General features: G+C 73.8%; 96 protein-coding genes, 1 tRNA gene and 3 pseudogenes (1 of these 100 running past the window's edge). 53 read left to right on the top strand and 47 right to left on the bottom strand.

Features of this window, described 5'->3' with window-relative positions; genetic code table 11:
* Positions 1-796, top strand: partial view of a dipeptide ABC transporter ATP-binding protein gene (locus ACIGXE_RS15220; RefSeq protein WP_399747326.1) — the end only. The gene continues 959 nt to the left of window position 1, outside the view; only the last 796 of its 1,755 coding nucleotides appear in the window; its start codon lies beyond the left edge, outside the window; it ends in the stop codon at positions 794-796.
* Between the two features lie 7 nt (positions 797-803).
* Here ACIGXE_RS15220 and ACIGXE_RS15215 read toward each other — a convergent pair whose 3' ends face one another.
* Positions 804-1,751 (bottom strand): RimK family alpha-L-glutamate ligase, encoded by a 948-nt coding sequence (locus ACIGXE_RS15215; RefSeq protein ID WP_399747323.1) that lies wholly within the window; start codon positions 1,749-1,751, stop codon positions 804-806.
* A gap of 496 nt (positions 1,752-2,247) precedes the next feature.
* Between ACIGXE_RS15215 and ACIGXE_RS15210 the strand changes: the two genes are divergently transcribed.
* The 5 genes from ACIGXE_RS15210 (at position 2,248) to ACIGXE_RS15190 (ending at position 8,486) form a co-directional block, all read left to right on the top strand.
* Positions 2,248-2,781: a 2Fe-2S iron-sulfur cluster-binding protein gene (locus tag ACIGXE_RS15210; protein WP_399747321.1), complete on the top strand. Its 534-nt coding sequence runs from the start codon at positions 2,248-2,250 to the stop codon at positions 2,779-2,781.
* Entirely contained in the window at positions 2,778-3,779 is a 1,002-nt protein-coding gene (locus tag ACIGXE_RS15205) for an FAD binding domain-containing protein (protein WP_399747319.1), read from the top strand. The genes ACIGXE_RS15210 and ACIGXE_RS15205 overlap by 4 nt, the downstream gene beginning before the upstream one ends.
* Before the next feature lie 146 nt (positions 3,780-3,925).
* Positions 3,926-6,049, top strand: a complete 2,124-nt coding sequence (locus ACIGXE_RS15200; RefSeq protein WP_399747317.1) for a xanthine dehydrogenase family protein molybdopterin-binding subunit — start codon at positions 3,926-3,928, stop codon at positions 6,047-6,049.
* Positions 6,050-6,376: 327 nt separating this feature from the next.
* Positions 6,377-7,219 (top strand): PP2C family protein-serine/threonine phosphatase, encoded by an 843-nt coding sequence (locus tag ACIGXE_RS15195; RefSeq protein WP_399747315.1) that lies wholly within the window; start codon positions 6,377-6,379, stop codon positions 7,217-7,219.
* A 232-nt stretch (positions 7,220-7,451) separates the two neighbouring features.
* Entirely contained in the window at positions 7,452-8,486 is a 1,035-nt protein-coding gene (locus tag ACIGXE_RS15190) for an MASE1 domain-containing protein (protein WP_399747313.1), read from the top strand.
* A 31-nt stretch (positions 8,487-8,517) separates the two neighbouring features.
* Here ACIGXE_RS15190 and ACIGXE_RS15185 read toward each other — a convergent pair whose 3' ends face one another.
* Positions 8,518-9,444 carry a DMT family transporter gene (locus tag ACIGXE_RS15185; RefSeq protein WP_399747311.1) on the bottom strand — a complete coding sequence of 309 codons (927 nt, stop codon included), beginning with the start codon at positions 9,442-9,444 and terminating at the stop codon, positions 8,518-8,520.
* A gap of 111 nt (positions 9,445-9,555) precedes the next feature.
* Between ACIGXE_RS15185 and ACIGXE_RS15180 the strand changes: the two genes are divergently transcribed.
* Positions 9,556-10,506, top strand: coding sequence for a LysR family transcriptional regulator (locus ACIGXE_RS15180; protein ID WP_399747309.1), 951 nt, complete (start codon positions 9,556-9,558; stop codon positions 10,504-10,506).
* A 173-nt stretch (positions 10,507-10,679) separates the two neighbouring features.
* Here the strand turns inward: ACIGXE_RS15180 and ACIGXE_RS15175 are convergent.
* Positions 10,680-10,756: transfer RNA gene (locus ACIGXE_RS15175), tRNA-Pro, on the bottom strand.
* 116 nt (positions 10,757-10,872) lie between these two features.
* On the opposite strand from ACIGXE_RS15175, the gene ACIGXE_RS15170 reads away from it, so the two are divergent.
* Positions 10,873-11,463: a DUF309 domain-containing protein gene (locus ACIGXE_RS15170; RefSeq protein WP_399747308.1), complete on the top strand. Its 591-nt coding sequence runs from the start codon at positions 10,873-10,875 to the stop codon at positions 11,461-11,463.
* Here the strand turns inward: ACIGXE_RS15170 and ACIGXE_RS15165 are convergent.
* The 3 genes from ACIGXE_RS15165 to ACIGXE_RS15155 all read right to left on the bottom strand — a co-directional run bounded on the left by ACIGXE_RS15165 (position 11,453) and on the right by ACIGXE_RS15155 (position 13,929).
* Positions 11,453-12,715 carry a cytochrome P450 gene (locus tag ACIGXE_RS15165; protein ID WP_399747307.1) on the bottom strand — a complete coding sequence of 421 codons (1,263 nt, stop codon included), beginning with the start codon at positions 12,713-12,715 and terminating at the stop codon, positions 11,453-11,455. The genes ACIGXE_RS15170 and ACIGXE_RS15165 overlap by 11 nt on opposite strands.
* 156 nt (positions 12,716-12,871) lie before the next feature.
* Positions 12,872-13,249 (bottom strand): DUF488 domain-containing protein, encoded by a 378-nt coding sequence (locus ACIGXE_RS15160; protein WP_399747305.1) that lies wholly within the window; start codon positions 13,247-13,249, stop codon positions 12,872-12,874.
* Positions 13,250-13,278: 29 nt separating this feature from the next.
* Positions 13,279-13,929 carry a TetR/AcrR family transcriptional regulator C-terminal ligand-binding domain-containing protein gene (locus tag ACIGXE_RS15155; protein ID WP_399747303.1) on the bottom strand — a complete coding sequence of 217 codons (651 nt, stop codon included), beginning with the start codon at positions 13,927-13,929 and terminating at the stop codon, positions 13,279-13,281.
* A gap of 166 nt (positions 13,930-14,095) precedes the next feature.
* Here ACIGXE_RS15155 and ACIGXE_RS15150 point away from each other — a divergent pair, with 166 nt between their 5' ends.
* Together ACIGXE_RS15150 and ACIGXE_RS15145 are read left to right on the top strand one after the other, a co-directional pair.
* Complete coding sequence (locus ACIGXE_RS15150) at positions 14,096-14,926, top strand: phosphatase PAP2 family protein (RefSeq protein WP_399747301.1); 831 nt, start codon at positions 14,096-14,098, stop codon at positions 14,924-14,926.
* Complete coding sequence (locus ACIGXE_RS15145) at positions 14,923-15,969, top strand: DMT family transporter (RefSeq protein WP_399747299.1); 1,047 nt, start codon at positions 14,923-14,925, stop codon at positions 15,967-15,969. Before ACIGXE_RS15150 ends, ACIGXE_RS15145 begins: the two co-directional genes overlap by 4 nt.
* A 216-nt stretch (positions 15,970-16,185) precedes the next feature.
* Here the strand turns inward: ACIGXE_RS15145 and ACIGXE_RS15140 are convergent, their stop codons facing one another.
* Positions 16,186-16,689: a nucleoside deaminase gene (locus ACIGXE_RS15140; protein ID WP_399747297.1), complete on the bottom strand. Its 504-nt coding sequence runs from the start codon at positions 16,687-16,689 to the stop codon at positions 16,186-16,188.
* A gap of 984 nt (positions 16,690-17,673) precedes the next feature.
* Here ACIGXE_RS15140 and ACIGXE_RS15135 point away from each other — a divergent pair.
* From ACIGXE_RS15135 to ACIGXE_RS15125, 3 genes are all read left to right on the top strand, one after another.
* Positions 17,674-18,522 carry a GNAT family N-acetyltransferase gene (locus ACIGXE_RS15135; RefSeq protein WP_399747295.1) on the top strand — a complete coding sequence of 283 codons (849 nt, stop codon included), beginning with the start codon at positions 17,674-17,676 and terminating at the stop codon, positions 18,520-18,522.
* Between the two features lie 491 nt (positions 18,523-19,013).
* Entirely contained in the window at positions 19,014-20,711 is a 1,698-nt protein-coding gene (locus tag ACIGXE_RS15130) for a S8 family serine peptidase (RefSeq protein WP_399747839.1), read from the top strand.
* A gap of 250 nt (positions 20,712-20,961) precedes the next feature.
* Positions 20,962-24,039: an AAA family ATPase gene (locus ACIGXE_RS15125; protein WP_399747293.1), complete on the top strand. Its 3,078-nt coding sequence runs from the start codon at positions 20,962-20,964 to the stop codon at positions 24,037-24,039.
* Positions 24,040-24,312: 273 nt separating this feature from the next.
* Here the strand turns inward: ACIGXE_RS15125 and ACIGXE_RS15120 are convergent, their stop codons facing one another.
* Positions 24,313-25,122, bottom strand: a complete 810-nt coding sequence (locus ACIGXE_RS15120; protein ID WP_399747291.1) for a caspase family protein — start codon at positions 25,120-25,122, stop codon at positions 24,313-24,315.
* 105 nt (positions 25,123-25,227) lie between these two features.
* On the opposite strand from ACIGXE_RS15120, the gene ACIGXE_RS15115 reads away from it, so the two are divergent.
* From ACIGXE_RS15115 to ACIGXE_RS15105, 3 genes are all read left to right on the top strand, one after another.
* The gene (locus ACIGXE_RS15115) at positions 25,228-26,088 is read left to right on the top strand and encodes a DNA/RNA non-specific endonuclease (RefSeq protein WP_399747289.1); all 861 of its coding nucleotides are present in this window, start codon (positions 25,228-25,230) and stop codon (positions 26,086-26,088) included.
* 151 nt (positions 26,089-26,239) lie between these two features.
* Complete coding sequence (locus ACIGXE_RS15110; RefSeq protein WP_399747287.1) at positions 26,240-31,573, top strand: trypsin-like peptidase domain-containing protein; 5,334 nt, start codon at positions 26,240-26,242, stop codon at positions 31,571-31,573.
* 58 nt (positions 31,574-31,631) lie between these two features.
* On the top strand, positions 31,632-32,735 hold the full coding sequence (locus ACIGXE_RS15105) for a trypsin-like serine peptidase (RefSeq protein ID WP_399747285.1): 1,104 nt from the start codon (positions 31,632-31,634) through the stop codon (positions 32,733-32,735).
* A gap of 46 nt (positions 32,736-32,781) precedes the next feature.
* Here the strand turns inward: ACIGXE_RS15105 and ACIGXE_RS15100 are convergent, their stop codons facing one another.
* Complete coding sequence (locus ACIGXE_RS15100; RefSeq protein ID WP_399747838.1) at positions 32,782-33,471, bottom strand: HAD family hydrolase; 690 nt, start codon at positions 33,469-33,471, stop codon at positions 32,782-32,784.
* A gap of 101 nt (positions 33,472-33,572) precedes the next feature.
* On the opposite strand from ACIGXE_RS15100, the gene ACIGXE_RS15095 reads away from it, so the two are divergent.
* From ACIGXE_RS15095 to ACIGXE_RS15075, 5 genes and pseudogenes are all read left to right on the top strand, one after another.
* Positions 33,573-34,106 carry a carboxymuconolactone decarboxylase family protein gene (locus ACIGXE_RS15095; protein WP_399747283.1) on the top strand — a complete coding sequence of 178 codons (534 nt, stop codon included), beginning with the start codon at positions 33,573-33,575 and terminating at the stop codon, positions 34,104-34,106.
* A 23-nt stretch (positions 34,107-34,129) separates the two neighbouring features.
* A pseudogene (locus ACIGXE_RS15090) lies at positions 34,130-35,017 on the top strand (NAD(P)-dependent oxidoreductase); the annotation flags it as partial.
* 9 nt (positions 35,018-35,026) lie between these two features.
* A complete protein-coding gene (locus ACIGXE_RS15085) occupies positions 35,027-35,635 on the top strand; it encodes an SRPBCC family protein (protein WP_399747836.1) in 609 nt (202 codons plus the stop codon).
* 127 nt (positions 35,636-35,762) lie between these two features.
* On the top strand, positions 35,763-36,224 hold the full coding sequence (locus ACIGXE_RS15080) for a GreA/GreB family elongation factor (protein WP_399747281.1): 462 nt from the start codon (positions 35,763-35,765) through the stop codon (positions 36,222-36,224).
* Positions 36,225-36,420: 196 nt separating this feature from the next.
* A complete protein-coding gene (locus ACIGXE_RS15075) occupies positions 36,421-38,919 on the top strand; it encodes an ATP-dependent Clp protease ATP-binding subunit (protein ID WP_399747279.1) in 2,499 nt (832 codons plus the stop codon).
* Here the strand turns inward: ACIGXE_RS15075 and ACIGXE_RS15070 are convergent.
* Entirely contained in the window at positions 38,891-40,126 is a 1,236-nt protein-coding gene (locus ACIGXE_RS15070) for a YhgE/Pip domain-containing protein (RefSeq protein WP_399747278.1), read from the bottom strand. The two genes, ACIGXE_RS15075 and ACIGXE_RS15070, sit on opposite strands and share 29 nt — an antisense overlap.
* Before the next feature lie 201 nt (positions 40,127-40,327).
* On the opposite strand from ACIGXE_RS15070, the gene ACIGXE_RS15065 reads away from it, so the two are divergent.
* From ACIGXE_RS15065 to ACIGXE_RS15055, 3 genes are read left to right on the top strand one after another with little or no spacing between them, the layout of a single operon-like run.
* Positions 40,328-40,936 (top strand): DNA polymerase ligase N-terminal domain-containing protein, encoded by a 609-nt coding sequence (locus tag ACIGXE_RS15065; RefSeq protein WP_399747276.1) that lies wholly within the window; start codon positions 40,328-40,330, stop codon positions 40,934-40,936.
* Positions 40,933-41,847, top strand: coding sequence for a non-homologous end-joining DNA ligase (gene ligD, locus ACIGXE_RS15060; protein ID WP_399747274.1), 915 nt, complete (start codon positions 40,933-40,935; stop codon positions 41,845-41,847). Before ACIGXE_RS15065 ends, ligD begins: the two co-directional genes overlap by 4 nt.
* Positions 41,848-41,852: 5 nt before the next feature.
* On the top strand, positions 41,853-42,389 hold the full coding sequence (locus tag ACIGXE_RS15055; RefSeq protein ID WP_399747272.1) for a hypothetical protein: 537 nt from the start codon (positions 41,853-41,855) through the stop codon (positions 42,387-42,389).
* Here the strand turns inward: ACIGXE_RS15055 and ACIGXE_RS15050 are convergent.
* The 8 genes from ACIGXE_RS15050 to ACIGXE_RS15015 all read right to left on the bottom strand — a co-directional run bounded on the left by ACIGXE_RS15050 (position 42,386) and on the right by ACIGXE_RS15015 (position 49,753).
* Entirely contained in the window at positions 42,386-43,516 is a 1,131-nt protein-coding gene (locus ACIGXE_RS15050) for a Ku protein (RefSeq protein WP_399747834.1), read from the bottom strand. The genes ACIGXE_RS15055 and ACIGXE_RS15050 overlap by 4 nt on opposite strands.
* 91 nt (positions 43,517-43,607) lie before the next feature.
* Complete coding sequence (locus tag ACIGXE_RS15045; RefSeq protein WP_399747270.1) at positions 43,608-43,841, bottom strand: hypothetical protein; 234 nt, start codon at positions 43,839-43,841, stop codon at positions 43,608-43,610.
* 139 nt (positions 43,842-43,980) lie between these two features.
* Entirely contained in the window at positions 43,981-44,205 is a 225-nt protein-coding gene (locus ACIGXE_RS15040; RefSeq protein ID WP_399747268.1) for a WXG100 family type VII secretion target, read from the bottom strand.
* A 46-nt stretch (positions 44,206-44,251) separates the two neighbouring features.
* A complete protein-coding gene (locus tag ACIGXE_RS15035) occupies positions 44,252-44,908 on the bottom strand; it encodes a hypothetical protein (RefSeq protein WP_399747267.1) in 657 nt (218 codons plus the stop codon).
* A 181-nt stretch (positions 44,909-45,089) separates the two neighbouring features.
* Positions 45,090-45,788 carry an RNase A-like domain-containing protein gene (locus ACIGXE_RS15030; protein ID WP_399747266.1) on the bottom strand — a complete coding sequence of 233 codons (699 nt, stop codon included), beginning with the start codon at positions 45,786-45,788 and terminating at the stop codon, positions 45,090-45,092.
* Positions 45,789-45,987: 199 nt separating this feature from the next.
* Positions 45,988-46,875, bottom strand: a complete 888-nt coding sequence (locus ACIGXE_RS15025) for a geranyl diphosphate 2-C-methyltransferase (RefSeq protein WP_399747263.1) — start codon at positions 46,873-46,875, stop codon at positions 45,988-45,990.
* A gap of 17 nt (positions 46,876-46,892) precedes the next feature.
* On the bottom strand, positions 46,893-48,245 hold the full coding sequence (locus ACIGXE_RS15020; protein ID WP_399747262.1) for a family 2 encapsulin nanocompartment cargo protein terpene cyclase: 1,353 nt from the start codon (positions 48,243-48,245) through the stop codon (positions 46,893-46,895).
* 92 nt (positions 48,246-48,337) lie between these two features.
* Positions 48,338-49,753, bottom strand: coding sequence for a family 2B encapsulin nanocompartment shell protein (locus tag ACIGXE_RS15015; RefSeq protein ID WP_399747260.1), 1,416 nt, complete (start codon positions 49,751-49,753; stop codon positions 48,338-48,340).
* 559 nt (positions 49,754-50,312) lie between these two features.
* Between ACIGXE_RS15015 and ACIGXE_RS15010 the strand changes: the two genes are divergently transcribed.
* From ACIGXE_RS15010 to ACIGXE_RS14975, 8 genes are all read left to right on the top strand, one after another.
* Positions 50,313-50,963: a class I SAM-dependent methyltransferase gene (locus tag ACIGXE_RS15010; protein WP_399747258.1), complete on the top strand. Its 651-nt coding sequence runs from the start codon at positions 50,313-50,315 to the stop codon at positions 50,961-50,963.
* Between the two features lie 204 nt (positions 50,964-51,167).
* Positions 51,168-51,728, top strand: a complete 561-nt coding sequence (locus tag ACIGXE_RS15005; protein WP_399747256.1) for a hypothetical protein — start codon at positions 51,168-51,170, stop codon at positions 51,726-51,728.
* 52 nt (positions 51,729-51,780) lie between these two features.
* The gene (locus ACIGXE_RS15000) at positions 51,781-52,617 is read left to right on the top strand and encodes a DUF4097 family beta strand repeat-containing protein (RefSeq protein ID WP_399747254.1); all 837 of its coding nucleotides are present in this window, start codon (positions 51,781-51,783) and stop codon (positions 52,615-52,617) included.
* Positions 52,618-52,821: 204 nt separating this feature from the next.
* Positions 52,822-54,036, top strand: a complete 1,215-nt coding sequence (locus tag ACIGXE_RS14995) for a cytochrome P450 (protein ID WP_399747252.1) — start codon at positions 52,822-52,824, stop codon at positions 54,034-54,036.
* A 4-nt stretch (positions 54,037-54,040) separates the two neighbouring features.
* Entirely contained in the window at positions 54,041-54,268 is a 228-nt protein-coding gene (locus ACIGXE_RS14990) for a ferredoxin (protein ID WP_399747250.1), read from the top strand.
* A gap of 167 nt (positions 54,269-54,435) precedes the next feature.
* A complete protein-coding gene (locus ACIGXE_RS14985) occupies positions 54,436-56,679 on the top strand; it encodes an MMPL family transporter (protein WP_399747248.1) in 2,244 nt (747 codons plus the stop codon).
* A gap of 192 nt (positions 56,680-56,871) precedes the next feature.
* The gene (locus ACIGXE_RS14980) at positions 56,872-57,120 is read left to right on the top strand and encodes a chaplin (RefSeq protein ID WP_399747246.1); all 249 of its coding nucleotides are present in this window, start codon (positions 56,872-56,874) and stop codon (positions 57,118-57,120) included.
* Positions 57,121-57,253: 133 nt separating this feature from the next.
* Positions 57,254-59,257, top strand: a complete 2,004-nt coding sequence (locus ACIGXE_RS14975; RefSeq protein ID WP_399747245.1) for a calcium-binding protein — start codon at positions 57,254-57,256, stop codon at positions 59,255-59,257.
* On the opposite strand, the gene ACIGXE_RS14970 is transcribed toward ACIGXE_RS14975, so the two are convergent.
* The 4 genes from ACIGXE_RS14970 to ACIGXE_RS14955 form a co-directional block, all read right to left on the bottom strand.
* The gene (locus ACIGXE_RS14970; RefSeq protein ID WP_399747243.1) at positions 59,244-60,689 is read right to left on the bottom strand and encodes a tetratricopeptide repeat protein; all 1,446 of its coding nucleotides are present in this window, start codon (positions 60,687-60,689) and stop codon (positions 59,244-59,246) included. The genes ACIGXE_RS14975 and ACIGXE_RS14970 overlap by 14 nt on opposite strands.
* Positions 60,690-60,803: 114 nt before the next feature.
* Positions 60,804-61,616, bottom strand: coding sequence for a pyridoxamine 5'-phosphate oxidase family protein (locus ACIGXE_RS14965; RefSeq protein WP_399747241.1), 813 nt, complete (start codon positions 61,614-61,616; stop codon positions 60,804-60,806).
* Positions 61,613-63,043, bottom strand: coding sequence for a globin domain-containing protein (locus ACIGXE_RS14960; protein ID WP_399747239.1), 1,431 nt, complete (start codon positions 63,041-63,043; stop codon positions 61,613-61,615). The genes ACIGXE_RS14965 and ACIGXE_RS14960 overlap by 4 nt, the downstream gene beginning before the upstream one ends.
* Positions 63,044-63,359: 316 nt before the next feature.
* Complete coding sequence (locus ACIGXE_RS14955; RefSeq protein ID WP_399747237.1) at positions 63,360-63,743, bottom strand: VOC family protein; 384 nt, start codon at positions 63,741-63,743, stop codon at positions 63,360-63,362.
* Between the two features lie 211 nt (positions 63,744-63,954).
* Between ACIGXE_RS14955 and ACIGXE_RS14950 the strand changes: the two genes are divergently transcribed.
* Positions 63,955-65,472, top strand: coding sequence for a carboxylesterase/lipase family protein (locus tag ACIGXE_RS14950; RefSeq protein WP_399747235.1), 1,518 nt, complete (start codon positions 63,955-63,957; stop codon positions 65,470-65,472).
* Between the two features lie 50 nt (positions 65,473-65,522).
* Here ACIGXE_RS14950 and xdhC read toward each other — a convergent pair whose 3' ends face one another.
* From xdhC to ACIGXE_RS14930, 4 genes are all read right to left on the bottom strand, one after another.
* Positions 65,523-66,332 (bottom strand): xanthine dehydrogenase accessory protein XdhC, encoded by an 810-nt coding sequence (xdhC, locus tag ACIGXE_RS14945; protein ID WP_399747832.1) that lies wholly within the window; start codon positions 66,330-66,332, stop codon positions 65,523-65,525.
* A 1-nt stretch (position 66,333) separates the two neighbouring features.
* Entirely contained in the window at positions 66,334-68,718 is a 2,385-nt protein-coding gene (gene xdhB, locus ACIGXE_RS14940; RefSeq protein WP_399747234.1) for a xanthine dehydrogenase molybdopterin binding subunit, read from the bottom strand.
* Entirely contained in the window at positions 68,715-70,181 is a 1,467-nt protein-coding gene (locus tag ACIGXE_RS14935) for a xanthine dehydrogenase small subunit (RefSeq protein WP_399747232.1), read from the bottom strand. The genes xdhB and ACIGXE_RS14935 overlap by 4 nt, the downstream gene beginning before the upstream one ends.
* Positions 70,182-70,805: 624 nt before the next feature.
* Positions 70,806-71,708: a Rieske 2Fe-2S domain-containing protein gene (locus ACIGXE_RS14930; RefSeq protein WP_399747230.1), complete on the bottom strand. Its 903-nt coding sequence runs from the start codon at positions 71,706-71,708 to the stop codon at positions 70,806-70,808.
* A gap of 185 nt (positions 71,709-71,893) precedes the next feature.
* On the opposite strand from ACIGXE_RS14930, the gene ACIGXE_RS14925 reads away from it, so the two are divergent.
* A complete protein-coding gene (locus ACIGXE_RS14925; protein WP_399747228.1) occupies positions 71,894-72,466 on the top strand; it encodes a hemerythrin domain-containing protein in 573 nt (190 codons plus the stop codon).
* Between the two features lie 176 nt (positions 72,467-72,642).
* On the opposite strand, the gene ACIGXE_RS14920 is transcribed toward ACIGXE_RS14925, so the two are convergent.
* Entirely contained in the window at positions 72,643-72,879 is a 237-nt protein-coding gene (locus tag ACIGXE_RS14920; RefSeq protein ID WP_399747226.1) for a DUF6480 family protein, read from the bottom strand.
* Positions 72,880-73,001: 122 nt separating this feature from the next.
* Complete coding sequence (locus ACIGXE_RS14915) at positions 73,002-73,208, bottom strand: hypothetical protein (protein ID WP_399747224.1); 207 nt, start codon at positions 73,206-73,208, stop codon at positions 73,002-73,004.
* 202 nt (positions 73,209-73,410) lie between these two features.
* Between ACIGXE_RS14915 and ACIGXE_RS14910 the strand changes: the two genes are divergently transcribed.
* The 4 genes from ACIGXE_RS14910 (at position 73,411) to ACIGXE_RS14895 (ending at position 76,054) form a co-directional block, all read left to right on the top strand.
* On the top strand, positions 73,411-73,971 hold the full coding sequence (locus tag ACIGXE_RS14910; protein WP_399747222.1) for a hypothetical protein: 561 nt from the start codon (positions 73,411-73,413) through the stop codon (positions 73,969-73,971).
* 14 nt (positions 73,972-73,985) lie between these two features.
* Positions 73,986-74,795, top strand: coding sequence for a hypothetical protein (locus ACIGXE_RS14905; RefSeq protein WP_399747220.1), 810 nt, complete (start codon positions 73,986-73,988; stop codon positions 74,793-74,795).
* Between the two features lie 62 nt (positions 74,796-74,857).
* Positions 74,858-75,265 (top strand): hypothetical protein, encoded by a 408-nt coding sequence (locus tag ACIGXE_RS14900; RefSeq protein WP_399747218.1) that lies wholly within the window; start codon positions 74,858-74,860, stop codon positions 75,263-75,265.
* 117 nt (positions 75,266-75,382) lie between these two features.
* Entirely contained in the window at positions 75,383-76,054 is a 672-nt protein-coding gene (locus tag ACIGXE_RS14895) for a DUF6766 family protein (RefSeq protein ID WP_399747830.1), read from the top strand.
* Positions 76,055-76,091: 37 nt separating this feature from the next.
* On the opposite strand, the gene ACIGXE_RS14890 is transcribed toward ACIGXE_RS14895, so the two are convergent.
* On the bottom strand, positions 76,092-76,838 hold the full coding sequence (locus ACIGXE_RS14890) for an SDR family oxidoreductase (RefSeq protein ID WP_399747216.1): 747 nt from the start codon (positions 76,836-76,838) through the stop codon (positions 76,092-76,094).
* Positions 76,839-77,259: 421 nt separating this feature from the next.
* On the opposite strand from ACIGXE_RS14890, the gene ACIGXE_RS14885 reads away from it, so the two are divergent.
* Complete coding sequence (locus ACIGXE_RS14885) at positions 77,260-78,588, top strand: MFS transporter (protein WP_399747828.1); 1,329 nt, start codon at positions 77,260-77,262, stop codon at positions 78,586-78,588.
* Between the two features lie 2 nt (positions 78,589-78,590).
* Here the strand turns inward: ACIGXE_RS14885 and ACIGXE_RS14880 are convergent, their stop codons facing one another.
* From ACIGXE_RS14880 to ACIGXE_RS14835, 10 genes and pseudogenes are all read right to left on the bottom strand, one after another.
* Complete coding sequence (locus ACIGXE_RS14880) at positions 78,591-79,889, bottom strand: glycosyltransferase family 9 protein (RefSeq protein ID WP_399747214.1); 1,299 nt, start codon at positions 79,887-79,889, stop codon at positions 78,591-78,593.
* Positions 79,886-81,562: a PfkB family carbohydrate kinase gene (locus tag ACIGXE_RS14875; protein ID WP_399747212.1), complete on the bottom strand. Its 1,677-nt coding sequence runs from the start codon at positions 81,560-81,562 to the stop codon at positions 79,886-79,888. The genes ACIGXE_RS14880 and ACIGXE_RS14875 overlap by 4 nt, the downstream gene beginning before the upstream one ends.
* The gene (locus ACIGXE_RS14870; RefSeq protein WP_399747210.1) at positions 81,559-82,287 is read right to left on the bottom strand and encodes an SIS domain-containing protein; all 729 of its coding nucleotides are present in this window, start codon (positions 82,285-82,287) and stop codon (positions 81,559-81,561) included. The genes ACIGXE_RS14875 and ACIGXE_RS14870 overlap by 4 nt, the downstream gene beginning before the upstream one ends.
* 81 nt (positions 82,288-82,368) lie before the next feature.
* The gene (locus tag ACIGXE_RS14865) at positions 82,369-83,625 is read right to left on the bottom strand and encodes a glycosyltransferase (protein ID WP_399747208.1); all 1,257 of its coding nucleotides are present in this window, start codon (positions 83,623-83,625) and stop codon (positions 82,369-82,371) included.
* 308 nt (positions 83,626-83,933) lie between these two features.
* Positions 83,934-84,899, bottom strand: coding sequence for a glycosyltransferase (locus ACIGXE_RS14860; RefSeq protein ID WP_399747206.1), 966 nt, complete (start codon positions 84,897-84,899; stop codon positions 83,934-83,936).
* A complete protein-coding gene (locus tag ACIGXE_RS14855; RefSeq protein WP_399747204.1) occupies positions 84,896-86,215 on the bottom strand; it encodes a glycosyltransferase family 9 protein in 1,320 nt (439 codons plus the stop codon). The genes ACIGXE_RS14860 and ACIGXE_RS14855 overlap by 4 nt, the downstream gene beginning before the upstream one ends.
* Positions 86,212-87,075 carry a D-glycero-alpha-D-manno-heptose-1,7-bisphosphate 7-phosphatase gene (locus tag ACIGXE_RS14850; RefSeq protein ID WP_399747203.1) on the bottom strand — a complete coding sequence of 288 codons (864 nt, stop codon included), beginning with the start codon at positions 87,073-87,075 and terminating at the stop codon, positions 86,212-86,214. The genes ACIGXE_RS14855 and ACIGXE_RS14850 overlap by 4 nt, the downstream gene beginning before the upstream one ends.
* Positions 87,072-88,172, bottom strand: coding sequence for a glycosyltransferase family 2 protein (locus tag ACIGXE_RS14845; RefSeq protein WP_399747201.1), 1,101 nt, complete (start codon positions 88,170-88,172; stop codon positions 87,072-87,074). Before ACIGXE_RS14845 ends, ACIGXE_RS14850 begins: the two co-directional genes overlap by 4 nt.
* Positions 88,169-90,052, bottom strand: coding sequence for a carbamoyltransferase (locus ACIGXE_RS14840; RefSeq protein ID WP_399747199.1), 1,884 nt, complete (start codon positions 90,050-90,052; stop codon positions 88,169-88,171). The genes ACIGXE_RS14845 and ACIGXE_RS14840 overlap by 4 nt, the downstream gene beginning before the upstream one ends.
* A 254-nt stretch (positions 90,053-90,306) precedes the next feature.
* Positions 90,307-91,254: pseudogene (locus tag ACIGXE_RS14835) on the bottom strand (NAD-dependent epimerase/dehydratase family protein); the annotation flags it as partial.
* A 321-nt stretch (positions 91,255-91,575) separates the two neighbouring features.
* Between ACIGXE_RS14835 and ACIGXE_RS14830 the strand changes: the two are divergent.
* From ACIGXE_RS14830 to ACIGXE_RS14815, 4 genes are all read left to right on the top strand, one after another.
* Positions 91,576-91,740 (top strand): hypothetical protein, encoded by a 165-nt coding sequence (locus tag ACIGXE_RS14830; RefSeq protein ID WP_399747197.1) that lies wholly within the window; start codon positions 91,576-91,578, stop codon positions 91,738-91,740.
* Positions 91,741-92,306: 566 nt separating this feature from the next.
* A complete protein-coding gene (locus tag ACIGXE_RS14825) occupies positions 92,307-93,014 on the top strand; it encodes a 2OG-Fe dioxygenase family protein (protein ID WP_399747195.1) in 708 nt (235 codons plus the stop codon).
* Positions 93,015-93,021: 7 nt separating this feature from the next.
* On the top strand, positions 93,022-93,249 hold the full coding sequence (locus tag ACIGXE_RS14820) for a hypothetical protein (RefSeq protein WP_399747193.1): 228 nt from the start codon (positions 93,022-93,024) through the stop codon (positions 93,247-93,249).
* Between the two features lie 193 nt (positions 93,250-93,442).
* Complete coding sequence (locus tag ACIGXE_RS14815) at positions 93,443-94,183, top strand: class I SAM-dependent DNA methyltransferase (protein ID WP_399747191.1); 741 nt, start codon at positions 93,443-93,445, stop codon at positions 94,181-94,183.
* 132 nt (positions 94,184-94,315) lie between these two features.
* Here ACIGXE_RS14815 and ACIGXE_RS14810 read toward each other — a convergent pair whose 3' ends face one another.
* Entirely contained in the window at positions 94,316-95,707 is a 1,392-nt protein-coding gene (locus ACIGXE_RS14810; protein ID WP_399747189.1) for a glutamate--cysteine ligase, read from the bottom strand.
* Positions 95,708-96,172: 465 nt separating this feature from the next.
* On the opposite strand from ACIGXE_RS14810, the gene ACIGXE_RS14805 reads away from it, so the two are divergent.
* Together ACIGXE_RS14805 and ACIGXE_RS14800 are read left to right on the top strand one after the other, a co-directional pair.
* Entirely contained in the window at positions 96,173-98,788 is a 2,616-nt protein-coding gene (locus ACIGXE_RS14805; protein ID WP_399747188.1) for a molybdopterin oxidoreductase family protein, read from the top strand.
* Positions 98,785-99,270 (top strand): hypothetical protein, encoded by a 486-nt coding sequence (locus tag ACIGXE_RS14800; protein ID WP_399747186.1) that lies wholly within the window; start codon positions 98,785-98,787, stop codon positions 99,268-99,270. Before ACIGXE_RS14805 ends, ACIGXE_RS14800 begins: the two co-directional genes overlap by 4 nt.
* A 100-nt stretch (positions 99,271-99,370) precedes the next feature.
* On the opposite strand, the gene ACIGXE_RS14795 is transcribed toward ACIGXE_RS14800, so the two are convergent.
* Together ACIGXE_RS14795 and ACIGXE_RS14790 are read right to left on the bottom strand one after the other, a co-directional pair.
* Positions 99,371-100,165 carry an SDR family NAD(P)-dependent oxidoreductase gene (locus tag ACIGXE_RS14795; RefSeq protein ID WP_399747185.1) on the bottom strand — a complete coding sequence of 265 codons (795 nt, stop codon included), beginning with the start codon at positions 100,163-100,165 and terminating at the stop codon, positions 99,371-99,373.
* A 261-nt stretch (positions 100,166-100,426) separates the two neighbouring features.
* A complete protein-coding gene (locus ACIGXE_RS14790) occupies positions 100,427-101,095 on the bottom strand; it encodes a TetR/AcrR family transcriptional regulator (RefSeq protein ID WP_399747184.1) in 669 nt (222 codons plus the stop codon).
* Positions 101,096-101,153: 58 nt separating this feature from the next.
* Here ACIGXE_RS14790 and ACIGXE_RS14785 point away from each other — a divergent pair, with 58 nt between their 5' ends.
* The 4 genes and pseudogenes from ACIGXE_RS14785 to ACIGXE_RS14770 form a co-directional block, all read left to right on the top strand.
* Positions 101,154-102,632, top strand: coding sequence for an MFS transporter (locus tag ACIGXE_RS14785; protein WP_399747182.1), 1,479 nt, complete (start codon positions 101,154-101,156; stop codon positions 102,630-102,632).
* Positions 102,629-103,024 (top strand): cupin, encoded by a 396-nt coding sequence (locus tag ACIGXE_RS14780; RefSeq protein ID WP_399747180.1) that lies wholly within the window; start codon positions 102,629-102,631, stop codon positions 103,022-103,024. Before ACIGXE_RS14785 ends, ACIGXE_RS14780 begins: the two co-directional genes overlap by 4 nt.
* A 70-nt stretch (positions 103,025-103,094) precedes the next feature.
* Entirely contained in the window at positions 103,095-103,403 is a 309-nt protein-coding gene (locus ACIGXE_RS14775; protein ID WP_399747178.1) for a hypothetical protein, read from the top strand.
* Between the two features lie 274 nt (positions 103,404-103,677).
* Positions 103,678-104,229, top strand: a pseudogene (locus ACIGXE_RS14770) (helix-turn-helix domain-containing protein); the annotation flags it as partial.
* On the opposite strand, the gene ACIGXE_RS14765 reads toward ACIGXE_RS14770, so the two are convergent.
* Genes ACIGXE_RS14765 through ACIGXE_RS14755 form a run of 3 tightly spaced genes read right to left on the bottom strand, consistent with a single transcriptional unit; the run spans position 104,175 to position 106,799 of the window.
* Positions 104,175-104,798 (bottom strand): histidine phosphatase family protein, encoded by a 624-nt coding sequence (locus ACIGXE_RS14765; protein ID WP_399747176.1) that lies wholly within the window; start codon positions 104,796-104,798, stop codon positions 104,175-104,177. The pseudogene ACIGXE_RS14770 and the gene ACIGXE_RS14765 overlap by 55 nt on opposite strands.
* Before the next feature lie 17 nt (positions 104,799-104,815).
* Positions 104,816-106,495: a transporter gene (locus ACIGXE_RS14760; RefSeq protein ID WP_399747174.1), complete on the bottom strand. Its 1,680-nt coding sequence runs from the start codon at positions 106,493-106,495 to the stop codon at positions 104,816-104,818.
* A gap of 4 nt (positions 106,496-106,499) precedes the next feature.
* Positions 106,500-106,799: a hypothetical protein gene (locus ACIGXE_RS14755; protein WP_399747172.1), complete on the bottom strand. Its 300-nt coding sequence runs from the start codon at positions 106,797-106,799 to the stop codon at positions 106,500-106,502.
* A 551-nt stretch (positions 106,800-107,350) separates the two neighbouring features.
* Here ACIGXE_RS14755 and ACIGXE_RS14750 point away from each other — a divergent pair.
* On the top strand, positions 107,351-108,853 hold the full coding sequence (locus ACIGXE_RS14750) for a flavin monoamine oxidase family protein (protein ID WP_399747170.1): 1,503 nt from the start codon (positions 107,351-107,353) through the stop codon (positions 108,851-108,853).
* Positions 108,854-109,040: 187 nt separating this feature from the next.
* Here ACIGXE_RS14750 and ACIGXE_RS14745 read toward each other — a convergent pair whose 3' ends face one another.
* Positions 109,041-110,336, bottom strand: coding sequence for a serine/threonine-protein kinase (locus tag ACIGXE_RS14745; RefSeq protein ID WP_399747168.1), 1,296 nt, complete (start codon positions 110,334-110,336; stop codon positions 109,041-109,043).
* A gap of 505 nt (positions 110,337-110,841) precedes the next feature.
* The gene (locus ACIGXE_RS14740; protein WP_399747166.1) at positions 110,842-111,030 is read right to left on the bottom strand and encodes a hypothetical protein; all 189 of its coding nucleotides are present in this window, start codon (positions 111,028-111,030) and stop codon (positions 110,842-110,844) included.
* A gap of 418 nt (positions 111,031-111,448) precedes the next feature.
* Here ACIGXE_RS14740 and ACIGXE_RS14735 point away from each other — a divergent pair, with 418 nt between their 5' ends.
* The 3 genes from ACIGXE_RS14735 to ACIGXE_RS14725 form a co-directional block, all read left to right on the top strand.
* A complete protein-coding gene (locus tag ACIGXE_RS14735; RefSeq protein ID WP_399747164.1) occupies positions 111,449-111,913 on the top strand; it encodes a hypothetical protein in 465 nt (154 codons plus the stop codon).
* Between the two features lie 420 nt (positions 111,914-112,333).
* A complete protein-coding gene (locus ACIGXE_RS14730) occupies positions 112,334-112,777 on the top strand; it encodes a hypothetical protein (protein WP_399747162.1) in 444 nt (147 codons plus the stop codon).
* 37 nt (positions 112,778-112,814) lie between these two features.
* Positions 112,815-112,955, top strand: a 141-nt coding sequence (locus tag ACIGXE_RS14725) for a transposase (protein ID WP_399747826.1), incomplete at its 3' end; no start/stop codon positions are given.

The following is a 112,955-nucleotide window of genomic DNA, read 5'->3' as shown; positions in this document are numbered from 1 at the left end:
GGGCGTGAGCCTCCACGTGGCACGCGGGGAGACCCTGGGCCTGGTGGGCGAGTCCGGCTCGGGCAAGTCCACCCTCGCGCGAGCCCTGGCCGGCCTGCGCCGTCCCACGAGCGGGGAGGTCCGCTTCGACGGCCGGGACGTCTCCGGGGCGGCGACGGACACGCGTCTGCGCCGGGAGCTGAGCCGGGAGGTCCAACTGGTCTTCCAGGACCCGTACGCGTCGCTGAACCCGCGCCACACGGTGGAGCAGATCGTCACCACGCCCCTGCGCATCCACACGGACCTGGACCGGACGGAACGCCGGAAGCGGGCGGCGGAGCTCCTGGAACAGGTAGGCCTGTCGCCGTCGCACCTCTCCCGCCACCCACACGAGTTCTCCGGCGGTCAGCGTCAACGCATCGGCATCGCCCGCGCGCTGGCAGTCCGCCCGCGTCTGGTCATCGCCGACGAGCCGGTGTCGGCCCTGGACGTGTCGGTCCAGGCGCAGGTCCTGAACCTCCTGATGGACCTGCGCGAGGAGCTCGACCTGTCGCTGCTCTTCATCTCCCACGATCTGGCGGTGGTGCGGCACTTCTGTGACCGCATCGCGGTCCTGAAGCAGGGCGAGCTGGTGGAGGTGGGTCCGAGGGACACCGTCTTCGACTCACCGGCCGCCCCGTACACGAGGGAACTACTGGCCGCGTTCCCGCACCACCTTCCGACCGCTGCCGGCCGGCCCGCGCAGCACGCCGGTCCATGCCCGGCCCGGCACGCATCATCACCACCCTCCTCATCCCCGAGGCGCTGGGCCCCCTGATCCTCAGCTACACCTTCGTCTTCGTCTCCGTGGTCGACGCGACCGCGACCGCGACCGGCGATGCCGTGCCCACCGTGGCGGACAGCCGGTCGTCGACGCAGGCCGCGATCGCGGGAGCGACGACGTCGGTCACCTCCGGGCGCCAGCCCGGGACGGCGTTGACCTCGCAGACGGTGTAGGAGCCCTCGGCGGTGAACAGCAGGTCCACCCCGGCGATGTCCAGGCCCAGGACACGCACCGCGGCCAGCGCCAACTGTTCTGCCTGTGGATGGCGGCCCACGCACCTGGTGGCGGTCCCGCCCTTGGCGATGTTGGCGGCGAGAGAGTCGTCGTGGGACGTGTGCACGACGGTGTCCACCACCGTGTCGTCCACCACGACCACGCGCATGGAACGCCCGTGGGAGTGGGCCACATGCTCTTGGAACAGGAACGGCGATGTCTGTGCGAGGCTGCCGGCCATCTGGTGCAGCAGGTTCGAGTCGGAGGCGAGGAACACCTGGGCGCCCTTGGTTCCGCGGACGGACTTCACGACGGACGGTGTGGGCAGGTGGGGGCTTCGGACGACGCCTTCCAAGGGTGCGGTCGCGTAGGAAAGGGTGTCCGGCACCGGCAGCCCGGCCAGAGCGAGCTCCTGCACCTGCCACACCTTGTTCCGGCAGGTGAGCTGCGCGTCCAGAGGGTTGACCAGGCGACTGCCCAGGCGTTCGAGATGCCGCAGGAGTGTCACCTCGCGGTCGTCGCGCATGGTCCCCGGCAGGTGCCGCACGCAGACGACCGCGGGGGGCGGCAGGGCCGTGCCGCCCAGGGTGCTCAGCATCAGTCGCCCGCCCCTGACCCCGAACAGCAACTCGTCCGTGTGCCATACGGCGAAACGGCGGCCGTACCGCTGCGCGAACGCCGTCGCCAGATCGCGGCTGCAGCGGCGGAGCGCGGTCGGCTGCTGCCGTACCAGCATCCACACATCGGCAGGCCCGGCACATGCCGACTCGGCACGACGGTCCGTCACCAATGGGAGCTCCTCACATGTCCGCGGCCGGCCGCCCACTCCGCACCGGCCCCCTGGGCTTTCCCTCACCATGGGCCACATCCCCCACGCTCTCAAGGGGGCCCGTGACGGCAACCACCCCGGTGGCTGCCGGCGCTCTCGAAGCCGTCGCACACGCCTGGCGTACGGCCCGGCCTGCGACCTCTGGGCACGATCAATCGAAAGCACCTGTGTGCCCTGGGGCCGGACGCCTGGCTCGCGGGAGGCGGGGGAGGCGGTCGTCGCATAGCGTCGACGCAGGCGCGTGCGGATGGACACGCCGACGGACACGCGTCCGCATCCGCGTGCGGACAGGCCGGCGGGCGTGTCGCGCGGCGACCCGGTCGGTCGGGCCCGCCCCCGTACCGCCAAACGGCGGACGTTCGGGCCCGCGTCGGCAAAGGCTTCGAGGTGAGGAGGGAAACCGGTGGACCAGACCCTGCCGGAGCGCGCGTCCACGGTGGCGCTGCGCGTCAACGGAACGGACCGCTCGCTCACCCTGGACCACCGCACGACCCTGCTGGACGCGCTGCGCGACCACCTCGACCTCACCGGCACCAAGAAGGGCTGCGACCACGGGCAGTGCGGTGCCTGCACCGTCCTCCTCGACGACCGGCGCGTGAACAGCTGTCTGCTGTTCGCCGTCGCGTGCGCGGGCCGTTCCGTCACCACCGTCGAGGGCCTCACGGACGGCGAGCGCCTCCATCCGGTCCAGGAGGCGTTCGTCGCCCGGGACGCCCTGCAGTGCGGCTACTGCACACCGGGCCAGATCTGCTCGGCCGTGGCCCTGCTGGACGAGGCGGCGCGCGGCGAACCCTCGCACGTGACACCGCCGGAACGACCGCCCGGTGAGCCCGTCACCCTCACACCGGACGAGATCCGGGAACGCATGAGCGGGAACATCTGCCGCTGCGGCGCCTACCCGAACATCGTGGCCGCGATCGAGGAGGTCGCACGGTGAAGCCCTTCGCGTACGTGCGCCCCGAACGCACCGAGGAGGCCATCGCGCACCTCGCGGCCCACCCCGGCGCCCGCTTCCTGGCGGGCGGCACCAACCTCGTGGACCTGATGAAGCTGGGCGTCACCGGCCCGCCGCTGCTCGTCGACCTCGGTGCCTTGCCCCTCGACAGCGTCGCGGAGACCCCCGAGGGCGGCCTGCTGATCGGGGCGACCGCGCGCAACAGCGACGTCGCCGCCCACCCCGACGTGCGCACCCGCTACCCCGTGCTGTCCCAGGCCCTGCTGGCCGGCGCCTCGCCCCAGCTCCGCAACGCGGCCACCACCGGAGGCAACCTCCTCCAGCGCACCCGCTGCCCCTACTTCCAGGACACGTCCACGCCGTGCAACAAGCGTCTGCCCGGTTCCGGCTGCCCCGCCCGGGAGGGCGTCCACCGGGACCTCGCGGTCCTCGGCCACTCCCCCCACTGTGTCGCCACGCATCCCTCGGACATGGCCGTCGCCCTCGCCGCCCTCGACGCAGAGGTCCGGCTGCGCGGGGCGGACGGCGAGCGGACGGTGCCCGTCGCCGCGTTCCACCGGCTGCCCGGCGACCGCCCGGACCTGGACACCGTCATCGCGCCCGGCGAACTCATCACGGGCGTGACGCTCCCCGCGCCGCCGCCCGGCGCGCTCAGCGCCTACCGCAAGGCCCGCGACCGCGCCTCGTACGCCTTCGCGCTCGCCTCCGTAGCCCTCGTCCTGACCGTAGAGGACGGCCATGTGGGGCACGCCGCCCTCGCTTTCGGCGGTCTCGCCCACAAGCCCTGGCGGGCGCGGGCGGCGGAGGAGGTGTTGCGGGGCGCGCCGGCCACCACCGAGACCTTCCGGCGGGCCGCCGATGCCGAACTCGCCGCCGCCGAGCCCCTTCGCGACAACGGCTTCAAGGTGCCGCTGGCCCGAAACCTCGCCGTGCGCCTCCTGGGCGACCTCGCGTCCCGCGCCGCCGCGGCCGCCCCGTGACCCCCACGACGCGCCCGCACCCGTCTGCCACGCCCCCTGACGTCCTGCCCGGCGTCGCCCCGCCCCGCCCGCCCGGCATCCGTCTGCCCGCCGGACGTCCGACCGCGCACACCCCGCCGTACGCCGACCGGAGGAGGCATCACGCCATGACCCGCCATGAACCCGCGCCCGCGCAGCCTTCGGCGGCCGTCAGGCGTGACGCCCGCCAGAAGGTGACGGGCGAGGCCCGCTACGCCGTCGACCGGACGCCGCCCGGCTGCCTCCACGCCTGCCCGGTGCCCGCCGCCGTCGCCCGCGGACGGGTCACCGCCGTCCACGCCGACGAGATCCTGCAACGCCCCGGCGTACACGCCGTCCTGACCCACGAGAACGCCCCGCGCCTCGGCGACGCCGACGACCCGACGCTCGCGCTCCTCCAGGAGGACCGGGTCCCCCACCGGGGCTGGTTCGTCGCCGTCGTGGTCGCCGACACGCCCGAGAACGCCCGCGCCGCCGCCGACGTGCTGCGGATCGACTACGCGCCGAGCGAGCACGACGTCCGGCTGAGCGCCGACCACCCGCGCCTCTACACGCCCGAGAAGGCCAACGGCGGCCACCCGGCCGTACGCGAGCGGGGCGACTTCGACACCGCCTTCGCCGCGTCCCCGGTCCGCGTCGACGCCACCTACACCATGGGCGCCCTGCACAACCACCCGATGGAACCGCACGCCGCCACAGCCTGGTGGGACGACGACGGCCTGACCGTGTACGACTCCAGCCAGGGCGCGACGACCGTACGGGACGTCCTCGCGCGGCTGTTCCGGCTGCCCCAGCAGAAGGTCACCGTCGTCTCCGCCTACGTCGGCGGCGGCTTCGGCTCCAAGGGCACCCCCCGGCCGCCGGCCGTCCTCGCGGCGATGGCCGCCCGGCACACCGGCCGGCCCGTGCGGCTCGCCCTGCCCCGCCGCGACCTGCCCGCCACCGTGGGGCACCGCGCGCCCACCATCCAGCGCGTCCTCATCGGCGCGGCCGCCGACGGAACGATCGCGGCCCTCGCCCACGACGTGGTCACCCAGACGTCCACGGTGAAGGAGTTCGTCGAACAGGCCGCCGTCCCGGCCCGCACCATGTACACCTCTCCTCACAGCCGCACCACCCACCGGGTGGTCGCCCTGGACGTGCCCACCCCGTCGTGGATGCGCGCCCCCGGCGAGGCGTCCGGGATGTACGCCCTCGAAGCGGCCATGGACGAACTCGCCGAGGCGGTCGGCGTCGACCCGGTGGAGCTCCGGCTGCGCAACGAGCCCGACACCGAGCCCGACAGCGGCAAACCGTTCAGCAGCCGGGGCCTCGCCGCCTGCCTGCGGGACGGTGCGCGCCGGTTCCGCTGGGCGGAGCGGGACCCGCGCCCCGGCGTCCGGCGGGACGGGGACGTGCTGGCCGGCACGGGCGTCGCCGCGGCCACCTACCCCGTACTCGTGAGCCCGTCCCGCGCCTCCGCCCACGCCGCCCCGGACGGCCGCTTCGTCGTCCGCGTCAACGCCACCGACATCGGCACCGGGGCGCGGACGGTCCTCGCCCGGATCGCCGCCGACGCCCTCGGCGCCCCGCTCGACTCCGTAGGCGTCGAACTCGGCAGCAGCCGACTGCCCGACGCCCCCGTCGCCGGCGGCTCCTCCGGGACCGCGTCCTGGGGCTGGGCCGTGCACAAGGCCTGTGCCGCGCTGCGCGCGACCCTGGCCGCCGACCCCGGTCGTCCGCTGCCGCCCGAGGGCGTCACGGTCGAGGCGGACACGGACGAGGAGGCGGGGCGGACGTCCCCGTACGCCCGCCACGCCTTCGGCGCCCACTTCGCGGAGGTCCGCGTCGACACCGTCACCGGCGAGGTCCGGGTGAGCCGGCTGCTCGGCGTCTACGCCGTGGGCCGGGTCCTCAACGCGCGCACCGCCCGCTCCCAGTTCATCGGCGGCATGACGATGGGGCTCGGGATGGCGCTCACCGAACACAGCACCATGGACCTCGCCTTCGGCGACTTCCGCGAACGCGACCTGGCCTCCTACCACGTCCCCGCCTGCGCCGACGTGCCGGACATCGAGGCGCACTGGGTGGACGAGCACGACCCCCACCTCAACCCGATGGGCAGCAAGGGCGTCGGGGAGATCGGCATCGTCGGCACCGCGGCGGCGATCGCCAACGCGGTCCACCACGCCTGCGGCGTGCGCCTTCGAGACCTCCCCCTGACCCCCGACCGCCTCCTCCCGCTGCTCACCGCCCGGGCGCCCACCGCCTAGGCCGCGCCCGTCCTGCCTGCCTTGTAAGCGGCCGCGCCGAAGCCGCGCTCGCGGAACCGGGGCACACACCGCCTGCGTCGTCGCCCTCCCGCAGGGCGACAGGTTCACCGCCGGCGGAGGCGGGCGATGCCCCGGAGGGCGCCCGGACCGGGTCCGGATCTTTTGGCGGTGCCGTCGGGCCAGGGTGCGGGGTCGAGGAGATGCGGGCGTCGCGCCCTCCGGGCAGAGTGGGTAAGGACCTGTTCGTTCCGAGGTGGTCCCCGGTGGTCCCGCGTGCTGGAGACGGGACGGAGTGATGCGAGGATTGTCGTGACGTCGGAGTGATCGATGTTCCGCAGACGGCCGGCCGACAACAGCGAGGAGCTTCTGCTCCGGCTCGGGTCGCTGACCGCCAGGGCTCGGGAGTTGGCCGAGACCCAGCGTTCCCGTGTCGAGCTCGCCGTGGCCCTGCAGCGCGAAATGCTGCCCTCGGACCTGCCCAGTTTTCCGGGCGCCCGGCTGGCCGTCCGCTATGAGCCCGCCAACCACGGGCTCAACGTCGGTGGTGACTGGTACGACGCCTTCTCCCTGCCCGGCGGGCAGATCGGCATGTCCATCGGTGACGTGCAGGGGCACAACATCGAGGCCGCCGCCTTCATGGGACAGGTCCGCGTGGCACTGCGCGCGCTGGCCTCCGTCACCGGAGACCCGGGAGAGCTGCTCGGCCGCACCAACGACCTGCTGATCTCGCTGGGCGCCGACCTCTTCGCCACCTGCACCTTCCTGCGGCTCGACCCCGCCGCCGGCACCCTGGAGTGCGCCCGGGCCGGTCACATCCCCCACATCTGGGCCACCACCGACGGCCGCTCCGGCATCGACGACAGCGAGGGCGGGCCTCCGCTCGGTGTGCTCCGCGACGTGGACTACCCGGCCACACGCCACCGGCTGACCGCCGACGGTGTCTTCGTCCTCCTGACCGACGGGGTGGTGGAGGGGCCCTCGCTCCACGTCGACGAGGGCCTGGACCGGGTGACGCGGCTCGCCGGGATCACCGCTGTCGCCGGGCTGGACGTCGACGCGCTCGCCACCGCCGTCATGAAGCTGGCGGCCACGGTGGGGCACGAGGACGACGCAGCCGTCCTGGTCGTCGGCCATGACGGCGGTCCGGCCCGGTCGACGGTCGAGGAGTGAAGGCGGCTCGGCCCGGGTCGCCCCGCCCCCCCCTGGCCGGCTCGCCCCGGGTCGCCCCGCCCCTGGCCGGCCCGCCCCGGTTCGGGCCAGACCCCGGGGGTTCGGGCCAGACCCCGGGCCGGTCCGGACTCCACCAGCCGGTCCGGACCGCAGCCGGTCCGGACTCGTGCCGTACGGCGGCGCCCGACACGCGAGGGCCCTTACCCGGTCGTGGCGGCCCGGCCGGTGTCTGATGGCTGGCGTGTTGGATATTCGGCAGTTCCGGCCCTTTACCGAGGCGGCGCTGATTTCGCTGGCCGTGGCGATCTGCTACTACGCGGCCGGACGGCTCGGCCTGCTGGGCCGCCTCGTCGTCGGAGACGTGGTGGCCACCCCCATCTGGCCCCCCACCGGCGTCGCCGTCGCCGCTCTGCTGCTGTTCGGCGCGCGGGTCTGGCCCGGGATCGCTCTCGGCTCCTTCCTCGTCATCGCCTCCCTCACCACCCCTGGGCCCACCACCGTGGTCACCGTGGCGGGCAACACCGTCGCACCGCTCTGCGCCTTCCTGCTGCTGAGACGGGTCGGCTTCCGGCTCGACATGGCGCGGCTGCGGGACGGGGTCTCGCTGGTCTTCCTCGGGGGGTTCGGCGCCATGCTGATCAGCGCTACCGCGGGGGTCGGACTGCAGGTGGTGACAGGCTCCCTGGACAGGAGCGAGTTCTGGGCCGTGTGGCTGGCCTGGTGGGCGGGCGACACGATGGGGGTTCTGCTCGTCGCTCCGCTCCTGCTCGTACTCGCGGGGCCGGCCGGACGGTTCCGGGTACGGCGCTGGAAGGAGGCGACCCTTCTGGGGCTGACGACCCTGGTTCTCGTCCCCCTGGCCGTGCTCAGCCCGATCAGCCTGCTCTTCCTCGTCTTCCCCCTGCTGGTGTGGGCAGCGCTCCGCTTCCAGCTCGCCGGCAGCGTGCTGTGCGCGCTCTTCGCGTCCGCATTCGCCACCTTCGGGGCGACCTCCGACCGGGGCGCGTTCTTCAACCTGTCGGACGTCGAGACCATGGTCAAGCTCCAGACGTTCAACGGTTCCGCCGCCCTGACCGCCCTGCTCCTCGCCTCCGTCGTCACCGAGCAGCGTGCGACCCGCCGTTCGGTGCGCCGCGCCTGCGAGGAACTGGCGGAGGTCCTGGAGCACCTCGCGGCGGGTGAGCCCTCGCCGGGCCCGCCCGCCGGGACCCCGCTCGAGCCCACCGTGAGCCGGGCGGTCCCGCCCGGCGGACACCGGGATGCATGACCCTCCGCGTCCGTGACGGATCCGCTCGAGGTCACGGGGCCGAGGCCGACCGCGAGGAGCAGGCCGGTCCGGTGACCGGCAGGCCGGCCGGCGTCGACCGGCGGGTCAGGGCGACGCCGGTGAGAACGACCGCCATTCCCAGGGCGATCCGGAGGCTGAAGTCCTCGTGGAGGACGACGGCGCCGAGGGCCACGGAGACCACGGGCAGCAGGTAACCGACGGTGGCCGTGTGGGTGGCGCCCTCGGCCGCGATGTTCCGGTAGGTGAGGTGGAAGGTGACGCCGGTGGCGACGACGCCGAGGATCACCGTGGCGATCAGTTGTCTCGGGGTGATCTCGATCGGTGTCAGGCCGCCCGCCACCAGGGTCGGCGCGGTGAGGACGGTCGCGGCGGTGAGCTGCGCCGCGGACAGCGCGAGGGTCGGGATGCCCTTGCCGACCAGGTGACGGCTCATGAACAGGAAACCGACCGCGTAACCGGCCGCCGCGCCGACGATGGCGAGGGCTCCCCAGCCGCCCGACTCGCCGGCCTGCCACGGCGCGAAGATGAGTACCACCCCGGCGAATCCCAGGAGCAGGCCGACCACCCGTGCCGGCCGCAGACCGCCTTCGGTGCCGACGGCCGCGCCGAGGATCAGGGACCACAGAGGGGTCGTGGCGTTCAGGACGCCGGCGACGCCGGAGTCGATGCTCTGCTGTCCGAAGCTGAAGAGGGCGAACGGCAGGGCGTTGCAGAAGAAGGCGGCGACGACGATCCGACCCCAGACGGCCGGGCCGCGGGGCAGCCGCCGGCCGGAGAGCAGGCAGAGGGCCAGCAGGGTGACCGCCCCGAGCAGGCACCGGCCGAACGTCACCTGCACCGGTGTCAGCGCCTCCAGGGCCACCTCGATCCAGAGGAAGGTCGAGCCCCAGAGCAGGGCCAGCAGGCCGAGGCGCACCCCTGTCCAGCTTCTGTCCATCACGCCGACGTTCCCCGCTGCCTCCTGAATCGATCCCGTGGACATGAACGCTGCCGCACTCTTCTCGGAAGGACAAGAAAAAGGTTCTGCGCTTCTCTTAAGCTCTACTACATGATCGATGTGAGACGTATGCAGGTCCTGCGCGCCGTGATCACCAGCGGCTCGGTGACGGCGGCGGCCGCACATCTCGGCTACACCCCCTCCGCGATCAGCCAGCAGATCGCGGCTCTGGAGAAGGAGGCGGGGATGGCGCTGCTCGAACGAGTCGGCCGGGGAGTACGGCCCACGGAGGCCGGACTGCTGCTCACCCGGTACACGGCCGTCATCAGCAAGCACCTCGCCGAGGCCGAGACCGCGCTCGCCGATCTGCGCGCCGGGCGCGAGGGCCGGCTGACCGTCCGCTACTTCGCCTCCGTCGGGCCGACCCTGCTGGCGCCCGCCCTGGCCCGCGTGCGCGGCGAGCACCCGGCGGTCGCGATCGACCCGCGGCTGGCGGACCCTGACGACGCGGTGGCGGAGGTGTCCAGGGGCGACGCCGACGTGGCCCTGGTCGTCCGGCCGCCGGCCGACGCGCCCCGGCGGGGCCTCCAGGTCGTGCACCTGCTCGACGACCCGTACCGCGCGGTGCTGCCCGCCGGCCATCCGCTCGCCCCCAAGCGCGTGCTCGACCTCACCGATCTCGCCGGTGAACCCTGGGTCCGAAGCGAGCCCCCCGGCCCCTGCCTCGCCCCGGTCACCGACGCCTGCGCCGCGGCAGGCTTCAGCCCTGACTTCGCGGCCACGTCGCAGGACTACGCCACCGCACAGGGCTTCGTCGCCGCCGGTCTCGGAGTCAGTCTCGTCCCCCGGCTCGGACTGAGCGCCCGTCACCCCGGCGTCGCGGTCCGCCGCGTCAGGCACCCCGAGCCGGTTCGCGCGATCCACGCCGTGATCCGGGCGGGTTCCCTGGAACAGCCCGTCCTGCGCACGCTCCTCGACGCCTTCCGCGAGTCGGCCGGGGCAGGACGAGCGACGCCGGAGGCCGAAGGACACGTGGGCTCGCGCACCCGGAACAGCAGCTGAAGCGACGCGTGCTGGACAGCCGGCCGCTTCCGGTCGTCACGGTCGACACGGAGTGGACGTTCTGGGAATCGGGCCCCCTGGACCCGCGACCACATGGCGACCACCATGGCCCCGGATGCACGAAAGGCCGTCCTCTCACTCATGAGAGAACGGCCTCCGACCTGCTGAAAGCATGGTCGGGACGACAGGATTTGAACCTGCGACCCCTTGACCCCCAGTCAAGTGCGCTACCAAGCTGCGCCACGTCCCGGTGCCCGGTCGCCTCCGGTTCGGGACCGGCGGCGGCGTGCAAGAGAACATTACCTCACTTCACGGGGTGGATCACCACACGGGGTGTGACCGGGCGTCGCGTTCGAGAATGGAGGGATGGACAAGGAACTGGGACAGGGGCAGGGACCGGAACGGAAGCGGGAGAGGGACCGGGAACGGGAGGGGGAACGGGAGCGGGAGCGGGAGCGGGAGCGGGACCGCGGCCGGGATCGGGATCCCGAGGGGCGGGCTCGGAGTGCGCGGCCTCGGGACGGGTTGGGGAGGCCGTTGGCGTACGGGGCCGAGGGGGTGGCCCGGCAGCCCGAGGGGGTGGCGCGGACGCCCGAGGGGACGGTGCGGGAGGCGCAGCGGTTGCTGGACGCCGGGATGCCGTTCCACGCGCACGAGGTGTTCGAGGACGCCTGGAAGGCGGGGCCGGCGGGTGAGCGGGATCTGTGGCAGGGCTTGGCGCAGCTCGCCGTGGGGCTGACGCACGCGGCCCGCGGGAACGCGACCGGTGGGGCGCGGTTGCTGCTGCGCGGGGCCGGGCGGGTCGAGGAGTACGCGCGGGGCGGGGCGGAGACGTACGGGATCGACGTCCCCGGGGTGGCGGGCTGGGCGCGGGGGCTGGCCGCGCGCGTGACGGCGGGCGGGGCCGGGGGCGTCGACGCCGCGGCGGAGGCGCCGCGGTTGCGGGTCAGCAGGTGAGCGGGAGCTCCTCGGGCGAGCGGTGGATCAGGGTGGGGCGCATACGGATCTGAGCGCCGTCCGCCGGGCGCAGTCCGGGCAGGAGCCGGGTGAAGGCCGTGAGGGTGGCGCGGAGCTGGACGCGGGCCAGTTGGGAGCCGGGGCAGCCGTGCGGGCCGTGCCCGAAGGCGAGGTGGCGCGGGTACGGCCGGGGCCGGGTGATGTCGAAGGTGTCCGGTTCGAGATGCCGGGCCGGGTCGCGGTTGGCGGAGCCGTACGCGACGAAGACGGTCGCTCCGGCGGGCAGTTCGGTGCCGGCGAGGGTGACGGGGCGGGTGGTGGTGCGGCGGAAGCCCTGGACGGCGGTGTCGAAGCGGGCGGCCTCCTCGACGGCGGCGGGTATGAGCTCCGGCCGCTCGCGCAGCAGCTCCCACTGCTCGCGGTGGCGCATCAGGTGGAGCACCGTCGTGCCGATGAGGGCGGTGGTGGTGAGGTGGCCGGCGATGAGCAGGTTCTGGAGGTTGGAGACCAGTTCGCAGCGCTGGTCCTCGGTGAGCTCGCGTGGTCCGGGGCCGAGCCCCGCGTCGGGGGCGAGCGCGCCGACGAGCGCGCTGACCAGGTCGTCACGGGGCCGCGTACGCCGGTCGCGGGCGTAGCGGTCGAGGAGGTGCTGGAGGGCGAGCACCTCCTGGGCGGCGGCGATCTGCTCGTCCTCGGGGAGGGGCCGGAAGAGGAGCCGTTCGGCGCTGTACGAGCCGTGGACGGCGGCCGGCACGTCCGCCGGGTCGAGGCCGAGCAGCCGGCCGATCACGGTGCCGGGGAGGCGCCGGGCGTAGTGGGCCATGAAGTCCGCGTGGCCCTCCTTGGCGACCGTGTCGGCGAAGGCGCCGGCGAGGGTGTCCGCCTGCCGGGTGATGTACGGGGTGAGCGCGGCGATCCGGGCGGCGGACAGGCCGCTGTTGAGCGGCGCGCGGTGGCGGCGGTGCGCGGCACCGTCGGTGGACACCACGGTGGGCCGGGCGGCGAAGCCCGCGCCGAGGACGGCGAGGGCCGCGGGCGCGGGCAGCACGTCCGGGCGCAGGGCCTGCGCGGAGGAGAAGTCCTGCGGCCGGAGCAGCACTTCGCGGATGTCGGCGTCCCGCGAGACCAGCCAGGCGTCGAGGGCGGGGACGTAGGTCAGCCCGGCGATGTCTCGCGCCCGGGCGTAGAGGGGGTACGGGTCGCGCTGGAGCTCGTCGAGCTGGGCGTGACGCTTCCGCTGGGCCGGGTCCACGCGGCGCCTCCTCACGGTTCCGGGTGCGGTGCGGTGCGGTGCCATGGCGGGCGGGGCACCGGGCGGTGCGTTCCGGTGCGCCCATGGTGACGGGGGCGCGGGCCGGGTGAACAGGGGCGTGCGCCGAGGTGGCGGGAAAGGGCCGTCGGGGAGCGCCTATCCCGGTTCCGCTTCCAGCGCCTCCGTCAGGACCGCGGTGTGGCTGTGCGAGGGGTCCTTGGCGGACGTGAGGAGGGTGACGGGGCCCTCGGCGGCGCGGGTGCGCAGGTCGGCCAGGGCCTCGGCGGCGGCCGGTTCGTCGAGTTCCTTCCCGTACCGGCGCCGGAACTCCTCGTACTCCCCCTCCTCGCCGTGGTACCAGCGGCGCAGTTCGGTGGAGGGGGTCAGGTCCTTGGGCCACACGTCGACGTGCGCGTCGGCCTTGGAGATGCCGCGCGGCCAGAGGCGGTCGACGAGGACCCGCAGGCCGTCGTCGGGCTCGGGCGGGTCGTAGACGCGTCGCGTGCGGACCCGCGGACGTGAGGAGTGAGGCATGGCTTCAGGGTGCCGGAAGGGCAGGCGCTTCACACCTCGGGCCGGTGGGGTGTCGAGGCCTCGGCCTCCGGCTCGGCCGGTGCGGTGGCGCCCAGCGCGGGGAGGAGGACCGCGTCGACGAAGGTGCGCATGGCCGAGGCGTCGGCGAAGCGCTCCTCGAAGAGGCGCTCGACGCGCAGCATGCCCATGAAGCAGGGGGCGACGAAGTCGATCGCCGGGTTGTCGGCGGCGATCTCGCCGCGTTCGACCGCGCGCTTCAGCATCGCGTCCAGCGCGGCGACCTCCGGCTCGATGACGGTCTCGCGCAGGGCGGCGCGCAGGTCGGGGTGCTGGATGTACGCCTGGCTGACCGCCTCCATCAGCTCGGTGTCCCGCTCGCGGTGCGAGGCGGCGGTGCGGGCGGCCTCGCGCAGGTCGCCGACGAGCGAGCCGGTGTCGATGCCGGTGAAGAGGGCGCAGCGGCTCCGGCCGAGGGCGGCGGTGACGAGCCGGGGCTTGGTGCCCCACTGGCGGTAGAGGGTCGCCTTGCCGCACTTGGTGCGGGCGGCGACGCCCTCCATGGTGACGGAGTCGTAGCCGCCTTCGCGCAGCAGACAGATGACCGCGTCGTAGAGCTCGGCCTCCCGCTCGGCGGTCAGTTTGCTCCGCCGGGCGGCGGCGGTGGCGGCCTGCGTGGACATCGTTTCCTCCCGGACAGCCCGTACCCCACCGGACCTGTGTCTGCACATACGAGAGTAGGGGTCGCACAATCGAGACGCAAACGTATCGAGACGCTTGCGTCTCGATGAATCCGGATCTAGAGTTCATCCGTTTGCTGTCCGAATTGACGGAAAAAGGGGCCGAGCCATGGCTGCCGGGATAAGCGGGATACGAAGAACTCGTCCTGCAGGACCGGGGGCGACGGCTACCCCCAGACCACCGCTGCTGCGCGAGCTGCTGCTGGTCACGGCGCTCTTCCTCGTCTACAAGTTCGGCCGGCTCTTCGCCAACGGCCACGAGACCCGCGCCTTCCACAACGCCGACCGGGTGTGGGATGCCGAACGCGCCGTGCACCTGCCCGGCGAGGGCGCGGTGCAGCAGCTGCTGCTGCACGGCGAGACCCTCGTCCGCGCCGCCAACACGTACTACGCGGCCGTGCACTTCCCCGCCACGATCGCCTTCCTCGCCTGGCTCTACTGGCGCCGCCCCGCCCACTACGTCTGGTCGCGCCGCGTCCTCGCCCTGCTGACCGCCGCCGCGCTGGCGCTGCACCTGCTGATGCCGCTCGCGCCGCCCCGGATGCTCGCCGCCTCCGGCCTGGTCGACACCGCCCGGGTCTACGGGCCCTCCGTGTACGGCGCGACGCCCGAGACGGACTCCATGGCGAACCAGTTCGCGGCGATGCCCTCGCTCCACTTCGGCTGGGCGCTGATGGTCGCGATCGGCCTGATCCTGGCGACCCGGTCCCGCTGGCGTCTGCTGTGGCTGCTGCATCCGGTGCTGACGCTGCTGGTCGTCGTCGGCACCGCGAACCACTACTGGTTCGACGCCCTGGCCGCCGCCGTCCTGCTCGCGCTCGCGCTGCTCGTCGTACCGGCGCCGCGGCACCGGACGCCCGACGGCGACCCCGATCCGTCCCGGCCGCCGGCCGCACTCACCCCGGCCACGGCCGCCGCGACCGCCGGAGCCCTGCGATGAGCGCCGCCGCCGGGACCGTGGTCGCGGTCCTCCTGTCCCTCGTCTCCGCCGCCGGGTACGCGCTCGCCGCCGTCGCCCAGTCCCGGCTCGCCTCCGCCTCCACGGGTGGCCGCGGGGCCCTTCGCCGACTGCTCGGCCGGCCGCAGTGGTGGTGGGCGGTGGGCCTCAACGCCGCCGGCGCGCTCGCCCACGTCGCCGCCCTGCATTACGGGCCGCTCACCCTCGTCCAGCCGCTCGGCGCGCTGACGCTGGTCGCGGCCCTGCCCATCGGCGCCTACGGGGCACGGCGCCGGGTCAGCCGGGCGGAGTGGCGCGGGGCGCTGTGGACCCTGGCGGGTCTGGTCGGGCTCGTCGCCGTGACCGGCCCGGTCGCCCCCGAGGAGGCCCTGAACCTGCGCGAGGCCCTCGTCGTCACGGCCGTGACGCTGCTCCTCATCGGGGTGCTCGCCCACCGTTCCCGCGCCCGGATGGGTACGGGCGCGCGGGGCCGGGGTCTCGGGCACGCGACCGCGTCCGGAGTGGCCTCCGGCGTCGGCTCGGCCCTGACCCAGACCCTGACCGCCGCGCTCGCGCGCGACCTGCCGGGCGGTCCTTCGGGCTGGTGGCAGACGGCGTTGCTGGCGGTCCTGATCGCCGCCTTCGCGGTGGGCGGGCTGCTGCTGTCCCAGGCCGCGTACCGGGGCGGCCTCGCCGCGCCCCTCGCGGTGGTCAACCTCTCCAACCCGGCCGCCGCCGCCGTCATCGGCGTGGCCCTGCTCGGCGAGACCTTCCGCGCGGGCGCCTGGGGCTGGCTGGTCGCCGCCGGCGCGTCGCTGGTCGCGGCGCGCGGGGTGGTCCTGCTGACGACGGGCCTCGGGACGGAGGCCGCGGAGCCCGCGGGGATGGAGGCCTCGGGGGCGGCCGGGGTGGTGGGTACCTCGGGGGCGACCGCGGTGGCGGAGGCCGATCCCCTGCTTGTGCCCGGTCCCCCCACCCCGCTCGACTCCCTCCCCGTACGGGGAGGGCTCGGCGCCCCGGAGCCGCTGCCGGAGCCCGTCCGCTGACGCGGGACGCCCGACCCCCGGGAACGCGGGAAGCCGCGGCCCCGCCGGCCGCGGGGTTGCGCGGTTGGGGGGGCCGGGGGGGCCGGGGCAGGAGGGCCTGCGGGCCCTCGGGGCCCCCGGCCCGCCGGCGGGGCCCCCCCCCCCCCCGGGCCCGCCGAACCCCGGCCCCCCCGGGGCCGGCGGCTTTCCGCGTTTCAGGAGCCCGGGCGTCCCGCGTCAGTAGTCGATGCGGTCCGTCTTGGCCAGCCACGCGTCGAACGGCTCGGTGCGGTTCGACAGCTCCAGGCGCTCGACCGGCATCGGCCACAGCGACGAGTCCTTCTTGTCGAACAGGTCGTAGAAGCGGCGGTCGTCGAAGCCGGCCACCGCGGCGTCGTCCCGGTCGGCGGCGAAGATGACGCGGTCCACCCGCGCCCAGAGCGCCGACGAGAGACACATCGGACACGGCTCACAGGACGTCACCAGGACACAGCCCTCGAGCGAGAACGTGTTCAGCTCCTTACAGGCCGCGCGGATGGCGCTCACCTCGGCATGCGCGGTCGGGTCCAGGTTCGTGGTCACCTGGTTGTTGCCGAGCGCGACGATCTCGCCGTCCTTGGCCACCAGGGCGCCGAAGGGACCGCCGCCGTTCGCGACGCTGTCGGTGGCCAGCCTGATCGCCCTTTCCAGCCAGGCGCGCTCGGACTCGTGGACGCTCGTCGCCTGAGTGGTGGTGGTCATGGTGACTCCTTCTGGAGAGGGTGGGGATGAGGTGAAGCGGCGCGGATGCCGGCGGCGGCATCCGCGGGGGATCAGGCCGCGGGCGTCTGGCAGGGTCCCTGGCCGGGGGATCCCGCCGCGTGAGGAAGGGGCAGGGAGGCGCGCCGGCCGATGAAGGCGCCGGCAGGGCAGGTGGTGGTCCTGGCGATCACTCCGGCGCGGGGAGCACCGGGAAGGTACGGAGGCGGGGCAGTGGTGACGGGGACGTCCGGGCGCCGAGGCACGGAGCACACGCGTGACGTCTCAGTCATTACCTTCCTTCCCCGACCGGCACTGTTTCCCCGCTGTTGCAACCCACTTCGTCCCGTTGCAACGTGTGTGAGGAGTACACCTCCGACCGGTGGAGGCGAGCTAGGAGCGGAAGACATGAAAGCGCCCGTAGGCTGAAACAGGGTCTTCGTAGACTTCTACAAGACAGGGCTCCGGCCTGCGGCTTTGATCGACTCCTCGGAGCCTCGGCGAGCCCGTGGAGCCGCTTTCCGGGCGCTCCGAGCTGCCCGATCCGGGGGTCTCGCCCCACTCCCCGCCCATTCGGGCCGCGCCGGGCCGGGCGAGGGCGGCCGGTGTGGGCGGCTCCACGACCTCTCGGGACACGTCTCCCCAAGCGCCGCGCCGCGACTCACGGCCCGGCACAGCCGGACGGGGCCGGGCCGCGCCGGGCGGGGGGCGGGCCGGGCGAGGCCGGGCGGGCCGGGCGAGGCCGGGCGGGCCGGGCGGGGGGCGGGCCGGGCGAGGCGGGGCGGGTCGGGCGAGGCGGGGCGGGTCGGGCGGGCCGGCGCGGCCCGGGCGGGAGGAAGCCGACGGAAAGCCGTCCGGCCGGAACGCGGCCCCCGGCCCCGGCCCACGGCGGCCGGAAAGCGTCGGAACGGGGACGGGGCGGTGCGCCGGCCGCACTATGCTCGCCCGGCCAGGACCTCCTCCCGCGTCCCCGACGAAGGGATCCCCATGACGCTCCACGTCTCCCCCGCCTCCCTCCAGGACTGGGCGCTCGTACGCGAGTGGGCCGCCGCGGAGGGCTGGAACCCCGGGGCGGCCGACGCGGTGGCGTTCTTCGCGCAGGACCCCGAGGGGTTCTTCCTGGGGCGGATCGACGGGGAGCCCGTCTCCGCGATCTCGGTCGTCAACTACAGCGAGGACTACGCCTTCCTGGGCTTCTATCTCGTACGCCCCGATCTGCGCGGCCACGGTCACGGCCTCACCACCTGGCGAGCGGCGCTCACCCACGCCGGCGGCCGCACGGTGGGGCTCGACGGGGTGCCGGACCAGCAGGACAACTACCGGCGCTCGGGGTTCACGCTCGCCTACCGTTCCGCCCGCTATGTCGGTGAAGTCCCGCTTCCCGACCGGCCGGTGACGGGCGTGGTGGCCGCGGAACGAGTGGATCCGGCCGACCTCGCCGCGTACGACAACGCGTGTCATCCGGCCGACCGGCCGCGTTTCCTCAGGTCCTGGCTCACCACACCGGGCCACCGGGCCCTGGTCCGCGTCGTGGACGGGCGCCCGACCGGCTACGGGGTCGTGCGCCCCGCCGAGTCGGAGGCCCGGATCGGCCCCCTGTTCGCCGACACCCCCGCCGACGCGGCCGCCCTCCTGGACGCCCTCGCCGCCGAGGCCCGCGCCTTCGGCTCGCCGCGGATCGCCGTCGACATGCCCGAGGCCAACCCCGCCGCCGCCCGACTCGCCGAAGCGCGCGGCCTGGAACCGACCTTCGAGACGGCGCGGATGTACACGGGCCCGATCCGTCCCGTCGCCCAGCAGCGGGTCTTCGGCGTGACGACCCTCGAACTGGGCTGATCCTCGCGGTCTGAACCACCCCCCGCGGCACCCCCGCCCCACCCTCACCTCGCCCCTCCCCACCCCTCCCCCTCCCGCCCCTGAGGGGTGACAAGGGTTTTCCCCGTATCGCGTTCACCTCGGCGTTCCCTACTGTCTGCCGCATCGGCGGACAGATCCCCTCCACCTCCTGTCAGGTGCATGAGAACGAGTGGGTAATGTTCGCCGGTGGCGGCCCTGACCCCGGCCGTCGCGCCGGTGGCGGCGCACGGGCCCCCACGCCCAGGGAACGACGGATCGCGACCCCACTTCGCCCCGACGCTTCCCGCGCCGCCGCCACTGCTCCACCCACGTCGTAGTCGAAAGGGCCCACCTTGAACGGTTCCAGGCGGAGAGTCATATCCGTGGTGGTCGCGAGCGCCGCGATCCTCGGTGCCGCTGCCACCACCTCCGGGGCGTTCGCCGCCGTCCCGGCCGCACCCTCTCCGAAGCCGGCCCCGGCTTCGCAGGCGATGACCGCGCTGCCCAGCGCTCCCGTCGAGAAGGTCATCGTCACCTACAAGTCCTCGTCCGCCGAGGCCGGCTCCAACGCCGCCGCCAAGAGCGACGCGGCCGAGAAGGCCGCGAAGACCGGCGAGAAGCTCTCCTTCGAGCGCCGCCTGGCCGGCGGTGCCGCGCTGGTGAACCTGGGCGGTTCCGCGGACAAGCAGGACGTCGCCGAGGTCATGGCCGCGTTCAAGGCCGACCCGCAGGTCGCCTCCGTCGAGCCCGACATCCGCGCCTACGCGATGGCTGTCACCCCGAACGACACCGACTACGCCAAGCAGTGGGACCTCTTCGAGCCCACCGGCGGCATGAACGTCCCCACCGCCTGGGACAAGACGACCGGTTCCGGCGTCACCGTCGCCGTCATCGACACCGGCTACGCCGCCCACTCGGACCTGGCGGCCAACGTCATCTCCGGTTACGACTTCATCTCCACCGCCGCCGACGCCCGTGACGGCAACGGCCGCGACGCGGACGCCAAGGACGAGGGCGACTGGAACGCCACCGACGGCGAGTGCGGCACCGGCTCCAAGGCCTCGAACTCCTCCTGGCACGGCACCCACGTGGCCGGCACCATCGCCGGCGTCACGAACAACACCAAGGGCATCGCGGGCATCGCGTACAACGCGAAGATCCAGCCCGTGCGCGTGCTCGGCAAGTGCGGTGGCTCGTCCGCCGACATCGCCGACGCGATCACCTGGGCCTCCGGCGGCACCGTGCCGGGCGTCCCGGTCAACCCGACCCCGGCCAAGGTCATCAACATGAGCCTGGGCGGCGCCAGCGCCACCTGCCCGAGCGTCTACCAGACCGCGATCAACGGCGCCGTCTCCCGCGGTACCACCGTCGTCGTCGCCGCGGGCAACAGCAACGCCAACGCGTCCGGCTTCACGCCCGCGAACTGCTCGAACGTCATCACCGTGGCGTCGACCAGCCGCGAGGGCAACCGGTCGTACTACTCCAACTACGGCACCATCGTGGATGTCGCGGCCCCCGGTGGCGAGACCCGCCGCTCGACCGACACCCCCGGCACCGTGACCACGCCCGAGAACGGCATCTACTCCACGCTGAACTCCGGCACGACCGTCCAGTCGACCGAGACCTACAAGCCCTACCAGGGCACCTCGATGGCGGCCCCGCACATCGCCGGTCTCGCCGCGCTGCTGAAGTCGGCCAAGTCGACCCTGACCCCGGCCGACATCGAGTCGGCGATCAAGACGAACGCCCGCCCGCTGCCCGGCACCTGCACCGGCGGCTGCGGCACCGGCATCGCGGACGCCGCCAAGACGGTGGACGCGGTCACCAACACGACCCCGCCGGCCGGCAACGTCTTCACGAACGCGACCGACGTGGCCATCGCGGACAACACCACCGTGACCTCCTCGATCGCCGTCACCGGCCTGGCCGGCAACGCCCCCGCCACCCTCAAGGTCGGCGTGGACATCAAGCACACCTGGCGCGGGGACCTGGTCATCGACCTGATCGCCCCCGACGGCACCGTGCGCAACCTGAAGGCCTCCTCCTCGTCCGACAGCGCCGACAACGTCCTGGCCACCTACACCGTGGACGCGTCGAGCGAGCTCGCGAACGGCACCTGGAAGCTCCAGGTCCGCGATGTGGCCTCGGGTGACACCGGCTACATCGACTCGTGGAGCCTGACCTTCTGATCGACCGCTGATTCTCTTTCGAATCACGCTCGAACCACCCCCCACACCAGCATCGTTGCTGGTCAGCGAAGCGCCCGTGGTCTACACCACGGGCGCTTCCGTGTGCCGGTCACCCGCCGGACACGCACGGTTCACCGGGGTGTGCTGTCCGTATGCCGGACACAAGGCCTGGACTGGGGCGATCAGCTCCGTATTCTCTGCGCAACGGGGCTCATGGGCCGGGCCCCGAGCGCGGGAGGGTGGTGGACACATGACGACAGCGCCGCTGCGCCCAGCGCCGGTGGGCCGGGAGGAACTCCTCGCCCGACTCGAACGTGTACTGCAGGCGCGGGGACGCGCGCTGCTCACCGGTCCCGCCGGGGTCGGCAAGACCGAGGTCGCCGTGGCGGCCGCCGCCCGCGCCGAGGCGCGCGGCGAGACCGTGCTCTGGCTCGCCACCCTCCCGGCCGACCGCGACATACCCGGCGCGGCCGCCGCCGCCCTGGTCGCGTCCGTGGCCGCCACCATCACCTGGCCGGCCGCCGGCTCCCCGGCGGCCGCTCCGCGGCCCGCCACGGCCCTGGACGAGGGCCCCCCGGGCGACCAGGCCCTGCCGGACGGTACCGGCGCCCTGAGCCCCTTCCTCGGCCTCGGAGCGCCCCTCCCGACCGCCGGCCTCGGTTCCCTCGACGCGGCTCCCCACGCCGCTCCCGTGCCCGCCCCTCGGACGGCCTCCGACGCCGCGCCGGCCGGAGAGTGCCCCTACGAGCACGGTCCCGCCGCTCTGCGCCTCGGTCTCGGCGTCATGGCCTCGGGCGTGTTCGACGGGCTGCCGGGCCCCCAGCGGGCCGCCGTGGCGATGCTCTGCCGGGAGGCACCGCCCCAGGACGGTGGCTGGGACCCGATCGCCCTGCGGCTCGGGATCGCCGGGATCCTGCGGGCGTTGACCGGGCGCGGGCCCGCGCTCCTGGTGGTCGACGGGGTGCAGCACATCGACCCGGACAGCGCCGATCTGCTCCGGTTCGCCCTGCACCTCGCGCCGGCCTCGCTGCGGGTGATCTCCGTCGAGACGCCGGAGGCGTACGCGGCGTACGAAACGCGGGATCCGCACGACACCCGGCTCTGGGTGCCGTCGGAGGCGGACGTGCTGCTGGTGCCGCCGCTGCACGCCGACGAGATCGCCGAACTGCTCATCCACCACCGGCTGCCGTCCCGGATGGCCGGGCGCATCCACAAGGCGAGCGGCGGCAATCCGCGGCTCGCGCTCGCCGTGGGCCGCTCGCTGGCCGACGCCCGGACGCCGGTGCACCACGCGGAGGCGTTGACCCTGTCCGGGCGGGCCCGGGACCTGGCGCGACAGCTGCTCGGCGCGGCGCCCCCCGACGTCCGCGAGACGCTGCTGCTGGCGGCGCTGGCGCTGCGGCCCACCGCGGCCCTGGTGCGGCGGGCCGGACGGCCCAACGCGGAGGCGGATCTGGCGGCGGCGGAGCGGGCCGGTCTGGTGTCGCTCGCCGAGGACGGCACGGTCGCGTTCACGGCGGGGCTGCTGCCGTCGACGCTGGTGCACGACGCCTGCTGGGCCGAGCGCAGCGCCGGACACGCGGCGTTGGCTCGGGTGGTGGACGATCCGGTGGAGGCGGTGCGGCACCGGGCGCTGGCGACCGACGCGCCGCAGGAGGAGCTGGCGGCCGAGGTCGCCGAGGCGGCGGACCTCGCCCGGCGGCGCGGGAACAGCGCGCTCGCCGCGGAACTGGCCCTGCTCGCGGCGGAGTCGACGCCCGGCTCGCACGGGCAGCGGCGGATCGCGCGCCTGGTGGACGCCGCCGAGGAGGCCGCCCGGGCGGCGCGGGCCGATCTGGCGATGCGGGCCGCGACCGATCTGCTGGCCCGGGACGCGGCGCCGGCCGACCGGGTGCGGGCGCGTCTCGCCGTGCTCGACACGGCGGGGCAGGGGCTGACCGGGCTCGACGAGATGTACGTGCACGCGATGGAGGACTCCGAGGGCGACACGGCGCTGCGGGCGGCGGTGCAGCTCCGGCTGGCCGTCAAGTACGTGCTGGCGGACGGCGATCCGGCGCGTTCGCGGGCGGCCGCGATGGAGTCGGCGGCGCTCGCCGCGTCGATGGGGGATCCCCGTACGGCGGCGCAGGCCCTGACCGTGCAGGCGCGGATGGAGCGGGCACTCGGTTCGGCCGACGCGGACGCGGTGCTCGCGCAGGCGCGGGCGCTGGAGACGGCCGAGCGCCCGGCCGGGATCCGCAACGCCGCGCAGATCCTGACGATCCGTCACGCCCTCTTCGACGGGCGGCTCGTGGACGCCCGGGCGCAGCTGAACGCGCTGCTGCCGCTGGTGCAGCGGCGCGGTTCGGTGGAGGACGCGATCGAGCTGCTCAGCACGCTCGCGGAGATCGAGTCGCGGATCGGCCCGTGCCCGTCGGCCCTGGGGCACGCGGGGCAGTCGCTGGCGCTGACCCTGGAGGCGGGCCTGTCTCCCGGGCCCGCCTGGTACGCGCTGGCGCTCGCGGAGACGGCCGGCGGCAGTTTCGCCCGGGCGGCGAGCTACGCCCGGCGCAGCGTGCAGGCCTCCGAGGAGGAGGGCGACCGGGTCTTCCTGTCGCGCAGCCTGTACGCGCTCGGCCGGGTCCAGCTGGTCAACGGGGACGTCGCCGCGGCCCTGGAGACGCTGCGCCGGGTCGAGGCCAACGAGCGCGCGCAGTCGACGGTGGATCCGTCGATGCTGCGCTGGCACGAGGAGCTGGCGGAGGCGCTGCTCGCGCACGACGAGGTGGAGGAGGCCCTGGCGGTCGTGGCGGCGGTGCGGCCGGTGGGCGAGCGGCTGGGCCGGACCACGGTGCTGCTGGGCTGCGACCGGGCGTACGCGCTGTGCCTCGCGGCGGAGGGCCGGACGGACGAGGCGGCGGAGCTGCTGGCGGGGACGGCGGGCCGGTTCGCGGACGCGGAGCTGCCGCTGGAGCAGGGCCGGGCCCTGATGGCGCTGGCCCGGGTGGAGCGCCGCCGGCGGCGGCGCTCGGCGGCGCAGGCCGCGCTGCAGTCGGCGGCCGCGGTGTTCGAGCGCGTCGGGGCGGCGCCCTGGCTCGCGCTGGCGAGCGAGGCGCCGGCCGGTCCGGCGGGTGAGGGCCCGGTGGGCGAGGAGGCGCTGCCGGCGCTGTCCACGCTGACGGAGGCGGAGCTGCGGCTGGCCCGTCTGGTGGGGCAGGGCGCCAGCAACCAGGAGGCGGCGGCGAAGCTGTACCTGAGCGTGAAGACGGTCGAGGCGCGGCTGACGCGTATCTACCAGAAGCTCGACGTCCGCTCCCGCGCACAACTCGCCACGGCGCTCCGGCCGTAGGGGCACCGAAGGGCGGAGCGCGCGGGGGTGCCAAGGGGCCGGGCGCGCCGAGGTTTCGGGCGCGCCCGGTTCGGGCGTGAAGGGCCGGGCGCGCCCGGTTCGGGCGTGAAGGGCCGGGGCGCCAGGAAGTCAGGCCTGGCCGGGTGTCAGGCACCAAAGAGCCCGGCGCGCCGGGGAGTCAGGCCTGCCCCGGCGTCAGACGCCAAGGGCCCGGCCGAGGTGGCAGGCCTGCCTGAGGGGCGGATGCGCCGGATCGTCCCGGCGGCAGGGGCCTCAGACGGTGAACGGGCGCTGCCCCAGGAAGGCCTCCGACGGGGATCCGGTGGTGTAGAGGTTCGGGCTCTGGGTGGGCGGCAGTCTGCGCTGGATCGCCCGGTGGAAGGTGCGGTAGTCGCCGTGGAAGCCGCCGTCGCTCCAGACGCCGAGGAGCGCCTCGGTGAAGGCGCCGTTGACGTCTCCGTCGGCGGCGACCTGGTTGTCCTGGCAGGCGGAGACGAGGATGACCGGGGGTCCGTCCCCGTCGCCGTTGACGGGCGCCGCCTTGGCCAGCGAGCGCTGGAGGTCGTCGTAGAAGTCCCGGTCGCGCTCGTACAGCTCGATCTGCTTGGGCTCGGGCACGAACCGTCCGGTGACGGCGTCGGCGCCGGGCAGCTCGACGCTGCTGCCGCTGTGGCAGCAGTCGAAGAGGGTGACGACGCGGACGCCGGCGTCGAAGCGCAGGAACTCCTGGTGGACCTCGTCGTCGAGGAACTGGCGGTCGTAGAACACGAGGGTCTCGTCGCGCCGGTCGGGTTCGTCGTCGGGTCCCGTGACGTCCGGGACCTGGCCGCCGTGGCCCGAATAGGTGAAGAGCAGGATGTCGCCGGCGGCGAGCCGGTCGGCCGCCGCGCGCAGGGCGGCGGTGATCCGGTCGACGGTGCCCTCCTGGGTGAGCAGCACGGTGTCCGCGAAACCGGCGGCGCGAGCCAGCCGGGCCATGTCGCGGGCGTCGTTCTCGCAGGCCACCAGGGTGCCGTCCCAGCCGTCGTAGCGGTCGGGGTCGACGCGGTTCAGCCCGACGTGGAGAGAGATTCCGGTGGGCATGGGGTGCCTCCTTGGACGGGTGGAGGGGGCACCGGGGGCGTCTGTTCGAGTGGCCTACGGGTCCGGTGCCGTGGGCAGCCCTCCCCCGCGCGGTACTTACATCGTATGAACACAAGCGAATCCGGGCACTACCAGTTCGCCGACCGCACCGGCTACGACGAGAACTTCCTCGGGCCGACGGTGCCGCTGGCGCTGCCGGCCCGCGCGTCGGTGAAGACGGTGATCCTGCCCTACACCCACTTCACCGTCGTCTTCCGGCCGGACCGCCGGCTCGCCGCGTCGACCGCCGTCTGCATCGAGGGACGGGAGCTGCTGGAGGACGTCCCGCGCGACGACGTCTGGGAGTTCGACCCGCGGCTGCCCCGCGAGCAGCAGGCCGGCGACGACATCTACCGCAACAACAGCCTGGACCGCGGCCATCTGGTGCGCCGGCTGGACCCGGTGTGGGGCTCGGCGGCGGTGGCGGGCCGGGCCAACACGGACACCTTCCACTTCACCAACGCGGCACCGCAGGCGGACGTGTTCAACCAGGGCAAGCAGCTGTGGCAGGGCCTGGAGAACTACCTCCTGGACCACGCGGCCGAGTACGACCGCAAGCTGACGGTGTTCACGGGACCGGTGCTCCAGGACTCGGACCCGCCGTACCGGGGCATCCAGGTGCCGCTGCGCTTCTGGAAGGTGGCCGCGTTCATGCAGGACGGGGCGCTGGCCGCGACGGCGTACGTGCTCGACCAGAGCCCGGACCTGAGCCGGGACGCGGACCGCGCGTTCGCCGGGGCGACGCCGGGCGCGCCGCCGCCGCTGGGCCCGTTCCGTACGTACCAGGTGCCGGTCTCGGACGTCGCGGAGATCACCGAGCTGGAGTTCGGGCCGCTGCCGGACGTGGACCTGATGCCGCCGACGCGCGCCCCGGAGGAGCGCTGGCGGCGCCTGGAGTCGTACGACGACATCATGATGGCGCCGTGACCGGAAGGCGCCGGGCGGCGCGCGCCCGGCATGCTCCGGCGGCCGGGCCGCGGGGGCGCGCGGTCAGCGATTGCGGCGGCCGTCGCCCGGCGGGACGATGACAGCAGCGTAGTCGTCCCCATCGGCGCAGGGACGACCGGGCAGGTGCGTCATGCCTCTCACCGAGACGGAGTGGGGCCTCGTCACCAGCTGGGTGCGGGACCATCTCCTGGACGACCCCGATCCCCGGACGCGGCTGCTCCGCACCGCTCTGACCACGGATTTCGTCGCGGATCTCCCGCTCACCCCGGACCGGGACGCGAACGCGCGGCTGATCGTGGGGGCGGCCCGCAAGGACATCGCCCACCAGCGGCGTCTCCTCGACGCCCTGGCCCGCCTGGACGCGCTCGACCGCCTCGACGCGACCGACTCGGTCGGGCGGGGCATGGAGGTTCGGGCCCTGCTCGGCCGGCTGCGCGAGGACGAGCAGGCGCGGCAGGCGGCGCTCGACCCCTTCGAGGCGGTGGTGCTGCGGCACGGCACCGAGGTGTTCATCGACCGGGCGGAGCTGCGGGAGACGCTGCGCAAGTTCGTGGCGGACCCGGAACTCTCGGTCCTCGTGGTGGACGGCGAGCCGGACAGCGGCCGCTCGTACACGTACCGCCTGATCCGGCACCTGGGGCAGCACACCGGCTTCCGTCCGGTACGGGTGACCCTGTCGCGGACGTCGACGGCGGCGCGCCTGGTGGGCCGGCTGGCCGAGTTCGTGTCGGGCCCGGAGGCCGACGGATTCCCCTTGAATCCGACACAGTTGAACGATCCACTGCCGTCGATCGACGACGCGGTGCACCGGATCGTCGGCCGGGCGACCGCCGCCGAGGACCGGTTCTGGCTGGTGCTCGACGACTGCGACAAGCTCGACCCGAACTCCGACGTGTGGGACTGCGTCGGCAAGCTCGCCCTCGCGATCTACGAGCACACCCCGGTGCGCGAGGAGACCGTGCCGCGGCTCGTGCTGCTCGGCTACGCCACCGCGACGCACCAACTCCCGTACGACATCAGGAACAGCGAGTGCCGGGACACCGCGCGCCCGGCCGGTCCCGACGAACTGCGCGACTTCTTCACCCGGTTCTTCGCCGAGGCGGCCACGAGGACCCCGGGCGCGGCGGGTCCGCCGCCGCCCGGGCTCGTGGAGACGACCGTCACCGCGGTGCTGCGGGCCGTGGACTCGGCCGATCCGGCGGACAGTTACATGCGCCGGCTGTGCACGGCGGTCGAGGAGGCCGTACGGCTCCACCAGAGCCTGGCGCCCGGCGAGGACTTCGCCGGCCGGCTCGGCGCCCTGGGCGCCCCCGCCGCGCCGGTCGTGCCCGCCATGCCCGAGCTGCGCCGCGCATATCGTGAAGCGGCCTGCCTCCTCGACGAGTTCGACCCGGCGCTGCTGCGGCTGCCCGGAGAGCCGGCGCCGAGCGGCAAGGCGGTCCTGCAGCTCGTGGAGGACTGCACGGCGCTGGCCGGGCCGCAGCGCTCGGTGCGCTGGGTGCTGACCCCGGAGGTGCGGGCGACGGCCCTCAAGGGGCTCGGGAGCCCGGAGGCCGCCCGGGTCGCGCTCGCCGCCAACGCGGACTCCCTCCCCGAGGGCCCCGGGGTGGCACGTGCCGCGCTGGCCCTGCTGTCGGGCGTCCCGGCCGGTCCGACGGCCCTGGCGAACGCGGACGTGGAGGAGTTGTCCGACCTCCTCCAGGCCGTGCTGTGGCTGGAGCAGGTGCCGGGCACGGCCGGCCTCCTGCCGGCCGTCGGCGACATCCAGCGGCGCCTGGAACGGGCCCGTCTCCTCCAGCCGCTGCGGCTGCTCGTCCGGGACACCTTCCACGGCCGCCTCCACGAACTCGACGCGCTGCGCACCTACCTGGCCCTGCCGTCCGAGCCCGCCGAGCCGCCCGTACTGCTGCACGGCATCGGCGGCATCGGCAAGAGCACCCTGCTCGCCCGCTTCCTGCTCGACAGTCTGCGCGAGGCGGCACCGGAGGGGTTCCCCTTCGCCTACATCGACTTCGAGCGTCCGACGCTCTCCATCCACGAACCGGCCACGGTGATCGCCGAGTCGGCCCGGCAGCTCGGCATCCAGTACCCCGACCACCGGGCGGCGTTCGACGCGCTCGCCGACCGCTGCGGCGAGACCGCCGACGCGCAGCGCGGCGAACTCAAGCAGATCGACGACCTCTCCCGGCTCTCCGCCACCCGCGCCACCCTCGGCCGGGACTACTCCGCCGGGTTCCACGCCCAGGCCAGCGCCCGCGAGCAGGACCTCGCCCGCGAGCTCGCCGTCCTGGTCGCCGAGGCGGTCGCCACCCCGCCGGGCGAGATGGAGCCGCCGCTGGTGATCGCGCTGGACTCCTTCGAGGAGGCCCAGTACCGGGGTTCGCCGATCATCTCCCGCATGTGGGCCGTGTGGGCGGCGCTGCGCGCCGAGTACCCGCGGCTGCGGTGGGTGGTCGCCGGGCGGGCCCCGATCGACCACCCGGCGCGGATCCTCAGCCCGCGCACCATGGAGCTGTCGGAGCTCGACGAGCCCGCCTCCGTGGACCTCCTCCTGTCCTGCGGTGTCGACGACGAGACCGTGGCCCACACCCTCTACGCCCAGGTCGGTGGCCATCCCCTCAGCCTGAAGCTCGCCGCGCGCACCGTGGTCACCCTCGGCGAGGAGGCCGACTCGCTCGGGGAGCTGCTGCGCGGCCTGACCAACCGGCGGCGGCTGCACAGCAGTGTCGACCAGATGCTGATCCAGGGCACCCTGTACGACCGCCTCCTCAAGCACATCGCGGACGCCGAGGTGCGCGTCCTCGTCCAGGCCGGTCTCGCGCTGCGGGTCATCACCCCCGAGCTGGTCCGCGACGTGCTCGCCGGGCCGGCCGGGCTCGGGGAGCTGAAGACCGCCGACGCGGGCCGGCTCTTCGGCCGGCTGGTGTCGCGGCTCGACCTCATGGAGTCGGCGGGGCCGCAGGCGATCCGGCACCGGCCCGACCTGCGCTCCATCATGCTGCGGCTCTCGGACGGGGCGCGGACCGACCTGATGCGGGCGGTGGACGCACGGGCCGTGGCCTACTACGCGGGGCGCGACACCGTCCGGGACCGCGCCGAGGAGATCTACCACCGGCTGCGTCTGGGCGAGAACCCCCGCACGGTGGAGGAGCGTTGGCAGGCCGGCGTGGAGAACCACCTGGCGGGCGCCGACCGGGACATGGCGCCCCGCTCGGCCGCCTTCCTGCTGGGCCGGATCGGCGGCCACGTGCCCGACCGGATCATGGCCGAGGCCGACCAGGAGGACTGGGAACGGATCGCCGCCCGCGAGGTGGAGGACCTGCTCACCCAGGGCTATCTGGAGGCCGCGGCCCGGCGGCTCGCCGAACGGCAGCCGTGGACGCCGTGCAGCAAGCTGCACGCCCTGCTCGTGGAGACGCTGGCCCGCTCCGGGCGCGTCGAGGACGCCCGGGAGACCGCCGAGCGGGCCGAGGAACGGGCGGAGGAGGCCGGCTGCGCGGAGACCCGCCTGGAGCTGCTGCAGCTGTCCGCGCGACTCGCGCAGGACGTCGGCGACTTCGCCGCGGCCGACCGGGACCTCCACGAGGCCGAGGGCGTGGCCGCCGGCCTCGGGCTGCCGTACGAGTCGATCGGCGTCCTGGTGGCCCGGTCCCGGCTCGCCGACGCCGCGGACACGGACTCCGCGGAGACGGACGCCCGGCTCGCCCGCCGGCTACGCGGCCTGGACGACGAGGACCTGGCCCGCCAGCCGGCGCTGGCCCGGGCGGCGGCCGTGTCGGCCTGCCGGGTCGACCCGCCGGCGCTGGCGCGCACGCTGCGGCTGGTGGGGCTGCCCGAGGACGACGACGCCGTGGTGACGGCGCTCGCGCGGTGGATCGACACGGCGATGACCGAGGAGCCGCAGCTGCGCGAGCCCCTGGCCCGGATCCTGGAGTCGGCCGCGGCGGGCGCCCTGCCGCCGGGCACGGCCGGGCGGGCCACGCCGGGCGCCGTCCGGTACGCGGACCCGTACGCCGAGCCGCCGGCCGGCGCGTTCGGCGGCCCGTACGCCGATCCGTACGCCCACCCGATGTCACGCGACCGGATCGAGGAGACGCTGCGGGCGGCGCGGGGGCACGGCACCCTGGACAGCCTCGCCTGGCGGACGCTCACCCTGGGCGACCGCAGCGGCAGTCTGCTGCTGGGCGTGGCCGCCGCCGTCGAGGCCGGATCGGGCCTGGCGCAGCGGGCCGGCATCCCCGGGTACGGCCCCGAGCCCGGCGGAGCGGCCCTGGTCGGCATCACCCCGCCGCCGGACCATGCCGAGGCCGCCTGGCGCGAGGAGCCGTACCTGCCCGCCGAGGAACTGCTCGCGGTGGAGAACGCGGCCATGGAGGCGGGGCTCGCCGACCGGGAGCTGCGGGGCCGGCTGTTCGCGGGCGTCAAGGACCACTTCCGGGCGGCCCTGCCGCCGCAGCCGACCCCCTTCACCCAGACCCAGTCCGACCTGCGGACGATGAACCGGGTCGAGCGCCTGATGGAGGGCGAGGTGCCGCTGGAGCTGTGGCTGCGCAACGCGATCGCGCTCGCCGCGGACCCGGGCCCGGTCGCCGTCTTCCAGCGGGCACTGGACCATGTGGTGCGCGACGCGGCGGGCGAGCCCGAGCTGCCGGACGAGTTCCTGTCCGCGGAGTTCAAGGAGGAGATCGTCGTCCGGGACGACATGGTGCCCTTCGAGTTCCTCTACGAGGGCTTCGTCGCCGGCGCGGCCGTCGCCCGGGTCACGGTGCCGCCGTACGAGTCGGGGAAGCAGCTCCAGCCGGCGTACCCGCACGTCGGCACGGGCTGGCTGATCGCCCCCGGTCTCCTCGTCACCAACCACCACGTGGTGAACGCCCGCAACGGCATCGGCGGCGGCCGCAAGCAGGTCGCGGAGGAGGATCTGCAGCTCCAGGTGCGCAACTCCCGCTCGCGCTTCGACTACGGTTCCGACCAGGCCGAGACCGAGGAGGCCACGGCCGCCGCCCTGGTCGCCTGGGACGAGGAACTCGACTACGCAGTGGTGCGGCTGACGGCCGCTCAGCCCGAGCGCATGGTGCTGCGGGTGGCCACGGCGCCGTGCGAGTCCCGGGGCAACGCCCCACAGGCGGTCAACATCATCCAGCACCCCAAGGGCATGCCGAAGCGGGTCGCGCTGCGCAACAACCTGGTCTACCAGGCGGACGACAAGAACCTCGCCTACTTCACCGACACCCAGGGCGGCTCCTCCGGTTCGCCGGTGTTCACGGACCGGTGGACGGTCGTCGCGCTGCACCGCGGAGCGCGCCGGGTCACCGGCGTCGAGTTCCAGGGCCGGTCGACGGCGGTGGTGAACATCGGCACCCAGATGAGCCGGATCCTCGCCCATCTGCGGGAGAACCTGCCCGAGTTGTACGCGGAGATCATGGCGGCGCAGGAGAAGCTGCCGAGGGAACCGGAGCTGTGAGCGCGGGAGACGGCGGATCGGCACAGGGGCGCGTGGCGCCAGGCGGAGGTGACCGGAGATGACGTACGGATCACGGAGCGGATCACACAGCGGCTCGCCGGTGGCGACGGGCCCCGAGCAGGTCTTCGGCGATCTGGGCGAGGTGGCCGCGCGGGTGCGGTCCCGGCTGGAGGAGGAGCTGGAGATCCAGGAGTCCGCCGAGGAGCTGCCGCCCGCCGTCGCCCCGGCCGCCGAGATCGGGCGCTTCGCCCAGGAGGAACGGGCCCGGATCCTGGAGGCGGGCGTCACCGGCCTGGAGAAGCTGGCGGACGGCCGGACGGAGGACATCGACGAGGACGAGTACTTCGGGGTGGAGGCGATCGTCCTCCTGGAGGGCCGGCCCGCGATCCTGGTGCAGGGCCAGGACTTCGCCCCGCAGCAGGGCGACTGGGCGGTGCTCGACGCGAGCCGGGCCGCGATCCACGAGTCGATCGCCCGGGTCGGCCGGGTCGAGGTGACCGGTCACCCGAACCTCGACTGGATCGGCACCGCGTTCCTGGTCGGCCCCGAGGCGGTGATGACCAACCGGCACGTGGCCGCCGAGTTCAGCCGCGCGGACGGCGCGGGCTGGACCTTCCAGCAGGGCATGACGGCCCGGGTCGACCCCGGCGAGGAGCTGCCGGCGCACCCCGCGCCGGGCCCGGTGCCGGCCGCCGACTCCCTCGCGTACGAGATCACCGAGGTGATCGGGATCCACCCGGACGTGGACATGGCCCTGCTGCGGATCGCCCCGCCCGACGGCGAACCGCTGCCGACCCCGCTGGCGGTCGCGGCGGACGCCCCGGCGAGCGTGCCGGGCCGGCCGGTCTACGTCATCGGCTACCCGGCCTGGGACGGGCGCCGCAACGAGCCCGAGTCCATGCGGCGGATCTTCATGGACATCTACAACGTGAAGCGCCTGCAGCCCGGCATGGCGACCGAGTTCGAGCCCGGCGGCCTGGTGATGAAGCACGACTGCTCCACCCTGGGCGGCAACAGCGGCTCCCCGGTCTTCGACCTCACCGACCACCGCGTGCTCGGCCTCCACTACGGCGGGCGCTACCGGATCGGCAACGTGGCCGTACCGCTGTGGGAGCTGGTGGACGATCCGCTCCTCGGACAGGCGAAGGTCAACTGGGTGTGACGGCGTCCCTCAGGGCGAGCGGCGGGCCGGGGCCCGGACCGCCCTGTCACCCGCCGTCGCCGCCGAGCAGGCCGAAGACCGGGAGCAGGCCGTGCGGGCGGGCGTCGACGGGGAGGGGGTCGACGAAGTGCACCCGGGCGCCGAGGACTTCGGCCCCGCCGTCGGCCCGGCGGTCGTCGCCGACCATCAGGGTCTCGGCGGGGGCGAGGCCGAGCCGTTCGCACGCGAAGCGGAAGATGCCCGGGTCCGGCTTCTGCACGCCGACCTCGAAGGAGAGGGCGTAGACGTCGACCCACTCGTCGAGGCCGTGGGTGCGGAACACCGGCCGCAGGTCCCAGCCGATGTTGCTGACGACGGCGACCGCCAGGCCGCCGCGGCTCAGCTCGCCGAGCGTGCGGGCGGTGTCCGGGTAGGGGTGCCAGGCCTGGGGGGTGCGGTGGCGGTCGTAGAGCGCCTGGACGAGCGCCGGCTCGGTCACCCCGGCCTCCTTGATGAGGGCCGTGTACGCGGCGCGGTGCCGCTCCGCGTCGAGGTCGCGCTCCGCCCAGAGCTTCTTCAGACGCCCGGGCATCCGTTGCGGGTCGGGGCCGCCGGGCTGGGCGCCGTGGAAGGTGAGCCGTTCCACGGTGTGCGCGAACGCGTCGCCGGAGAGCCGGACCCCGGCCTCGGCGAGGGCCGCGTCGAGCCAGTGCGCGACGGACTCGATGCGCAGGAGTGTGCCGGAGAAGTCGAACATGACGCCTTTGATCACCCTCCGATCGTACGAACGCCGCGCCGGGAACTCCAGGAAGCCTCACCGCGTTATACCCCCTACGGGTATATCAACGAGGAGGCAGGGTGCGACGACTGACGGCGCTCGAACCGGAGCAGGCCACGGGCAAGGCGCGCGAACTGCTCGCCGACATCGTCGAGCGGCACGGCTCGGCGGGCGAGATGGTGTCGACGATGGCCCACTCGCCGGCCGTCCTGGAGGGCTATCTGAGCCTGTCCCGGGCGATGAGGCGGGTGAAGATCCCCCGGGCCCTGAGCGAGAAGATCTCGCTCGCCGTCCAGGAGTGGATCGGCTGCGGCACCTGCCGCGAGGCCCATGCGACGGCGGCCCGCGCCGCCGGCCTGAGCGAGACCGACATCGAGCTGGCCCGGCAGGGCACCTCGACGGACGCCCGCGAGTCCGCCCTGATCGCGGTCGCCCTGCGTGTCCTGGCCGAACCGAGCTCCCTGGGCGACCAGGACGTGGCGGAGCTCCGGGCGCACGGCTGGAGCGACCGGATCATCGCCGAGGTGGTGGGTGTGGTCACGCTGAACATGCTGACGGGCGCGTTCAACCTGCTGGCGGGGATCCGGCCGGAGGAAGATGGCGAGGAGAGTTGACCGCGCCGACCGACGGAGACGCCATGCCCGCTCAGCCCCTGACCGTCGCTGTGCTCGGCACGGGGATCATGGGGGCCGCGATGGCGCGGAACCTGGCCCGGGCCGGGCTCGACGTACGGGCGTGGAACCGGACGCGGGCCAAGGCGGAGCCGCTGGCGGCCGACGGGGTGCGCGTGACCGACCGGCCCGACGAGGCGGTGGCCGGTGCGGACGTGGTGCTCACCGTGCTGTACGACGGGGCCGCCGCGCTCGACGTGATGCGCGCGGCGGCGCCCGCGCTGCGGCCCGGCGGCGTGTGGCTGCAGTCGACGACGGCCGGGCTCGACCGGCTGACCGAGCTCGCCGCCTTCGCCCGAGCGCACGGACTGCTCTTCTACGACGCCCCGGTACTGGGCACCCGGGCGCCGGCCGAGGCCGGACAGCTCACGGTCCTCGCCGCCGGGCCGCTCGAGGGCCGGGCGACCCTCGGCCCGGTCCTGGAGGCGGTCGGCGCCCGTACGGTGTGGGCGGGTGACGACGGCGCGGCCGGCGGCGCGACCCGGCTCAAGCTCGTCGCCAACAGCTGGGTCCTGGCCGTCACCAACGCGACCGGTGAGCTCCTGGCGCTGGCCCGGGCGCTCGGCGTCGATCCGCGGGCCTTCCTCGACACGGTCGACGGCGGCCCGCTCGACATGGGCTATCTGCGGGCCAAGGCCGCCCTCGTCCTGGAGGACCGCCTCTCGCCGCCGAGCTTCTCGGTGACCACCGCCGCGAAGGACGCCCGCCTGATCGTCGCCGCGGGCGAACGGCACGGCCTGCGGCTGGACGGGGCGCAGGCCACCGCCGTCCGGCTCGACCGGGCCGCCGCGCAGGGCCACGGCACCGAGGACATGGCGGCGGCCTACTTCGCCAGCTACGACGCGGAGGCCGACGCCGACCGCGTGCGGCGCGAGGTGGGCTCGCGCCGGGTGGCCGCCGGCCACGCCGACACCGTGCTGCTGCGCCGTACGTACGAGACGGCGGCCGAGGACCTCTGGGAGGCGCTGACCTCCGCCGAGCGCCTCGGGCGCTGGTTCCTGCCGGTGACGGGCGAGCTCCGGCCGGGCGGGCGATACCAGCTGGAGGGCAACGCGGGCGGCGAGATCCTCGAGTGCGTCGCGCCCGAACGCCTGCGCGTCTCCTGGATCCTCGGCCCGGCACCCGACCCCGGCTTCAGCGAGGTGACGCTCCGGCTCGTTCCGGCGGGTCCCGGCCGCACCGTCCTGGAGCTGGAGCACGCGGCCGTACCGCCGCGGGAGTTCCGCGCCCGCTACGGCCCGGGCGCGGTCGGTGTCGGCTGGGACCTGGCCCTGCTCGGCCTCGCGCGCCACCTGGCGGGCGCCACCCTCACCACCGACGAGGCCGCCGCCTGGCAGACCTCCGCCGAGGCCCGCTCCTTCGTCGTCCGCGTGGGCGAGGCCTGGGGCGCCGCCTACGCCGCCGCGGGCGCGGACGAGGCGACGGTGGCCGCGACGACGGCGGCGACGATCGCCTCCTACCACGGGGACTAGTTCCGTCGGGCACGGGGACCAGGTCCTGCCGGGCCGGTCCGGCGGATGTGATTTGCCCGGTTCATCCGGTGATGCGGTAATGGAGGGGCTGAGACTCGACGTTTCCACCGGCACCCTGGGAGCAGGAATGACCGACGGCCCCGAGCCCATCAGTGACGACGCCCTCCGTGCCCTCCAGCGGGAGCTCGCCGAGCTGCGCAGCGAGCGCGGGACCGCGGCCGCGACCCTCCGGGACCCGGACGAGGTCGGCGACCGGGCCGACGAGGCCGACGAGTTGCGGCGCGCCGACGAGGTGGCGCGGCTCGACCGGCGCATCGCCGACATCGAGGGCCGGATCGCCGCGGCGGGCGTCGCCGGCCCGCCGTCCTCGGACGTGGTGGGGGTCGGCAGCACGGTCACCGTACGGTTCGAGGACGGTGCCGAGTCGACCGTCCACGTGGGCGAGCTGGCCGACGCCGACGACCCGGCCCTGGTGACCTCCGACAGCCCGCTCGGGCTGGCCCTGATGGGGCGGCACGCCGGGGAGACCGTCTCGTACCGCGCGCCCGGCGGCCCGACCACCGCGGTCGTCGTGTCGGTCGGCGCCTGATCCCGCCGGCCTCGGCCCCCTCGGCGCGCGCCACTCCCCGAGGGCGTGGGCGTCGGCGGCGAGCAGGCGTCCGGACCCGCCGTCGCAGTCCGTGACGACCCCGCTTGCGGGGTGCCGTCGGCCGGGTTTGAGTGAGGGTGACTCCCACCCCCACGGTCGTGCCGGTGGGCGCCCCCACCCCCGTCAGGAGCTTCGCATGTCGATGGCGTTCGGTTCCCCCTTCGGTTCCTCCGATCCGTTCAGCGACCTGCTGAACCGGTTCTTCGGTATGTCGCCGGCGTCGTCGCCCCCGGTCGTCCAGCGGGTGCCCATCGGACGCCTCCTCACCGAGTCCTCGCACCGGCTCCTCAACCAGGCCGCGCGCAAGGCGGACGAGGACGGCACGACGGACCTCGACACCGAACACCTGCTGTGGGCGGCGACGCAGGTCGAGCCGTCCCGGAGGATCCTGGCCGAGGCCGGAGTGAATCCCGACCAGCTCGCCGAGCAGATCGCCCAGGTGCTCCCCGGCGAGGCCGGGGAACCCTCGTCCCAGCCCGGGCTCACCCCGGCGGCGAAGCGCACCCTGGCCGCCGCCCACGCCTACGCGCAGGCCGCCGGGGTGTCGTACATCGGCCCCGAGCACATCCTCGGCGCGCTGCTCGGCGACCCGGACTCCGGCGCCACCCGCTTCCTGCGCGCCGAGGACCTCGACGTACAGAGGCTGCGCGGTCTCGCGGACCAGGCGGGCCGCCCGGAGAACACCGCCCCCGCCGCGCCGAAGGAGCCGGCCACCACCCTCGACGAGTACGGACGCGACCTCACCGAGGAGGCGAAGGCGGGCAGGCTCGACCCCGTGGTCGGGCGGGCGGAGGAGATCGAGCAGACGGTCGAGATCCTCTCCCGGCGCTCCAAGAACAACCCGGTGCTGATCGGCGAGCCCGGCGTCGGCAAGACGGCCATCGTCGAGGGCCTCGCCCAGCGGATCGTGGCGGGCGAGGTGCCCGACACCCTCAAGGACAAGCGGGTGGTCTCGCTGGACCTGTCCGGCATGGTGGCCGGCGCGCAGTACCGCGGCCAGTTCGAGGAACGCCTCAAGAAGGTCATCGAGGACGTCCAGAAGGCGAGCGGCGAGATCATCCTCTTCATCGACGAACTGCACACGGTCGTCGGCGCCGGCGCCACCGGCGAGGGCTCGATGGACGCGGGCAACATGCTCAAACCGGCCCTCGCCCGCGGCGAGCTCCACGTCGTCGGCGCCACCACGATCGACGAGTACCGCAAGCACATCGAGAAGGACGCCGCCCTCGAACGCCGCTTCCAGCCCGTGCTCATCCCCGAGCCGACCGTCGAGGAGACCGTCCAGATCCTCGAAGGGCTGCGGGACGCGTACGAGGCCCACCACCAGGTCCGGTTCGCCGACGGCGCCCTCGCGGCGGCGGCCGAGCTCTCCGACCGCTACATCGGCGACCGCTTCCTGCCCGACAAGGCGATCGACCTGATGGACCAGGCCGGCGCCCGGGTCCGGCTGCGCAGCGCCGGCCGCTCCACCGAGGTCGTCAGCCGCGAGGACGAACTCGCCAAGCTGCGCCGTGAGAAGGACCAGGCCGTCGCGGGCGAGGAGTTCGAGAAGGCCTCCGAACTGAAGAAGCGGATCGCCGAGGTGGAGGGCGAGCTCGCGGGCATCGAGGAGCGCCGCGAGGGCGTCGTCTCGGTCACGGCCGGCGACATCGCCGACATCGTCTCCCGCCGCACCGGCATCCCCGTCTCCCAGCTCACCGCCAGCGAGAAGGAACGCCTCCTCAGGCTGGAGGAGGAGATGCACGCGCGGATCGTCGGCCAGGACGAGGCCGTCACCGCCGTCTCGGAGGCGGTCCGCCGCAACCGCGCCGGCATGGGCGACCCGAACCGCCCGGTCGGCTCCTTCCTCTTCCTCGGCCCCACCGGCGTCGGCAAGACCGAGCTCGCCAAGACCCTCGCCGAGCTGCTGTTCGGCGACGAGGACCGGATGATCCGGTTCGACATGAGCGAGTTCCAGGAGAAGCACACCGTCGCCCGGCTGGTCGGAGCGCCTCCCGGCTACGTGGGCTACGAGGAGGCCGGCCAGCTCACCGAGAAGGTCCGCCGCCACCCGTACAGCGTCGTGCTGTTCGACGAGGTGGAGAAGGCGCACCCCGACGTCTTCAACACCCTGCTGCAGATCCTCGACGACGGGCGCCTGACGGACGGCCAGGGCCGCACGGTCGACTTCCGGCATTGTGTCGTCATCATGACGTCCAACATCGGCGCCCACCGCATCCTCGCCCACGAGGGCGACGCGGCCGAGCTGAAGGACGAGCTGATGGAGGATCTGCGAGGCCGGTTCCTGCCCGAGTTCCTCAACCGCATCGACGACATCATCGTCTTCCACAGCCTCACCGAGAAGGACCTGAGGGAGATCGTCGAGCACCTCCTCGACCGCAGTCAGCACCGCGTCCACGCGCAGGGACTGAGGCTGGAGGTGACCGAGGCGGCGAAGAAGCTCCTCGTCGCGCACGGCTACCAGCCGGAGTTCGGCGCGCGTCCGCTGCGCCGCACGATCCAGACCGAGCTCGACAACCGCATCGCCTCGCTGCTCCTGGGCGGGGAGGCCGAGCCGGGGGACACGATCGTCGCGGACGTGGTGGACGACTCGCTGCACTGCACGATCAGGCCCGGGGCTCGGGCTGCGGCGTGAGCCGGGCGAGGCCCCGGCGGTCGTAGTAGTGCGTCATGCCGAAGCCGAAGACGAGGGCGGCGAGGAAGCCGGTCGCGATCATCGCCCAGGCGCGGGTGAGCCCCGCGTCGGCACGGGCGTCGAAGTAGAGGATGGCCCTGACGCCCTCGGTGAGCTGCCGCATCGGCTCGAAGGCGCCCAGGAAGCGGTAGAAGGCCGGGGTCGCCTGCAGCGGGATGGTGGCGCCGGAGGACGGCAGGGCCAGCGCGATGAAGACGAACATGGACACGAGCTGCCCGATGCCGCCGAACGCGGCGTTGATGGCCTGGACGCCCAGGCCGACGGCGACCACGGCGCAGTACGAGAAGATCCACAGCAGCGGCAGGTGGCCGGCGTCCATGCCCAGGATCCCGACCGTCGCCAGCATGGCGAGCGAGGAGGTGAGCAGCGAGATCCCGGCGGTCATCACCATCTTCAGGAGCAGCGTCTGGGTGCGGGTGATGGGCACGGCCCGGTGGCGGGTGTGCCAGGGGCCGATCTCGCTGTCCGCGTAGCCGAGGGCGGTGTCGACGCCGGTGTGGACGAGGTTGCCTCCGATGAAGCCGGAGAGGACCAGGAGCAGGGTGTAGTAGAAGGCGGAGAGCCCCAGTCCGCTGTGCCGACCGATCGGATGGCCCGCGCGGGTCGTGACGGTCACGGGGTCGGCCAGCAGTACCCGCGCCGTCGGGTCCGTGGCGGCGGCCGCGAGGCGCCGGCCGATGGTCACGGAGGCCTGGTGCGCCGCGGTCTGGTTGATCTGGGCGGCGAGCGAGGAGCCCAGGCTGCCGACCCCGGGGTTGGTGAGCACGGTGAGCGTCGGCCGGACGGTCGCGCGGGGCGTGCCGAGCGCCGCGACGGAGGCGCTGAAGTCCCGGGGCACGAGCAGCGCCCCGAACACCTTCCCGGCGGCCAGCTGGTCCTCGGCCTCGGCCGGTGCGAGCCGGCGCCACTGGACACCGCCGGGCCCCTCGGCGACGAGCGCGCTGGTGATCCGCTTCCCCAGTTCGCCCTGGTCCTGGTCGACGAGGGCGATGGGCAGCCGGTCGAGGTTCGCGTTCGGGTTGAGGATGCCGCCCATGTAGAGGAGGGAGAGCACCAGACTGACCAGTCCGCTCAGGACGGTCGGCACCAGCCACAGTCGGGGGTGCCGCAGCAGCGCGCCGGCGCGTTGGGGGCTCGCGGTGGCCATGGTTCTCCGTGGGGTGGGGGGCGGATCGGTCGGTGCCCGCCGCGGCGGTGGTCCCGGCCGGCACTCCGCCATGGTCGGCGTACGGGCTCCCGGAACCCGGCATTGACGGCACCGCTCCACAGAAGTGGAGGTTCCGGGCAGGAGTCCGGGGTAGGCGCGAACGTGAGAGAGACGTCCGTCGAGCCACGTCCGAGGTGGGGCATGCGTCATGAGCGCGCGCTGAGCGAGTACCGACGGCGCCGGGACTTCTCCCGGACCGCCGAACCGGAGGGCGGACGCGCGCCCGCCGCCGCGGGCGAGCCGTCGTTCGTGGTGCAGATCCACGACGCCACCGCGATGCACTTCGACTTCCGGCTGGAGGTGGACGGGGTCCTCAAGTCCTGGGCGGTGCCCAAGGGGCCGTCGGCCGATCCGCACGACAAGCGCCTCGCGATGCCGACCGAGGACCATCCGCTGGAGTACCGCGACTTCGAGGGCGTGATCGGGTCCGGCGAGTACGGCGCCGGCACGGTGATCGTCTGGGACGAGGGAACGTACCGGAACCTGTCCGAGGACCGCGCCGGGCGGGAGGTCCCGTTCGCCGACGCCCTCGACCGCGGTCACGCCTCCTTCTGGCTCGACGGCCGCAAGCTGCGCGGCGGCTACGCACTCACCCGCATCCGGAACGGTGACGACGGCGACCGGGAGGCCTGGCTGCTGGTCAAGCACGCCGACTCGCGCGCCCACGAGGACGGCGGCACCGATCCGCGCCGCGCCCGGTCCGCCCGCAGCGGCCGTACGCTCGGCCAGGTGTCCGGGAGCGTCTCGTGACGGCGGCGGCCACGGTCCGGGCCGGCCGGCGCACCGTCGAGGTCGCCCGGCCGGACAAGGTGCTGTTCCCCGAGGACGGCATCACCAAGGCCGAGCTGGCCGCGTACTACCACCGGGTGGCCGACCGCATGGTGCCCCATCTGCGCGGCCGCCCGCTGATGCTGGAACGGCACCCCGACGGCATCGACGACTCCGGCTTCATGCAGAAGGACGTCCCCGACCACTTCCCCGACTGGCTCGACCGGGCGGAACTGCCCAAGGAGGACGGGACGGTCACCTACGCGCTGTGCGACGACGCGGCCTCGCTGGTCTATCTGGCGTCCCAGGCCTGTGTCACCCCGCACCGCTGGCTCTCCCGGGCCGACCGCCCCGAGCACCCCGACCGGCTGGTCTTCGACCTCGATCCGCCGGGCGACGACTTCGAGGCCGTCCGGCGCGCGGCCGGACGGCTGCGCGGCCTCCTCGACGAGCTGGAACTGCCGTCGCTGCCGATGACCACCGGCTCGCGCGGCCTGCACGTCATCGTGCCCCTGCTCCGCCGGTCCCCCTTCGACGACGTACGGGCCCTGGCCCGGGACGTCGCCGAGACGCTCGCCGCCCGGTACGAGGACGAGCTGACGACGGCCGCCCGCAAGCGGGACCGGCGGGGCCGGCTCTATCTGGACGTCCAGCGCAACGGGTACGGCCAGACCGCCGTCGCGCCGTACGCGGTACGGGCCCGCCCCGGCGCCCCGGTCGCGGCACCGCTGGCCTGGTCGGAGCTGGACGACCCCGGCCTGACCGCCCGCCGCTGGACCCTCGCCGACGCCGACGAGCTCCGCTCCCGCGACCCTTGGCGGGCCGCGCCGCGCGGGCGCTCCGCCGCGGCGGCCCGACGGCGGCTCGCCGAGGTCCTGACCGCGGAGAGGTGATACCCGTGACCCGTGTGGCGGTGGAAGGAACCGAGATCGTCGTCCGGCTCGGTCTGCGCGAGACCCTGGCGGCGCGCCGGCACACGGTCCGGGTGCCCGCCGCCGCCTTGCGCGGCGTGGGCGTCGAGGCCAGCTGGTGGCGTGTCCTGCGGGGCGCCGCGGGGCCCGGCATGTGGCTTCCGGGCCGCTGCGTGGGCACCCGGCACGGCCCGGACGGCACGGACTTCGTCGCCGTGCGCTCCGACGGCCCCGCCCTGTACATGGACCTGGCCCCCGACGCGCCCTTCCGCCGCGTCGCCGTCTCCGTCGCGGACCCGGACGAGACGGAGCGCGCGCTGCGCGCGGTGATGCCGGGAGGGCCGGAGCCGCCGGCCGAGCGGGACGGGACCGCCGAACCGCCTGCCGAGCAGCGCGCTGAATCGCCTGCGGAACCGCCCGTCGAGCAGCCCGGGTCGGCCGGTCCGGCCGGGCCGGCCGGGCCTGCGGGAGGCGAGGAACCGGAGGCGCCGCGGGGCGGGCGGGAGTTCGACGACAGGGCCTAGGCGGCCCGGGCGCCGCCCTCCGCCGTCAGGGCCTCGATCAGCTCGTCGCGGTTCATGCCGGAGCGCCCGCGGATGCCGGCGGCGGAGGCCTTCTCGTACAACTCGGCCTTGCTCAGGTCCTGGAGCCCGGCGGTGTCCCCCGCGCGCTTCCCGCCCTCGGCCTTCCCGCCCTCGGCCTTCCCGCCCTTGCCCTTTGCGGCCTTGGGCTTTGTGGCCTTGGGCTTCGCGGCCTTGGGCTTTGCGCTCCCGTCCCTCCCGCCCTCGTCCTTGCCCTCGCTCCCAGCGCCCTCCCTGCCCGTGCCCTCCTCGTCCCCCTCCCCCGCGCCCCTGCTCCGCTCGCTCCCGCTCCTCCCGCTTCTGCCCCGGGCCCGTTCGACGCTCGCGCGGAGGGCCTCGGTCAGGTCGATCACGTTGGTGGCCTCGGCGGCGGGTTCGGCCTTCTCGACGCTCTCGCCGGACTCCTTGGCCGTGATCAGGGCCGCGACCTTGTCCCGGTAGGTGTCGTGGAACTCCTCCGGATCCCAGTCCATGGCCAGCGTTCCGATGAGCTGCTCGGCCATCCTCATCTCCTTGTCGCCGGTCTTGGTGCGGGTGGTCGGCAGGTCGGGGATCTCCTCGCGCGGGTCGCGGATCTCGTCGGCCCAGTGGAGCGTGTGCAGGGTGAGGATGCCGTTCTCGGACTTCAGGGCGACCAGGTACTCCCGGCCGCGCATGACGAAGGTCGCGATGCCGGCCCGGCCGGTCTTCGCCAGGGCGCGTTCGAGAAGGGCGTAGACCTTCGCGTACTCCGTGCCCTTCGGCCCGAGATAGTACGTCCGGTCGAAGAAGATGGGGTCGATCGCGTCGAGGTCCACGAATCCGTCGATCTCCAGCGCCTTGGAGCGGCCGGGCGCGATGTCGTCGAGTTCGTCGGGCTCGACGAGGACGTACGTGTCGCCGGTGTCGAAGCCCTTGACGATGTCGTCGAGCTCGACCTCCTCGCCGGTCCGCTCGTTCACGCGCCGGTTCCGGATCCGGTCGGAGGTGCCGCGCTGCAGCTGGTGGAAGCGGAGGGTATGCGGGGAGGTGGCGGTGTACAGCCCCACGGGAACGCTCACGAGCCCGAAACTGAGCACCCCGGTCCACATCGGTCTGGCCATTCCGCCCACCGCCGCAGCCGTACGGCCCCCGCTGCCCCGCGACTGCCCGTCGGGGCCGAGGAGAAACGGACCGGCCGGCTCAGCGGCGCAGGCGCACGGCGAGCGTGGCGAGCCAGGCGGCGGGAGAGAAGGGGACCGGCGGCTCGACTTCGGCGCCCAGGGGCGGCAACCCCACGTCGGGCAACCGGTAGTACTCACGGAGCCGCAACCGCAGCCGACCCGGCGGATTGTCGGCGTAGACGCGTAGCTGCTCGGCCGCGACGGCGATCGCCCACGGCCGGGTGCGCCAGGTCTGCCGGAGATAGCCGGCCACCGCCTCGGGGGCGTGCGGACCAAGGCCCAGGTATGTCCTCGAGGTCGCCGGCTATCTCGCGCAGCGCGACCGGGTCGACGGTGATGGAGCCGTCGTCGTTGACGTTTCCCCCTGCCTTACGGATGTTGCGGATGCGCGTTCAGATGTCGAGGATCTCCCGCACACGTACGGCGTCCGCCCCGGCCTCGCGGTGCAGCTTCCGGTACGCCGTCGCCGCCTCGCTGCGCCATCGCGCCACGGCCCGGTCGACGATGGCGTCCATCCGGCGGACCTGCCCGTCGATGTGCGCCCGCATGGCGTCCAGGTCGTCCGCGAGACGCTTCAGGTCCTCGTCCGTCACGACGAGGCTCGGCTCGACGGCCATGGCGGCGGCTCCTTCCGTGGCGATGGGGTCACGGGGTGCTCGTGGGTCAGTGCTGCGCGGCGAAGTGGGCGTGGACGGCGTCGAGCAGGTGGCGGACCCGCGCATGGGTCACGTGGGGCATGACGGTGGCGAAGGCGGCGTCGAGATCGGCGGGGGTGCGGAACAGGTACAGGAGGCGCTGCAACTCCCCGGCGAGGTTGCCGAGATGCTCGTGGCAGTCCGGGTGCTCGCTGCCCAGGATCTCCTCCAGGGCCTCGTCCACGCTGTCGTACTCCCCCGAGATCATCGACGAGACGAAGGCCGAGGTCAGCCTGAAGCGTCCGCTCGCCTCCCAGCCGGACAGCGGAAGGTTTGTCATCTCCGGGTAGGAGCGGAACTGGCGTTCGCGGATGAGCGCGGCCAACGAGCGCAGGAAGTCCGCCGGCGGATCGTCGCCGGCCGCCCGCGCCAAGGCCTGGCGGTACTCGGCGGGCCTGGTCCCGAACACCTCGGTGCCGACCTCGTCGGCCAGGAGATCGAGCAGCGAGGCCAGTGCCACGTGCGGCATCACGACGGTGACCGTTCCGGAATCCTGCAGGAAGCGGGACAGCCGCTGGAGTTCGTCCTCCAGCGGTGCCGCCCCCGGGTTGCGGGACGCGACGGCGACGCGCAGCAGCAGCCCCACCACGCCGGAGGTGAGGAAGTCGTCCTGTTTCGAGATCACGTGGCGCATGTTCCGGGGGGCTCGGGTAGGCGGTGCGGACGAAGAACGTCCCGGACTCCGGCGAGTAGGCGAGGACCAGCTTCACACCGTGGACCTGGCTCGGCTGGGCGTTGAAGCCCTGGGAGGAAGTCGGACTGCGAGACGGAGGAGCCCGTCACGACGTTGTTCCCGTTCGCGTCCTTCACGGTGAAGACGGGCAGCTGGGGCGAGGGGCGGGGCTGAACGTCCTGTTCTCCACGCGCTGCTTCTGCCTGTTCGTCCATTGCTCGATCGTCTGGATGTGGGCGGGGTCGTTCAGGGCGGTCTGGACGTGCTTCTGGGCGGCCGGAAGGCCCGGGAAGGCCGAGGCGTCGACGCCCTGGTCCCGGACACGCGTCCGCAGCTGGTCCGGGGAGAGGCCGACGTGCCGGTCGATCGTGTCGCCGTCCATCCCGGGCAGCAGCGGATCGTTCGGGGAGGGCCGGAAGTTGTTGGCTGTGGTGGTGAAGCCGACCGCCGCGCCGCCGATGGCGACCACGGCCTTGGCGTGCACTTCCAGGAGCAGGGCGACGACCGGTACAGATGGAGCGGCTGCACGTCGAAGCCGCCGGGACCCGTCCACGGGTTGCTCACGGCGGGCGGGGTCGCCGGAGGAAGCTGGGGCGGCGGGCCGGACTGCGGCGGCGTCGGCGACGCGTTCGGGCTCGGCGACGGCGTCGGCTGGGGGCTGGGCGTGCCCGAGGACGGAGCCGGCGACGGCAGGTGCGACGTGCCGGGTGTCGGCGTGGTCGTGGGCTGGGGGCTCGGACTGGAGCTGGGACTCGGCGACGCGGTGGCGGTCGGGCTGGGGCTCGGCGTGGGCGTGCTCACCGTCGGGTCCCGCCCGTGCCGTACGGCGCACGGAAGTGCACGTGCGTGCCTGTGCCTCGTATCCGTCCCATGAGTCCCCCCGGCTCTCTAGCAGACTGCGGCCGAAGCTAACAAGTAATCCGCCGAAATCCCAAAGCCATAAAGGACGTTGGCCGGATCACGCGCATGACGGAGCCGGACCCGGCCGAAAGTCGGTCGGGCCCGGCTCCTCTCCGCCTGTGGGGCGGTGGTCAGACGCGGTCGGCGGCGATCAGGACGTACTGGAAGGAGCCGTCCTTGTACGACTCGATGAAGGCCTCCTCGATGCCGGTGACCAGGGAGGACGTGGCGCGCAGCTCCCAGTAGGGCAGGGTCGCGGGCGTCAGGTCGATCACGGCCTGGGGCACGAGGCGGTTGTCGGCCATGGCGCGCAGGTACTCGCGGCGGGAGTGGATGTTGCACTCGAAGTGGGCGTTGATCTGGGAGACCCACTTCGAGGGCTGGCCGTACTTCGGGTTCCAGCAGCCCGTGATGGTCACGTAGCGGCCGCCGACGGCGAGGATGCGGGAGTGCTCGGCCATGAGGTCGTGCAGGTCGACGTACATGCTCGACTCGTTGTTCCACGAGGCGGCCGCCTGGCCGGTCTCGAAGGGGGTGTCGAGCATGTTGCACACCCGGGCGTGGACGTGGTCCTCGATGCCCAGTTCCTGCGCGCGCCGGTTGGCGAAGTCGGCCTGCTTGGCGGAGAGCGTGACGCCCTCGACCTTGCAGCCGAAGCGCTGGTGGGCCATGACCATCGAACCGCCGCGGCCGCAGCCGGCGTCCACGAGCGTGTCGTCATGGCCGATGGAGCCGAGGTGCTCCAGGAGCACGTCGGTCTGCGCCGACTCCAGGCGGTGGAGTTCGGCGATCAGCTTCTTCTCGTACTCGCTGTCCTCGCGGTCGCCGAGGGCCGCGTGGTCGACGTCACCGATGCCGTAGTGGTGGTGGTAGAGCCCGTCGACGTCGCCGAGGCGCAGGTTCACGGGCCTGGCCTCGTTGTTCCAGTAGCGCGCGATGTCCCCCTGGTAGGGCGTCGCGGGCGCCGGGACGAACGCGGTGGAGGTGCCTTCGGCGGTGGTGAACTCGGTGCTGGTCACAGATAAAAGTCCATTTCTTACCAGAAGTCGGGCAGGCTGTAGCGATAGGTGTTGGTCTGGTGCCAGTAGTGGTTGCCGTCCACCCACACGGCCACGCCCCGCAGGAAGCGGAGCAGGTTCGGGACGGGACAGGCGGTGGCGAGCGCGGCGGCTTCGGCCTCGAAGGCGCGCATGAGGTCGTTGTGGACCTCGATCGCCTTGAGGTAGCCCTCCTTGTCGGAGACGCCCTCGCGTTCGGCGATCACCACGGGCAGGTTGAGGTGCTTGCCGGGACCGGCCAGCTCCTTGGTGTAGGAGTAGAGGTCGTTGACGATGGTGGTCGCGTTCCCGGCGAGCGCGATGACCCGCTGCATGGCGGGCAGGGCGTGCAGGTCGGCGGGCAGTTCGTAGCCGCCGACGGTGTCGGTGATGGTCGGGCAGGGGCGGAAGTTGTTGAACTGGCGCATCGCCAGGTACTCCCACACCTCCGGTACGTGGTCGGTCTGGGCCCAGGCCGCCTCGGCCAGGTACCCCATGTGCAGCCGGGCCATGTCGTGCCGGAAGCGGTCGGCCTGGGACGGTGTGGCCAGCTCGGTGAAGTACCGCATCGCGGAGCGGTAGGCGCGCCGCGGTGCGTCCGAGAGGAGCGACTCCTCCCAGGCCGGCTCGTACTCCTGGGTGGTGTGCAGCGGGTCGAGTGCCGTGTGGGCGAGGAGGAGGCGGCTCCCGAGACCGATGGGCGAGCCTCCGTGGTCCTCGCAGTAGCAGTCGTCGACGGCGTTCTCGGCCACCATCAGCCGCGTGGCGGCCATCAGGTGCTCGACCGACGGGGCGTCCGGGTGGCAGGCCACCATGTAGCGCCCGACGGAGAACCCGTCGAACTGGTCCTCCCACTCCGGCGGGAAGATCTGGACCTCGTCCACGGCCCAGTTCTTGATCCGGTCGCTGACCTCCGCCACCCGCCCCGCGTCGGGCTCCGGGACCGGGTGGAAGTAGAGGCCCGGGATGGGCGTGCCCTCCGTCGCCGAGGTGGCGGCCGGAGCTTCCGGCGCGGCCGGCGGCTCCGGCCGGCGGGCCAGCGAGAGGGCCGCCGTGCCGAGTCCGCTCGGGCCGCGCAGGATCCGTTCGATCTCGGGCCGCATCGGTACGGGCGGGTCGACGGGGAGGGCGACACCCAGGTCGACGGCCGGGCGGGCCGCCGGGACGACCGACGGAGCGGCCGCCGGGGTCACCGGCGCCTCGACGGGCACCGCGTCCGCCGACGGCGCGGGCGCCGGGGCGGTCGCGGCCCCGCGGCCGGGGAACGCGGGGGACGGCGGTCCGGGCAGTGGCGGCCGGGCGGCCGGCGCGGCCGTTCCTGACTGTCCGGGGGAAAGCCCGGGATCGGGCATCCGTGGCTCCTTGCTGGGATGGTGGGCCGTCCCCGGGCCCGGACGGTCCCGGCCCGGCGCGGCCCTCGGACGGATTCCTCGCCGCACCTGGACTAGTCGCGCCTACGGGCGATCTGCACGTTCTCCAGCACGCCCAGCGCGTCCGGCACCAGGACCGCGGCGGAGTAGTAGGTGGTGACGAGGTACGAGATGATCGCCTGCTCGCTGATGCCCATGAAGCGCACCGACAGGCCCGGCTCGTACTCCTCCGGCAGACCGGTCTGGTGCAGACCGATGACGCCCTGGTTGTCCTCGCCCGTACGCATGGCGATGATCGAGCTGGTCTGCTCCTTGCTGATGGGGATCTTGTTGCAGGGCAGGATCGGCACGCCGCGCCAGGCCGGGACCGACTGTCCGCCGAGGTCGACGTGGTCCGGGTAGAGCCCGCGGGCGTTGAACTCGCGCCCGATCGCCGCGATGGTCTTGGGGTGGGCGAAGAAGAACTTCGTACCGCGGCGGCGGCACAGCAGCTCGTCGAGGTCGTCCGGGGTGGGCGGGCCCGAGTGGGTCTGGATCCGCTGCTTGAAGTCGGCGTTGTTGAGCAGACCGAACTCGCGGTTGTTGATCAGCTCGTGCTCCTGGCGCTCGCGCAGCGCCTCGATGGTGAGCCTGAGCTGCTCCTCGGTCTGGTTCATCGGGCCGTTGTAGAGGTCGGCGACCCGGGTGTGGACCTTGAGGACGGTCTGCGCGACGGAGAGCTCGTACTCGCGCGGCTTGAGCTCGTAGTCCACGAAGGCGCCGGGGAGTTCGACCTCGCCGACGTGTCCGGCGGACATGGCGATCTCGGCCTCGCCGTGCTTGTTCTGCCGCTGCTGGGGCAGCGAGCTGAACTCGTGGATGTGGGTCTGCAGGCTCGGCGCGGCGGACATCACGGAGGCGAAGTCGGCGCGCGAGAGGGTGAGCAGGGTGCCCGGGGTCTCGGCGGTGGCGGTGTAGTCCCACCTGGCGTCGGCGTCCAGGAGGGCGTTCTCGCCGAACCGGTCGCCGTCGGCGAGGACCGCGACGGCGACCTCGTCACCGTACTTGCCGACCGAGCTCTGGCTGATGCGGCCGTGGGCGATGAGGTGGATCTGATCGGCGGCGGCACCGCGTTCGACGAGGACCTCGCCGGCGCGGAAGTCGCGCTGGACGCACCGGTCGGCCAGGGCGCGCAGCACGTCCTCGTCCTCGAAGCCGCGCAGCAGGGCGAGTTCGCCAAGTTCACGAGGGATCACCCGGACGGCGCCGCCGTCCTGGATGAACTCGATCACCCCGTCGCCGACGGTGTAGCTCAGTCGGCGGTTCACCCGGTAGGCGCCGCCCTTCGTCTCCACCCAGGGAAGCGTGCGCAGCAGCCACCGGGAGGTGATCTCCTGCATCTGCGGGGCGGACTTGGTCGTGGTGGCGAGGTTCCGGGCAGCCGCGGTGCTCAGGCTGGACTGCGGCCGCGGCGGCTCCACCTGCGTGTCCGGGCCGGTCTCAACGGTCATGGGACGAGCTCTCCTTGAAAAGAGGAAAAACCGACACAATCTCTGGGAATCCAGGGGAATCCGTCCAGATCACGAGGAACAGTAACCGTCCGCTCACCCGCCTCGCCCGACGAGCCCGGGGGCATTACCTCGAAGCGGTGATCTTGCTTCGCACGGGGTTTATCCGGGCCGACGACGACATTCGAGCCATGCCCGGAGAGCGCGCCCCGGCGCACGCAACCACCTGCGCCTCGCTCGTTAACTTCCTTGCGAGCAACCGCTTTTGATGAACCATCAGCGAGTGCTTCGAAGAGGTCGACCGAAAGGGGCGCGCGATGGCCTCGGCCGAACGGGGGCCGCGTGCGCCGCCTCGAAAGAGGGGTTTCGGCCACCCCCGGACCGGTCGGCGAACGCGATCGCACCCGAACGCCGTGGACACACTCCGGCGTGCGCCGGGGCCGCGTGTCGACCCGTCGGTGACATGACCGCTCCCTCCCGTGGGTACGCGGTCGGTGACACCGGCACGGTCGCGTGCGCGGGGCGTCGGGGCCCCACGGGTCCGGAGACACAGGGGGTCGGTATGCGCGAAGACGAGGCGGGGCAGGGGGCGTTGTCGGCGGCGGAGCTGTTCGACGGCATGGGCCTCGACTACGAGAAGGCCTTCGGGCACCTGCCGGAACAGCTGGCCGCGGTCGACTGGCTCACCGCCCGGCTGGCCCCCGGGGCCCGCGTCCTGGACGTCGGCAGCGGCACCGGCCGGCCGGTCGCCGAGCTCCTCGTCCGGGCCGGGCACGAGGTCACCGGCATCGACGTGTCCGCGACGATGGTGGAACTCGCCCGGCAGCAGGTGCCCGGCGCCCGTTTCGAGCAGCGCGACGTCCGGGACTTCACGCCCCCCGAGGGCGGCTACGACGCCGTCTGCGCGTTCTTCCCGCTCCTGATGATGACCCGCGCCGAGGCCACGGCGGCCCTGCTCCGCATGTCCTCCTGGTTGGCCCCCGGGGGCTACCTGGCGAGCGCCACCGTCCCGGCGGACGTCGAGGACGTGGAGATCGTCTGGATGGGCCGCCGGGCCCGGGTCTCCAGCTTCTCCGCCGCCGAGTACGTGCGCATGCTGCGCGAGGACTGCGGACTGGAGGTCCTCCACGAGGCCGTCTCCGTCTTCCGGCCGGCGGAGGCCTCGGCGGGACCTGAGGAGCATCTCTTCTGTTACGCGCGGCGTGGGGTGTAGGGGCGCCTGCCGCGGGCCCTGTCGCGACCGCCGGCGCGCTTGGCGCCGAGTGACACCACAGGGCGCGCAGGTGTGCCACGTGGTGCCACATGGCACCCCTCGGGGGCGGCATGGCGCATGCATGGCGCCGGCATGGCGCCAGATGACACCACGTGGCGCCACTTCGGCTTGCCATGGCGCCACAGTGGTGCCATGATGATGCACATGGACCTGACCCCCTACGTCGACCACCTCCGCCGCGAGCTCGCGGTCGCCGCCGACGCGGGCGGGGAGGACGCGCGTGCCCTGGCCGAGCGCCTGACCGCCCCTCTGGAGTCCGCCGCCCGGCTCACCCTCCTCAATGCGCTGTCCGCGGCCTCCGACGAGATCACCCGGGAGCTCGCTCCCGGTTCGGTGGACGTGCGGCTGCGGGGGCTGGACCCCGAGTTCGTGGTGACGGCGCCGCCGGCTCCGGAGCTGCCGGACGTCGGCCCGGGCGACCTGGCGCCACCGATGGCGCCGGCCGCACCGGCCACGGCGGCGTCCCTCCCCGCGGACGGCGACGAGGGCAACACGGCCCGCATCAACTTCCGGCTCCCCGCCCACCTCAAGGCCCGCGTCGAGGACGCGGCCGGCCAGGAGGGCCTGTCGGTGAACGCGTGGCTCGTACGGGCGGTGGCCACCGCCCTGGAGACGGGCGGCACCGCGGCGCACGGGTCCGCCTCCGCCACCCCTCGGGGCGCACGCCCGGCCAAGCGCAACAGCTACCAGGGCTGGGTCCGCTAGACCTTCCCTCACCTGCGCATCCAGCCTCCACCGTCGAGAGGACGGCACAGCCATGCCTTCTTACGAAACGCCCGAACCCATCACGGTCGTCGTCGAGTTCGACCTCGGCAACGTGCACCTCACCGCTAGCGAGCGGACGGACACCGTCGTCGAGGTGCTGCCGAGCAACGGCGCCGAGGACAACGACGTACGGACGGTGCAGCAGACGAAGGTCACGTACGCCAACGGCGTCCTGACGCTCAAGGGGCCCAGGAAGCGCTCGCCGTTCGGCAAGGTCGGCTCCATCGACGTGACGATCGACCTGCCCGCCGGCTCCCACCTCCAGGCCACCACCGCCATGGGGGACTTCGCCGGCCAGGGACGGCTCGGCGAGTGCCGGGTCAAGACCTCGGTCGGTGACATCCGGCTCGACGAGACCGGCGTCGCCAACCTCCGCACCAGCCACGGGGACATCCGTGTCGACCGCATGGTGGGCGACGCCGAGATCAACGGTTCGGGCCGGATCGACATCGGCGAGATCCTGGGCGGGGCGACCGTCAAGAACGGCGTCGGCGAGACCGCGATCGGCACGGTCACCGGCGACCTCAAGACGAACACCTCCATGGGCCGCGTCACGGTCGACACCGCGCTCGGCTCGGTCGACGTCAGGAGTTCGCAGGGCACCATCGCGGTGAACGAGGTGGTCCGCGGCAGGGTCGACCTCCAGACCTCGCTCGGCGACCTGGAGATCGGCATCCGCGAGTCCAGCGCCGCCTGGCTGGACGTCAGCTCCAAGGTCGGAGTCGTACGCAACTCCCTCGGCGCCGCCGAAGGTCCCGGCGACGCCGCCCACACGGTCGAGGTCCATGGCCGTACGACCGCGGGCGACATCGTGATCCGCCGCGCCTGATTCCGGTTCGACAGCAACCGGACGCCGCCGACCAGGGGCGCCCCGTCGGGAACCGGACGCCGCCCCAGGGCGCCGCGTCCGGTCCCGTGCCCGCCCTCCCCTTTCTCATACCCATGTGACATGTCACATCGCACACGTCTGCGTCCGCATGCCTCTCATCGCCACACAGCGCTCCCCCCAGATCCCGCGTCCCAGGAGGACCCCATGTCGCACGTCCCGTCGCAGGACACCCCCGTTACGCTCCCCACGCAGCGCTCCGTCGGCTGTCCCTTCGACCCGCCCACCGGGCTGGGAGAGCTGCGCTCCCGGGCCCCGCTGACCCGGATGACCTATCCGGACGGCCACCTCGGCTGGCTGGCCACCGGCCACGGCACGGTCCGGGCGATTCTCGCGGACCCTCGCTTCAGCTCCCGGTACGAGCTGATGCACTACCCCTTCCCCGGCGGCCCCGAGGGCCCGCTGCCGCCCGCACCGGTGGGCGACATGACCGGGATGGACGCCCCCGAGCACACCCGCTACCGGCGGCTCCTCATGGGCCGGTTCACGGTGCGGCGGATGCGCCGACTCACCGAGCGCGTACGGGAGATCACCGCCGAGCGGCTGGACGAGATGGAACGCCTGGGGCCGGGCGTCGACCTGGTGGAGGTGTTCGCCCGCCCCGTCCCGGCCCTGCTGATCTGCGAACTGCTCGGCGTTCCGTACGCGGACCGCGAGCGCTTCCAGGGGCACGCCGACACGATCATGGCCATGGACGTGTCGCCCGAGGACCGGTACGCGGCCATGGTCGGGCTCCAGGAGTACATGGCGGAGCTGGTCGGCGCCCAGCGGACCGCCCCCACCGACGACCTCCTAGGCGACCTGGCCCGCGGCTCGGACCTCACCGACGAGGAACTCGTCGGCGTCGGCGGCTTCCTGCTCGCCGCCGGGCTCGACACCACCGCGAACATGATCGCCCACGGCACGTTCGCGCTGCTGAGCAACCCCGCCCAGGCGCGGGCCCTGCGCACCGACCCGGACCTGGCCCCGCAGGCCGTCGAGGAGCTCCTGCGCTTCCTGACGGTCGCTCACACCAGTGTGCGGACCGCCCTGGAGGACGTCGAGCTGGACGGCCGGCTGATCAGGGCGGGCGAGAGCGTCACCCTCTCGTTCGAGGCGGCCAACCGCGATCCCGCGCGCTTCGCCGACCCCGACGCCCTCGACCTGCGGCGCGCGGCCACCGGCCACCTCGCCTTCGGCCACGGCATCCACCAGTGTCTGGGCCAGCAGCTCGCCCGTGTCGAGCTGACGGTGGCCCTGCCCGCACTCCTCGGCCGCTTCCCCACGCTCCGGCTCGCCGTTCCGGCCGAGCAGGTGCCGCTGCGCACCGACATGAACATCTACGGCGTGCACCGGCTGCCCGTCACCTGGGACCAGGACTGAGCCCGTGGACGTCCACACCGACCGCGGCCGCTGCGTCGGCGCCGGCATGTGCGCCCTGACCGCCCCGGCGGTCTTCGACCAGGACGAGGACGAGGGTCTCGTCGTCCTGCTGGACGCCCGCCCGCCGCGGGACCAGCACGCGGCCGTCCGCCTCGCCGCCGGCGCCTGTCCGGCCACGGCCGTCCTGGTCACGGAGCCGGGTCCCTCCCCCGCCGCCCAAGACACGCCTTAGGGCGTGTCCGGAAAGTCCCGCCTGGCTCGCGACGCCCGGCACGCCCCAAGCACTGATCCACCGGCCGGCCCCGGTCACGGCCGCTTCCCCTCTCAGGCGTCACCGCGGAGCGACGTCCGCTCCGCGCTGCCCGCGAACCCCTCCTCACGACAGGATTCTTCGCCACCATGGCATCGTTCCTTTCCAGAGTCGGCCGCTTCTGCTTCCGACGGCGTGGCCTCGTCGTCCTCCTCTGGCTCCTCGCCCTCTCCGGCGCCGGCTTCGCCGCCTCCACCGCCCCGCCCCCGCCCGCCGACACCTTCTCGATGCCGGGCACGGAGTCCCAACGGGCCTTCGACCTCCTTCGGAAGAAGTTCCCCGCCGCCCGCGCGGACGGTGCCGCCGCCCGTGTGGTGATCCGCGCCCCCGGCACGGAGAAGATCACCTCTCCCGCCCGCAGGGCGCAGGTCGAGCACCTGGTGGCGGCGCTGTCCCACGCGCCCCAGGTCGCCGGCGTGGCCGACCCGTTCGCCGCGGACGCGGTGAGCCGCGACGGCACGACCACGTACGCCTACGTCACGTACGAGACGACGGCCCTGGAACTGACCGACGCCGCGCACGACGGCCTGACCCGGGCGATGGACGAGGCCCGGCACACCGGCCTCCTCGTCGAGGCGGGCGGCGACGCCGTCGTGGTCGAGCAGGCGATGAACGGGACGGGCGAGCAGCTGGGCATCCTGCTCTCCGCGGTGGTCCTGCTCCTCACCTTCGGATCCCTGGTCGCCGCCGGGATGCCGCTCCTGACGGCCCTGATCGGCGTCGGCATCGGCATCAGCTCCGTCACCGCGCTCGGCAGCACCCTCGGTCTGTCGTCCACGACGTCGACGCTCGCGATGATGATCGGCCTCGCGGTCGGCATCGACTACGCCCTGTTCATCGTGTCCCGCTACCGCTCCGAGATCGCCGAGGGGCGGGAGCGCGCGGACGCCGCCGGACGCGCCGTGGGCTCCGCGGGCTCGGCCGTCGTCTTCGCCGGCCTCACGGTGATCATCGCCCTGGCGGGCCTCGCGGTCGTCGACGTCCCGATGCTCACCAAGATGGGCCTGACGGCGGCCGGTACGGTCGCGGTGGCCGTGCTCGTCGCGATCACCTTCGTGCCCGCGCTCCTCGGCTGGGCTCCCGTCAAGGTGCTCGCCCGCAGGGACCGCCGGCAGTACGGCGGCAAGCCCTTGACGCCGCGTCAGCAGCGTCGCGCCGCGAAGCGCGCGGCGCGCGCGAAGCCCCCTCTCGGCGCCCGCTGGGCGGGCTTCGTCCTGCGCCACCCGGTCGCCGTGCTGCTGATCGGCGTGGTCGGCCTGGGCTCCGTCGCCGCGCCGGCCGCGAGCCTCGAACTCGGCCTGCCGGGCGAGGGCACGATGGCCCCGGACACCACCCAGCGCAAGGCGTACGACCTGCTGTCGGACTCCTTCGGTCCCGGCTTCAACGGGCCGCTGACGGTGACGGTCGAGGCGAAGGACGCGAAGCCGGCGGCGGAGCGGGTCCGCGGCTCCCTGGCGAAGGTCCCCGGCGTGGCCGCCGTCTCCCCCGCCACGACGAACCCGGCGAACGACACCGCCGTCCTCACCGTCGTCCCGGCCACGGGTCCGACCGACACGCGGACCGAGGACCTGGTGCGCTCCCTGCGTGCCCTGGCCGGTGGCCTGGAGTCCCGGACGGGTGCGTCGAGCATCATGGTCGCGGGGCAGACCGCCCTGTTCATCGACTTCTCGCGGACCCTGGACGACGCGCTGCTCCCGTACCTGGGGCTCGTCGTCGGTCTGGCCTTCCTCCTGCTCATGCTCGTCTTCCGCTCCGTGCTCGTCCCCCTCAAGGCGGCCCTCGGCTTCCTGCTGTCGGTGACCGCCGCCCTGGGCGCCGTGGTGGCCGTGTTCCAGTGGGGCTGGTTCGCCGGCCTCCTGGGCGTCGACCAGCCGGGCCCGGTCATGAGCACGCTGCCGATCTTCATGATCGGCGTGGTCTTCGGCCTGGCGATGGACTACGAGGTCTTCCTGGTCTCGCGGATGCGCGAGGCGTACGTCCACGGCGCCCGGCCCGCCGAGGCGGTCGTCACCGGCTTCCGCGACGGGGGCCGGGTGGTCACCGCCGCCGCGCTCATCATGGCCAGCGTGTTCTCCGGCTTCATGCTGGAGGACAACGACTTCGTGAAGATGATCGGCTTCGGCCTCGCCGCCGCCGTCCTCTTCGACGCCTTCGTGGTCCGTATGGGCGTCGTCCCCGCTCTGTTCGCCCTGCTCGGCCGCTCGGCCTGGTGGCTCCCCCGCCCGCTCGACCGCCTGCTGCCGCGCGTCGACGTCGAGGGCGAGAAGCCGGCGGACCGGCGTGCGGCGCCGCCGGCGGCCGACCCGGCACGGGATCACGACCTGGTCGGCTGACCCCACGGCTCAGCACGGCGCAGCGCCGCTCCCCCAGGTCCGGGGGCCGTGTCGGATCACTCCGGGCGGTCCCCGGACCTCTCGACCGTGAGGGCGACTCCGTCCCGCCGATCGGGCCACGCGCGTTGCCGCCCCCGAGGCCCCCGGCGAGGCTCGTCGTGCAAGCAGTCCCACGATCCCCAGGAGGTACCCATGCGCGTGCGACGCCGGTTCGCCGCCCTCACCCTGACCGCCCTCGTCTCTCTCGGCGGAGCCGGCACGGCCTTCGCCGACCCCGGCCCGGGCGCCGAAGCCGTCGGAGCGGCCGTCGGTTCGCCCGGGGTCGGGTCGGGCAACGTCGTCCAGGTCCCCTTGGACGTACCGATCAACGTCTGCGGCAACACCGTCAACATCGTCGGCCTGCTCAACCCGACCTTCGGCAACCACTGCGTGAACGACTGAGGGCATCGGTCGCTCACCCCTGGGGGTGGAACCGCGCCGTCCACTGGGCGCAGTCCGGCCCGCCGTGCCCCAGCCGCCCGGAGGGTCGCAGAAGGCTGTGATCCCTTTGATCCGACGGACGGAGTGGTCACGCATGCCCCTGTTCCGCATGCCCCAGTTCTCCCCCTGGCGCCGGGCCGGGCGCGCCGGTGCGGTGGGCGCCGCCGGCCTGGCGCTGGTGCTGAGCCTGCCCCTGACGGCGGCGGCCGCCCCCGGTGGGCTCGATCCCGCCTTCGACGGTGACGGCAAGGTCGTCACGGACGTGACCGGCTACGACACCAGCCCGGGCATGGTCGTCCAGCCCGACGGCAAGATCGTCACCATCGGCAGGGCCGCCTTCGACGAGACGTCCACGGACTTCTCGCTCGTCCGCTACAACCCCGACGGCAGCCGGGACACGACCTTCGGCGGCGGGGACGGCGTCGTCACCACCGACTTCGACTTCGGGAACGACGAGGGCACGGCCGTGGCCCTCCAGCCCGACGGCAAGATCGTCGCCGTCGGCGGCACCGCCAACCTCTCCGGCAACGGCGCGTGGCTGGCGGCCCGTTACAACCCCGACGGCAGCCTCGACCCCGGCTTCGGCGGCGACGGCAAGGTCGTCACCGAGATCGACCCCGACGCGATCGAGACCGCCCTGGCCGTCGTGGTGCAGCCCGACGGCAGGATCGTCGCCGGTGGCGAGAGCATCGGGGTGTGGTCGCTGGTGCGCTGGAACCCCGACGGCGCCCTGGACCCGACGTTCGGCGGGGACGGCATCGTCACGACGCCCTTCGGCCCCACGTGCTGTCACGCCGTCAACGACCTGGCGTTGCAGCCCGACGGCAGGATCGTCGCCGCCGGGCGCGCGGCCGGCCTGGCCCTGACCCGCTACAACACCGACGGCAGTCTCGACCTGAGCTTCGACGGCGACGGGCGGGTGACCACCGGCACCGGAGCGGCCGAGGGCGTGGCGCTGCAGTCCGACGGCAGGATCGTGACCGCCGGCAAGGAGGGCAACGGCTTCCTCGTGATGCGGTTCACCGCCGCGGGTGCCCCGGACCCGAGCTTCGACGGGGACGGCCGGGTCACCACCTCCTTCGGTCCCGGGGACGGCGGAGCCGAGGACGTCGCGCTGCAGTCCGACGGCAGGATCGTGACGGCCGGCTGGTACGCCGGCGACTTCGCGCTGGCGCGGTTCGACACGGGCGGCAGCCTCGACCCGGGATTCGACGGCGACGGCCGCGTGACCACCGACTTCGGCGGGCCCGACGACCAGGCCGGTGCGGTGGCACTGCAGTCCGACGGCAAGATCCTCGCCGCCGGAATCGCCGGCCCGGCGGCCGCCACCACCACCGACCGTGCGCTCGCCCGCTACCTCGGCGGGGGCGGCATCGAGCCGCCCGGCGTGGACGTGTCGGTGGCGAAGACCGGGCCGACGACGGCGAGCATCGGCGACACCGTCACGTACACCGTGACCGTACGGAACAACAGCACCACGACCATGGCGACGAGCGTGCAGCTCACGGACACCCTGACGGGCACGGCGACGCTCCTGTCGGCCACCACCACCCGGGGCACCTGCACCGTCACCACCGGCCGGGTCACGTGCGCGATCGGTTCGCTCGGCACCTCCGGCACCACCGGCGCCACCGCCATCGTGACGATCGTCGCCGAGCCCTCGCGCACCGGCACGCTCACCGACACGGCGACCGTCACCGCCGCCCAGTCCGACCCGATGACGAGCAACAACACCGCGACCCGCACCACCACGGTGAACAACAACCGCGGCTGCACCATCATCGGCACCAGCGGCAACGACACCCTCAACGGCGGTTACGCGAACGACGTGATCTGCGCCCTCAGCGGCAACGACACCGTCAACGCGGGCTACGGCAACGACACCGTCCACGCCGGACCGGGCAGCGACCGGGTCGACGGCGGCTACCACAGCGACACGCTCATCGGCGGTCCCGGCAGCGACACGCTCATCGGCAACTACGGCAACGACACGCTCGACACGGTCGACGGGGTCTCCGGCAACGACACCGCGAACGGCGGCTACAACACCGACACCTGCACCACCGACGCGGGCGACACCCGCATCAGCTGCCCGTGACCGCTCCAGCCGGCGCCCAGCCCAGCTCATGAGCCCGCGCGCGGGCGGCCGTCGCCCGCGCCGGGTCGCCCTCGGCGTCCGCGAGGCGGGCGTGGACGAGCCAGTTGTACGTGCTCCGCGGGCGCAGTGCGGTGCGCTCGCTGAGCAGGGCGCGGGCGAGGTCGAGTCGGCCGGAGCCGAGGGCCGCGTCGAGGAGGGTCTTCTGGACGGCGTCGCGCTGGGCGTGGCTGCCGCCGAACTCGTGGAGCCTGCGGCGCAGCGGCCACAGGTGCTCGACGACCGCCGGGTGGTCGCCGCGCGCGTGCGCGATGAGCGCCTCGCAGACCGGCAGGCCGATCTCGGCGGTCATCGCCCGGTTGGTGACCGCGCCGGGGCCGGTGTCGGCGAGCCAGGCGCGTCGGTCGGCGACGAGGCGCTCCGCCTCCGCGACGCGTCCGGCGCCGGCGTACGCCATGACGGCGTGGACGTCGTTGAACGCGTAGAACGGCGGATCCGCGCGCGCCGCCCAGGCGTCGGCGAGTGCCTCCCAACGGGCCGTCAGATCGGCTCCGGAGTGTTCGGAGTGTTCGGCGTCCAGGCGGAGGCGCCACAGCATGGCCGCCCCGTCGAGAAGTTCCATCGCGAGGCCACGCGAGGACTCGTGGTGCAGGGTCGTGTCGTAGACGTGGAGCGCCGTGTCCGTGTCGCCGGCCTCCAGGGCGAACAGCGCGTAGTGCCACCAGTTGTGCACCGTCAGGAAGGTCCCCGCCGCCCAGGCGTCGGTCCGCGCGTCGAGCCAGGCGACGCCGTCGGCGAACCGGCCGCGCATCTCGTACGTGTGGGCCACGGCGTGGATGGCCCAGACGTCGCGCGCGTTCTGCTCGACCGCGGCCGTGCCCGCCTCCGCCGCCTCCGCGTAGTGGCCCGACTCCTCCAGGCCGAAGGCGTACATGCCGAGGACCGGGCCGCGGTGCGGGTCGTCCGGGTCCCATGCGGACAGGGCCCCGCCCACCCGGTCCCGCAGGCGTACCGCGTCACCCGTGAGGAAGTCGAGCTGGTGGCCCACGAAGAGGGCCAGGGCGTCCCGGGGACGGGCGAGGGTCGCCTCCTCCAGGATGCCGCTCGCCCGGTGCAGGTCGCCCGCCAGCAGGGCCTCGGCGGCGGCCGTGTGGAGGCGCTCGCGCGGCGGCAGCGCCGTACGGTCCACGCGCGCGGTGAAGGCCTCGAACCGCTGCCGCGCGGCGGCCGCGTCGGCCGGCTCGGTGCCGAGGACGCCCAGGTAGGCGGCGAGCGCCTGCCCGACGGGCGCGTCGGGATCGGTCGCGAGCAGGTCGTCGACCGCCGGGACCAGTTCGGGGCTGAAGAAGAGCAGCGCCTCCACGGCCCGGTCCAGGTGCGCCGCGCCCTCCTTCGTGGCCTGGTGGAGAACATGGCCGTATCGGTCGGTCACCACGTCCGATCACCCCTCCGATGTCCGCGGACCGGCAGCGCGCCGCGGGGCGGCGCCGGTCCCATGAAGCCAGCCGGAAAGACCGTCGCACAGTCCCCGAAGGAGTGACAGAGGGGATCAGGCGGGCGTGCTCCTGCTGAACCAGCCGCTGAAGGAAGGCCTCTCGGACGGGGCGCCGGCACCGGCGTCGTACCGCGCCGCCTTCGCGAGGGCCCGCTCGGCCTCGGCGCGCCAGCTCGCCAGGTCGGCGCGGGGCGGCGGCAGGTAAGGGCCCCGTTCCGGTGCCTCGGCGGCCGCTCCGAAGAAGTCGCCGCCCTTGCGTTTGACGTCGTCCGTCCCCCAGGGGCGGCCGGAGCCGCGGGCCGGGACCTTCTGGAGGTGCGGGATGTGCTTGGCGCAGTGGATGTACGCCTCCTCGACGGTGATCTCGACCCAGACCACGGGGCGCCGGCCGGGCACCGGGTCGTCGGTGAGCCCCCGGTGGTCGCGGCGCATCACGGTGTCCTCCACGACCCGTGCCCGGCCGTTGACGTGGAGTCCGACGCGGTCGCGGAGGAAGTCGACGAGCAGGACGCCGACGTGCGGGTTCTCCTCGATGTTGCCGAGGCTGGCGTGGACGCCGTTGCCCCGGTACTCGGGGTAGGCGAGGGTCGTGTCGTCGAGGACGTGGAGGAAGCCGGGCGGTCCGGCCCGGAAGGTGTTGTCGCACTCGCCGTACCGGTCGGCGGTCGCCAGGAAGAACATCTCCTGGCGGGCCACGAACTCCCTCATGCGCGGGTTCAGGCGGTCGAGGACCTGCTCGGCGTAGAAGCGGTCGGCGCGCTCGGTGCTGCCGATGCGCTGCTGCACGGCGTGCTCGCCGTCGCCGCCCGGACGGTGGGTGCGCAGGGGCGTCGCCGTCCGCGGTCCGGTCTGTTCAGAAATGCTCACGTCGTTGCCCCGACCAGTTCCTCGATGGAGTCGTGTCGTATGCGGTGGGTGGGGACGCCGATGCCCAGGAGGGTGTCGACGCCGCGCCGGATCATTCCGGGCGGTCCCGACAGGTACACGTCGTACGTGTGCCAGGGGCCGTACTCGCGTACGGCCTCCGGGAGGCCGCCGGCGAGCGGTCCGGCCGGGCCGTCGTCCACGACGGGGCGGACGGACAGCCAGGGGTGCGACTGCTGCAGTCGCAGCATGGTGTGGATGTCGTACAGGTCGTCGTTCCGGCGGGCTCCGTAGAACACGTCGACGACCCGGCGCCGGCCGTGCTGGGCGACGTCCTCGACGAGGGCCTTGATGGGCGCGATGCCGGTGCCGCCGCCGAGGCAGAGCAGTCCGTTGCTGGTCGTGTGGTCGACGGTCATGGAACCGGCGGGCGCGCCGAGACGGATGACGTCGCCGGGGCGGGCGCGGTGGACCAGGGCGTTGGAGACCCAGCCGGCCGGTACCGCCTTGACGTGGAAGGAGAGCAGTCCGTCGGAGCGGGGCGCGGAGGCGAAGGAGTAGTGCCGCCAGACCCGTGGCCACCAGGGCGTCTCGACGGCGGTGTACTGCCCGGCGAGGAAGGGGTACGGCTGGTCGGGCCGGACGGTCACGACGGCGATGTCGGGGGTCCGCAGTTCATGGGCGACCACCTCCGCCTGCCACCAGGCGGGGGCCCGCAGGGCGTCCTCGGTCGCCGCGTCGATCATGATCTGGGAGATCGTCGTGTAGGCGGCGACCCAGGCGGCCTCCGTACGGGGTCCCCAGCTCGCCGGGGCGTACCGGGCCAGGGCGCCGATCAGGGCCTCGCCGACGGCCGGGTAGTGCTCGGGGAGGGTGCCGTACTTGCGGTGGCCGCGGCCGAGGTGCGTCAGGTACGTGGTGAGGGTGACGGGGTCGTCCGCGTGGGTGGCGGCGGTGAGCAGGGCGCCGAAGAGGCGGTCCCGCTGGGTGTCCATCGCGGCGGGGAAGAGCGCCCGCAGGTGGGGGTGGCCGAGGAAGAGCGAGGCGTAGAAGTACGAGGTGACCTCGTCGGCGATCGGCTCGATCTCGGTCAGCGTGCGCCGCACGAGGGCGGTGGGGGACTCCTGGCGGTCCTCGGGGCGGTTCTGGGGGTGGGCCTCGGGGCGGGGCCCAGGGCGGCTCTGTGGGTGCGGCTCGGGGCGGGGCTCGCGGGCCTGGTGGCGGTCCTCCTGGCGGTCCTCCTGGCGGCCCTGCGGGTGGTCCCCCGGCCGGTGCCCCTGGTGGCCGCCCGGTCGGCCTGCCGCGGTCCCGGGCGCGGGCGCGGGGGTCGCCGTCCCGCCCGTGGGGCCGGACCCGAACCAGCCTCCGCCTCCGGTCGCGCGCCCCCCGTTTCGGTCACCGTCGGCCGATGCGGCGATCGGAACTTCCATCGGTCTGCCTCGCCTCGAACGTCTTCGGTCGGTCCTCGACGGCGGGGCCCGAACAGGCTCCGTCTCCCCGCCCCCCGTTCACCCGGAGGAGTGAACGCGGCCGACCATACCCCGGCCCCACGAACCCGCTCCTGCCTGGCGTTTTCCGCCTCTTGGAGACGTAGACGCAGGTCAGAAACGGGTTACTGATGAGTCGGGGTGATTTCGCCGGCTGTTCGAGGCGGGTCCGCGCGCGATTCGCCGACGGAAGACTTACCGGCTACCCGAAATTCCTCCACATTCTCTGAGCGGTCTTCACGAGCCCGCCCGCACCCGCTCAGACGGGCCGGATCCGGCTGCGCAGGAGACAGAACACGTTGCCTTCCGGGTCGGCCAGGACGTGCCAGCTCTCCTCGCCGGTCTGACCGACGTCGGCGGGTCGGGCGCCGAGCGCGAGCAGCCGCTCCAGCTCGGCGTCCTGGTCGCGGTCGGTGGCGCTGACGTCGATGTGCAGGGGGAGCTTCCCGGCGCGCGGATCGCTGCTGGGGCTCAGGACGAGGACGGGCTGCGGGCCGCCGAAGCCGGCGTCGGGCGGCCCGATCGCGATGCTTCCGTCGTCCTCCCGCTCCAGTTCGACGTAACCGAGGACTTCGCTCCAGAACGCCGCCATCCGTTCGGCGTCGGCGCAGTCGAGGACCAACTCGCTGATACGGCATGCCATGTGCGGCAGTGTAGGGGCCGAGAAGCCACGCACCCGAGTGCTCGGGAGCCGACGGACGGCCGGGTCCGCACGGGAGCCGGCGATTGACATCGCGAGCGAGTGAATCGGTGTGATCTTGGTGTTGGCGCCCAAGTGCCGTGCTCCGGCAGGCTGATGACGGAAGCCGCACCGCCGAACGGGCGGCTCCGCGCGAAGCGAGAGGCACCACCCGATGAACACCGTCTTCCCCACCACGAGCGGCCCGGTACGGGGCTTCCGGCCCTCCGGCGACGTCGTCGCCGTTCTGGGTGTGCCTTACGCGGCCCCGCCGTTCGGTGCCAACCGCTTCCGGGAGCCGCTCCCGGCGCCGGCGTGGACGGAGGTACGGGACTGCACGGCGTTCGGCCCCGTCGCCCCTCAGTCGGCGGAACTGCCCGGCGCGCCCGCCTGGTCACCCGGTGACGAGGACGTCCTGACCGTCAACATATGGACGCCGGCCGCGGACGCCGGCGGCCGCCGGCCCGTCCTGGTGTGGGTGCACGGCGGTGCCTACACCTTCGGCTCCTCCGCGCAGCCCGACTTCGACGGCACCGCGCTGGCGGCGGCCGGGCTCGTCGTGGTCACGCTCAACTACCGGGTCGGCTTCGAGGGCTTCGGCCACGTACCGGCCGACGACACCCACGCGTACCCGGACAACCGGGGGCTGCTCGACCAGGTCGCGGCGCTGCGCTGGGTACGGGAGAACATCGCCGCGTTCGGCGGGGACCCCGGCAACGTCACGCTCGCCGGACAGTCCGCCGGGGCCGCCTCGGTGGCCTGCCTGATGGTGATGGAGCCCGCCCGCGGCCTGTTCCACCGCGCCATCGCCCACAGCCCCGCCAGCCCCTTCTACACGCCCGGCATCGCCGCGGCGACCACCCGCGAGATCGCCGCGGCGGCGGGCTGCCCGGCCACGCCCGAGGGCCTGGCGTCGACGCCGCCGCAGGCGCTGGTGGCGGCCTCCGACCAGGTGGTCGAGCGGTACCGGCGGGACCCCCGTTCCGGCTCACGCCACTACGACCCCTCGCTCTACGCCCCGGTCCTCGACGGAGACGTGCTGCCGGCCGACCCGCTCGCGGGGATCGCCGGCGGTGCGGCCCGGGACGTGGACCTGCTGGTCTGTCACACCACGGAGGAGTACTGGCTGCTCGACGCCGTCGGCAGCTGCGCGAAGGTCACCACCGCCGCACGACTGGACGCCTTCGCCGAGGACTTCGGCCTGCCCGAGGGTCTGGTGGCCGGTTATCGCGACGCGCTGCCGGACGCCCCGGTGCTCGACGTCTACCTCGCCGTCTTCGGCGACCTGCTGTTCACGGAGTTCGGCAACCGGCTCGCCGAGGCCCACGCCCGGGCCGGCGGCCGGACGTACCTCTCGCGCTTCGACCGTCGGCGCGCCGCGTCGGACGGCTCCGCGGCCGTACGGGCCTGGCACTGCGCGGACGTCCCCTTCGCCTTCGGCAACGTCGCCGACGACGCCGTGGCCTTCCTCATCGGCGGCGCCCCCACCCCCGAGGACCACGAGCTGTCCCGTCGTATGGTGCGCGCGTGGGCGGACTTCGCCAGGACCGGAGACCCGGGCTGGGCGCCGTTCGACACCGCCGCCCCCCGGGCGAGGACGTGGAGCACCGACGCCCGTCCGGCCGACGACGACGGGAACACCGCCGTCCGTGCCCTGTGGGCCGAGGCCGCGTTCCCGGTGCTGCGGGCCTGACCAGGAGGGGGCGGCCCCGGGACGGGCGGCCTACGGCGTTCGGTGCGCGTTCAGCGGCCGTCCCGCTCGAAGGCCAGGAGCAGGTCCGCCGCGACGCTGACCGCGATCGTGGCGGGCTCCTTGCCGGTGATGTCGGGGAGTCCGATGGGGGTCTTGATCCGGTCGATGGCGGCGGCGTCGTGGCCGCCCTCGTCGGCCAGGCGCTTACGGAAGCGCGCCCACTTGGCGGCCGAGCCGATCAGGCCGATCGAGCCGAGGCCGGGGGTGCGCAGGGCGGCGTCGCACAGGGCGGCGTCCTCCGCGTGGTCGTGCGTCATGATCAGGACGTGGGTGCCGGGTGCGAGCTCCTCGAGCACCTCCTCCGGGAGGAGGGGCGTGTGGTGCACATGGGTCTGCGCCACCGCGTCCTCGAGCACGGCGAGCCGTTCCTCGGTGAGCATCTCGGGGCGCGAGTCGATCAGGTGCAGGTCGATCTCGTGGCGCGCCAGGATGCGGGCCAGTTCGAGGCCGACGTGCCCGATGCCGAAGACGGCCACCGCGGGGACCACCGGCAGCGGTTCCAGCAGCACGGAGACGGCGCCGCCGCAGCACTGCACGCCGTGGCGGCCGGTGACCTTGTCGTTGAGGGCGAACTCCATCAGCTCCGGCTCCGCGGCGGACGTGCCGATCGACTCCCGGGCGCGGTCGATCGCGACGGCCTCGATGTTGCCCCCGCCGATCGAACCCCAGGTCTCGGTCCGTCCCACGACGAGCTTGGCGCCGGCCTTGCGAGGTGCGTGACCGCGCACGGTCGCGACGGTCACCAGCACGCCGGGTTCCCGGCGTGCTCGCAACCGCGCGACCGCGGCGACCCAGGTCATGTCAGGCATGGCTCAGGGCGTTTGCTTCGGCCAGGCCTTCGCTGCCTCGCGCGTCGCTCTCACGGGCCGCCTCGATGGCCCAGTACACCGCCTCCGGCGTCGCCGGGCAGGCGAGATCCACGCTGACGCCCGCGGGCCCGAACGCCGCGGCGGCCTGCCGCAGCGCCTCGCGCACGGAGAACGCGAGCATGAGCGGGGGCTCACCGACGGCCTTGGAGCCGTAGACCGCGCCCTCCTCGGTGGCGTTCTCGAGCAGCGTGACGTTGAACTCCTCCGGCATCTCGGAGAAGCTCGGCAGCTTGTACGTGCTCGCGGCCTGGGTCAGCAGCCGGCCCCGGTTCGGGCCGTCGCTGGTGTCCCAGCGCAGGTCCTCCAGGGTCAGCCAGCCCGCGCCCTGCACGAAGCCGCCCTCGACCTGACCGATGTCGATCATCGGGGAGAGGCTGTCGCCGACGTCGTGCACGATGTCCACGCGGCGGATGCGGTACGCGCCGGTGAAGCCGTCCACCTCCACCTCGGTCGCGGCCGCGCCGTGGGCGAAGTACTTGAACGGCGAGCCGCGGAAGCTCTTCGCGTCCCAGTGCAGGCCCTCGGTCCGGTAGTAGCCGGCGGCCGACAGCTGCACCCGCTGGAAGTACGCGGTGTGCACCAGGTCGTCCCAGGCCAGCTCCTTGTCGCTGCCGAGGACGCGGGCGACGCCCTCGACGATGCGGACGTCCGAGGCGTTCCCGCCGAGCTGGCTGGCGGCCACCTGCAGCAGCCGGTCGCGCAGCTGCTCACAGGCGTTCTTGATCGCTCCGCCGTTGAGGTCCGCGCCGGAACTGGCCGCGGTGGCGGAGGTGTTGGGCACCTTGTCGGTACGCGTCGGGGCCAGCCGCACCTTGTGCAGCGGGATGCCGAGCGTGGTCGCGGCCACCTGCATCATCTTGGTGTGCAGGCCCTGGCCCATCTCGGTGCCGCCGTGGTTGATCAGGACGGAGCCGTCCTTGTAGATCAGGACCAGCGCGCCGCCCTGGTTGAAGGCGGTGAGGTTGAACGAGATGCCGAACTTGATGCCGGTGATCGCGAGCGCCCGCTTGGTGTTCGGGTGCGCGGCGTTGAAGGCGGCGATCTCCCGCTTGCGGTCGGCGATGCCGGCGTTGTTCTGCACCTGCCGCCAGATGGTGGAGATGCGCTCGGCCTGGGTGACCGGCTGACCGTACGGCGTGGTCTGGCCCTGGCCCGGCTGGTAGAAGTTGCGCTCCCGCAGCTCCATCGGGTCGAGGCCGAGCTGCGGCGCGCAGCGGCCGAGGATGTCCTCGATCACCAGCATGCCCTGCGGTCCGCCGAAGCCGCGGAAGGCGGTGTTCGAGACCGTGTTGGTCTTGGCGATGCGGCCGGCGACGCGGGCGTTGGGGATCCAGTACGTGTTATCGATGTGACACAGCGCGCGGGCCAGCACCGGCTCGGACAGGTCGAGGCTCCAGCCGCCGTCGGCGGTCAGGGTGGCGTCGAGGGCCTGGATGCGGCCGTCCGCGTCGAAGCCGATCTTCCACGTGGCGTGGAAGCCGTGGCGCTTGCCGGACATGGTCAGGTCCTGGGTCCGGTTGAACCGGAACCGGACCGGGCGGCCGGTCAGCTTGGCGCCGAGGGCGGCGATGGCCGCGAACCCGTGCGGCTGCATCTCCTTGCCGCCGAAGCCGCCGCCCATCCGCAGGCACTGCACGGTGACCTCGTGGGCGGGCACCCCGAGCACGTGCGAGACGATCTCCTGGGTCTCGGACGGGTGCTGGGTGCTGCTCTGGATGAACACCTGGCCGTTCTCGTCGACCTGGGCCAGCGCCGCGTGGGTCTCGAGGTAGAAGTGCTCCTGGCCGGAGAACTGGAACTCGCCGGTGATCACGTGCGCGGAGTCGGCGAAGCCGGCGTCGATGTCGCCGGTCACCATCAGGGGCCGGGCGCCGTGGAAGCTCTCGGCCTCGATGGCGTCCTGCAGCGTGATCAGGGAGGGCAGTTCCTCGAGCTCGACCTCGACGGCCGCGGCGCCGAGCCGGGCCGCCTCCAGGGTCTCGCCGAGCACCCAGGCCACCGCGTGGCCGTGGAACATGACCTCGTCGGGGAAGAGCGGCTCGTCGTGCTTCATGCCGGCGTCGTTGACGCCGGGCACGTCGGCACCGGTCAGCACCCGGACCACACCGGGCACGGCGAGCGCGGGCTCGGTGCGCAGGGCCGTGATCCGGCCGTGCGCCTTCATGACCTGGACCGGGTAGGCGTGCAGGACGTCCTTGGTGCGGTACACCAGGTCGTCGGTGTAGAGCGCGGTGCCGGTGACGTGCAGGTTGGCGCTCTCGTGCGGCATCGAGACGCCGACTACGGGCTTCTCGGGACGCTCGGACAGATGACTCATGACGACACCGCCTCGGTGGTCTGGGCGTACAGCTTCTTCAGGCTCTGGCCGAGCATCGCGGAGCGGTAGAGGGCACTGGCGCGGTGGTCGTCCATCGGCGTGCCCTCGGAGCGCAGCGCGCGGGCCGCGGCCTCGACGGTCTCCGCCGTCCACGGCTCGCCCTCCAGGGCCGCCTCGGTGGCGAGGGCGCGGATCGGGGTGGCGGCGACGCCGCCCAGGCCGATGCGCGCCTTGCGGACGACGCCGTCCTCGACGTCGAGCGCGAAGGCGACCGCGACGCTGGAGATGTCGTCGAAGCGCCGCTTGGCGATCTTGTGGAAGGCGGTGACCCGCGACAGCGGCAGCGGGATGCGCACGGCGCGGATGAGCTCGTCCGGGCGGCGCACGCTCTGCCGGTAGCCGGTGAAGTACTCCGCCAGCGGGACCACGCGCTCGCCGTCGGCGTCGGCGAGCACCAGCGAGGCCTCCAGCGCGAGCAGCACCGGCGGGCTGTCACCGATCGGGGAGCCGGTACCGAGGTTGCCGCCGAGGGTGGCGCTGTTGCGGATCAGCCGGGAGGCGAACTGCGGGAACAGCTCGGCGAGCAGCGGGACTTCACCGTCGAGGCGGCGCTCGATCTCGGTGAGCGTCATGGCGGCGCCGATCTCGATGTGGTCGGACTCGACGCGCAGCTCCCGCAGTTCGGGCAGCCGGTCGATGGCGACCACGCAACCGGCCCGGCGGGAACGGATGTTCACCTCGACGCCGTAGTCGGTGCTGCCGGAGACCAGGACCGCGTCGGGGCGCTCGCGCAGCACCCGCAGCGCCTCTCCCAGCGTGCCCGGGCGCAGGAACGTGCTGCCGTCCTGGGTGTAGGCGGTGGCGACCGGAGCCGGCGGCTCCTGGTCGCGACGCTGCGCGAAGGGGTCGTCCTCGGCGGGCTCGCCGACGGCGAACGCGGCGTCGCGGATCGGCCGGTAGCCGGTACAGCGACAGAGGTTTCCGCTCAGCGAGTGCAGGTCGAAGCCGTTGGGACCGTGCTCGGGGTCGGCGTGGTCGGCGTCCGCGCCCCCGTGCGCGCAGCGGTCGGGCCGGTAGTACTCCGACGCCATGCTGCAGATGAAGCCCGGGGTGCAGTAACCGCACTGGGAGCCACCGCGGACCGCCATCTCCTCCTGCACCGGGTGCAGCGTGGGGGCGGTGCCGGGCTCGCCGGGGGTGGCGAGGCCCTCGGCGGTGACGATCTCCTGGCCGTCGAGCGCCGCGACCGGGACCAGGCAGGCGTTGACGGCGACCCAGTCGGTGGGCTTGTTCACGCCGGGCCGGGCCACCAGCACCGAACAGGCGCCGCACTCACCCTCGGCACACCCCTCCTTGGTGCCGGTGAGGCCGCGATCGCGCAGGAAGTCGAGCACCGTCGTGTGGGGCGTGGCCGGCGAAATCGGCGCATCTTGCCCATTGACGGTGATCCGCGCCTCTACCATGACATTTCCTCATTTCGGTGCACGGTCGAACTGGTTGTCCTAGTCGCCATGTCAGGCCTTCTGTTTCGGTGCGCAGCTGGAGAACCCGGAGCGCGTGTCGGCAGGCACACAACGACACGCCACGGGCGGTGGCAGAAAGAATCAAAAGAAGCCGGGGCCGCGATCGGCACGCCGGAGGAGCGGCTGCTTCAGCAGCCGTGCGCTACACGACCCGGAACCCAGGCGGTCCGGTGAGCGAGGCGATTCAGGTCGGAGAAGATCGACATCCGACTACGCCTCCTTTCGACAAAACTCACGCGTCGGTGCGCTCGAAAGTACGATGCAGCGGGCTCATCGGTCAAGCACCGTTCCACGACCTGAGCCGGTTCTTCCGCCCTGGTGAAAGGCCTGCGGGACACGTGGGACAGCAGATCCGGAGGGTCCGATTCACCCCGGGAGGTGCTTCCCGGGGGCGGTGCCGCACGGGAGGGGCGCCGGCACCGTCAAGGGCGCCTGCTCCCATGTGCGAGCCGGTCCCTGCCCTCGCGCTGGCATGAGCCAGCGGAGGAGGCGGAAATCACCGCGGAACGACATGCTCCGGTGATCTCGCCTCCCCCGCTCGGGGGATCTTGCGCCCAGGTTCCGTCAGGAGCGGATGCGCGCCTCCAGGCGACCGTCGACGATCCGCGTCTCGAAGACCGGCTGGGGCGCGGTGGCCGGGCCGGTCACGTTCCAGCCGTCGTCCAGCCGGAAGGCGCTGCCGTGCCAGGGGCAGACCAGGCAGCCGTCGACGACCTCGCCGTCGGCCAGCGGCCCCGCCATGTGGCTGCACCGCTCGGCGAGCACCCGGGCCGTGCCGTCGTCCAGGCGGACGGCGACCACCGGCACCTCGCCGACATGCGCGCGCCGCGGCCGCCCGGGCGGCAGATCGGCCAGGGCCGCGACCGCGCGCCAGTCCGACGGGGCGAGGGCGGGGACCTGCTCGGCGTGATTGGCACCGGAGGCCTGCCGGTAGGCGAGGTGGCCGCCGATGGCCCCGCCGACCGCGATCACGGTGAGGCCGCCGAAGCCCCAGAGCCGGCCACGCCAGTGCCGGCCGCGGCACCGGGCCGTGAGGGACACCGCGTAACAGGCCACACCGGTGATGTTGGCGGCGGCGTGCACGAGTCCGACGCGGAGCTGCGGGCGCCGCAGTTCCGCCCAGTCGACCCAGCCCGCCACCGCGGCCGGCCCGGCCCCGGCGAGCCCCGCGCCGACGAGCAGCCGCGCCGCGCGCTGCCCGCCGGGTACGAGGTCCAGCACGGCGGCCGACAGCCACGCGCCGATCGGGAACTGCACGAGCAGGGGGTGCACGGGATGGCCGAGCCACCGGCCGTGCAGCGCGTCACGCGCCGCGCCGAGGGGCAGCCGCCGTACGGTTCCGCGCAGCACGTTGGCGACGCCGTCGAGCCGCGTGGAGTTCTCCAGCCGGTCCATCGCCCTCAGCACGCGGCCGGGTCCCTCGTCCGAGGGCAGTGCCGAGCGCAGGGCGCGCGCGAAGCTGTTCATGCCGCGCGTGTAACCCGGCGAGGAGCGTCGAAACGGCCCGACGGCGTCGGGTCGCGATCCGCCCGCCCGCGGGCACGGAGCCCCTGGCGGCGCCCGCGGACCGGCGAACGTGTTTCGCCCCCGGGGCACCGGGCCAGACGCGAGAACGAGCACAGAGCACATCGCGCGAACACGAAGGAGATGTCATGAGCGGCATGACGACCGGCAGCCGGCACGACGCGGTCGAGTCCGAGGACGACATCCTGGTCCAGCTCCTGCAGCAGCACGAACAGATCCGGCAGCTGTTCGCCGAGACCATGGACTCCGAAGGGGAGGCCAAGCAGCAGTGCTTCGACGAGCTGCGCGGCCTCCTCGCCGTGCACGAGACCGCCGAGGAGATGATCCTGCGGCCCGTCGCCAAGCGGATCGCGGGCAAGGACGAGGCCGAGGCGCGGAACGAGGAGGAGGCGCAGGCGAACAAGGCACTCGCCGAGCTGGAACGCCTTGACGTGCACAGCGCAGAGTTCGACCGGAAGCTTGCGGAGTTCCAGCGGGACGTCGAGCACCACGCGCAGCACGAGGAGCGGGAGGAGTTCCCGCAGATCCGGGCCCAGTGCGACATCGAGGACCGCCGGTCGATGGGCCGCAGGCTGCGCGCCGCCGAGCGGATGGCGCCGACCCACCCGCACCCCCGGACCGCCGGTTCGCCGATGGCGCAGTGGACCGTGGGTCCGTTCGCCGCGCTCCTGGACCGCGCCAAGGACGCCATGCGCGGCTGAGGCCGACGACGACGGCGGCGACTCCCGTACGGGCTGCGGCACGCAGCCCGTACGGGAGTCGTGGGCGTCCGGGAGCGGGGAGGGCGCCGCACCCGGAAGCCGCGGCGTCGCCCGGGAGTCGCGGCGTCTTCGACCGGCGGGCGCGGCAGTACCGCCAGCGCCGGTGCGCGACCCGGCTAGCGGGTCGCCAGGACGATCGCGTAGACCGCGAAGAACGCGGCGCAGACGAGGACGACGAGCGCCACCGCCAGCACCGGTCCGGTCGCCCAGCCCCGCTTCGGCGGGCGGTACGGCCCGGTTCCGGTGCTCGTGCCCGCCTCGGCGGGTGGCGTCTCGCCCGGGGGCACGCCGCCGCCCGGTTCGAGGCCCGACGCGCTGCGGGGGTCGGGGTCGGGGTTGCTCGGGGTGGTCATGAGAGTCACCTCCTGCACGGCCGGTCGGCCGCCTGACGGGCGCCTACCCCGACGGACCTCCGGCATCCGGTCGGCGGGGCCACCGGCGGGTGCCGGTGGCCCGGTGGGAGCGCGGGGCGGTGTCACGTGTCGTTCGGGCGCTTCTTCTGCTGGTCGGGAGGGACACCGCCGCCCTCACCGCCGCCGCGCTCGCCCTTGTCGGTGCCGTGCGGCTTGCCGCGGCCCCGGCGCGTCTCCCGTGACTCGGCCGCCTTCAGCGACGCCATGTCCTGCGGCGTCGCGGCGCCCTTGCCGCTGCGTCGCTGCTCGGGTTGCTGAGGGTTGCTCATGGTGGCCTCCTGCCTTGCTACGGCGATTCGGCAGGCGTGTGACCGGTACGGCGGGTTTCATTCGCCCGTCACCGGCCCGGGTGGGTCCCCTCGCGAACGGTCCATCGGGGCGGTCCACCGGGGTGGCCGTCGACCGTTTCGCCTTTCTCACGACGGGCACGCGCCGAAGTCAGAGGGCCGTCACAGTCAAGGGGGCCGCGCCATGTCCACAGGAACACTTCTGGCCATCATCATTCCGGTCGCGGTAGTGATCCTTCTGATCGCAGTCGCGATCGTCCTCGACCGGCGCCGCCGGCGTCGGCTGCAAGAGCGTTTCGGGGACGAGTACGACCGCACGGTCGACGAGGCGGGCAGCCGGCGGGCGGCCGAGCGCGACCTCGGCGAGCGCGAGAAGCGGCACGAGTCCCTCGACATACGGCCGCTCGACCCCGGCCTGCGGGATCGCTACGCCCGCGAGTGGCGCGGCGTCCAGGAGCAGTTCGTCGACCGCCCGGAGTCGGCCGTCCACGACGCGGACCGGCTGGTGACCGCCCTGATGCGAGAGCGCGGCTATCCGACGGACGACTTCGAGCAGCGGGCCCGGGACCTGTCCGTCGAGCACGGCCGCACCCTGGAGCACTACCGCGCGGCGCACGAGGTCGACCGGCTGAGCTCCGACCACCGGGCCACCACCGAGCAGCTGCGCGGGGCGATGATCCATTACCGGGTCCTCTTCGACGAACTGCTCACCGACGGAAACCAGTCCGGCTCCGGCCGGTCCTGAGAGGCGACTCCGCCATGCGCGACAAAGAGACACCCGCACCGACCGGCACCGGCCTGTCGACCGACGACATCGCCCGATCCTCCGAGCGCGAGACGCGCGACACCGACCGTGAGGCCGACACCGGCCGCGACACCGGGCGCGACACCGGCCTGGGGGCCGACCGCGAGACCGACTTCGGGTCCGAGCGCGGGACCGACCGCGAGGGCGGCACCGAGGTGGGCCGCGAGCAGGAGGCCGGCACCGACACGACGACGCCCATCTACCCCGGTCAGGCCTTCGAGGTCGGCAGCACCGACCGCGACACCGACACGCCCGCCGCTCCGCCCGCGGACGCGGACCGGGACACCGGAGTCGGGGGCGCCGGAGCCAGGGGCGCCGGAGCCGGGGACACCGGTGCCGGTGGCGCCGGGACCGGCGGCATCGGTACGCGGGGCGTGACCGAAACCGGTGGCGCCGGCGCGGGCGCCGACGGCGGCGGCGAGCGCCGCTCGGCCGACGACGAGGCGCCTCGGCTGATGGATCCCGGGGACGAGGAGAGCTTCCGGACGCGCTGGCACGAGCTGCAGAGCCTGTTCGTCGACGACCCCCGGCAGGCCGTGCACGAGGCCGACGCCCTCGTCGCGGACGTGATGCAGAGACTGGCCGCCACCTTCGCCGACCACCGCAAGAGCCTCGAAGGCCAGTGGCGGCAGGGCGAGGACGTCGACACCGAGAGTCTGCGCATGGCCCTGCGCCGGTACCGCTCCTTCTTCCACCGGCTGCTCAGCACCGGCCTGGACTCGGCGCCGGCCGAGTCCGGCGGGCGGGCTCCCTCCAACGAGTGAAGGCCGCGCCGCACGCGGCCCCGCGTCCCTTGCCCGGCGCCCCGCCCGGGCAAGGTGGGCGCATGTCGATGTCCCTGCGTGCGGCCGGCGCGCTGCTCCTCGCCGGCCTCCTGTGCGGGTGCGGCGCGTCAGCGGCCCGCGAGGACGGCGCCTCCGACGCCGGCAGCCGGTTCGCGGCGGCGCTGGCCGCCGGGGACTACCGCACCGGTTGTGAGCTGCTGGCCCCCGAGACCCGGGACGAGGTCGAGGAGGACGCGAAGGGCCCCTGCGCCCCGGCCCTGCGCGACCTCGATCTGCCCCGGGCCGGCGCGGCGCGGGGCGTCGAGGTGTACGGCCGCGAGGCGCTGCTGCGGATGGCGGGCGACACGCTGTTCCTGTCGCAGTTCGACAGCGGGTGGCTGGTCACCGCGGCGGGCTGCGCCCCGCAGGCGGAGGACGAGCCGTACCGCTGCTCACTGAAGGGAGGGTGACGGGATGAGAGCCGTGTTCATCGGCAGCGTCCTCACGATCCTGGCCGGTCTCGCCTACTTCACCGCGATCGGGGCGATGCACCGGTGAGCGGCGAGCGCGCGGGCCGCACCGAGCGCATGGGCTTCTGGCGTTCCAACAGCCTCACCCTGGCCTTCGGCGCCGCGTTCCTCGTCGTCCTGGGCGCCCAGGCCGTCGCCGGCCTGGCGGAGTTCAACGAGCAGTCGACCGTGGCGGGACTCCAGCAGATCGGGCTGGGCGACTACCTGATGTCCGCGGACTTCGCCGTGGACGTCACCGAGAACTGGCAGTCCGAGTTCCTCCAGTTCTTCCTCTACGTGTTCGGCACCGTCTACCTCGTCCAGCGGGGGTCGCCGGAGTCGAAGCCCCTCGACGACGTGGGCCCGGAGAGCGAGCAGCGACAGCGGATGGGGCACCACGCCGGGTCCGACTCTCCGCGCTGGGCCGGCACCAGGGACTGGCGACAGGGCCTCTACGCCCATTCGCTGGGCCTGGTGATGGCGCTGTTCTTCTTCCTGTCGTGGTTCGCCCAGTCGGTCGCCGGCGTCTCCGCGTACAACGGGGAGCGGCTCCGGCAGCTCCAGGCGCCGATCGACTGGAGCAGCTACCTCGCCTCCTCCGACTTCTGGAACCGCTCGCTGCAGAACTGGCAGTCGGAGCTGCTCGCCGTGTCGGCGATGGCCATCCTCTCCGTCTATCTGCGCCAGCGCGGCTCCCCGGAGTCCAAGCCGGTCGGCTCCCCGCACTCCGCGACCGGTGTGGAGGGCTGAGCGCCGCCCCCCGCACGGTGGCGGTCCGTGGGGCCGCTCAGGGCCAGGACACCTCGCGCCGCGGTACGACGACCAGCTCGGCCGCGGCGCTGCCGGCCGGCACCGACAGGGCGTACATCACGGCGTCGGCGACGACCTCCGGGCTCTGCAGCAGCGCGGTGTCCGTGTCCGGGAAGCGCTCCATGATGAACGGCGTCTCCATGCCGCCCGCGACGACGCCGGTGACGCCGATCCCGGGGCAGTCCCGGCGCGCCTCCTGGAAGAGGGTGTGGGTGAAGGCCCGCAGCCCGGTCTTCGCCGCCGCGTAGGGGCCGGCCTCGGTCCAGGTGCGGAGGGCCGCGGTCGACAGGATGTTCACGATGTGCCCGCCGCCCCGGTCGGCCATCCGGCGGAAGGCCTCGCGGCACAGGTACATCGGTCCGAGCAGGTCGGTGGTGATCACCCGGGTGATCTCCTCGGCGGTGAGCTCGACGACGGACTTCGTGACGTCGACGGCGGCGCAGTTCACCAGGATGTCCACGGCGTCGCCCGCCGCGTCCAGGTCCCCGAACAGTTCACCGACCGCCTCGGCGTCCCGCACGTCGAGACCGACCGGGCGGGCCCGCAGCCCCTCGGCCAGCAGGCTCTCGCACAGCTCCTTCGCCTGCTCCTGGCGCACGTCGGCCACCAGGACGGCGGCGCCGGACCTGGCCAGCCGGCGCACGATCGCCGCGCCGAGGCCGCGTGCGCCACCGGTGACCAGGGCCTGCCGGCCGGTCGTCGTGATCTCCACTCCGCTGTTCATCGTCGCCACTTCTCCTTCGGTCGTGTGAGCAAGCCCACGTGAAGTCCAATCCGCTGTCTTACGGGGCGGGTTGGGGGTTTGGTGGGGGTGCGTGGGCCGGGGGGTGGCGCCGGCCACAGTGCCGCTCCGGAAGCGTCTGCCACGATGGCCCGCGGCCCCTCCCCCGGGCCCCCTGCTCCCCCCACCCCCTCCCCCACATCTCCCTGTGCCTTCCTTCCCCGTGCCCCGGTTCCCGTTCCGCTCCAGGCCCCGGTCCTCGGCCGCCACCTCGGCGCTCCGGACCCCCGCCCCGGACCAGGTCTCCTCCCCGTCCGCCGACTCCCCGGCCGCCTCCGCATCCGCCTCCCCGGCCGCATCCGCCTCCCCGGCCGCGTCCGCCAAGGGTGATCGCTCGCCCTGGCGCTCGCTGCGCCATCGCGGCATGCGCTGGTGGGCGGTCGCGCATCTCGTCTCCAACACCGGCACGTGGATGCAGCTGACCGTGCAGAACCTGCTGGTGCTGCACATCACCGGCTCGCCCGCCGCCGCCGGCCTCTCGCTCTCCGCGCAGGCCGCGCCCGGACTGCTCATGGGTCTGCTCGGCGGCGCCGTCGTCGACCGCTGGCCGCGGAAGACGACCGCGGCGCTCGCACAGCTGGCCCTGGGCATGGTGGCCCTGACCACCGCCGCCCTCGTGGCGACCGACGGTCTGAACCTGCCCGTCCTGCTCGGGCTCGCCGTGCTCACCGGACTGATCGCCACCGTCGACGGGCCCGCCTGCGCGCTGCTGGGCAACGACCTCGTGCCGGCCGACGACGTGCCCTCCGCCATCGGCGTCGGGTCCCTCGCGCACAGCGCGGGACGGCTCGCGGGAGCCGCCCTGGCCGGAATCACCGTGGCCGTCCTCGGCACGTCCGCCGCCTACGTGGCCAACGGGCTGTCGTTCTTCTTCGTGGCGGCGGTCATCCCCTTCCTCACCCTCGTCCGGCCGCAGGAACCCGCGCCGCGTCCCGCCCCACAGGCGTCCGCGTCCGAGGCGCCCGCTCCGGACGCGGTGTCCGACACGAGCGTGCGGGGTGGCCTGGTCTTCTTCGCCCGCCGCCCCCGGCTGGTCGCCCTCGCCGGGCTCAACGCCGTCAGCGCCCTGTTCGGCCGGAACTACTCGCTGACCCTGGCGGTCCTGGTCACCGGCCCGCTGGCCGGCTCCGCGAAGTCCTTCAGCGCCGTCTCCTCGGCGCTCGCCGTCGGCGGCATCGTGGGCGCGGTGCTCGGCGCGCGGCTGCGCAGCCCCCGGGTGCGCCTGGTCGCCCTGCTGACCGCCGGAGGCGCGCTGCTCCAGGTCGTCGCAGGATTCTCGCCGTCGCTGGCCTTCGTCGTACTGCTCGCGCTGCCGCTCGCGGTCGCCGAATCCGTCGCCGACACCGCGCAGAGCACCCTGCTCCAGACCGATCCGCCGGCCGCGATGCGGGGCCGCGTCCTCGGCGCCTGGAACACCGTCCGTACCCTCTGGGGCCTGCTCGCGCCCCCGGCCCTGGGCCTCCTGATGGAACTGCTTGGCGCCCGCGGCGCCCTGGCCACGGGCGGACTCGTGGTCGCGGCCGCGGTGACCGCCGGCTGGCTCCTGCACGGCCGGCGTGCGGTCGCCTCCGCCCGGCCGGTCGGACCCGTCCAGCCCGTCCAGGTCGTCCGGACCGCGCCGCACGCCCCGGCCGGCCTGGAGCCGGCCGCTGCGGGCGGCCTCGTCCGGCCCGCGCTGGAGAGCGCCGCCTGACATCACGGCCCCGCCCCCTCGTGGCGGTCCGCCGCGGCGGCCTCCGACGGCGGGGGCGCGGGCGGGAGCCCGGGCGCGGGGGTCGGCGACGTCCCGAGGCCGGGGGACGTACATACAGGAGACCTCCCGGGTACGAGGGAAGGCTCAGCGGCCGCCCGGGGCGCAGTGGGCTCGGCGAGGACCTCCGCCAGGACCTCGTCGACGGTGATGCGCAGCAGCCGCGCGTCGGGGTGGTCCGCGTGCGGGTCGCCCGGCTGTCCGGACTCCGGGTCTCCGTCGGGGCCGGGGTGCCACAGCGCGGTGTGCCGGCCGTCCGCCGCCGGCGGTCCCCACAGCGCCGGCGACACCGGGCCGTACAGCACCACCGAGCGCGTCCCGAGAGCGGTGGCGAGGTGCGCGAGGCCGGTGTCCCCGACCACGACGCAGTGCGCGCCGGCGACCAGGCCGCACAGTTCGTCGACGGGCAGCCCCTGCGGACCGCCCGCCAGCGCGGACGGCGCGAGACCGGCCCGTTCCGCGACGGCCCGGGCCAGTGGCGCCTCACCGGGACCGGCCGTGACCACCACCGGCCGGCCCGCGCGGCGGACCTCCCGGGCCACGGCGGCGAAGCGTTCCACCGGCCAGCGGCGGGCGGGCGCCCGCGCCCCGGGGTGCAGGACGACGGGACCCGCGTGACCCTCCACGGGCCCGGGGGCGTCGGGCGGGGCGATCCGCAGGTCCTCGGGGTCGGCGGCGAGCCCGTACCACCGCAGCAGTCGGCACCAGCGCAGTCGTTCGTGCTCGTAGGGCACCCAGGCCGGTCCGGGGACCTCCGGCACCGACGGATGGTGGAAGGCCCACAACGTCCCGGGGGCGCTGCGCGCGAGCAGCCGGTGGCTGGCGGGGCCGCGGCCGTGCAGATTGACCGCGAGGGCGGGACGGGCGGCGGCCCGCGGCAGGGCGGGGGGCACCTCCCGCTCGCGGCCCGCGACCGGCAGCAGCCGGTCGACGCAGTCGACGAGCCGGACGACCGGCGCGAGCTCCCGGGGCGCGGCCAGCACGATCTCGAAGTCGGGCAGACCGCGGCGCAGGGCACGCAGGGCCGGTACGGCGGTCAGCAGGTCGCCGAGCCCCAGCGCGCGCAGCACGAGCACGGCGGGGCGGCTCTCGCCGAGGGGACGTCGACGGGGCGCGACGCCGATGCCGTGTGGGGTGGAGCTCGGCGCGGTCGGGGCCGGGGAGCTCGGCGCGGTCGGGGCCGGCGGGCCCTCCGGCCGGCCGTCGCCGCGGCCGGGGGCGGCGGGGGGCGGGGCCGGGCTCATCGGTCCCTCGGGCCGGCCGCGGCGGCCTGTGCCGCACGAAGGGTGAGGGACGTCGTGGAATGGCCGTCGAGGTACGGCAGGACGACCGTCTGCCCGCCCCAGCGCCGCAGCGCCTCGCTCTCGGGAAGGCCGTCGGGCGAGTAGTCGCCGCCCTTGACCCATACGTCGGGCCGCAGCCGGTCGAGGAGAAGCTCCGGGGTGTCCTCGTCGAACGCGACGACGGCGTCGACACTGCCCAGGGCGTCCAGCACGCGGATGCGGTCCGCGAGCGGGGTCAGGGGACGGCCCGGCCCCTTGAGACGGGCCACCGAGGCGTCGGAGTTGACGCAGACGATCAGGCAGTCGCCGATGCGTCCGGCGCGCTCGAGCAGCCCGACGTGGCCCGCGTGCAGGAGGTCGAAGCAGCCGCCGGTGGCGACGACGGTGCCGCCGCGTGCGCGGATCCGGCGGGCGAGGGCGAAGGCGTCGGGCGCGCGCCGGACCGTCGCGGGTGCGGCGCTCTCGGCGGCGGCCGAGGGTCGCGGGTCGTCCGCCCGCTCCCCCACGGCCGCGGCGCCGCCGGCGGCGACGAACGCGGCGGCCTCCGCCACCGCCCGCTCCACCGCCTCCTCGGGCAGGGCCCCGCGCGCCAGCGCCACGGTCACCGCCGCCGCGAAGCAGTCGCCCGCGCCGCACGGATCGCCTCCGGTCACCCGGGGCGCCGGCACCAGCAGCGGGGCTCCGGCCCCGGCCCGCGCCAGCAACGCCCCCTCGGCCCCGAGGGTCACGACCACCTGCACCACGCCCCAGCGCGCCGCCAGCGCGGCCCCCCGCTCGGCGTGCGCGCGAAGCGGCGTGCCGGGCGAGCGGTCAGGGTCGGCGCCGGTGGCGGTGTCGGCCAGGTGGGCCTTGAAAAGGCCGGCGGCGGCTTCGGAGACGGAGCCGGCCGCAGGAGCGACGGGGCCTGCCGTGCCGGGGCCGGTGATGCCGTGCGGGGAGGCGGCCGGGGAGGTGGGGGCGGCCGGGGCCGGGCCGACCACCGGGCGGCCGGCGGCGGAGGCGGCGGCACCGGGGGGCGGGCTGAGGAGCGGTGTCGGGGTGGAGTCGGCGGGAGCGGTGAAGGCGGCTGCCTCCTTGGCGTTCGGGGTGGCCACGCGCGTGCCCGGGACCGGCGGGCCACCGCGGGGGTGGGGGTCCCAGACGACGGGGACGCGGTGGGCCGCCGCGGCGAGGGCCGGGCGCAGGGCGTCGGCGGTGCCGCGGCCGTAGTCGGAGACGAGGACGGCGCGTGCGGACCGGATCGCGGCCAGCGCCTCGGCGGTGGGCGCCCCGGGCCGGCCGCCGCCGCGGTCGAGCCGGACCAGGGGCCGGCCGCCCACGAGGACTCGGGTCTTGACGGGCAGTGTGCCGTGCAGGGGCAGCGCGACGACCCGGACCCGGTGGCCCAGCGCCCGGCGGGCCGCCTCGGCGGACGCGTCGGTGCCGAGCGCGGTCACGAGGACGACCTCCTCGCCGGGTCGCGCGGCGAGACCGGCCGCGAGGCTCGCGGCGAGTCCCGCGCCGCCGGCCCGACGGCGTACGCCCGTCACGTCGACCACGGGCGCCGGGGCGTCCGGCGCGAGACGGTCGGCCGTGCCCTCGATGTCCTCGTCGAGCAGCAGGTCGCCCACGACGACGATCGGTCCTCGGTTCACTGGGCACCTCCCAGGGCGGCGGACCGCACGCCGTCGTGCGGTACTCCGTTGTGGGTCACTCCGGTGTGCGGCACCCCGTCGGGCGGCATCCCGTCGTGCGGCGTCCCGTCGTGGGCGGCCACGGGCCGGTCGGCCGCCGGGGCCTCGGCGAGGGACGCGTCGAAGAACGCGCACAGCAGGTGGACGGCGACCAGGTGCGTCTCCTGCACGGTGGCCGTGGTCGCCCCGTCGACGCAGACGGCGTCGTGCGCGGCCTCCGCCAGCGGGTTCGGCGCGGGCCCGGTCAGCGCCCAGACGTCGAGGCCCCGGGCGCGGGCCGTCACGGCGGCCGAGAGCAGGTTGGCGCTGCGGCCCGAGGTCGAGAGCAGCATCAGCACGTCCCCGCTCCGGCCGTGCGCGGCGACCTGGCGGGCGAAGACCTGCTCGAAGCCGTAGTCGTTGCCGATGGCCGTCACGCTGGACGTCTCGGCGTGCAGCGACAGGGCCGAGTAGGCCGGCCGCTCCTCGCGGTAACGGCCGACGAGCTCCGCCGTCAGGTGCTGCGCCTCGGCCGCGCTGCCGCCGTTGCCGGCGGCCAGCAGCCGGCCGCCGGCGGAGAGGACGTCCGCGAGGTGCCCGCCCCAGCGGGCGAGGCGTGCCAGCTCCGTGCCTTCCAGGCTGTCGACCGCACGGCACAGCGACCGGCAGTGCCGGCGTGCCTCCAGGTGGATCCGGGTCTCGTTCATGAGGGGTCGGCCGCCGACCCTGGGGGCCGGGCCGCACCTCCTTCCTCATGGGTGGGGGCGGTGGAGTGCCGGACGGACCGGTCAGCGGGCCCCGGCCGGCCGGGGCGCGTGCGCGGCTGCCGACACCGCCCGGTAGGAGTCCTCCGTGGCCGCCGCGACGCGGGCCCAGGAGAAGCGGTCGAGGACCCGCTGACGGGCGGCCCTGCCGTACTGGGCGCGCAGCGCGGGGTCGGCGAGCAGCAGCCGGACGGCCCCGGCCAGCAGCCGGGGCTGCGCCGGCGGCACGTGCAGTCCGGTCACCCCGTGGACGACCGAGTCGAGCTGGCCGCCGACCGCGCTGGCCACGAGGGGCCGGCCGCAGGCCATGGCCTCCAGCGGCACGATGCCGAACGGCTCGTAGTCGGCGGGACACAGGACCACGTCGGCGCTCCGCATCAGCGCGGGCACGGAGGCCGGCGGCACGGCCCCGGTGAACCGCACCCGGTCGGCGACGCCGAGCTCCGCCGCGAAGGCGCGCAGCCGCCGTACCTCGGGGTCGGCGTCGAGCGCGTCGGGCGGTGGGCCGCCGGCGACGACGAGTTCGGCGCCGGGGAGTTGTCCGAGGGCCGCCACCGAGACGGCGGCGCCCTTGCGCGGCACCAGTCGGCCCAGGTGCAGCAGCCGGTGGCGGTACGGGCCGCGGGGCGCGGCCGGTCCGTCCGGCCGGAACACGGCCGGGTCGACCCCGCAGGGCACGATGTCGGTCTTGGCACGGGGGATCCCCATGGCGGCGAGTTCCTCGACCTCGTCCCGGCAGGTGGCGACGATCCGGTCGCAGCCGAGTCCGACGTACCGCTCGGAGGAGATGCGGTCGGGCGGACTGGTGTCGGCGGCGCCCTGGTGACGGCGCTTCACGGTGCCGAGGGCGTGATACGTCTGCAGGAAGGGGATGCCGCTCCCCTCCGTCGCCCACAGGCCGGCCAGGCCGGACATCCAGAAGTGCGCGTGGACCACGTCCGGGCGCTCCGACTGCCACTGATCGGCGAGATGGCGCGCGAACGCCGGCATGTGGGGCAGGAGGTCGTCCTTGGGCAGCGCCTCCGGGGGCCCGGCGGGCACGTGGTGGACGAGCACGCCCGGCCGCAGCGGCACCGTCACGTCCAGGGCGGCGTCGTCGCGCCGCGTGTAGACGGTCACCTGGTGCCCGCGGTCGGCGAGCGCGCCGGCGAGCTGGGCGACGTGGACGTTCTGCCCGCCGGCGTCGACGCCGCCGAGTACGGCGAGCGGGCTGGCGTGCTCGGAGATGAGCGCGATCGCGAGCGGCTCGGCCGAGGCGGAGGCCGCGACCGGATCGGACACCGGGGCGGGTGCCCGCCCCGGCCCCCGCGGTGCGCCCCGGCTCGGCGCCCGCGCCGGCGCCCGGCTCCGGGCCGCGGTGGGGCCCGGCGCCACGGGCGAAGCCGGCGCACGGGTCGTGCCGGCGGCGGGGGTCGGGGCCGGAGCGGCGGCCCGGGACGCGGTCCGAGCCGAAGCCGCCGAGGCCCGGGGCGTGCTCGCCGACGCCGTCCGGGGCGTGCTCGTGGTCGGTGGAGGGCCCGAGGTCGGGGCCGGGCTCGCGCTGGGGGGAGTCCCGGTCGGGCTCGTGGTCTGGGGAGTCCGGGGCAGGGTCATGAGCGTGCCTCCGCGATGACGCGCTCCCAGTCGTCCAGGAAGCGCTTGAGACCGTAGTGTTCGAGTGCCGCCTGCCGGGCCCGGGCGCCGTCGGCGGCGGCCGCGGCGGGGTCGGCGAGGTAACGGCGGGCCGCCCGGGCCAGTTCCTCCGGACGGGTCGACAGGGTTCCGGCGCCGGCGGGGACCGCCTCGACGGCTTCCGTGGTCGCCAGGGCGACGACCGGCATGCCGAGGAGCATCGCCTCGATCAGGGACAGGCCCAGCGAGGTCCAGCGCACGGGGTGCAGGTAGAGCCGGCGCTGCGCCATGGCGGCATGCAGCCCGTCCTGCGGCAGTTCCTCCGTGTGGCAGCGGTCCTCGGGCAGCCCGAGGTGGGCGGCGAGCCCCTCCGTCTTCATGCCGAAGACGTCCAGCGGCGTTTCCCGTGCCAGGGCGGGCAGCAGGTCCGTACCGACGAAACGGCCGCGCCGCACCGGCTCGTTGACGACGACGGCCGCGCGCGGCAGCCGGCCGGTGTAGCCGTGCCCCGGGTCGACGACGCCGTGTTCGACGACGACGGCGCGGGTGCTGCCGTTGTCCCACATCAGCCGGTTGAAATGCGTGACGTGCACGAGGGTGAGATCGGCGCGGTCGGCCACGGGATGCCGCGTCACCGGTACGTCGCCGCGCGGGGTGTTGTGCTCCACGTACACGGCGGGCACGTCCCGGCCGGGCCGCCGTCCGCCCAGCCAGCGGGTCGCCAGCTCCTCCTCGTGGGGGCGTTGCAGCACGACCAGGTCGACGGGCGCGTCGCGGAGCGACTCCGGGGGCATTTCGAGTACAGCGGCGGGCCAGGAGAACGTCCGCGCCCGGCCCCGCCCGTCGGGTCCACGGTCCGGGGTGACCGGTACCAGGTAGGTGTGCGGGCCCTGGACGAAGGCCGTCGTCCATGATCCGTGGACGTGCCACAGCAGGATATTCATGAGCTCGTCCCTCCTCTCGCGGGCGCGGGCGTGGATATGGATGTGGACGTGGACGTGGATGTGGGCGTGGAGGTGGGCGTGGGCGGTGGCGCGGGAGTCGGCTCGGGCGCGGCGGCGGGACGGCGGCGCAGGAGCGCGGTCACCGCCGCCACCACCTCGTCGTCGCCGACCGCGTCGAGGCACGGGTGCCCGGGCACGGGGCAGGCCCGGGCCCGGGTCAGCGCGCACGGTGCGCGCTGGTCGCCGAGCAGGACGTGCGGGACGCCGTACGGGCGCCAGCGCTCGGCCGGGACCACCGGCGCGAACAGGCACACCACCGGGGTCCGCACGGCGGCGGCCAGGTGGGCGGGGCCCGTGTTGCCGGTGACGACGGCCCCGGCCCGGGCGAGGACGCTCGACAGCTCGCCCAGGCCGGTGGTGGCTCCCCCGAGGTCGATCCCGTAGCGACCGGCGACCAGCGCGGTCATGCCCTGTTCCGCGGCGGAGCCGGTCACCACCACCCGGTACCCCGCCGCGTGCAGGGCCGCCACCGCCCGGGCCGCCCGCGCGGGGCTCCACGCGCGGGCGGGGACCGCCGCACCGGGGTGCAGCACGACGTACGGGCCGGGGCCGGTCAGCCGCGTCAGGTCCATGGCGCCCCGCGCGTCCGACGGGTGGGGAGCCTCCTCGCAGGGCGCAGGGGGCGCCGCGGGGCGGCCTGCGGTGCTCAGGGCGTCCGTCGAGCCGCCGGGCGGCACGGCGGGGATGCTCGTGGCGCCGTACGGGACGGGGGCGTCCGGGGGCCGGTCCGGCAAAGGCGCGGCGTCCGACGGGACGGACGTCACGCGCAGGCCTCCGTCGTCGCCCGGCGGGAGCGTGAAGCCGGCCGCTCGGGCCAGATCGAGCGCGGCCTCCACCTCGTGCCGGCCGGGGTCGCGGCGGTGCCGCAGGTCGAGCAGGGTGCCCGGGTAGTCCTCGCTGTCGGCGCCTATCCAGGCCACCCCGGCCAGGCGGAGCAGCAGCGCGATCGGCAGCGGGCTCTGGTGGTACGAGACGAGGACGAGCGCGCGGTCGAACCGGCGGGCGGCCAGGGTCCTGACGAGCCGGTCGCACACGGCGGGCGAGACCGGCGGCGCGTCGAGGCCCACCCACGGCGCGTCGTACTCGAGCACCTCGTCGACGCCGGGCAGCAGCCGCGCGGCCGCCGCGCCCCGGGGACCGCACAGCATCGCCGTCCAGGAGGACCCGGCCGCCACCGCGCGGACGGCGGGCCCGGCGAGCAGCACGTCGCCGACGCTGTCGAGCCGCACGACGAGGGTGCGGGGGCCGGTCCTCATCGCGCACCGCCCGTGAGCCGCCGCACGGGTGCGGCGGGGCGGGCCCGGCCGGAGCGGGCGCCGGCGGGCGCGGGGAGCGACCCCGGGAGCGGCGTTTCGAGCGCGATCCGGACGGCCGCGCGGAGGTCGGGGGCCGTGCGGGGCGCCGCGGCGATCTCGGCCGGGAGGGTGGCCGGGGTCGGCACGAGCACGCCGTGCGCGCCCGCCGCGCGTGCGGCGCCCATGTCGCTGCCGATGTCGCCGATGACGAACGTGTGGGAGGGGCGGGCGCCGAGCCGGGCGCAGGCGGCGAGCACGAGCCCCGGGGCGGGCTTGCGGCAGCCGCAGCCGTCCTCGGGACCGTGCGGGCACACGGCCCAGACGCCGAAGGGGCCGAGCAGCAGGCTCACGCGGTGGTGCACGGCCTGGACCTGGCGGCGGGTCAGGTATCCGCGGGCGACGCCGGACTGGTTGCTCACCACTCCCACGGCGATCCCGAGGGCGCGCAGCCGGGCCAGCGCCTCCCAGGCACCGGGGAAGGGCAGTACGCGTCGGGGATCGCCGTTGTAGGGGACGTCCACGATGAGGGTGCCGTCCCGGTCGAACAGCACGGCGTCGGGGCCTTCGCCGTGGGACGCCCGCCAGACGGCCGTCCCGACGGTGCCCGGCCGCCCGCGGAACAGCCAGGGGCGCATGGACGTCTCGGCGCGCTCGTCGGCCCGGCCGTCGGCGCTCGTGCCGCCGTCCGTCTCGTGGCGCACGGCGTGGTGCGCGGCGTGCTGCGGGTCGTGGCGCAGGTCGTGGTGCGTGGCGTGCGTCGGGTCGTGGCGCGCGTCGTGGTGGGTGGCGTGCATCGCGTCGTGGCGCAGGTCGTGGTTCATGTCCTCGCCTCTCGCCATGTGCCGGGGACCGGTGCGGCGGCGGGTGCGGCGGCGGCCGGTGCCGGGGACGGTGGGAGGGGGCGCGCGGCGCGGTGCGCGACGAGGCCGCGCAGCCAGTGCCAGGTCGCCGCCGGCGGGATGACGGCACTGGTGAGGACCATGTCGAGCACCTCCGTCCGCGTGCGCGGGCCGGGCAGCACCCTGGCGAGGGTGAACTCGGCCGTGCCCGCGCACCAGAGCGCGCCGCACAGCGCGGCGGCCCGGTGCCGGCCGGTCAAGGCGCAGCCGAGCGCGGCGAGGCCGGCGACCGTGATCGCGCGGTGGCGCGGCAGGCGCCCGGCCGGGGCGCCGGCGCGGTCCCGCCAGTCCGGACCGTGCAGGCGGCGCATCAGCACGTCGTCGCCGTTGCCCGACTGCTGGCGGACCGGCAGCCAGCGGCCGCCCTGCCGGGGCGGGTGGGCGGTACGGCGGCTGCCCTGGGCCAGTGACCAGCCGTCCTCGAGGAGCCGCAGGGCGAGGTCGGCGTCCTCCCGGAAGGCGTGGCGGAAGCGCTCGTCGAAGCCGCCCACCCGGCGCAGGGCGGCCGGCCGTACGGCCATGTCCGCGGTGATCCAGCGGGCGGTGGCCAGCGCGGCGGTGTTCCGTTCGGCGTCGGTGGGGCGCCGCCCTTCGGACAGCGGCACGTCGATCCGGGCCGCCACGGCGGCGACCCCGTCCGGCCGGCCCGCCAGGTCCTGCGCGAGTTCCGCGCCCCAGTACGGGGAGGGGACGACGTCGTCGTCGAGGAAGACGATCCACTCCGCGTCCCCGGCCAGCCGGGCGCCCGTGTTCCGCGCCGCGGCCGGTCCGCGCGCGGGACCCGCGACCACGGTGGTGATCCCGCGCAGGGCGTCCGGCAGCGGCAGCTCGGGCACGGCGCCGTCCGCTCCCGGCCGGTCGTGCACGACGACCACCCGGGCCGGGGGCACGTCCTCGGTAGCCAGGGCGAGAGCCGTGAGGCAGCTCTGGAGGCTGGGCCGGCCGACGGTCGGCACGACCACCGCGTAACGGGGCGCGGCGGGATGGAGGCGACGCTCGGGGACCGGTGCCGTGTTCATCGGACACACCCCCCACGACCGACGCTCTCGCCGTCGTCGGGCAGACCGCCGCGCGGGCCGCCGCGCAGGCCGCCGTCGGCACTGCCCGTGGCGCCGCTCGCGTCACGCGGTTCCCCCGCGCCGCCCGGGCCGTCCGAACCGCCCGCGTCCGTACCGCCGTTCAGGCCGTTCGCGCCGCTCCCGCTGCCCGCACTGCTCGTACTGCCCGCACTGCTCGCCCCGTTCACCCCGTGCCCGCCCGCGTGGAACATGTCGCTCCTGCGGACGGCGAAGGGGCCGATCGCGAGCAGGTCGACAGGGGTCGACCCGAAGCACTCCAGGGCGTCCCGGGGTTCGTCCACCATGGGCCGGCCGGCCGTGTTGAGACTGGTGTTGACCACGACCGGCAGTCCCGTCCGCCGCTCGAACTCCTCCAGCATCCGGGCCACGAGCGGCTCGTGACGCCGGTCGACGGTCTGGATCCGCGCGGTGCCGTCGACGTGCACGACGGCCGGGATCCGGTCGCGCCAGGGCGCTGCCACGTCGTGCACGAAGAGCATGTAGGGACTGGGCAGCGGGCCGTCGAAGATGTCCCCGGACCGTTCCGTCAGGACCATCGGGGCGACCGGCCGGAACTGCTCGCGGCCCTTGATGTCGTTGAGGCGCTCCAGGTTGCCCGCGTGTCCCGGGTGGGCGAGCAGCGAGCGGTGCCCGAGCGCGCGCGGGCCGTATTCGGAGCGGCCCTGGAACCAGGCCACGACTCCGTTCGCGGCCAGGGTCTCGGCCACGGTCGCCGCGATGTCGGGGGGTCGCTCGAACGGGACGGCGGCCGTCTTGAGGTGCCCGGCGAGCTCGGCGTCCGACCACTCGCGCCCGAGCGCGGCGCCGGGCATCGGCACCGGCTCCTCGCCCGCCTCCGCCGACGCCAGGAGGGCCGCGCCGAGCGCCGTTCCGGCGTCCCCGGCGGCGGGCTGCACCCACACCCGGGAGAACGGTCCCTCGCGCGCGATACGGGAGTTGGCCACGCAGTTGAGGGCGACGCCACCGGCCAGGGTGAGCAGTTCGTCGTGCGTGCGGCCGTGCAGCCAGCGGACGAGGTCGAGCAGGGTCTCCTCCAGGACGTACTGGGCGCTGGCGGCCAGGTCCGCGTGGGCGGCGGTCCAGGGCGCGTCGGCGGCGCGCGGCGGGCAGAGCTCGGACCAGGGCACGCCGTGCGCCCGGAACCCGCCGTCGCCGGTGGGGTGCACGTAACGGCTTATCTCGGCGGCCATCCGCGGGCGGCCGTGCGAGGCGAGCGCCATCACCTTGAACTCGTCGGAGGAGCGCAGGAATCCGAGGTGCTGGGTGAGCTCCTCGTAGACCAGGCCCAGGGATTCGGGCAGCAGTTGGGCCCGCAGCGGTTCCAGGTGGTCGCCGAGTCGGCGGGCCGCCAGGTGGGAGGAGCGTTCGCCGCGTCCGTCCAGCACGAGTACGGAGGAGGTCTCGGCGCCCTCGGCGGCGTACGCGGCCGAGGCGGCGTGCGCCATGTGGTGGCCGACGAACCGGACGTCCTCCGGGTCGAGGCCGGGGAGCGCGGTGGCGAGGAAGCCGGGGGCGTGCCGGGCATAGGCCTGACGCAGGTCGTCCCAGGGGTCGTCGAGCCCCAAGGCCTCGGCGGAGCAGGCCAGTTCGGGATCGTACGAGTACGTGACCAGGTCGAGGTCGGCGGGCCGCAGTCCGGCCCGCTCCAGGCACCAGTGGGCGGACCGCTCGGGCAGTTCCCACGCGGAGAAGGGCACGGGTCGTTTGCCGTGCTTCCTCCGCGAGAAGCGCTCCTCCTCGGCGGCGGCGACGGTGACGCCGTCGACGACCAGGGCGGCAGCGGGGTCGTGGAAGAGGGCGTTGATGCCGAGAACTCGCATGGGGGGGCCTTCCGGTGGGGGCGGCGGAGGCCGCGGAGACGGAGGCGCGACCGGCCGGCTCAGCCGGGCCGCTCGGACGGATCGACGGCGCCGCCACGGGCGTTGACGTCGGTGACGTACGTGCCGTCGGTGGCGTCGGAGTCGTCGATGGCGTCGATGGCGTCGACGTCCGTGGCGTGGTCGGCCGCGGTGACCTCTGTCCCGGGCGGAACGGGCTCCTCCCCGCTCGCCGCTTCGCCGGTTTCGCTGTCCGCCTCCCGGAACCAGTCGATCGTCCGGCGCAGGCCCTGTTCGGCGTCCACGAGCGGGCGCCATTGCAGCTTGTCGCGGGCCAGGGTGATGTCCGGGCAGCGGACGGCGGGGTCGTCGACGGGTCGTTCCACGAAGCGGATCGTGGAGGCCGAGCCGGTGAGGCGGGCGATCCAGCGCGCCAGCTCCAGCATGGTGATCTCGGCGGGGTTGCCGATGTTCACGGGACCGCGCATGCCGTGCGCGGCCGCGGCCAGCACGCCGCGGACGGTGTCCGAGACGTAGCAGAGCGAACGGGTCTGCCGTCCGTCGCCGCTCACGGTCAGCGGCTCGCCGGCCAGTGCCTGCCGGATGAACGTGGGCACCGCCCGTCCGTCGTAACCCCGCATCCGGGGGCCGTACGTGTTGAAGAGCCGCACGATCGCGGTGTCCGTCCCGCGTGCGCGGGCGGAAGCGGCGGTCAGCGCTTCGCCGAAACGTTTCGCCTCGTCGTAGACGCTGCGCGGGCCGATCGGGTTCACCCGGCCCCAGTACCGCTCGCTCTGCGGGTGCTCCTCCGGGTCGCCGTAGACCTCGGAGGTCGAGGCGAGCACGAAACGCGCGCCGTGGGCATGGGCGAGGGCCAGGGCGTTGCGGGTGCCGAGGCTGCCGGTCTCCAGGGTGTGCAGGGGAAGGCGCAGATAGTCGGCCGGGGACGCGGGTGAGGCGAAGTGCAGCACCAGGTCCGGGGGCCGGTCCACCGTGAAGGGCCGACGGACGTCGGCCTCCTGCAGGCGGAACCCGGGGTGGCCGAGCAGGCCCTCGACATTGGCACGACGGCCGGTACTGAAATCGTCGACGCAGGTCACGTCCGTTCCGTCGGCGAGCAGCGCGGCGCAGAGGTGGGATCCCACGAAACCGGATCCCCCGGTCACGAGGGCGTGTTCCCAGCGAGGCGCAGGGGACATGGCCATGGGACATCTCCTCCGTGCGAAAGACGGCGGGTGGGAAGAATCCGTGAAGGAACGGGGAGGGAGCGACTACCGGAGAATCGGGAGCGACTACCGGGAAATCGGGTCAATCGGCTGTTCCGGTCATTCGGCCTATATCGGTCCGGCTGCTACCCGCACCGAGCAACGCTACTCCTCGTATGCGTTCTCTTCTCGGCGAAATGGTAGAAAACCGAAGCAATTAGAACGAATGCCGCACCATGACGACTCAGCGACGGCGGTCGCGGGTAGGCGCAGCACAGCCCTTGGCCGCACGGCCGGGCTCGAACCGAGGAGATGGCCGCGATGAACACGCGGATCGACACCCCAACCGCCGCCGAGATCTTCTGGCACGACACCACGCTGTGTACCTGCACCCCCGCCGTCGCCGCCCCGGAGGAGTGGGCGCCCGGCCCCGAGGAGCGGGACGACACGGAACAGGAACGGAATATCGTCCGGGGCGAGGACTGACCGCGCGGCGGGCCACCTCGCGCGGCCGGCGGCGTCCGCGCCGGGCCCCGGCCCGGACAGCGGGCACCGCCGCCCGGAGGGGGGAAGACCGGGCGACGGCTCTCTCGGGTGCGCGCACCCGACGGTGCGAGTGCCCGGTGAGGGGGAGCTCAACCACGGGGCCCGGGCGGGCAGCGCGGACGGCGCCGGCCGCGCGGGCCGCCCGGAGCGCGCGGGCCGTAGCGCCCGTTTCGTCGGGCGGGGCATAGGGCCCCTTACATCGCCCGGGGCGTAGGGCCCGTTTCGCCGCCCGGGGGGGTAGCGCCCCTTACGTCGCCGGGGCGTAGCGCCCGTTTCGTCGGGCGGGCCGTGGCGCCGGTCGAGTGGCCCGGGTCTCTGCGGCCCGTTCGTGCGTCTGGGACCGTACCGTCCGTCCGTCCGTTCGTTCGTCCCTCCGCCGGTCCGCCGGTCCGCCGGTCCGGACCGTACCGCCCGTGCAGCCGGGCCGTCCGGCCACGTCAACGCACCGGGGCTCGTCGCCCGGCCGTCCGTGCATGCCGGGAGGACAGCCGGGCACTCGCCCGGGCATGACCGATCTGGCATCTTTCACGCGGCAGTTGACCGACCCGGGTGTGTGTCTGATCCCGGCCGACGAGACCGCCCGGCAGCTCGGCACCGGGCCGGAGCAATGGGCGGCGTTCGACCGGCACTGGGACGAACTCCTCCCCGACCCGTACCTGCGGTCCTCGGGCACCGTACGGCTGCGCCGCTACGGCCACATGGGCCTGCGGCGCTCCGGCGAGTGGCGGTCCCGACCGCACGACGCGTTCGTGCAGCCGGGCAACACGAATCCCCTCTACATCGGGGAGGAGCGGCACTTCGCGCCGCTCACCGAGGCCTTCGCGGCCGATCCCGTGCTCGCGCGCCTGCTCTCACTGCTCGCCGAGGCGGCGGCGGTGCTGGCCGATCCGCCGGAGTGGACCGTCAAGATCCATCCGTTCCGGATCGTGGCGACCGCGGGCCGGTCCGGCGAACCGACACCCGAGGGCGTGCACCGCGACGGCGTCACGCTGGTCTCCTCGCTGCTGGTCGACCGGCGCAACGCGGTCGGCGGCGAGAGCGCCGTCTATCACCCCGACGGGACGCCGCTGTTCAGCACCGTCCTGGAACAGCCGGGGACCCTGCTCCTCGGGGACGACCGCAGCACCCTTCACGAGGTGTCGGCGGTGTGGCCGCGGGCCACGGGGCAGCCGGCGCACCGTGACGTGCTGGTCATCACGCTGGCGGAGCCGTGAGCTCGCCATGGCCTGGGGTCTCGCCCGGCTCGTGGCCTGGCCTTTCACCCGGTTCGTCGCCTGGCCTCTTGCCCGGCTCACGGCCCGGGTCCTCGCGCGGCTCATGGCCTGGCGTCCCACCCGCCGCGCTGCCTGGCGTGTCGCCTGGTTCCTCGGCTGGGGGCTCGTCCGGCTTGTCGCCCGGCGTCTCGTCCGGCTCGTGGCCCCGGGTCTCGCGCGGCTCGTAGCCCGCTGACCGCCCGTCCGCGATCGCGTCGCCGGCACGGTCGTCGCGCCTGTCGTTCCTGCACGGTTCTCGCGCGTCTCCTTCCTGCCGCTCCGCTCCTGCCCCGCTTCCCCGCGCCGCCGGCGACGGGCTGTGCTCGCTGAGCCGCGGAGAAGGCAAATGCGTCGACAGCGCCCCTCGGCACCCGGCACAGTGGCCATCCGTGACAAGTAGTGAACTGTGGACCCGCGCAACCGCCGACCGCTACGACGCCGAGGAGGCCGAATTGTCCTCGGCTGCCGTTCTCGGACCGACCCTCGCCTTCCTCGCCGAGCTCGCCGGAGACGGCCGGGCGCTGGAGTTCGCCATCGGAACCGGACGGGTGGGAGTCCCGCTCCGGGAACGCGGCGTGCCGGTGGTGGGCATCGAACTGTCCGAACACATGGCAGCGGTGCTGCGGCGCAAGGTCGACGAGGACACCCTCCCGGTTGTCATCGGCGACATGGCCACCACCGTCGTTCCCGGCGGATTCACCCTGGTCTACCTCGTCTACAACACCATCACGAACCTGCTCACGCAGGACGAGCAGGTCGAGTGCTTCCGCAACGCCGCACGGCATCTGGAGCCCGGCGGTCGGTTCGTCATCGAGCTGGGTGTGCCGCCGCTGCGGCTCCTGCCGCCCGGCCAGGTCGCGGTGCCGTTCGACGTCTCCGAGCGGCATCTCGGCTTCGACACCTTCGACCTGGTCGAGCAGATGCTCGTCTCGCACCACTTCACTCGCGACGGCGACGACGGCCGCTACCGCCGGGGAAACTCCCGGCACCGGTACGCCTGGCCGGCGGAGCTCGACCTGATGGCGCGGATCGCTGGGCTCGACCTCGAACGTCGGGTTGCGGACTGGGACGGGTCTCCGTTCACCCAGGACTCGGCGAAGCACGTCTCCGTGTGGCGCAAGCCGGCCTGAGGTCGGCCACCGGGTCGTCAACGTCGGCCGTGCCTGTCCAAGCGGCCGCTCCGCCCGGTTTCCGCCACGCGGCCGCTCCACCCCGCTAGGGACCGCCCCGCCCCCCGCCCGGCCGGTCGTCCGATCGGCCGCTCAACCCCGCTTACGCCACGTGGCCGCTCCGCCGGCCCCCTCGGCGACGGCGCTCCTCGGCGGCCCCTCCCGCCCCTCCCCCGGCGCACCCGCCGCCGCGTCCTCCGGCGCGCCGAGCTCCGTCGCGTCCGCGAGCGCGCGGACCAGTCCGGACAGCCCGACCTTCCCCGCCGCCCGGCGCTGCGCCTCGGCGCCCGCGCCGCCGGCCAGGACCCGCCGTACCCGCACCCTGACCAGATCCCAGTCGCCCGTCGCTTCCAAGGTCTCCCGCACCCGCGCGAGCAGCCCCAGGACCGGTTCGAAGCCCGGCACGGTGCGGCCGGTGGCCAGATCCACCGCCTCCCCCGCCGTGCCGTCCCGCGCGGCCTGCCAGTAGGCCGCCCTCAGCTCCTCCGCCCCGACCCGCGGTCCGGGATCGCCTCGGGCCGCCCTCCGGTCCGCGACCGTCACGAGGGCGCGTACGAGCGCGGCCATGGCGACCGCGTCCTCCAGTTCGGCGGCGACGTCCGGGCAGCGGACCTCCACGGTCGGGAACCGGGGATTCGGCCGGACGTCCCAGAACGGCAGGGCCGGGTCCAGCATCGCGCCCGCCGCCGCGATCACCTCGGCCTGTTGGCGGCTCTGTGCGAGCGAGACCGCGTACGGCGGCGGGCCCAGGCAGGGGAAGCGCTGCCGCACGGCGGCCCGCCAGCTCGCGTAGTCGGTGTCGTGGCCGGCGTGGTACGGCGAGTTGGCGCTGAGGGCGACGAGTCCGGGCAGCACCGGCCGCAGGTGGTTGCCGACGAGGACCGCCCGTTCGCGGTCCGGGCAGTGCACGTGGACGTGCTGGGCGCAGAGCGTGAAGTCCCGCATCATCGACCGGTATTGGGCGAGACCGGCCCGGTAGCGGGGGTGGGCGCCGATCGCGTCGGGCGTCGGCTCGCCGAGGACCGGGGTGCCGGACGCGCACAGCCGCAGCCCCTCCGCGCGCGCGGCGCGTGCGGTGGACCGGCGCAACTCCGCGAGGGCCGCCCGCAGTTCGCCGCTGGTGGTGCACGGCGGGGTGCGCACCTCGACCTGGTAGCGGGTGAACTCACCGGTCACGGCATCACCGGCGCCCGGTTCCGCCCGTGCCCGCGCGAGCACGCGTTCGGCGGCGTCCACGATGCGGCCCGACGCGGGGTCGACGAGGAAGTACTCCTCCTCGACGCCGAAGGAGGGCGGACCGGAGGACGGTGTTCCGGCGGCTGGCGGGCCGGCGGCCTGCGGGCTGGAAGGCGGAGCTCCGGCGGCCTGCGGGCCGGAGGGAGACGTGCCGGCAGCCTGCGGGCCGGAGGAGGACGTACTCCCAGGCGTCGAGCCGACGGCGGACGGCCTCTCGGATTCCGCGCCGCCGGGACCGGTCACGGCCACGGCCACCTCCCTGGAAACGGACGTCGTGCCACGCACGGACGCCGGACCGCCACGACGCCGGACCGCCACGACGCCGGACCGCCACGACGCCAAGCCGCCACGACGGCGTCCGCCGGTCGTCGGGAGCCGGGTCCGAAAGGCCGGGCCCGGTGCCGGCGGACGCCGGGCGGCCCCGGCGGGCGCTGTCTCGCCCGCGCGTACCCCTCGGGGCGGGAGTCATGCGACGGCCCGCCCGTACGGCGCACTGGGCGTCATGCGACGGCCGCCCGTACGGCCCCGCCCGCCCCCTCACCGAGCCCCACTCACCCCCACCACCCTGTCGCTTTCTCCCCGATCCGCGCATGAACCCGCTCCCCGCGGGCAGCCGCCGGGCAGCGTCCCGTGAAGCCGCCGCCCGCCCTTCGTCCCTCCATCCGGGCGGCGGTAGGAGGCGGGGAACCCTCTCTCGAGAGCCTGGAGGTGCCCGTGAGGGCCTCGGTGGACCGGATCGCACGACCCTGGGGGAGCCGGACGCCGTACGGGCGGGGTGGGGAATGGCCCACGCGACAGGATCTCCGTCTCGCCGAGGGGGTCCGCGAGGACGAGGTCGAGCGGTGGGTGCAGACGGCGTCGATCCTGCACTCCGACGGTGACGCCATGGACATCGCCGTGAAGGACGGCACGATGGTCGGCGTACGGGGGCGGGTCGTCGACCGCGTCAACCGGGGCCGGCTGGGCCCCAAGGACGCCTTCGGGTGGCAGGCCAACGCCTCGGCCGACCGGCTCCGCCGTCCGCTGGTGCGCCGGGACGGGCGGCTCGTACCGACCGACTGGGACACGGCCCTGGACCTCGTCGCGGCCCGCTCCCGCACGCTGCTCGACGAGCACGGGCCCGGTTCGATCGGCTTCTACACCTCCGGGCAGCTGTTCCTGGAGGAGTACTACACGCTCGCGGTCCTGGCCCGGGCCGGCGTCGGCACCCCGCACCTCGACGGCAACACCCGCCTCTGCACCTCGACCGCGGCCGAGGCCCTGAAGCAGTCGTTCGGCTCCGACGGGCAGCCCGGCAGCTACGACGACATCGACCACGCCGACGTCATCGCCCTCTTCGGGCACAACCTCGCCGAGTCGCAGCCGGTGCAGTGGATGCGGGTGCTCGACCGGCTCGAGGGCGCCGATCCGCCCCAACTGGTATGCGTCGACCCCCGGCCCACCCCGGTCGCCCGCCGGGCGACGGTGCACCTGGCGCCCCGGATCGGTACGAACGTGGCGCTGCTCAACGCCCTCCTGCACGAGATCATCCGGGCCGGTCACGTCGACCACGGGTACGTCGAGCGGCACACGGTCGGCTTCGAGGACCTCGAGCGGGCCGTCGCGGAATGCACCCCCGAGTGGGCGGCGTCCCGTTGCGACGTGCCCGCGGCCCGGATCCGGGAGGCGGCGGAGGTGCTGGGGACGGCGGACCGCCTGCTGTCCACCGTGCTGCAGGGCGTCTACCAGTCCCATCAGGCCACCGCCGCGGCCGTCCAGGTCAACAACCTGCACCTGATCCGCGGGATGCTCGGCCGGCCCGGCGCGGGCGTGCTGCAGATGAACGGGCAGCCCACGGCCCAGAACACCCGCGAGTGCGGCGCCGACGGCGACCTGCCCGGCTTCCGCAACTGGGCGAACGAGGAGCACGTCGCGGACCTGGCCGAGGTGTGGAACGTCGAGCCCGACACGATCCCCCACTACGCCCCGCCGACCCACGCGATGCAGATGTTCCGCTACGCCGAGCAGGGCTCGCTGCGGATGCTGTGGATCAGCGGCACCAACCCGGCCGTCTCCCTTCCCGAGCTCTCCCGGGTCCGCGACGTCCTGGCAAGCGAGGGGCTGTTCGTGGTCGTCCAGGACCTGTTCCTCACCGAGACCGCCCAGCTCGCCGACGTCGTCCTGCCGGCCGCCACCTGGGGAGAGAAGACCGGCACCTTCACCAACGCCGACCGCACCGTGCACCTCTCCGAACGGGCCGTCGATCCGCCCGGCGAGGCGCGGCCGGACCTCGACATCTTCCTCGACTACGCCCGCCGCATGGACTTCCGCGACAAGGACGGGAGCCCGCTCGTCAGCTGGCACGATCCGGAGTCGGCCTTCGAGGCGTGGCAGCGGTGCAGCGCCGGCCGCCCCTGCGACTACACCGGTCTGTCGTACGACCGGCTGCGCGGCGGCAGCGGCGTGCAGTGGCCCTGCACCGCAGAGGCCCCGGACGGGACGCCGCGGCTGTACACGGACGGCGTCACCTGGGCCCACCCCGACGCCTGCGAGAGCTACGGCAAGGACCTGGTCACCGGGGCCCCGGCCCCGTCCGCCGAGTACCGCGAGCTCAACCCGGACGGCAAGGCGCTGCTGCGGGCGGCGGAGTACGTGCCGCCGCACGAGGACTCGGGCGAGGAGCTGCCCTTCCAGCTGACGACCGGCCGCACCCTCTACCACTTCCACACCCGGACCAAGACGGCCCGCGCTCCCCAGCTGAACGCGGCGGCACCGGAGGTGTGGGTGGAGATCTCCGTCGCCGACGCCTCGGCGCTCGGCCTCGGGGAGGGCGACCTGGTCGAGGTCGGCAACCCGCGCGGATCCCTCCGCGGACGCCTGCGCGTCACGGACATCCGCCGTGGGCTGCTGTTCGTCCCCTTCCACTACGGCTACTGGGACACCTCCGCCGGCTCGGGGCCAGCCGACGGCGTGCCCGCGCGGGCGGCCAACGAGGTCACGGTGACCGACTGGGACCCGGTGTCCAAGCAGCCGCTGTTCAAGACGGCCGCCGCGCGCCTCACGCTCCTGGAGCGCGGCGCCGGACGGCCCTCCCCCGCCCCCACCACGACCGCCTCCGCCCCGGCCCGCCCGGGCACGGCCCCCGCGACGGAGGGCGGCCGGACGGCGCTCGTCGAGGAGTCGTACGAGGCGGATCCGACGCACGAAGCAGGAGGCGCGGCCGGCGCGGAAAGCACGTCGGAAGGCGCGGGGGGCGCAAACGGCATGGACGGCACGGGGAGTATGGACGGCACGGGGAGCACAGAAGGCGCGGGGAGCAGCGCGGAAGGCGCGGAGGAGGTGGGGTCGTGAACGGGGTCGCGGTGGTCCTGGAGGCGCTGCAGCGGGGCGAACGGCACCTGTCCGCGGAGTTCCTCGCCATGGCGTGGCACCACCGGCAGGAGCACGAGGTCCACCACGTCGCCACGGACCTCGCGCACTGGTCGGCCGAGCACGGCCGGCTCCTGGCCGAGGCCCTCGACCACTACGGCCCCCCGGACGACCACTACGGGCCGACCGACCCGGCGCCGTCCCTCTCGGCGGCGCAGGACGGCGCGGACGCGCCCGGGCCGGACGACCCGGGCCTGCGCCTCCTGGAGGACCTGCGGGCGCTGCACCTTGCCGTGGCCGGCAACGGCGCGTACTGGCAGATGCTGTCCCAGGCGGCCTCGGCCACCCGGGACGCCCGGCTCGACGCGCTGGTCTCGCACTGCCGACCGCGCGGGCAGCGCCAGCTCCGCTGGACCGAGAGCATGATCAAGAACCTGTCGGCCCAGATCCTGACGGCATCCTGACCGCACGTCCCGGCCGCGTCGTCGGCCGCGGTTCCGCCGCCCGCCCCGTCTGCGGCCTCGGCCGCAGGTTCCGACCACGCCATCCGCCGCGGAGGCCGCGTCAGCGACTGCTGGGTTCCGCCATACGACGGTGTGCGACGGCCTTGAGCCGGTCCGGCAGGACGTGGTTGGCCATGCCCTGGGCCTTGGTCTTGAGCGAGCCCGCGACGAGCTTGCCCTTGCCCGCCATGAGTGCCTCGTAGCCCTGGGCGGCGACCTGCGCCGGGTCGTCCTTGTCGGACCGGCCGACGGGGGTGTCCAGCATGTCGGCGCGCCGGAAGAAGTCCGTGTCGGTGGGGCCGGGCATGAGCGAGGTCACCGTGACGCCCGTGTCCTTGAGCTCTTCGCGCAGCGCCTGGGCGAAGGACTGGAGGAAGGACTTCGTCGCGTTGTAGACGGCCTGGAAGGAGCCGGGCATCGTCGAGGCGATGGAGGAGGTGATGAGCAGCCTGCCCGATCCCGCCTCGACCATCGGCGGGAGCAGCCCCTTCACCAGCCGGACGGTCGAGGTGATGTTCAGGTCGATGACCTCCTGCTCGTCGGCGATGTCCGTGTCCAGGAACGCGCCGCCCCGGCCGACCCCGGCGTTCAGCGCCGCGGCGGTCACCGGACGCCGCAGCGCCCTCGTCTCCGCCAGCAGCCGTTCCACCCCGGTCGGCGCGGCCAGGTCCACGCGGATCGGGTGTACCTGCGTCCCGTACCCGCGCAGCTCCTGTGCCGCGACCTCGATGCCGTCGTCCTCGGCGACGATCACGAGATCGAAGCCGTGCTCTGCGAACTGCCTGGCCAGCTGGTATCCGATGCCGCTCGACGCGCCGGTGACGAGGGCCAGTTCCTGTGCGTGAGTCGTGTCCATGCGCGGGCGCCTACCCGCCCGTGCGCCCGGCATGGGCGAAATGCCCGAACCGCCGACGTGCGCTGCGGCTGGTGAGGCGGTCGAGGGCGCGGCCGGGGCCCTCGGGCAGGACGGAGATGGGGCGGGGGCCCTGGGCCCGCTTCCGTACGCCGTCGCCGGCGTCGCGAAACGGGCCATCGCCGGCACCTTTCGCGGCGCTGGTGTGTTGACAGGACCGTCAGCGGCGCAGGACTTGACGCGTTCATCGGCGGCAGCGGTCCGTCAGCGGGTAGCGAGGAGGCCGTCCACCAGGGCCCGTAGCCCGTCCTGGTAGGTGTCCTCGGCGGTCAGCGGGGCCCAGCGGTCCGCGGCCTGCGTCAGGCGGGGCAGCTCGCTCGGGTCGAGAGCGGCGAAGACCCGCTCCCGGTAGGTCGCCCGGTCGTCGTCCGCGCGCCGCCGGGCCGCCGTCGCCCTGACCACGATCTCCCCGGCGGTGTAGTACCAGATCGCACGGTAACCGTGCACCGCCCGGTCGAGGGGAAGACCGCACGCGACCAGGCCGTCGACGATCTGCTCGACGAACCACAGGGCGGATGTGGACATCAGGTCGTCGGCGGTCAACACCTCCACGATCCAGGGGCAGGCGGCGAGCGCCTCGTGGATCGCGGTGGTGGCGGCGATGATCCGCTCGCGGGGGTGGGCGGGCAGTTCGGGTCGGCGCAGGGCCCGGGAGGCGTAGTCGTCCAGCAGAAGGACGAGGAGTTCCTCCTTGTCGCGGACGTGGTGGTAGAGCGCCATCGGGGTACTGCCGACCTCCGTGGCCAGCCGCCGCATGGTCAGCCGGTCCACGCCTCCTTCCTCCACGATCCGGCGGGCCGTCTCGATGATCTCCTCGCGAGAGATGCGGGGAGGTCGGCCCGGGGTTCTGCGCGGTGCGGACGGTTGCGGCATGCCCCCCATCATTCCCCAGGTGTCGACAGCGGCAGACCCCGGCGCTAAGTTTTCTTACATGTATAGAAACTCTCGCGGGAGGCCCGGAGTGGTGCTGGCGGCAGCCGCCGTCGCCCAGTTCGTCGTCGCCCTGGACATGTCCGTGGTCAACGTGGCGTTACCCGCGATCCGCACGGCGCTGGGATTCGCGCCGCTGGACCTGTCGTGGGTCGTGCACGTGTACGCGCTCGCGTTCGGCGGGTTCCTGCTGCTGGGCGGACGCGCCTGCGACCTGTACGGCCGGCGCCGGATGTTCGTGCTGGGGCTGACCGCCTTCGGGTTGTGCTCGCTGGCGGGCGGGCTGGCCCAGGAGCCCTGGCACCTGATCGCCGCTCGCGCCGGGCAGGGCCTGGGCGCCGCCGCGGCCGCGCCTGCCGCGCTGGCGATGCTCACCACCACCTTCCCCGAAGGCCCCCGGCGCGTCCGGGCGTTGGGGGTGTGGAGCGCGGTGAACGCCGCGGGCGGCGCGCTGGGCGTGCTGGCCGGTGGACTGCTGACCGAGTACGCGGGCTGGCGCTGGGTCATGCTGGTCAACCTGCCCGTCGTCGCGGTGGCTCTCGCGCTGGTCCTCGCGGGAGTGGCCGCCGACGCGGCGCCCGCCCGGCGCGAGAGGCTGGACACCCCGGGCGCCGTCCTGGCGACAGGTGGAGTCGGGCTGCTGGTGCTCGGTGTCGTCCGCACCGACACCCTTGGCTGGCGATCCCCGGTCACGTGGACGACCCTCGCCGCCGCGGCCGTACTGCTCGCCGCCTTCGTCCTCGCCGAGGCGAGGGCCGCCACGCCCCTGCTGCGCCTGGGCCTGCTGCGCAACCGCTGGGTCGCCGGCGCGAACGTGCTGGTGTTCCTGGCCGCGGCCGGGCAGTTCGGGGCGTTCTACTTCGTGTCCCTGTACATGCAGCAGGTCCTGGGCATGGGCGCCGCGGCGACCGGAGCCGCCTTTCTGCCCTTCTCCCTGGGTCTGGTCGCGGGAACCGTCGTCGCGACCCGCGTCACGGCGTCCCGCACCCCCCGGGTCTCCCTGGTGCCCGGCGCGCTGCTGGCCGCCACGGGCCTGGCCTGGTTCGCCCTCATCCGTCCCGACGGCGGTTTCCTCGCCGACGTGCTCGGCCCGTCCCTCGTCACCAGCGTCGGCGCTGGACTGGTCCTGGCTCCGGTCGCCGCCGCCGCGACCACCGGCGTCGCCCCGCCCGAGGCCGGCATGGCGTCCGGCCTGATGAACAGCTCCCGCCAACTCGGCGGATCCATCGGCCTGGCCGCCCTGGCCACCGTCGCCGCGCACCACACCGGCACGGCCGCCGACCCCGTCGCGCTCAACCACGGTTACGCGTGGGGCCTGGCCGTGGCCGCCGCCGTCTTCGCACTCGCGGCAGTCGTGGCGATCGGTGTGCTGCCGCGCCGCCGAGCCGTGACCGCCGTCCCGCAGCCCACGGCCACCGCCACCGCCACCGCCACCGCCACCGCCACCGCAGAGAACCAGCGGGAAGGAACCCTGTCATGACGACCACCGTCCTCGACCTGTTCGCCTCGGCGCTGCATTTCCACCCCGACGGCGACGTCCGGGCCGTCGAACGGCAGATGACGAGCAGTGACTCCGGCGCCTGGCAGATCGCCATGTTCCACGTGGAGACCGACGCCGACGTCCACGCCGACCACTGGGAGATGCACCCGGAGGCGGATGAGGCGGTGTGCTGCCTGACCGGCGGCGCCCGCCTCTACTTCCGTCCCGACGCGCCCGGCGGGACCGAGGACATGGTGCGGTTGCGGGCGGGCGCCGCCGTGATCGTCCCCCGCGGCCGCTGGCACCGCCTGGAACTGGACGCCCCCAGCGATCTGATGTCGATCACCCTCCGCGACGGCACCCGCCTCGAGAAGCGCACCGACGCCCACTGATTCTCCCGTCCAGATAGGCTGCGGTGAGGCCGCCACACAGGCTCCATCGCAATAGCAGGAAGGGTGTGCCGTGATCCGTCCGGAAGTCGCTGAATTCGTCGCTCTGGGTAAACTCCCCGCCGAGGACGATGATCGGCCGGACGAAGTCGTCGAAGCTGCCGTCGACCACGCCGCAGATCTTCTGGGTCGCATCGCTCGCCCCGTGACCGATGAGGAGGCGCACGCTCTGGCGGAGTGCTTCGGGGAAGACCTGTGCTTTGGCGTGGCCTGGACTCTCCTGCATACCATCGAGACCGCTCCGCACGCGCGCGAAGACCAGCCTGGAGCTGCGCGGCGATGGCGCGAGCGTCTTAGCGAGCCAGTAGGACTCCAGACGTAGACCTTGTTCTTCACGGCAGGGCGGCGGCTTGCCTACGGTAGGGGCTCAGACGTGCGCGGGTTTGGTGCCGACGTCGCCGGTGTGACCAGCGCAGGTGATGTGCGAGGCCGTGGACAGGGCTGAGAAGCGGCGAACAGGTGCTCGGTCTCATTCCCGGGCAGGGGAATCAAGCCGTTCAGGGCGAGAGGACGAGGAGCGGGTCGAGGACGCGTACCCGCAGATGAACAGGATTGCGGGCGTAACGGGGGCCGACGCGTGAATGTCGCCGCCGTCGAGCGAGCTCGACGGCGCCGTCGTACCGCTGGAGGACCTGTGGGGCCGGGAGGCGGCCCGGATCCGCGAGCGGCTCGCCGAAGTCCCGTCGTGGCAGGACCGCTTCGCGTGGACGGACGCGTTGCTCGCGAGCCGGTACGAGGCGGGGCCGCCGGCGGACCCCGAAGTGGCCTGGGCCTGGCATCGGATCGTCGCCGGCCGCGGCCTGGTACGAGTCGACGCGCTCGCGGCCGAGGTCGGGTGGAGCCGTAAGCGGTCGTGGTCCCGGTTGGGGTTGCAGCTCGGCCTTCTGCCCAAGCGCGCGGTGAAGCTGGTCCGCTTCGGCCGTGCCGCCCACCGCCTGGTCGCCGGTGAAGGCGCGGCCCACCTCGCGGCCGACACCGGTTACGCCGACCGGTCCCACCTGCATCGGGACGTGATGGCGTTCACCGGAGCGACCCCCGCGACCGTGGCCGGCGAGCGCTTCCTCGCCGTGGACGATCTCGCGTGGCCCGGCCGTCAGATGTGGAGCTCGGGAGGGAATCCCGTCCAGCGCAGCTCTGCCGGCAGATGACGCATGTCGTTGGCGAGGAGGACGGAGGCCGCCCGCCCGGGCGCGTAGCGGATGACGGTGAGAGCCGCGTTGCAGTAATTGAGCCCGAGCCAACGCCACTTCGGCGCGTGCAGGGCGTCCCGGACGAGCCAGCCGACCAGGAAGTTGTGCGTGACGACCAGTTCGTGCCGGTCCTCCTCGCCGTCCGCCGGCCCGGTGAACAGCTCCAGCGCCCGGCGGGCCAGCACGGGTCCCCGCTCACGTTCCTCCTCGGTCGCGTCGGCGAGGAAGCGGAGGTAGAAGTCCGCTGAATCCGCCGGGAGTTCCTCCTTCTCCGGCATGTGCGGCACGTAGTCGCCGGCGACCTCGGAGACGTGTACGGGGACGTCCGTCAGCTCATCGCCGATGAGGCGTGCGGTCTGCTCCGCGCGGGAGAGCGGGCCGTGGTGAACGGCCGCGAAGGGGACGTCCCGCAGGCGCCGGCCGAGCAGTGTGGCCTGCCGCCGGCCGGCCTCGGTGAGCCCGCTCTCGTCCGGCGTCGCCTGGCCGTGTCGAACGAGATACAGGTAACGGGTGCCCCTGGCGGTCATCTCACGCTCCTCCGTGCTCACCGACGATCTTGCACCCTCAGGGACGCGGCCTCCCGAGCGCCGGTTCCGTCCGCGGGCGGCCGGGTGTGCGGGGGTGCGGGCTTCGGCGGCCGGTACCGCCCGAGCGTGCCCGGCCGGTACCGGCTGCCGAGCCTTCCGAGCAGGAAGGCCGCGGGCACGGAGACCAGACCCGGGGTGTGGAACGGGTACCAGTCGAAACGCGCGTGCGGCCAGAGCGCGTACTCCGTACCGGAGACGATGGGCGAGAACAGGGTGAGCAGGACGCAGAGCGCCAGCCCCCCGTACACGGTCCACAGCAGCCCTCGGCGGTTGAACGCGGGCCAGAAGAAGGACTGGACCAGCACGGGGAAGACGCAGGACGCCACGACGCTCATCGAGAAGGTGACCAGGAACTCGACCGGATAGCGGTGGACGACGGCGGACAGCGTCAACGACACGGCGCACAGGACGACGACGGCCGTCCGCAGGGCCCGCACCTCGCCCTCGTCGCCTTCGTCGCCCTCCCGGGCGCCACGGCGGAAGCGCGCGAACACGTCGTGGGCGAAGGAGACGGCGGCGGCGAAGGTCACGCTGGTCACGGCGGTGAGCACGGCCAGGAAGGCGACGCACGCCATGACGGTGACGAGCGTGACGCGCAGACCCGATCCCCGGCCGAGCACTTCGGAGGCGAGCAGGATCGGGGCCGCCTGCCCGTTCGGGTCCACGGCGCCGATGTCCCGGCTGCCCACCACGGCCGCCGCCGAGAAGCCCGTCGCGATCAGCAGGAGGAAGAAGGCCCCCACCAGCCCTGTGGCGATGCTCATGGAGCGCCGCGCGGAGGCACCGGAACGGGAGGCGCCGACGCGCAGGATCAGGTGGGGCATCAGGGCCGTTCCGAGGATCACCACGATGTGGTCGCTCAGCGTGTTGAGCGGGCCGAGACCGGCCGTGTGCGCCCAGAGCCCGTGGTCCAGATAGCCCTGCGGCGACATGCTCTTCCCGACCGCGGCCGAGAGCAGGTCGCCGGGGTCCCAGGAGAACTTCCCGAGGGCCGGCACGGTGACCGCCGCCAGCACCGCCAGGGTGACGACCACCTTGACGACGTGGACGAAGGTCGTGCCGCGCAGGTCCGCCACCGCCGCGAAGCAGGCGACGAGGCAGCCCATCAGGAGGGTGCAGCCGATCTGTGCCTGGTCGCTCGACAGCCCGATCAGCAGGGCGACGCTGATGCCGGCGGCCCGCAGCTGGACGATGAGCAACGGGACGGTGATGACGAGGGTGACCACGGCCGCGGCCAGGCGCGGCCCCGGTCCGGGCGCGCGCAGGGCGAAGAGGTCGCCGAGGGTGAACCGGCCGCTGTCCCGTATGCGCCGGGCGAGGAGGAGCAGGACGCCGAGGGCGATGACGCTGTCGACGGCGGAGGCGATTCCGTCGTATCCGAAGAGGGCGACGGCGCCGGTCGTCGCGAACAGGGTGACGACCGAGATCTGTTCGCCGGCCATGGCGAAGCCGTTGAGGACCGGAGACAGGGACCGGTCGGCGACGTAGAGGCGTTCCGGGCGGTTCTCCTGGGTCGCGAGGGTGAAGACCCACAGGAGCGCGACGCCGATGAAGACGAGGAACGCGACGATCACCGGGCCCCTGGCCGCCGCGCCGAGGGGGTCGACCCCGCCCGGGCCGAAGAGGGAGCGGAACATCAGGTCACCGCCCGGCCCGGTCGAGGGCGGGAGCGGCGCTCGCGGCGCGGTTCTCGTACCGCCAGGCGGTGCCGACGAAGACGCCGAGCTGCAGGAGCGCCCATGCGACGCCGAGGGTGAGCTGCCCGTACAGGTGGACGCCCGGCAGCGACGTGATCAGGGACAGCAGGACGCCGCCCGTCAGAGGGATCGCGTTGGCGACGAGGAAGGCCCGGAGGGCGGCGCGTTCCCGGAGGGCGTCGGCCGGCGGCGGCGGTTCCGGGGAGCACGGGGGCGGTGGGGCCGGAAGGAACGAAGAAGGCACGGGATCCTCGGTCGGATGAGGTGGCGGGGGCGCGGGTCACGAGCACGAACGAAACTCGAATGCATTCGAGTTCTAGGGCTCCCATGAGCGGCGCGTCAAGATCCCAGGCGAACTCGGCCCGCACCCCGGGGCGCCGGACAGACCTTGACGGCGCCTCGCCGATGGCTAAACTCGAATCAATTCGAGTTTGGCTTCCGCCGCCCTCGGCCACCGGTGCCGACGCCCACGAGGCGCATTCCGCTGCGCGGGTACGGAGACGCCCACCTCCTCAGATCGACGCCCCGGTCGTGTCGGCCCACGGCACGCGGCCCCGCAACCCGGGCGGCAAGCTCCTGAAGAACCGCCTGCGCGAGCAGGTCCGCCGAGCCGGGGTGCCCCGCTGCGCCGGCGCGCCGGCCCCGCCGGCGACTCCTCCCTCCCCACCGAAGCCCCTCCCCACCGAAATCCCTCCCCCGAAACCCCGTCGGTCGCGCTCGCGGGCCTCCGCCGCGGCCGAGGGTGACACCAGCACGCGTCGCCGTACCCGTACGGCAGCAGCAAGGAGAAGACCCGTGACAGAGACACGACGGCAGGACAAGAGCGGCGTCTCACGGCGCGTCGTACTGGCGGGCGGCGGGGCCGCGGCGGTGGCCGCCGGCTTCGGCCTCGGACGCGTGGCACCCGCCTCCGCGACGACCCCGGAGCCGGTCGAGGAGACCACCGCGGACGTCGTGGTCGTCGGGGCCGGCGTCTCGGGCCTCACCGCGGCCCGCCGCCTCGTCCAGGCCGGCCGCTCGGTGCTCGTCCTGGAGGCCGACGACCGGGTGGGAGGCCGGACCCTCAACCTCGGCGTCGGCAAGGGCGTCGTCACCGAGGGCGGCGGGCAGTGGGTCGGCCCGGGGCAGGACCGCCTCTTCGCGCTGCTCGACGAGCTCGGCCTGAAGACCTTCAAGACCTATGTCGACGGCGCGTCGCTCCTCCATCGCAAGGGCGTACGCCAGGAGTTCACCGGATCCGTCCCGGCCCTGCCGGCGAACGCGCTGGAGGATTTCGGCCGGCTGGCGGCGAACCTGGAGAAGATGGCCGCGACCGTTCCCGTGGACGCGCCGTGGAACGCGAAGGACGCCGTCGCATGGGACGCCACGACCTTCGGGCACTGGCTCGACGCGAACGCCGCCACGGAAGAGGCCAAGTGGCTGTTCACGCTCGCGTTCACGGTCATCCACGGGGAGGACCCGCACAACACCTCGCTCCTCCTGGCCCTCTTCCACATCGCGGGGGCCGGCGGGATCGAGCACATGATCTCCACGACCGGGGGCGCCCAGGAGTCGCGGGTGGTGGGAGGCACGCAGCGGATCTCCCTGGAGATGGCCGAGCAGCTCGGCAAGCGCGTCGTCATGGGCTCGCCGGTCCGGGAGATCCGCCGACGGGAGGGTGACGTCCTCGTCCGGTCGGCCAGGGCCGATGTGCGCTGCAAGCAGGTGATCGTCGCGATGTCGCCGGCGGACGCCGAACGCATCAGCTTCACTCCGCGCCTTCCGGCCCGTCGCGCCTCACTCCAGCGCAAGTGGCACAACGGCACGGAGAGCAAGCTCTTCGCGGTCTACGAGAAGCCCTTCTGGCGGGCCAAGGGGCTCAACGGCTCGGCGATGACCGACCTGCCGTTCGCACGTTTCGTCGTCGACAACTCGCCGCCCGACGGCAGCGTCGGCATCCTCCTGACCTTCATGGGCACCGCGGGCACCGGCCCCGGCCACACCTGGAGCGACAAGGTCCTCGACGACCCCCGTGAGCGCCGGGCCGCCTTCCTCGCCGACATGGTGACGCTGTTCGGCCCCGAGGCGGCGCACCCCGTCCGCTTCCTGGAACAGGACTGGGCGCACGAGCCGTGGATCGAGGGCTGTGTGAGCACCGCCCCGCCGGGGCTCCTCACGCAGTACACGGACGCCGTACGCAAGCCGGTGGGCCGGATCCACTGGGCGGGCACCGAGACGGCGACCGCGTACCAGGGCTACATCGAGGGAGCGGTCCGCGCCGGCGAGCGGGCGGCGAAGGAGGTGGGCGCGGTGCTGTGACGGCGGGGGCGGGCTCCGTGAAGGGTCAAGCGGGTCGTCGTAGTCGGGAGAACCAAGCCGGCCGAGCGGGAGTCCGAGTGGGTTCCGTCCTCTCCCATCGGCATGCCGGTGCGATGCTCACCACCGGCATGCCGCGCCCCGTGTGTCGGTCGGCGTTCACCGTGCCGGACCGGGCGTCCCCGTCACTTCAGCCGGTGATCTCCTCACTGGCGTCGTCCTCGGCTGACCGGGTGTTCGCCCGTTGCCGGTCCAGCAGGGCCGCGAGAACGACTGCTTCCCCCTGCGTCAGCTGCAGGTTCAGTCCCACCCGGTTTCCCGGGTGCAGGCGCAAGGGCTTGGGCTGGACGCCCGGGTAGCCGGGCCGCATGGTGGCGACGAGGGACCAGGGCGCGTCGGCCGGTACGCGAGCGGCTTTGCGCCTGATCAGCGCCACCCGGCTGAGTTCCTCCCAGGGGTACTCGACCTGGACGTGCCCGTACCGCAGCTTCACCCCCCAGTCGTTCACCGTGGCCTGGGCAGTGACCTTGCGCAGCCGATGCAACATGTCCATCACCCACACCGGCGAAACCACGCCGAAGACCAGGGCCACGGGGACCAGCAGAGGGTAACCGTGGCGGACGGCCGCGGCCACGAGGAAGGCGCAGAAATAGCAGGTCAGCGCAAGTGTCAGCGTGCCGTACGCTGCACCCATCGGCGGACGGTGGCGACGGGTCTGTGTGAACTCCCCGGTGGCCGAGAGGAGGTTGAGTATGCCTTCGGGTGAAGGGCGATTCTCCGGGGTTTTGTCCAAGCACGCTTCGATGACGGGGCGCAGACCGCCGGGTACGCCGTCCAGATTCGGACGGTCGTCTATCACCGCCCGTGCAGCGGCGGCGCCGTCGCCGGGGAAGGCGAGATGCCCGGTCGACGCGTAGACGAGGATCGACCCCAGCGAGAACACGTCACTGGCGGGCGAGACGTCGCGTCCCTTCGCCTGCTCGGGTGACATGTACGACGGGGTACCTATCGCCCACGACGGATCAGTGAGCACGGTGAAGCCGTCTCCCAGCGGCTTGGCGATCCCGAAGTCGATGACACGAGGGCCCTTGTCCGTCATCAAGACGTTGGACGGCTTCAGGTCACGATGCACCAGACCCACACGGTGCAGGGCAGCCAGCGCGGTGGCAAGCGCGCCGGCGAGGTCACGCACCGCCCCTTCCTCCAGGGGGCCCGCGCCGCCGGACACCAGCGACTGCAGGTCCTTTCCCTCGACGAAGACGGTGGCCAGCCAGGGGTGCTCGGCCTCAGGCGCCGCGCCCACCACGGCAGGCGTGCAGTCACCGCTCACGGCTCGCGCGGCCTGGACCTCGCGGCGGAACCGCGCCCGGTAGACCGGATCCGCGGCCAGGTCCGCCCGGATCCGCTTGACGACCACCAAGCCGTCCTGCTCGGAACTCGCCAAAAACGCCTCCCCCATCCCCCCGGCGCCCAGCTTCCTGATCACTCGGTAAGGCCCGATCGTCGAAGGCAATCGCGTTCCCTCGTCCCCATCGTCCGTCCGACCCATCCCCCTGACCCCTCCCGCTCGCACGCCTCCGGTAGTCAAGCCTGCTGCCTCCGAGTCCCCCGCAAACATGCCGTGGCACCTCGAGGACGAGCATCAGCGCGGAAAAGGCAACGGGAGCATCCGTCCGACGTGGCATGCCCCCAGGGCCTCTTCGACGGGAACCGGCAGGAGGCCGACGTCCTGGCCGCACCTTTGACGGAGAACCAGCGCCCCGCGCCTGGGGCTGAGTGGGCACGGGACGAGCCTGGCACGGTAGCGGGCCGGGAGGCGGCGTGGCCGGCACCTCGGCGTCCTGCACCGCGCCGGACTGCTTGCCCGGGCCCGGCACGGACACGTCGTGCTGTACCTGCGCAGCCTCCAGCGGTCGGCCGAGGACCTACATCGCGCGCCAGCCGGGGCGTCGCGGCCGGTCGCCACGCCCCGGCTGGCGAAAGAACTGCCTTCAGCGCTGGGTGCTGTGTTCGATGAGGCTTTGGAAGCGCACCATGCACGGGGTGCAGTGGAGATCAGTGTCCGCGGGCCCTTCACGGTTCAGCGCCTGGCCGCACAGTGTTGTGCCATCGCCCGGGGCGACGATGTGCCATACCAGGCCTGATCCAGGGGCGGCGGCGCCGACGTGCATCTCGTACATACCGGCTCCTCGCATCGTGGATGAGGCAGGTACCCATCCTCCCGGTCACGGGAGCCCCACGCCGCAGGGAGACGACCGTCCGGGCGAGCCCCCCAGGTCAGCACGCCCGCGAGGCCGTGCGGCGCCACCACGTTGACAGGCGTCCCACTCGGCGTCGGCGGTGCGCACCACAGATCACCTTCCGACGGCAGGGGCGGCCGGGCGGGACACAGTCACCAGCCGGCCGCGGGGACTCCTCGCCCATACCGTGGTTGCGCGCCCCTCGCGGCGCGCCGGCGAGCTTGCCGGAGGCCTCTCGGGCGCGGCGTCATGGACGGCTTCCGAGGGCACCTCGGATCGGTCACCATGGAGGTCCGTCGGCGATCCGGGGGTGGGGATGAGCGAGGGTGGGCACGTTCCGGACGGGCAACGGAGCAGGTTGGAGCAGGTCGGACCGGCCCCGTGGCTGGCCCTGGCCTGTCTGGTCGGGCTGTTCCTGGCCTACGTCGTGCTGACGAACTTCACCGCAGAGCTGCGGGCGGCGCTGTGGGGCGAGCCCGGCACCGTGACCGAAGCCGGCTGCCGGACGTACGACAACACCGTGGCCAATGCGGGAACGTCGACGTCCTGCTCGGGCGCCTTCACCCCGGATGACGGCGGCTCGTCGTTCGAGGTCCCCGTCGAGGGCGACATCGACTCGCCACCGGTCCGCGCGTGGTTGGTGGACGGTACGTCCGGCACCGCGTACGTCTCACCAACAGTGTGGGCGGGGGTGCTCCCGGTGGGGCTGTCCCTCCTCCTGGCCGGTCTCCCGGCGGCGGTGACGGTGAAGCGCGTGCGCCGCGTCCACGCGCAACGCCCGCGAGAGCGGCTTCACGGATCACACCCCGAGTCGAGTGCGTGATCGACGACGACCACAACGGGTACGGCCAAGCAGGCCACCTGGCCCGACATTGACAAGCCTGCCTCTGGCCAGGGGCAACCGGGGCCCGGCTCCCTCCGTGCGCTCCGTAGCGGCGCCGGCCTGCCACGCGTCGTCCGCCACTACGCTGCGCAGCCCGCCGACCAGCACGCTCGTCCGCCAATGAAGCGCTCAGTCACAACAGTGACGTGGTGACTGAGCGCGCCATGTGGCCTGGGTGGACAACCCTGATGTTCAGAATCGCCCCCCCCGGCGGCCGACCAAGGAACCGACCGGTACTCAGGCTCGGTGCAGCGTCGGGCACTCCACCCGCTGGAGCAGCGGCCCCAGGGAAATCGGGTCGACGGAGCGTTGCGTAGCGGCGAGTATGCGACGCGACCGCTTAAGCTCCCGGAGACGCACGTGGGTAACCGACAAGCAGACATCGACTTCACCTTCCAGCGCCCAACCACCGTGCGCGGCTTGCTGGAGTTGCTGACCCCCGCCGGCTGGTCTGCTGAGGAACGCCCCGGCTACATCTCGTACATGATCAACGACGCAGACGACATGCACGAGTGGTACGACAGCACCCCCGACTGCCTGAACGCCGTGCTCGCGGAGTTGGACTCTGCGGCGAATCTGCCCTTCACCGTGGCGCTGAACATCTACCACCCGCAGGGCGGGACTGGCGGCATGCTCATGTTCTTCGCGCAGCGCAGGGAAGTCTCTTTCCTTCCCACCATCGACCGCCGGAGCATCCCGGACGCGCCGCAGTTCACCGACCTCGCCTGGTACCTGGCGGCGCTTGTACCTCCCCTGCTCTGGGCCGGCCTCGAAGGGTACGAGGCCCGAGAGGACCCCAACTAGGGCGTTTCCTTCGGATCATCTGATCGTTGGTTGATGTGTGTCGTTGACTGACGCCCAGTGGGCGAGGATCGAGCCGTTGCTGCCGGACCGGACACCGAAGCGGGGTGGCCGGTGGCGCGATCACCGCCAGGTGATCGACGCGATCGCGTTCAAGTACCGCACCGGCACGCCGTGGATG

The sequence above is a fragment of the Streptomyces sp. NPDC053431 genome, from assembly GCF_044544925.1.
GTDB lineage: Bacteria > Actinomycetota > Actinomycetes > Streptomycetales > Streptomycetaceae > Streptomyces.
Note: the sequence above shows the minus strand (reverse complement) of the source record. Positions and strands in the feature narration are given on the sequence as shown.

Coding starts and splice junctions, on each gene's coding strand:
- ACIGXE_RS15120 (WP_399747291.1), bottom strand. CDS start 25,122: ATGCCCACCGGAATCTCTCTCCACGTCGGGCTGAACCGCGTCGACCCC.
- ACIGXE_RS15040 (WP_399747268.1), bottom strand. CDS start 44,205: ATGGCCGTCGAGCCGAGCCTCGTCGTGACGGACGAGGACCTGAAGCGT.
- ACIGXE_RS14795 (WP_399747185.1), bottom strand. CDS start 100,165: ATGGACACGACTCACGCACAGGAACTGGCCCTCGTCACCGGCGCGTCG.
- ACIGXE_RS14900 (WP_399747218.1), top strand. CDS start 74,858: ATGTCGATGTCCCTGCGTGCGGCCGGCGCGCTGCTCCTCGCCGGCCTC.
- ACIGXE_RS15190 (WP_399747313.1), top strand. CDS start 7,452: ATGGCTGGCGTGTTGGATATTCGGCAGTTCCGGCCCTTTACCGAGGCG.
- ACIGXE_RS15110 (WP_399747287.1), top strand. CDS start 26,240: ATGCCTCTCACCGAGACGGAGTGGGGCCTCGTCACCAGCTGGGTGCGG.
- ACIGXE_RS15170 (WP_399747308.1), top strand. CDS start 10,873: ATGGACAAGGAACTGGGACAGGGGCAGGGACCGGAACGGAAGCGGGAG.
- ACIGXE_RS15135 (WP_399747295.1), top strand. CDS start 17,674: ATGACGCTCCACGTCTCCCCCGCCTCCCTCCAGGACTGGGCGCTCGTA.
- ACIGXE_RS14980 (WP_399747246.1), top strand. CDS start 56,872: ATGCGCGTGCGACGCCGGTTCGCCGCCCTCACCCTGACCGCCCTCGTC.
- ACIGXE_RS14995 (WP_399747252.1), top strand. CDS start 52,822: ATGTCGCACGTCCCGTCGCAGGACACCCCCGTTACGCTCCCCACGCAG.
- ACIGXE_RS15160 (WP_399747305.1), bottom strand. CDS start 13,249: ATGCCTCACTCCTCACGTCCGCGGGTCCGCACGCGACGCGTCTACGAC.
- ACIGXE_RS15130 (WP_399747839.1), top strand. CDS start 19,014: ATGACCGCGCTGCCCAGCGCTCCCGTCGAGAAGGTCATCGTCACCTAC.
- ACIGXE_RS14850 (WP_399747203.1), bottom strand. CDS start 87,075: ATGAACCACGACCTGCGCCACGACGCGATGCACGCCACCCACCACGAC.
- xdhB (WP_399747234.1), bottom strand. CDS start 68,718: ATGAGTCATCTGTCCGAGCGTCCCGAGAAGCCCGTAGTCGGCGTCTCG.
- ACIGXE_RS15150 (WP_399747301.1), top strand. CDS start 14,096: ATGGCTGCCGGGATAAGCGGGATACGAAGAACTCGTCCTGCAGGACCG.
- ACIGXE_RS14855 (WP_399747204.1), bottom strand. CDS start 86,215: ATGAGGACCGGCCCCCGCACCCTCGTCGTGCGGCTCGACAGCGTCGGC.
- ACIGXE_RS15010 (WP_399747258.1), top strand. CDS start 50,313: ATGCGCGAAGACGAGGCGGGGCAGGGGGCGTTGTCGGCGGCGGAGCTG.
- ACIGXE_RS15200 (WP_399747317.1), top strand. CDS start 3,926: ATGACCCGCCATGAACCCGCGCCCGCGCAGCCTTCGGCGGCCGTCAGG.
- ACIGXE_RS14910 (WP_399747222.1), top strand. CDS start 73,411: ATGTCCACAGGAACACTTCTGGCCATCATCATTCCGGTCGCGGTAGTG.
- ACIGXE_RS14885 (WP_399747828.1), top strand. CDS start 77,260: ATGCGCTGGTGGGCGGTCGCGCATCTCGTCTCCAACACCGGCACGTGG.
- ACIGXE_RS14765 (WP_399747176.1), bottom strand. CDS start 104,798: ATGACCGCCAGGGGCACCCGTTACCTGTATCTCGTTCGACACGGCCAG.
- ACIGXE_RS14840 (WP_399747199.1), bottom strand. CDS start 90,052: ATGCGAGTTCTCGGCATCAACGCCCTCTTCCACGACCCCGCTGCCGCC.
- ACIGXE_RS15020 (WP_399747262.1), bottom strand. CDS start 48,245: ATGCCCGATCCCGGGCTTTCCCCCGGACAGTCAGGAACGGCCGCGCCG.
- ACIGXE_RS15005 (WP_399747256.1), top strand. CDS start 51,168: ATGGACCTGACCCCCTACGTCGACCACCTCCGCCGCGAGCTCGCGGTC.
- xdhC (WP_399747832.1), bottom strand. CDS start 66,332: ATGACCTGGGTCGCCGCGGTCGCGCGGTTGCGAGCACGCCGGGAACCC.
- ACIGXE_RS14920 (WP_399747226.1), bottom strand. CDS start 72,879: ATGACCACCCCGAGCAACCCCGACCCCGACCCCCGCAGCGCGTCGGGC.
- ACIGXE_RS15050 (WP_399747834.1), bottom strand. CDS start 43,516: ATGTGGACCGGGGTGCTCAGTTTCGGGCTCGTGAGCGTTCCCGTGGGG.
- ACIGXE_RS15100 (WP_399747838.1), bottom strand. CDS start 33,471: ATGTTCGACTTCTCCGGCACACTCCTGCGCATCGAGTCCGTCGCGCAC.
- ACIGXE_RS15155 (WP_399747303.1), bottom strand. CDS start 13,929: ATGTCCACGCAGGCCGCCACCGCCGCCGCCCGGCGGAGCAAACTGACC.
- ACIGXE_RS15065 (WP_399747276.1), top strand. CDS start 40,328: ATGCGTCATGAGCGCGCGCTGAGCGAGTACCGACGGCGCCGGGACTTC.
- ACIGXE_RS15140 (WP_399747297.1), bottom strand. CDS start 16,689: ATGACCACCACCACTCAGGCGACGAGCGTCCACGAGTCCGAGCGCGCC.
- ACIGXE_RS14845 (WP_399747201.1), bottom strand. CDS start 88,172: ATGAACACGGCACCGGTCCCCGAGCGTCGCCTCCATCCCGCCGCGCCC.
- ACIGXE_RS14880 (WP_399747214.1), bottom strand. CDS start 79,889: ATGAGCCCGGCCCCGCCCCCCGCCGCCCCCGGCCGCGGCGACGGCCGG.
- ACIGXE_RS14925 (WP_399747228.1), top strand. CDS start 71,894: ATGAGCGGCATGACGACCGGCAGCCGGCACGACGCGGTCGAGTCCGAG.
- ACIGXE_RS14895 (WP_399747830.1), top strand. CDS start 75,383: ATGGGCTTCTGGCGTTCCAACAGCCTCACCCTGGCCTTCGGCGCCGCG.
- ACIGXE_RS14890 (WP_399747216.1), bottom strand. CDS start 76,838: ATGAACAGCGGAGTGGAGATCACGACGACCGGCCGGCAGGCCCTGGTC.
- ACIGXE_RS14935 (WP_399747232.1), bottom strand. CDS start 70,181: ATGGTAGAGGCGCGGATCACCGTCAATGGGCAAGATGCGCCGATTTCG.
- ACIGXE_RS14905 (WP_399747220.1), top strand. CDS start 73,986: ATGCGCGACAAAGAGACACCCGCACCGACCGGCACCGGCCTGTCGACC.
- ACIGXE_RS15080 (WP_399747281.1), top strand. CDS start 35,763: ATGACCGACGGCCCCGAGCCCATCAGTGACGACGCCCTCCGTGCCCTC.
- ACIGXE_RS14960 (WP_399747239.1), bottom strand. CDS start 63,043: ATGGAAGTTCCGATCGCCGCATCGGCCGACGGTGACCGAAACGGGGGG.
- ACIGXE_RS14975 (WP_399747245.1), top strand. CDS start 57,254: ATGCCCCTGTTCCGCATGCCCCAGTTCTCCCCCTGGCGCCGGGCCGGG.
- ACIGXE_RS15185 (WP_399747311.1), bottom strand. CDS start 9,444: ATGGACAGAAGCTGGACAGGGGTGCGCCTCGGCCTGCTGGCCCTGCTC.
- ACIGXE_RS14780 (WP_399747180.1), top strand. CDS start 102,629: ATGACGACCACCGTCCTCGACCTGTTCGCCTCGGCGCTGCATTTCCAC.
- ACIGXE_RS15105 (WP_399747285.1), top strand. CDS start 31,632: ATGACGTACGGATCACGGAGCGGATCACACAGCGGCTCGCCGGTGGCG.
- ACIGXE_RS14870 (WP_399747210.1), bottom strand. CDS start 82,287: ATGAACGAGACCCGGATCCACCTGGAGGCACGCCGGCACTGCCGGTCG.
- ACIGXE_RS15075 (WP_399747279.1), top strand. CDS start 36,421: ATGTCGATGGCGTTCGGTTCCCCCTTCGGTTCCTCCGATCCGTTCAGC.
- ACIGXE_RS15125 (WP_399747293.1), top strand. CDS start 20,962: ATGACGACAGCGCCGCTGCGCCCAGCGCCGGTGGGCCGGGAGGAACTC.
- ACIGXE_RS15015 (WP_399747260.1), bottom strand. CDS start 49,753: ATGACCGTTGAGACCGGCCCGGACACGCAGGTGGAGCCGCCGCGGCCG.
- ACIGXE_RS14785 (WP_399747182.1), top strand. CDS start 101,154: ATGTATAGAAACTCTCGCGGGAGGCCCGGAGTGGTGCTGGCGGCAGCC.
- ACIGXE_RS15070 (WP_399747278.1), bottom strand. CDS start 40,126: ATGGCCACCGCGAGCCCCCAACGCGCCGGCGCGCTGCTGCGGCACCCC.
- ACIGXE_RS14915 (WP_399747224.1), bottom strand. CDS start 73,208: ATGAGCAACCCTCAGCAACCCGAGCAGCGACGCAGCGGCAAGGGCGCC.
- ACIGXE_RS15145 (WP_399747299.1), top strand. CDS start 14,923: ATGAGCGCCGCCGCCGGGACCGTGGTCGCGGTCCTCCTGTCCCTCGTC.
- ACIGXE_RS14820 (WP_399747193.1), top strand. CDS start 93,022: ATGGCCTGGGGTCTCGCCCGGCTCGTGGCCTGGCCTTTCACCCGGTTC.
- ACIGXE_RS15195 (WP_399747315.1), top strand. CDS start 6,377: ATGTTCCGCAGACGGCCGGCCGACAACAGCGAGGAGCTTCTGCTCCGG.
- ACIGXE_RS14790 (WP_399747184.1), bottom strand. CDS start 101,095: ATGCCGCAACCGTCCGCACCGCGCAGAACCCCGGGCCGACCTCCCCGC.
- ACIGXE_RS14930 (WP_399747230.1), bottom strand. CDS start 71,708: ATGAACAGCTTCGCGCGCGCCCTGCGCTCGGCACTGCCCTCGGACGAG.
- ACIGXE_RS14950 (WP_399747235.1), top strand. CDS start 63,955: ATGAACACCGTCTTCCCCACCACGAGCGGCCCGGTACGGGGCTTCCGG.
- ACIGXE_RS15000 (WP_399747254.1), top strand. CDS start 51,781: ATGCCTTCTTACGAAACGCCCGAACCCATCACGGTCGTCGTCGAGTTC.
- ACIGXE_RS14955 (WP_399747237.1), bottom strand. CDS start 63,743: ATGGCATGCCGTATCAGCGAGTTGGTCCTCGACTGCGCCGACGCCGAA.
- ACIGXE_RS15215 (WP_399747323.1), bottom strand. CDS start 1,751: ATGCTGGTACGGCAGCAGCCGACCGCGCTCCGCCGCTGCAGCCGCGAT.
- ACIGXE_RS14740 (WP_399747166.1), bottom strand. CDS start 111,030: ATGTACGAGATGCACGTCGGCGCCGCCGCCCCTGGATCAGGCCTGGTA.
- ACIGXE_RS15180 (WP_399747309.1), top strand. CDS start 9,556: ATGATCGATGTGAGACGTATGCAGGTCCTGCGCGCCGTGATCACCAGC.
- ACIGXE_RS14985 (WP_399747248.1), top strand. CDS start 54,436: ATGGCATCGTTCCTTTCCAGAGTCGGCCGCTTCTGCTTCCGACGGCGT.
- ACIGXE_RS14830 (WP_399747197.1), top strand. CDS start 91,576: ATGAACACGCGGATCGACACCCCAACCGCCGCCGAGATCTTCTGGCAC.
- ACIGXE_RS14825 (WP_399747195.1), top strand. CDS start 92,307: ATGACCGATCTGGCATCTTTCACGCGGCAGTTGACCGACCCGGGTGTG.
- ACIGXE_RS15115 (WP_399747289.1), top strand. CDS start 25,228: ATGAACACAAGCGAATCCGGGCACTACCAGTTCGCCGACCGCACCGGC.
- ACIGXE_RS14760 (WP_399747174.1), bottom strand. CDS start 106,495: ATGTTCCGCTCCCTCTTCGGCCCGGGCGGGGTCGACCCCCTCGGCGCG.
- ACIGXE_RS14860 (WP_399747206.1), bottom strand. CDS start 84,899: ATGAATATCCTGCTGTGGCACGTCCACGGATCATGGACGACGGCCTTC.